105 protein-coding genes and 3 pseudogenes (1 of these 108 cut by a window edge) are annotated in these 110,971 nt (G+C 69.1%); 62 read left to right on the top strand and 46 right to left on the bottom strand.

Annotated elements, in window-relative coordinates; translation table 11 throughout:
- The coding region (locus MCHT01_RS27170; RefSeq protein WP_218017926.1) for a hypothetical protein at positions 1 to 1,547 on the top strand (1,547 nt) is incomplete at its 5' end.
- A gap of 27 nt (positions 1,548 to 1,574) precedes the next feature.
- A complete protein-coding gene (locus MCHT01_RS27175; protein ID WP_067068371.1) occupies positions 1,575 to 3,335 on the top strand; it encodes a DUF3320 domain-containing protein in 1,761 nt (586 codons plus the stop codon).
- A gap of 61 nt (positions 3,336 to 3,396) precedes the next feature.
- Here MCHT01_RS27175 and MCHT01_RS21105 read toward each other — a convergent pair whose 3' ends face one another.
- From MCHT01_RS21105 to MCHT01_RS21125, 6 genes are all read right to left on the bottom strand, one after another.
- Positions 3,397 to 3,732: a YrhB domain-containing protein gene (locus tag MCHT01_RS21105; RefSeq protein WP_067068374.1), complete on the bottom strand. Its 336-nt coding sequence runs from the start codon at positions 3,730 to 3,732 to the stop codon at positions 3,397 to 3,399.
- Positions 3,729 to 4,163 carry an HD domain-containing protein gene (locus MCHT01_RS21110; RefSeq protein ID WP_067068376.1) on the bottom strand — a complete coding sequence of 145 codons (435 nt, stop codon included), beginning with the start codon at positions 4,161 to 4,163 and terminating at the stop codon, positions 3,729 to 3,731. Before MCHT01_RS21110 ends, MCHT01_RS21105 begins: the two co-directional genes overlap by 4 nt.
- A gap of 230 nt (positions 4,164 to 4,393) precedes the next feature.
- Complete coding sequence (locus MCHT01_RS27765; RefSeq protein ID WP_259375176.1) at positions 4,394 to 4,525, bottom strand: hypothetical protein; 132 nt, start codon at positions 4,523 to 4,525, stop codon at positions 4,394 to 4,396.
- 460 nt (positions 4,526 to 4,985) lie between these two features.
- A complete protein-coding gene (locus tag MCHT01_RS21115; protein WP_067068379.1) occupies positions 4,986 to 6,749 on the bottom strand; it encodes a M61 family metallopeptidase in 1,764 nt (587 codons plus the stop codon).
- A complete protein-coding gene (locus tag MCHT01_RS21120) occupies positions 6,749 to 7,681 on the bottom strand; it encodes a pyridoxal-phosphate dependent enzyme (protein WP_067068380.1) in 933 nt (310 codons plus the stop codon). The genes MCHT01_RS21115 and MCHT01_RS21120 overlap by 1 nt, the downstream gene beginning before the upstream one ends.
- 120 nt (positions 7,682 to 7,801) lie before the next feature.
- A complete protein-coding gene (locus tag MCHT01_RS21125) occupies positions 7,802 to 8,221 on the bottom strand; it encodes a GreA/GreB family elongation factor (protein WP_067068383.1) in 420 nt (139 codons plus the stop codon).
- A 410-nt stretch (positions 8,222 to 8,631) separates the two neighbouring features.
- Here MCHT01_RS21125 and MCHT01_RS21130 point away from each other — a divergent pair, with 410 nt between their 5' ends.
- The 3 genes from MCHT01_RS21130 (at position 8,632) to MCHT01_RS21140 (ending at position 11,804) form a co-directional block, all read left to right on the top strand.
- Positions 8,632 to 10,398, top strand: a complete 1,767-nt coding sequence (locus MCHT01_RS21130; RefSeq protein ID WP_067068384.1) for a glycoside hydrolase family 16 protein — start codon at positions 8,632 to 8,634, stop codon at positions 10,396 to 10,398.
- Positions 10,399 to 10,527: 129 nt separating this feature from the next.
- Entirely contained in the window at positions 10,528 to 10,929 is a 402-nt protein-coding gene (locus tag MCHT01_RS21135; protein WP_067068386.1) for a VOC family protein, read from the top strand.
- Positions 10,926 to 11,804: a helix-turn-helix transcriptional regulator gene (locus MCHT01_RS21140; RefSeq protein ID WP_067068388.1), complete on the top strand. Its 879-nt coding sequence runs from the start codon at positions 10,926 to 10,928 to the stop codon at positions 11,802 to 11,804. Before MCHT01_RS21135 ends, MCHT01_RS21140 begins: the two co-directional genes overlap by 4 nt.
- A gap of 64 nt (positions 11,805 to 11,868) precedes the next feature.
- Here the strand turns inward: MCHT01_RS21140 and MCHT01_RS21145 are convergent, their stop codons facing one another.
- Together MCHT01_RS21145 and MCHT01_RS21150 are read right to left on the bottom strand one after the other, a co-directional pair.
- The gene (locus MCHT01_RS21145) at positions 11,869 to 13,248 is read right to left on the bottom strand and encodes a TAXI family TRAP transporter solute-binding subunit (RefSeq protein WP_067068390.1); all 1,380 of its coding nucleotides are present in this window, start codon (positions 13,246 to 13,248) and stop codon (positions 11,869 to 11,871) included.
- Entirely contained in the window at positions 13,245 to 13,835 is a 591-nt protein-coding gene (locus tag MCHT01_RS21150; RefSeq protein ID WP_148661649.1) for a hypothetical protein, read from the bottom strand. The genes MCHT01_RS21145 and MCHT01_RS21150 overlap by 4 nt, the downstream gene beginning before the upstream one ends.
- 201 nt (positions 13,836 to 14,036) lie before the next feature.
- Here MCHT01_RS21150 and MCHT01_RS21155 point away from each other — a divergent pair, with 201 nt between their 5' ends.
- Positions 14,037 to 15,230 carry a hypothetical protein gene (locus tag MCHT01_RS21155; protein ID WP_148661650.1) on the top strand — a complete coding sequence of 398 codons (1,194 nt, stop codon included), beginning with the start codon at positions 14,037 to 14,039 and terminating at the stop codon, positions 15,228 to 15,230.
- Between the two features lie 115 nt (positions 15,231 to 15,345).
- On the opposite strand, the pseudogene MCHT01_RS21160 reads toward MCHT01_RS21155, so the two are convergent.
- A pseudogene (locus MCHT01_RS21160) lies at positions 15,346 to 15,924 on the bottom strand (helix-turn-helix transcriptional regulator); the annotation flags it as partial.
- On the opposite strand from MCHT01_RS21160, the pseudogene MCHT01_RS21165 reads away from it, so the two are divergent.
- Positions 15,873 to 16,466, top strand: a pseudogene (locus tag MCHT01_RS21165) (oxidoreductase); the annotation flags it as partial. The pseudogenes MCHT01_RS21160 and MCHT01_RS21165 overlap by 52 nt on opposite strands.
- 33 nt (positions 16,467 to 16,499) lie before the next feature.
- On the opposite strand, the gene MCHT01_RS21170 reads toward MCHT01_RS21165, so the two are convergent.
- Complete coding sequence (locus MCHT01_RS21170; RefSeq protein ID WP_067068398.1) at positions 16,500 to 17,417, bottom strand: LysR family transcriptional regulator; 918 nt, start codon at positions 17,415 to 17,417, stop codon at positions 16,500 to 16,502.
- A gap of 124 nt (positions 17,418 to 17,541) precedes the next feature.
- Here MCHT01_RS21170 and msuE point away from each other — a divergent pair, with 124 nt between their 5' ends.
- The 3 genes from msuE (at position 17,542) to MCHT01_RS21185 (ending at position 20,261) form a co-directional block, all read left to right on the top strand.
- A complete protein-coding gene (gene msuE / locus MCHT01_RS21175) occupies positions 17,542 to 18,123 on the top strand; it encodes an FMN reductase (RefSeq protein ID WP_067068401.1) in 582 nt (193 codons plus the stop codon).
- A 44-nt stretch (positions 18,124 to 18,167) separates the two neighbouring features.
- A complete protein-coding gene (locus MCHT01_RS21180) occupies positions 18,168 to 19,151 on the top strand; it encodes a DUF1852 domain-containing protein (protein ID WP_067068403.1) in 984 nt (327 codons plus the stop codon).
- An 84-nt stretch (positions 19,152 to 19,235) separates the two neighbouring features.
- The gene (locus MCHT01_RS21185) at positions 19,236 to 20,261 is read left to right on the top strand and encodes a methionine synthase (RefSeq protein WP_067068406.1); all 1,026 of its coding nucleotides are present in this window, start codon (positions 19,236 to 19,238) and stop codon (positions 20,259 to 20,261) included.
- 43 nt (positions 20,262 to 20,304) lie between these two features.
- Here MCHT01_RS21185 and eutC read toward each other — a convergent pair whose 3' ends face one another.
- From eutC to MCHT01_RS21200, 3 genes are all read right to left on the bottom strand, one after another.
- Entirely contained in the window at positions 20,305 to 21,096 is a 792-nt protein-coding gene (eutC, locus tag MCHT01_RS21190; protein ID WP_067068407.1) for an ethanolamine ammonia-lyase subunit EutC, read from the bottom strand.
- A gap of 10 nt (positions 21,097 to 21,106) precedes the next feature.
- Positions 21,107 to 22,510: an ethanolamine ammonia-lyase subunit EutB gene (locus MCHT01_RS21195; protein ID WP_067068410.1), complete on the bottom strand. Its 1,404-nt coding sequence runs from the start codon at positions 22,508 to 22,510 to the stop codon at positions 21,107 to 21,109.
- Positions 22,511 to 22,573: 63 nt separating this feature from the next.
- Entirely contained in the window at positions 22,574 to 23,668 is a 1,095-nt protein-coding gene (locus tag MCHT01_RS21200) for a pirin family protein (protein WP_067068413.1), read from the bottom strand.
- A gap of 338 nt (positions 23,669 to 24,006) precedes the next feature.
- Here MCHT01_RS21200 and MCHT01_RS21205 point away from each other — a divergent pair, with 338 nt between their 5' ends.
- The 3 genes from MCHT01_RS21205 to MCHT01_RS21215 are packed head-to-tail and all read left to right on the top strand — an operon-like array spanning position 24,007 to position 26,308.
- Complete coding sequence (locus MCHT01_RS21205) at positions 24,007 to 24,585, top strand: hypothetical protein (RefSeq protein WP_067068415.1); 579 nt, start codon at positions 24,007 to 24,009, stop codon at positions 24,583 to 24,585.
- Positions 24,582 to 25,619 (top strand): sensor histidine kinase, encoded by a 1,038-nt coding sequence (locus MCHT01_RS21210; RefSeq protein WP_067068418.1) that lies wholly within the window; start codon positions 24,582 to 24,584, stop codon positions 25,617 to 25,619. Before MCHT01_RS21205 ends, MCHT01_RS21210 begins: the two co-directional genes overlap by 4 nt.
- Positions 25,616 to 26,308: a LytR/AlgR family response regulator transcription factor gene (locus MCHT01_RS21215; RefSeq protein ID WP_067068420.1), complete on the top strand. Its 693-nt coding sequence runs from the start codon at positions 25,616 to 25,618 to the stop codon at positions 26,306 to 26,308. The genes MCHT01_RS21210 and MCHT01_RS21215 overlap by 4 nt, the downstream gene beginning before the upstream one ends.
- Positions 26,309 to 26,436: 128 nt before the next feature.
- Here the strand turns inward: MCHT01_RS21215 and MCHT01_RS26460 are convergent, their stop codons facing one another.
- From MCHT01_RS26460 to MCHT01_RS21235, 6 genes and pseudogenes are all read right to left on the bottom strand, one after another.
- Positions 26,437 to 26,694, bottom strand: coding sequence for a hypothetical protein (locus MCHT01_RS26460; RefSeq protein ID WP_148661651.1), 258 nt, complete (start codon positions 26,692 to 26,694; stop codon positions 26,437 to 26,439).
- Positions 26,695 to 27,949: 1,255 nt separating this feature from the next.
- Positions 27,950 to 28,117 (bottom strand): hypothetical protein, encoded by a 168-nt coding sequence (locus tag MCHT01_RS27180; RefSeq protein ID WP_218017927.1) that lies wholly within the window; start codon positions 28,115 to 28,117, stop codon positions 27,950 to 27,952.
- A 442-nt stretch (positions 28,118 to 28,559) separates the two neighbouring features.
- On the bottom strand, positions 28,560 to 28,910 hold the full coding sequence (rbp, locus tag MCHT01_RS21220) for an RNA-binding regulator (protein WP_067068423.1): 351 nt from the start codon (positions 28,908 to 28,910) through the stop codon (positions 28,560 to 28,562).
- Between the two features lie 128 nt (positions 28,911 to 29,038).
- Positions 29,039 to 29,244: pseudogene (locus MCHT01_RS21225) on the bottom strand (hypothetical protein); the annotation flags it as partial.
- A gap of 132 nt (positions 29,245 to 29,376) precedes the next feature.
- Positions 29,377 to 30,360, bottom strand: coding sequence for an extracellular catalytic domain type 1 short-chain-length polyhydroxyalkanoate depolymerase (locus MCHT01_RS21230; RefSeq protein ID WP_169806184.1), 984 nt, complete (start codon positions 30,358 to 30,360; stop codon positions 29,377 to 29,379).
- A 136-nt stretch (positions 30,361 to 30,496) separates the two neighbouring features.
- On the bottom strand, positions 30,497 to 30,730 hold the full coding sequence (locus MCHT01_RS21235; RefSeq protein ID WP_067068431.1) for a hypothetical protein: 234 nt from the start codon (positions 30,728 to 30,730) through the stop codon (positions 30,497 to 30,499).
- 173 nt (positions 30,731 to 30,903) lie between these two features.
- Here MCHT01_RS21235 and MCHT01_RS21240 point away from each other — a divergent pair, with 173 nt between their 5' ends.
- From MCHT01_RS21240 to MCHT01_RS21250, 3 genes are all read left to right on the top strand, one after another.
- Positions 30,904 to 31,128, top strand: a complete 225-nt coding sequence (locus MCHT01_RS21240; RefSeq protein ID WP_067068674.1) for a DUF3820 family protein — start codon at positions 30,904 to 30,906, stop codon at positions 31,126 to 31,128.
- A gap of 70 nt (positions 31,129 to 31,198) precedes the next feature.
- The gene (locus MCHT01_RS21245) at positions 31,199 to 31,525 is read left to right on the top strand and encodes an EthD family reductase (RefSeq protein ID WP_067068434.1); all 327 of its coding nucleotides are present in this window, start codon (positions 31,199 to 31,201) and stop codon (positions 31,523 to 31,525) included.
- 174 nt (positions 31,526 to 31,699) lie between these two features.
- Positions 31,700 to 32,167, top strand: a complete 468-nt coding sequence (locus MCHT01_RS21250) for a hypothetical protein (protein WP_067068436.1) — start codon at positions 31,700 to 31,702, stop codon at positions 32,165 to 32,167.
- A gap of 90 nt (positions 32,168 to 32,257) precedes the next feature.
- Here MCHT01_RS21250 and MCHT01_RS21255 read toward each other — a convergent pair whose 3' ends face one another.
- On the bottom strand, positions 32,258 to 32,713 hold the full coding sequence (locus tag MCHT01_RS21255) for a MerR family transcriptional regulator (protein ID WP_067068439.1): 456 nt from the start codon (positions 32,711 to 32,713) through the stop codon (positions 32,258 to 32,260).
- Between the two features lie 98 nt (positions 32,714 to 32,811).
- On the opposite strand from MCHT01_RS21255, the gene MCHT01_RS21260 reads away from it, so the two are divergent.
- From MCHT01_RS21260 to MCHT01_RS21270, 3 genes are all read left to right on the top strand, one after another.
- The gene (locus tag MCHT01_RS21260; protein ID WP_067068442.1) at positions 32,812 to 33,048 is read left to right on the top strand and encodes a hypothetical protein; all 237 of its coding nucleotides are present in this window, start codon (positions 32,812 to 32,814) and stop codon (positions 33,046 to 33,048) included.
- Positions 33,049 to 33,110: 62 nt separating this feature from the next.
- A complete protein-coding gene (locus tag MCHT01_RS21265) occupies positions 33,111 to 34,094 on the top strand; it encodes an NAD-dependent epimerase/dehydratase family protein (RefSeq protein WP_067068444.1) in 984 nt (327 codons plus the stop codon).
- A 7-nt stretch (positions 34,095 to 34,101) separates the two neighbouring features.
- Positions 34,102 to 34,647, top strand: coding sequence for a hypothetical protein (locus tag MCHT01_RS21270; RefSeq protein ID WP_067068447.1), 546 nt, complete (start codon positions 34,102 to 34,104; stop codon positions 34,645 to 34,647).
- Between the two features lie 105 nt (positions 34,648 to 34,752).
- Here the strand turns inward: MCHT01_RS21270 and MCHT01_RS21275 are convergent, their stop codons facing one another.
- Positions 34,753 to 35,904 (bottom strand): FAD-dependent oxidoreductase, encoded by a 1,152-nt coding sequence (locus MCHT01_RS21275; protein WP_067068449.1) that lies wholly within the window; start codon positions 35,902 to 35,904, stop codon positions 34,753 to 34,755.
- 113 nt (positions 35,905 to 36,017) lie between these two features.
- On the opposite strand from MCHT01_RS21275, the gene MCHT01_RS21280 reads away from it, so the two are divergent.
- The 3 genes from MCHT01_RS21280 (at position 36,018) to MCHT01_RS21290 (ending at position 37,340) form a co-directional block, all read left to right on the top strand.
- Positions 36,018 to 36,728 (top strand): TetR/AcrR family transcriptional regulator, encoded by a 711-nt coding sequence (locus tag MCHT01_RS21280; protein ID WP_067068452.1) that lies wholly within the window; start codon positions 36,018 to 36,020, stop codon positions 36,726 to 36,728.
- 148 nt (positions 36,729 to 36,876) lie between these two features.
- Complete coding sequence (locus MCHT01_RS21285) at positions 36,877 to 37,125, top strand: hypothetical protein (RefSeq protein ID WP_067068454.1); 249 nt, start codon at positions 36,877 to 36,879, stop codon at positions 37,123 to 37,125.
- Between the two features lie 8 nt (positions 37,126 to 37,133).
- Positions 37,134 to 37,340, top strand: a complete 207-nt coding sequence (locus tag MCHT01_RS21290; protein ID WP_067068456.1) for a hypothetical protein — start codon at positions 37,134 to 37,136, stop codon at positions 37,338 to 37,340.
- Positions 37,341 to 37,483: 143 nt separating this feature from the next.
- Here MCHT01_RS21290 and MCHT01_RS21295 read toward each other — a convergent pair whose 3' ends face one another.
- Complete coding sequence (locus MCHT01_RS21295) at positions 37,484 to 38,227, bottom strand: hypothetical protein (RefSeq protein ID WP_067068458.1); 744 nt, start codon at positions 38,225 to 38,227, stop codon at positions 37,484 to 37,486.
- A gap of 305 nt (positions 38,228 to 38,532) precedes the next feature.
- On the opposite strand from MCHT01_RS21295, the gene MCHT01_RS21300 reads away from it, so the two are divergent.
- A complete protein-coding gene (locus MCHT01_RS21300) occupies positions 38,533 to 38,862 on the top strand; it encodes a hypothetical protein (RefSeq protein WP_148661653.1) in 330 nt (109 codons plus the stop codon).
- Positions 38,863 to 38,933: 71 nt separating this feature from the next.
- On the opposite strand, the gene MCHT01_RS21305 is transcribed toward MCHT01_RS21300, so the two are convergent.
- Entirely contained in the window at positions 38,934 to 41,462 is a 2,529-nt protein-coding gene (locus MCHT01_RS21305) for a penicillin acylase family protein (RefSeq protein ID WP_067068462.1), read from the bottom strand.
- A gap of 136 nt (positions 41,463 to 41,598) precedes the next feature.
- Entirely contained in the window at positions 41,599 to 42,429 is an 831-nt protein-coding gene (locus MCHT01_RS21310; protein WP_169806185.1) for a lysozyme inhibitor LprI family protein, read from the bottom strand.
- Positions 42,430 to 42,830: 401 nt separating this feature from the next.
- On the opposite strand from MCHT01_RS21310, the gene MCHT01_RS21315 reads away from it, so the two are divergent.
- Together MCHT01_RS21315 and MCHT01_RS21320 are read left to right on the top strand one after the other, a co-directional pair.
- A complete protein-coding gene (locus tag MCHT01_RS21315; RefSeq protein WP_245643499.1) occupies positions 42,831 to 43,931 on the top strand; it encodes a serine hydrolase domain-containing protein in 1,101 nt (366 codons plus the stop codon).
- A gap of 202 nt (positions 43,932 to 44,133) precedes the next feature.
- On the top strand, positions 44,134 to 44,397 hold the full coding sequence (locus tag MCHT01_RS21320) for a hypothetical protein (RefSeq protein ID WP_067068469.1): 264 nt from the start codon (positions 44,134 to 44,136) through the stop codon (positions 44,395 to 44,397).
- A gap of 3 nt (positions 44,398 to 44,400) precedes the next feature.
- On the opposite strand, the gene MCHT01_RS21325 is transcribed toward MCHT01_RS21320, so the two are convergent.
- Both MCHT01_RS21325 and MCHT01_RS21330 read right to left on the bottom strand, forming a co-directional pair.
- Positions 44,401 to 45,576 carry a chromate transporter gene (locus MCHT01_RS21325; protein ID WP_067068471.1) on the bottom strand — a complete coding sequence of 392 codons (1,176 nt, stop codon included), beginning with the start codon at positions 45,574 to 45,576 and terminating at the stop codon, positions 44,401 to 44,403.
- Positions 45,573 to 46,508: a chromate resistance protein ChrB domain-containing protein gene (locus MCHT01_RS21330; protein ID WP_084453162.1), complete on the bottom strand. Its 936-nt coding sequence runs from the start codon at positions 46,506 to 46,508 to the stop codon at positions 45,573 to 45,575. Before MCHT01_RS21330 ends, MCHT01_RS21325 begins: the two co-directional genes overlap by 4 nt.
- 447 nt (positions 46,509 to 46,955) lie before the next feature.
- Here MCHT01_RS21330 and MCHT01_RS21335 point away from each other — a divergent pair, with 447 nt between their 5' ends.
- The 9 genes from MCHT01_RS21335 (at position 46,956) to MCHT01_RS21375 (ending at position 54,105) form a co-directional block, all read left to right on the top strand.
- A complete protein-coding gene (locus MCHT01_RS21335; protein ID WP_245643500.1) occupies positions 46,956 to 47,687 on the top strand; it encodes a hypothetical protein in 732 nt (243 codons plus the stop codon).
- 5 nt (positions 47,688 to 47,692) lie between these two features.
- On the top strand, positions 47,693 to 48,382 hold the full coding sequence (locus tag MCHT01_RS21340; protein ID WP_067068477.1) for a hypothetical protein: 690 nt from the start codon (positions 47,693 to 47,695) through the stop codon (positions 48,380 to 48,382).
- A gap of 155 nt (positions 48,383 to 48,537) precedes the next feature.
- On the top strand, positions 48,538 to 48,768 hold the full coding sequence (locus MCHT01_RS21345) for a hypothetical protein (protein ID WP_067068479.1): 231 nt from the start codon (positions 48,538 to 48,540) through the stop codon (positions 48,766 to 48,768).
- A gap of 411 nt (positions 48,769 to 49,179) precedes the next feature.
- The gene (locus MCHT01_RS26900; RefSeq protein WP_218017928.1) at positions 49,180 to 49,674 is read left to right on the top strand and encodes a hypothetical protein; all 495 of its coding nucleotides are present in this window, start codon (positions 49,180 to 49,182) and stop codon (positions 49,672 to 49,674) included.
- 74 nt (positions 49,675 to 49,748) lie between these two features.
- Complete coding sequence (locus MCHT01_RS26905; protein ID WP_067068485.1) at positions 49,749 to 50,270, top strand: GNAT family N-acetyltransferase; 522 nt, start codon at positions 49,749 to 49,751, stop codon at positions 50,268 to 50,270.
- A 745-nt stretch (positions 50,271 to 51,015) separates the two neighbouring features.
- Positions 51,016 to 51,498 (top strand): ASCH domain-containing protein, encoded by a 483-nt coding sequence (locus tag MCHT01_RS21365; protein WP_067068490.1) that lies wholly within the window; start codon positions 51,016 to 51,018, stop codon positions 51,496 to 51,498.
- Between the two features lie 47 nt (positions 51,499 to 51,545).
- Positions 51,546 to 51,695: a hypothetical protein gene (locus MCHT01_RS26910; RefSeq protein ID WP_169806187.1), complete on the top strand. Its 150-nt coding sequence runs from the start codon at positions 51,546 to 51,548 to the stop codon at positions 51,693 to 51,695.
- A gap of 59 nt (positions 51,696 to 51,754) precedes the next feature.
- Entirely contained in the window at positions 51,755 to 52,438 is a 684-nt protein-coding gene (locus MCHT01_RS21370; protein ID WP_218017929.1) for a helix-turn-helix domain-containing protein, read from the top strand.
- Positions 52,439 to 52,692: 254 nt separating this feature from the next.
- Positions 52,693 to 54,105, top strand: coding sequence for a peptide MFS transporter (locus MCHT01_RS21375; RefSeq protein WP_067068491.1), 1,413 nt, complete (start codon positions 52,693 to 52,695; stop codon positions 54,103 to 54,105).
- Between the two features lie 74 nt (positions 54,106 to 54,179).
- Here MCHT01_RS21375 and MCHT01_RS21380 read toward each other — a convergent pair whose 3' ends face one another.
- From MCHT01_RS21380 to hemP, 8 genes are all read right to left on the bottom strand, one after another.
- Complete coding sequence (locus MCHT01_RS21380; protein WP_067068494.1) at positions 54,180 to 55,721, bottom strand: DUF2325 domain-containing protein; 1,542 nt, start codon at positions 55,719 to 55,721, stop codon at positions 54,180 to 54,182.
- A gap of 12 nt (positions 55,722 to 55,733) precedes the next feature.
- Entirely contained in the window at positions 55,734 to 56,504 is a 771-nt protein-coding gene (locus MCHT01_RS21385) for an energy transducer TonB (protein ID WP_067068497.1), read from the bottom strand.
- Positions 56,501 to 57,388, bottom strand: coding sequence for an ATP-binding cassette domain-containing protein (locus MCHT01_RS21390; RefSeq protein WP_084453166.1), 888 nt, complete (start codon positions 57,386 to 57,388; stop codon positions 56,501 to 56,503). The genes MCHT01_RS21385 and MCHT01_RS21390 overlap by 4 nt, the downstream gene beginning before the upstream one ends.
- Positions 57,388 to 58,458 (bottom strand): FecCD family ABC transporter permease, encoded by a 1,071-nt coding sequence (locus tag MCHT01_RS21395; protein ID WP_245643502.1) that lies wholly within the window; start codon positions 58,456 to 58,458, stop codon positions 57,388 to 57,390. Before MCHT01_RS21395 ends, MCHT01_RS21390 begins: the two co-directional genes overlap by 1 nt.
- A complete protein-coding gene (locus MCHT01_RS21400) occupies positions 58,455 to 59,330 on the bottom strand; it encodes a heme/hemin ABC transporter substrate-binding protein (RefSeq protein ID WP_245643504.1) in 876 nt (291 codons plus the stop codon). The genes MCHT01_RS21395 and MCHT01_RS21400 overlap by 4 nt, the downstream gene beginning before the upstream one ends.
- Complete coding sequence (locus MCHT01_RS21405; RefSeq protein ID WP_067068500.1) at positions 59,324 to 60,418, bottom strand: hemin-degrading factor; 1,095 nt, start codon at positions 60,416 to 60,418, stop codon at positions 59,324 to 59,326. Before MCHT01_RS21405 ends, MCHT01_RS21400 begins: the two co-directional genes overlap by 7 nt.
- A gap of 16 nt (positions 60,419 to 60,434) precedes the next feature.
- Positions 60,435 to 62,636: a TonB-dependent hemoglobin/transferrin/lactoferrin family receptor gene (locus MCHT01_RS21410; RefSeq protein ID WP_067068502.1), complete on the bottom strand. Its 2,202-nt coding sequence runs from the start codon at positions 62,634 to 62,636 to the stop codon at positions 60,435 to 60,437.
- A 233-nt stretch (positions 62,637 to 62,869) separates the two neighbouring features.
- The gene (hemP, locus tag MCHT01_RS21415) at positions 62,870 to 63,097 is read right to left on the bottom strand and encodes a hemin uptake protein HemP (RefSeq protein ID WP_084453168.1); all 228 of its coding nucleotides are present in this window, start codon (positions 63,095 to 63,097) and stop codon (positions 62,870 to 62,872) included.
- Between the two features lie 229 nt (positions 63,098 to 63,326).
- Here hemP and bfr point away from each other — a divergent pair, with 229 nt between their 5' ends.
- Both bfr and MCHT01_RS21425 read left to right on the top strand, forming a co-directional pair.
- Positions 63,327 to 63,803, top strand: a complete 477-nt coding sequence (bfr, locus tag MCHT01_RS21420) for a bacterioferritin (RefSeq protein WP_067068504.1) — start codon at positions 63,327 to 63,329, stop codon at positions 63,801 to 63,803.
- Between the two features lie 199 nt (positions 63,804 to 64,002).
- Entirely contained in the window at positions 64,003 to 64,236 is a 234-nt protein-coding gene (locus tag MCHT01_RS21425) for a (2Fe-2S)-binding protein (RefSeq protein WP_084453170.1), read from the top strand.
- 183 nt (positions 64,237 to 64,419) lie between these two features.
- Here MCHT01_RS21425 and MCHT01_RS21430 read toward each other — a convergent pair whose 3' ends face one another.
- The gene (locus MCHT01_RS21430) at positions 64,420 to 64,677 is read right to left on the bottom strand and encodes a hypothetical protein (protein WP_067068506.1); all 258 of its coding nucleotides are present in this window, start codon (positions 64,675 to 64,677) and stop codon (positions 64,420 to 64,422) included.
- Positions 64,678 to 64,927: 250 nt separating this feature from the next.
- Here MCHT01_RS21430 and MCHT01_RS21435 point away from each other — a divergent pair, with 250 nt between their 5' ends.
- From MCHT01_RS21435 to MCHT01_RS21450, 4 genes are all read left to right on the top strand, one after another.
- Complete coding sequence (locus tag MCHT01_RS21435) at positions 64,928 to 66,556, top strand: gamma-glutamyltransferase family protein (RefSeq protein WP_067068509.1); 1,629 nt, start codon at positions 64,928 to 64,930, stop codon at positions 66,554 to 66,556.
- Between the two features lie 133 nt (positions 66,557 to 66,689).
- Entirely contained in the window at positions 66,690 to 68,234 is a 1,545-nt protein-coding gene (locus MCHT01_RS21440) for a hypothetical protein (protein WP_148661654.1), read from the top strand.
- Between the two features lie 499 nt (positions 68,235 to 68,733).
- On the top strand, positions 68,734 to 70,101 hold the full coding sequence (locus tag MCHT01_RS21445) for an MFS transporter (protein WP_084453172.1): 1,368 nt from the start codon (positions 68,734 to 68,736) through the stop codon (positions 70,099 to 70,101).
- A 13-nt stretch (positions 70,102 to 70,114) separates the two neighbouring features.
- Positions 70,115 to 70,726: a GNAT family N-acetyltransferase gene (locus tag MCHT01_RS21450; RefSeq protein WP_067068515.1), complete on the top strand. Its 612-nt coding sequence runs from the start codon at positions 70,115 to 70,117 to the stop codon at positions 70,724 to 70,726.
- A gap of 16 nt (positions 70,727 to 70,742) precedes the next feature.
- Here the strand turns inward: MCHT01_RS21450 and ugpQ are convergent, their stop codons facing one another.
- The 5 genes from ugpQ to ugpB all read right to left on the bottom strand — a co-directional run bounded on the left by ugpQ (position 70,743) and on the right by ugpB (position 75,846).
- Positions 70,743 to 71,531 (bottom strand): glycerophosphodiester phosphodiesterase, encoded by a 789-nt coding sequence (ugpQ, locus tag MCHT01_RS21455; RefSeq protein ID WP_245643506.1) that lies wholly within the window; start codon positions 71,529 to 71,531, stop codon positions 70,743 to 70,745.
- An 11-nt stretch (positions 71,532 to 71,542) separates the two neighbouring features.
- Complete coding sequence (locus MCHT01_RS21460; protein ID WP_067068518.1) at positions 71,543 to 72,649, bottom strand: sn-glycerol-3-phosphate import ATP-binding protein UgpC; 1,107 nt, start codon at positions 72,647 to 72,649, stop codon at positions 71,543 to 71,545.
- 58 nt (positions 72,650 to 72,707) lie between these two features.
- Positions 72,708 to 73,556, bottom strand: coding sequence for a sn-glycerol-3-phosphate ABC transporter permease UgpE (gene ugpE, locus MCHT01_RS21465; RefSeq protein ID WP_067068520.1), 849 nt, complete (start codon positions 73,554 to 73,556; stop codon positions 72,708 to 72,710).
- 1 nt (position 73,557) lies between these two features.
- Positions 73,558 to 74,445: a sn-glycerol-3-phosphate ABC transporter permease UgpA gene (ugpA, locus tag MCHT01_RS21470; protein ID WP_067068523.1), complete on the bottom strand. Its 888-nt coding sequence runs from the start codon at positions 74,443 to 74,445 to the stop codon at positions 73,558 to 73,560.
- 78 nt (positions 74,446 to 74,523) lie between these two features.
- Positions 74,524 to 75,846 (bottom strand): sn-glycerol-3-phosphate ABC transporter substrate-binding protein UgpB, encoded by a 1,323-nt coding sequence (gene ugpB, locus MCHT01_RS21475; RefSeq protein WP_067068526.1) that lies wholly within the window; start codon positions 75,844 to 75,846, stop codon positions 74,524 to 74,526.
- Positions 75,847 to 76,200: 354 nt separating this feature from the next.
- Here ugpB and MCHT01_RS21480 point away from each other — a divergent pair, with 354 nt between their 5' ends.
- Positions 76,201 to 80,124, top strand: coding sequence for a DUF3683 domain-containing protein (locus MCHT01_RS21480; protein WP_067068693.1), 3,924 nt, complete (start codon positions 76,201 to 76,203; stop codon positions 80,122 to 80,124).
- A gap of 460 nt (positions 80,125 to 80,584) precedes the next feature.
- Here MCHT01_RS21480 and MCHT01_RS27875 read toward each other — a convergent pair whose 3' ends face one another.
- From MCHT01_RS27875 to MCHT01_RS21500, 4 genes are all read right to left on the bottom strand, one after another.
- Positions 80,585 to 82,510: a methyl-accepting chemotaxis protein gene (locus MCHT01_RS27875; RefSeq protein WP_067068529.1), complete on the bottom strand. Its 1,926-nt coding sequence runs from the start codon at positions 82,508 to 82,510 to the stop codon at positions 80,585 to 80,587.
- Between the two features lie 351 nt (positions 82,511 to 82,861).
- Positions 82,862 to 83,863 carry a Bug family tripartite tricarboxylate transporter substrate binding protein gene (locus MCHT01_RS21490; protein ID WP_067068531.1) on the bottom strand — a complete coding sequence of 334 codons (1,002 nt, stop codon included), beginning with the start codon at positions 83,861 to 83,863 and terminating at the stop codon, positions 82,862 to 82,864.
- 153 nt (positions 83,864 to 84,016) lie between these two features.
- Entirely contained in the window at positions 84,017 to 84,517 is a 501-nt protein-coding gene (locus MCHT01_RS21495; protein WP_067068534.1) for a hypothetical protein, read from the bottom strand.
- A 432-nt stretch (positions 84,518 to 84,949) separates the two neighbouring features.
- Positions 84,950 to 86,986 (bottom strand): M13 family metallopeptidase, encoded by a 2,037-nt coding sequence (locus MCHT01_RS21500; protein WP_067068536.1) that lies wholly within the window; start codon positions 86,984 to 86,986, stop codon positions 84,950 to 84,952.
- 409 nt (positions 86,987 to 87,395) lie between these two features.
- Between MCHT01_RS21500 and MCHT01_RS21505 the strand changes: the two genes are divergently transcribed.
- The 3 genes from MCHT01_RS21505 (at position 87,396) to ubiE (ending at position 90,641) form a co-directional block, all read left to right on the top strand.
- A complete protein-coding gene (locus MCHT01_RS21505; protein ID WP_245643508.1) occupies positions 87,396 to 89,201 on the top strand; it encodes a S8 family peptidase in 1,806 nt (601 codons plus the stop codon).
- 200 nt (positions 89,202 to 89,401) lie between these two features.
- A complete protein-coding gene (locus tag MCHT01_RS21510) occupies positions 89,402 to 89,839 on the top strand; it encodes a gamma-butyrobetaine hydroxylase family protein (protein WP_067068542.1) in 438 nt (145 codons plus the stop codon).
- Positions 89,840 to 89,909: 70 nt separating this feature from the next.
- Positions 89,910 to 90,641, top strand: a complete 732-nt coding sequence (gene ubiE / locus MCHT01_RS21515; RefSeq protein WP_067068544.1) for a bifunctional demethylmenaquinone methyltransferase/2-methoxy-6-polyprenyl-1,4-benzoquinol methylase UbiE — start codon at positions 89,910 to 89,912, stop codon at positions 90,639 to 90,641.
- An 85-nt stretch (positions 90,642 to 90,726) separates the two neighbouring features.
- On the opposite strand, the gene MCHT01_RS26915 is transcribed toward ubiE, so the two are convergent.
- A complete protein-coding gene (locus tag MCHT01_RS26915; RefSeq protein WP_169806189.1) occupies positions 90,727 to 90,894 on the bottom strand; it encodes a hypothetical protein in 168 nt (55 codons plus the stop codon).
- A complete protein-coding gene (locus tag MCHT01_RS21520) occupies positions 90,894 to 91,205 on the bottom strand; it encodes a hypothetical protein (RefSeq protein WP_067068547.1) in 312 nt (103 codons plus the stop codon). Before MCHT01_RS21520 ends, MCHT01_RS26915 begins: the two co-directional genes overlap by 1 nt.
- Before the next feature lie 462 nt (positions 91,206 to 91,667).
- Between MCHT01_RS21520 and MCHT01_RS21525 the strand changes: the two genes are divergently transcribed.
- The 18 genes from MCHT01_RS21525 to MCHT01_RS21610 all read left to right on the top strand — a co-directional run.
- Positions 91,668 to 92,600 (top strand): EpsD family peptidyl-prolyl cis-trans isomerase, encoded by a 933-nt coding sequence (locus tag MCHT01_RS21525; protein ID WP_245643510.1) that lies wholly within the window; start codon positions 91,668 to 91,670, stop codon positions 92,598 to 92,600.
- Positions 92,597 to 93,484 (top strand): polysaccharide export protein EpsE, encoded by an 888-nt coding sequence (gene epsE / locus MCHT01_RS21530; protein ID WP_084453175.1) that lies wholly within the window; start codon positions 92,597 to 92,599, stop codon positions 93,482 to 93,484. The genes MCHT01_RS21525 and epsE overlap by 4 nt, the downstream gene beginning before the upstream one ends.
- A 73-nt stretch (positions 93,485 to 93,557) precedes the next feature.
- A complete protein-coding gene (gene epsF / locus MCHT01_RS21535) occupies positions 93,558 to 94,961 on the top strand; it encodes a chain length determinant protein EpsF (RefSeq protein ID WP_245643512.1) in 1,404 nt (467 codons plus the stop codon).
- A 44-nt stretch (positions 94,962 to 95,005) separates the two neighbouring features.
- Positions 95,006 to 95,875 (top strand): polysaccharide biosynthesis tyrosine autokinase, encoded by an 870-nt coding sequence (locus tag MCHT01_RS21540; protein WP_245643514.1) that lies wholly within the window; start codon positions 95,006 to 95,008, stop codon positions 95,873 to 95,875.
- Between the two features lie 154 nt (positions 95,876 to 96,029).
- A complete protein-coding gene (gene xrtB, locus MCHT01_RS27590) occupies positions 96,030 to 96,944 on the top strand; it encodes an exosortase B (RefSeq protein WP_067068555.1) in 915 nt (304 codons plus the stop codon).
- Entirely contained in the window at positions 96,941 to 97,678 is a 738-nt protein-coding gene (locus MCHT01_RS27595) for an exosortase C-terminal domain/associated protein EpsI (RefSeq protein WP_067068557.1), read from the top strand. Before xrtB ends, MCHT01_RS27595 begins: the two co-directional genes overlap by 4 nt.
- Positions 97,679 to 97,695: 17 nt before the next feature.
- Positions 97,696 to 99,231 carry an O-antigen ligase family protein gene (locus MCHT01_RS21555; RefSeq protein ID WP_067068560.1) on the top strand — a complete coding sequence of 512 codons (1,536 nt, stop codon included), beginning with the start codon at positions 97,696 to 97,698 and terminating at the stop codon, positions 99,229 to 99,231.
- Complete coding sequence (locus MCHT01_RS21560) at positions 99,228 to 100,265, top strand: acyltransferase family protein (RefSeq protein WP_067068563.1); 1,038 nt, start codon at positions 99,228 to 99,230, stop codon at positions 100,263 to 100,265. The genes MCHT01_RS21555 and MCHT01_RS21560 overlap by 4 nt, the downstream gene beginning before the upstream one ends.
- A gap of 55 nt (positions 100,266 to 100,320) precedes the next feature.
- The gene (locus tag MCHT01_RS21565; protein WP_067068702.1) at positions 100,321 to 100,896 is read left to right on the top strand and encodes a serine acetyltransferase; all 576 of its coding nucleotides are present in this window, start codon (positions 100,321 to 100,323) and stop codon (positions 100,894 to 100,896) included.
- A gap of 2 nt (positions 100,897 to 100,898) precedes the next feature.
- On the top strand, positions 100,899 to 102,386 hold the full coding sequence (locus tag MCHT01_RS21570; RefSeq protein WP_067068565.1) for a hypothetical protein: 1,488 nt from the start codon (positions 100,899 to 100,901) through the stop codon (positions 102,384 to 102,386).
- 142 nt (positions 102,387 to 102,528) lie between these two features.
- Complete coding sequence (locus MCHT01_RS21575; protein WP_067068705.1) at positions 102,529 to 103,746, top strand: glycosyltransferase; 1,218 nt, start codon at positions 102,529 to 102,531, stop codon at positions 103,744 to 103,746.
- A complete protein-coding gene (locus MCHT01_RS21580; RefSeq protein ID WP_148661656.1) occupies positions 103,739 to 104,950 on the top strand; it encodes a glycosyltransferase family 2 protein in 1,212 nt (403 codons plus the stop codon). Before MCHT01_RS21575 ends, MCHT01_RS21580 begins: the two co-directional genes overlap by 8 nt.
- Before the next feature lie 130 nt (positions 104,951 to 105,080).
- Positions 105,081 to 105,923, top strand: a complete 843-nt coding sequence (locus tag MCHT01_RS21585; protein ID WP_067068568.1) for a WecB/TagA/CpsF family glycosyltransferase — start codon at positions 105,081 to 105,083, stop codon at positions 105,921 to 105,923.
- A 67-nt stretch (positions 105,924 to 105,990) separates the two neighbouring features.
- Positions 105,991 to 107,127 (top strand): polysaccharide pyruvyl transferase family protein, encoded by a 1,137-nt coding sequence (locus MCHT01_RS21590; protein ID WP_067068570.1) that lies wholly within the window; start codon positions 105,991 to 105,993, stop codon positions 107,125 to 107,127.
- Positions 107,127 to 108,128 (top strand): glycosyltransferase family 2 protein, encoded by a 1,002-nt coding sequence (locus MCHT01_RS21595; RefSeq protein WP_067068573.1) that lies wholly within the window; start codon positions 107,127 to 107,129, stop codon positions 108,126 to 108,128. The genes MCHT01_RS21590 and MCHT01_RS21595 overlap by 1 nt, the downstream gene beginning before the upstream one ends.
- 1 nt (position 108,129) lies before the next feature.
- Positions 108,130 to 109,656, top strand: a complete 1,527-nt coding sequence (locus tag MCHT01_RS21600) for a lipopolysaccharide biosynthesis protein (protein ID WP_067068574.1) — start codon at positions 108,130 to 108,132, stop codon at positions 109,654 to 109,656.
- A gap of 75 nt (positions 109,657 to 109,731) precedes the next feature.
- The gene (locus MCHT01_RS21605) at positions 109,732 to 110,292 is read left to right on the top strand and encodes an acyltransferase (protein WP_067068577.1); all 561 of its coding nucleotides are present in this window, start codon (positions 109,732 to 109,734) and stop codon (positions 110,290 to 110,292) included.
- On the top strand, positions 110,289 to 110,971 hold the 5' portion of the coding sequence (locus MCHT01_RS21610) for an acyltransferase family protein (protein WP_067068579.1). 448 nt of this gene lie beyond the right edge of the window; the window shows 683 of its 1,131 coding nt (coding positions 1–683); it begins with the start codon at positions 110,289 to 110,291; its stop codon lies off the right edge, out of view. The genes MCHT01_RS21605 and MCHT01_RS21610 overlap by 4 nt, the downstream gene beginning before the upstream one ends.

Below are 110,971 nucleotides of genomic sequence, written 5' to 3' on the forward strand. Positions count from 1 at the left end.
ATCCGCTGGACTTCGAGCCGATGGCCGGTTGGAGCGACGGAGTCTTCCAACGACGCAAGGAGCGCATGCGGGAGCTGGAGGTCCATCTTCTTGAGATGGGGCGCCCCGACCGGAGCCCGTTCTGGGGATCGGTGAAGACTTTCTTTACGCCCGTAGACGAGAACGCTGCGGCGACGTCGTTGCAGCAATCTCTGGCGCATGTTGTTCGCTTGCAAGAGCGCTCCGGTGAGCTGTCCGCGCGCCTGATGCTGAGTCAGCCAGTGACGGTGCACGACATTGATGTCGTGTGCAGGGCGGCCCGCCGGGCTGCTCAGGCTCCTCGACTCCAAGGTGTTCAGCTATCGACGCAGGATTGGCAGCTGAGGCGAGATTTGCTGCGCGCGCTGATCGACGCGGGTCAGGGCATGGCGGCTCAGCGAAAGCAGTTCGATTCCCAGCTGATCGACGTGGCCTGGGAGCAGGACCTGCTGCCAGTGCGTCAGGTGCTGCTGAGTCATGGCGGCAAATGGTGGCGATTCCTTTCGGGAGAGTTCAAGCAGGCGAAAGGACGCTTGCAGTCTTTGGCTCGATCGCAACTGCCCAAATCATCCACCGAGATGCTGCAGCTTGTGGATGCCGTGATGGCCTACAGGCAGCACGAGAAGGTGTTTGTCCAGCACGAGACTCTCGGTCAGGCTCTCTTTGGCGCGCAATGGCAGGGTCGAGGGTCGGACTGGGCAGTACTGGATCGACTCATGACCTGGGTGGTCAACCTGCATGATGACTTGGGGAAGGGGACCATTCCAGCGGGAATTGTCGATTTCCTATCCGGACATGCCGACGCCAGCGGCTTGGGTGACATGGCCGAGGCGATCGAGAGCCTGATGATCGAATCCAAAGCAAGTCTGTCGCGTGTGGCCGAGGTGCTGGGAATCGCAGAGCAGAGCGGACAGGACTTGCAGGCGACACCTCTTGATCAGCTGACTGGACAGCTGGATCGTTGGCAATCGGGCCTCGGAAACTTGCGGCATATGGGACGGTTCAACGCGCTGGCAGAGCAGCTACGCGAGGAGCAGATGGGTCAGTTCTTGCCAATGGCCACATCCTGCGATCAGCCCTCACAGCTCAGTGCCGCGCTCGAGATGAGTTGGACGTCAGGCCTCCTGCAGCGCCTCTACTCCGACAACCCGACGCTGCAGCACTTTGACCGAGTCCAGCACGAGCATCGGATCGCCCGATTCCGTGAGTTGGACTTGGCTTCGCTTCGGCATGCGCAGACGCAGCTTGCCGCAAAGGTCTGGGCCTCGAAGCCCAATCTCAACCAACCGGGCGAGATGAGTGTTCTCCGGAACGAGTTCAACAAGAAGAAGCGACATCTACCAATACGGCAGCTGATTCTCAAGGCAGGTCGTGCGATCCAGCAGATCAAGCCGGTGTTCATGATGAGCCCGATGTCGATCGCCAACTTCTTGCCGCCAGGAGTTGTCGAGTTCGATGTGGTTATCTTCGACGAGGCCTCGCAGGTCAAAGCGGTCGATGCCTTTGGCGCGATCTTGCGCGGACGGTAAGTCGTAGTAGTGGGCGACACGCGCCAAATGCCGCCGACCGACTTCTTCGGACGTGACGTCGAGATCGATGACGAGGACAACAGCACCGGCGACATAGAGAGCATCCTGAGCATGTTCAAAGCCGCCGGATGCACAGAGCGCTATCTGCGATGGCACTACCGCAGTCGACACGAGTCCCTGATCGCTGTATCGAATGCCGAGTTCTATGACCAGAAGCTGGTGATCTTCCCTTCGGCAGGGAACGATCCGCTGGCGACTGGCGTCAGTCTGGAGTACTTGCCGGATGCCCTCTACGACCGGGGACGCACGCGGACGAACAAGGGCGAGGCAAGGGCCGTGGCGAAGGCCGTGATGAAGCATGCGGTCGAACGCCCCCAGATGTCCCTGGGCGTCGCCGCGTTCAGCGTGGCTCAGCGCGACTTGATTCTGGTGGAGGTCGAACTACTGCGCCGCCAGACACCGCAGGCGGAGGCATTCTTTAGCCGTCATCCGAGCGAGCCGTTCTTCGTGAAGAACCTTGAGAACGTTCAGGGTGACGAGCGCGATGCCATCTTCATCAGCGTGGGCTATGGTCGCAACGAGACGGGGAAGGTCGCTCGAGAGTTTGGCCCTTTGAACAGGGAGGGTGGTCATCGACGTCTGAACGTCCTGATCACTCGAGCGAAGTTGAGCATGCGGATCTTCTGCAACTTCAGATCAGAGGAAATGGATCTGGAGAAGTCGGCGAAGCATGGCGTGCGTGCTCTCAAGAACTTCCTGAAGTTTGCTGAGACGGGCGAGCTTGAAGTGAGTTACGAGACCGGCAAGGGCCCGGATTCACCCTTTGAGGTCGAGGTGATTGAAGCGCTTCGTGATCTGAACTATCAGATTGAGCCGCAGGTGGGCACTGCCGGCTATTTCATCGACATGGCGGTCAAGGATCCTGAACTACCTGGTCGCTACGTGTTGGCGATCGAATGCGATGGTGCGGCGTATCACAGCTCGCGCTCTGCTCGTGACCGCGATCGCTTGCGACAAGCTGTTCTTGAAGGATTGGGCTGGAGCTTCCATCGCATATGGAGTACGGACTGGTTCCGGAATCGCCAGCAGGAGATCGGGCGCGTGGTAGCTGCCATCGACGACGCCAGAAGCCGGATTCGGACCCCAGGAGCCGTGCCTGTCGTGACCGAAGTCCAGCCTACGCATGTCATTGAACGCGAGGACTCGACCCGGGACCAAGCGACGGACTTCACGCAGCCATACATCAAGGCAGTGCTGGAACCCGTGAATGGTATGGAGCTTCATGTTGCCCCCATCCATGCGTTGGACCACATGGTGAGCAAGGTGGCTTCAATCGAAGCGCCCATCCATCTTTCCGATCTGACCAAGCGGCTGATGGATGCTTTCGGAGTGAGCCGGGCAGGAGCCCGCATCGCTGGTCGCGTACGAGAAGTGGTTGAGTACAGCGCTCGTCGCGGCGCGATCCATTTCAGGGAGGAGTTCATCTATTGCGTTGGCGATGAACCCATCGCGGCGCGGGATCGCTCCTCATTCAACGCAGCCGACAAGAAGATTGAGCTTGTCGCACCAGAGGAGATCGAAGCGGCGTTACTGGAAAGCGTTCGACTTGCATACTCTCTTGACCTTGATGCCGCGATCTCATCCGCCATTGGGTTGCTCGGGTTTGGCCGAGCGACGCAGAAGATCTCAGCAACGGTAGAAGAGCGACTTGAGCGTTTGGTGAATGCGGGGAGTCTGGCCCGTGTAGACAGTGTGATTACGCTGCCAGCCAGCCCCTACGGAAGTTGAAACGCTCCCGTGCTCAACGCTCGGCGTGCGGCGGTACTGGCGAGCGAATCGGCGCTCGACCTCATCGGACCGGATGCCGGAGCCCTGCGCGGAACTCGGCCAGGTAGTGTTCGATCGAATGCACGGTTCCTGTGCCATAGAGCCGGCCATCCTCGCGATCAACGATCACGGGGGCATTCCCCGCAAGCGCCTGAAGGAAGTCGCCGTCCTCCGCGAATGCCTTCGAGTTGTAGGCACAGACCCAGCCGAAGTCGTGCTCCTGCGCATCGACGACGACGAGCTGATGCGACGGGCGGTCCTTGTTCCAAGGTAGCGCGGAGCCGTCGAGGTCCATGGCGCGTTCCAGGGCGCGCAGGTAACGGGCGATGGCCTCGTCGGCCATGGCGCGGGTGATCAAGCCGGCTCCATCCCATCCAGGAGAAGCGCCCGTACTGCTCGGTACTCGTCCAGACGGGCGAGGTCGCGCTCGGTCGGATTCGGAAGCCTGGAGAGATCCATGTTCTCCGCGTTGTCCGCGAGCTTCACCTCGCGCGCGACCGGATCGGCCTTGGCGCGTGTCGCTGCTTGCAGGCGAGTCTCACCGGGCCGTTTGGTCAACGCGTCCACGGCGTTGACGACAGCATCCGGGAACCCCTCGGCCCGCAGGTCCTCGAGCGAGACCCCCGCGTCCTCGACGACGTCATGCAGGACCGCGGCCATGCGCTGAGCGCCGCCGGATAGACGCAGCATCACCTTCAGCGGATGGAGGATGTACGGTTCTCCGCCCTTGTCGAGTTGACCCGCATGGGCGGAGGCGGCGATCTCGATGGCGCGTTCAAGCGTGGACATCGGCCGACGATAGAGGCAAGGCCCTCGGGGTTCCCGGCACGGTGGCAGGCTTGGCGTGGGGGCTGTCGCCTAGGGAATCTCTGCAGAACCACGTCCGATCCGCTCGCGGGCCGACGATCCGAGTTCGGAGCCTTGCGATGCGGCGGAAGGCGGCGATTCGCGGTCAGATTGACGCTGCAGCGTGCGTCCTTCGAGCGCGTCGATGGTGCTTGAACACATCGCTGGCGCACTCATCCCTGCACCTTCAACGCCACCAACGTCACCAACGCCGCCCAGGGCAGCACCTGGTTCAACTCGTCCAGGAAGACCTCCTTGCGCGTCTTCTTGGGAAGCGGGTCAAGGCCAAGCGTGAGCTGGTCCATGGCCCGAATCGTCAGCAATGCTCATGCCTCGCGCCAGTCGGGCTGGCGCCAGGCAAGCAGCTTTGAGAAACTATCGCGATCACGACGAAGCCGTTCGGGCGAGCGTCTAAGAAGGAAGAGCGAATGCGAGCAGCGGTTGAAGCGTTGGTCGACCTGGGGCCGCTCTCAGCCTCTAACGTGGCGGAAGTGCCGACGTTGGAGATGTTCGAGCGGCTACTGCAGCAAGTCAGCAGGCCCGTATCCGACACGGAGGCCACGGCACTTTGCAGACTCTTTGGTCCTGATGACTGCTTTGGCCTGGCTTGGTCACTGTTGCATCTGATCGAAACCGCCCCTGGATGGCCGGTGGAGACTGTTCTGGCGACGATCGTGAGTCCATGGCAAGACACTCTTCGGGAAAGGCTGAGGATCAGTCAAACGGGTTCCTCAGACCTACCCTAGCGGGCCCGCATCACGGCGCTCAGCGTCGCATCCACGCCTGACAGCTCGCGTCCCCCGCCGCGCCGGCGCGCACGGTCAGCATCGGCAGGCGATCGGTGCTGCCGTCGACGGGGCGATAGCGCAGTTCCTTCGCGCCGTCGGCGGTCTTGAGCTGCAGTGTGATGTCCTTGTCGGTGTTGTCGCCGTAGATCGACCAGCCCTGCAGGGTCATGCCGTCGCGCAGACCCGCGCGGTAGGCCGGGCCGTCGGGCACGACGCCCGTGGCCACGCGCTTGGCAAGCGCGTTCATGTCGAAGCCCGGCACCCAGCGCGGCACGTCCGACCAGCCGAGCTGGAAGCACGGTCCCGCGAGGCCTTCGTCCAGCTCGACGTTGCGACCCTCGACGACATAGGCCTTCACCTGCTCGCGCGGCCTGGCGCCCAGCGTGGCCGTCAGCGCCTGCATGACGCGCTCATGCGCGGGCGGGGCCTTCGCCGCACGCTCGGTGTCGAGCAGCAGTCCTCGCAGCAAGCCGTCCAGCCCCGCGGGGTCCGTGCGCCGCAGCTCGCGGTCCCAGTCCATGGCGAGCAGCTCGCCCCGCGCATACATCTGGCGGCCGGCGTTGCGGTCGCTGAAGAAACGACCCGCGATGTTCTCCGCCGTCGCGTTGCGCGCCGGCGAGCGCCAGTAGCCGCGCAGCATCTGCGTCACCTGGTCCGCGTAACGGTCCAGCGACCAGAGCCCACCGGACAGCAGCAGGCGATGCGTGTAGTAGTCGGTGAAACCTTCGGACAGCCAGTAGTGACGGGCAACCTGCTCGGCGCTGCCGTTGATCGTGCCGCCCAGCCGATTCGGGATCCACAGGTGCAGGTTCTCGTGGCCGATGAGGAACTCGAAGCTGTCGCTGCTGGTCGCCGGGTCCTGGCTGACGTGGAGCACGGCCGCCTGCGCGACCAGCGTGCCGCCGTTGTTGCCGGCGCTGTGATTCGGCGTGCGCGCCACGGTCTGGCGCGGCGCGCTGGCGTCACCCCAGAAGCGGCGATGCGCGTCGAGCAGCCGGGCCACCTGCTCCGCGAAGCGCGCGTCCTCGGTCGGCTGCTTGCCGCGGCTGGCGATGACCACGGGGCCGGTGGCCAGCCGGCGCTCGATCACCCGCCATCCCGGACCGCCCGCGTAGAACGCGTGCCGCAGTTGCGAATGCGGGCCTCGCGTACTCACGTCCTCGTGCGACGCGACCGCGCCATCGAAGTGGCTGCCCAGCAGCGGGCCGACCTTGCCGTCGGGCTGCACCAGCGTCAGGCACATCCGCGCGGTCCGCTCGTCACCCCAGGTGTCCACGCTGAGCAGCGCGCCATACCCGAAGAACTGGAACCAGTCGGCGCCGATCTGCGTGCGGTAGAGCTGCTCCTGCTGCTGGACCTGGCCGTCGTCGGGGTCAGGAAGCGCGGCACGCACCTGATAGCGCAGGGTCACGCGGTCGTCGGCCTCGTGCTCGATCTTCCAGCGGTTGCCGTCCTCGCCGGGCAGCACGCGCACCCCCGCGGACTGCTCCGTCGCCAGGTTCAGCGAGCCGCCGTAATCCTTGATCCCCGCCCAGCCGGACTGGATCCGCACCGCGCTCTCGTGGCGGCCCTCGGAGGGGAAGCTCATCGTCACGTCGAGTCGGCGCGGCGTGGTGTCGTAGCGGGGCGTGATGCGGTAGCTCAGATCGCAGGCCTGGTCGGCGTGGGCGGCGACCGAGGCGAGCAGCAGCGCCGCGGCGATGGACAGCCCCCGCGCGAGGGTCAGGCCTTGCGCGCGCATCAGGCGGTCTTCGCGACCAGCGCCGCGCGCCAGTCCTGGAGCTGCTGGAGCGTCGCCGTGCTGCCGCCGCAGACGATCACGAGCGGCGACTGGAACGGGGCCAGCACCGGGTCCTGACGGTAGAGCGCCGCCAGCGTCGCGCCACAGGCGGGCTCGACCAGCACGCGGTGGTCGTGCAGGAAGGCGAGGCAGGCGTCGACGGCCTCCAGGTCGGACACGACGAGGGAGCGGATGTCATGGGTCCGCGTCAGCTCGAAGGCGTTCGCGCAGACCTGCTTCGCGCCCAGCGAGGTGGCGATGCTGGTGATCGCGTCGAGCATGATGCGCTCGCCCTTCGCGGCGGATTGCGCGAGCGAGTCGGCGCCGAAGGTCTCCATGGCGACCACGGGGATGTGGCCGAGGCCGTTGCGTCGCAGGCCTTCCACGACGCCCGACATCAGGCCGCCGCCCCCCACCGACAGCAGCACCGAATCAAAGGCCACGCCCGCGCGCGCGACCTCGTCGATCATGGTCGCGTGGCCGGCCCAGGTCGTGGGGTTGTCGAAGGGGTGCAGGGCGGCGGAGGTGGCGTCCACCATGGACTCCGCCAGCGCGTTCGCCTCGGTCCAGGAGGCGCCGTGCACCACGATGTCCGCGCCTTCGAGCGCGATGAGCTCGCGGGCGCGGGCGGTGGTGGTCTCCGGGACCACCACGGTCACGGGGATGCCCAGCTGGCGGCCCGCATAGGCGACGGCGATGCCGGCATTCCCGCCCGAGGACGAGATGAAGCGCGTCTTGCCCTGGCGGGCGAGCGCCTCGCAGGTCGCGCCGATGCCGCGCAGCTTGAAGGAGCCCGAGGGCTGCAGGGCCTCCAGCTTGAGCCGGACGTCCTTTCCGGTGAGGCGGCTCAGCGGTCGCGAGGGAATGAGCGGGGTCTCGATGTGCAGAGGCAAGGCGGGGTCTCCTGAAAGCGGCGGACGTCGACGGCGGAGCATAGCGGGCCGAGGCGCCGGCCGCGGGCGCGCGAGGCACGAGGGCCTCGCCGCGCGCCGCGCCGGCGCCGACGCTGGGGCTCAGGTCGTGAAGTCTCCGGCGGCTTCCGGCTGGAACAACAGCGCGGCGACCTCGGCCGCGTGCGTGTCGCCGTCCGGCCCGGTCCATTCGACGCGCTCGCCGAGCTCCGCGCCAAGCAGGCTCAGGCCCAGGGGCGAGAACACGCTGATGCGGCCCTCGTCGAGTCGGGCGTCGCGGGGATAGCTCAGCGTGACCTCCATCGGCCCGTCGGACGCGACGAGCCGCACCCGCGAGCCCATCGTCACGACATGGGACGGCATGTGGCGCGGGTCGAGCTGCTCGGCGAGGTCGAGGACTTCCTCGGCCAGATCGGCGGTGTGGGGCGGCAGCCGCAGGCCCGCTCGGGGTGTGCGGACGAGGGTGGACAGACGGACGTGATCCAGCCAGCTCAGCTGGCGTGCTTTCAGATTGAGCGCCATGGCTCCTCCAAGAACGCGGCGTCGAACGCGCGCGGGTTGCCCGGGGAGTGCCCGGCGACCGATGGGGGAGAAGGTGGGGGAGGTCGCCGGGCCTAGGGAAGTGCGGCGGCGAGCGCGTGGCGCTGCCCGCACGCGCGCAGCGCTCGGCCGGCCTTCGGGGCGGCGGCGAGCATCAGGGCGATGGGGGTGGCGGGCATGGGGCGACTATAGCGAGGCCGGGCGGCCCGTCGCTTTCAAGCGGTTGCAAACAAAATCCCGTCACGAATGAAAGCGCTTTCAAGATTGGCGGAAATTGCCTAGGATCGGCGCCGCAGGAGAAGTCGCGATCCTGGACGAGCGCCGCAGAGCGCTGGCCGGATCGCGCCGATCGGTGCCCTCCCGCACACCATCGACACCTTCTGGAGACATGAATGGGATTTCAGAACCGCCTCGACGCGGGGGCCTTGTTGCGCGCCACCGCCCTGGGTCTGCTGGTCACTGCCGCCGCGCAGTCCCAGGCCAGCGTGACCAACCCCACCATCGGCCGCCTGCTGTGGTCCGAGGAGTTCAACGGGACCGCGTTGAACACCAGCCTCTGGACCTCCTCCGACGGCAACGGCTGCCAGATCAACCTGTGCGGCTACGGCAATGCCGAGCTGGAGTACTACAGCCCCAGCAACCTCTCGATCGCCGACGTGCCCTTCGAGCCCGGCACCCGCGCGCTGGCGATCCGCGCGCTGCGGCAGACCGTCGGAAGCAACCAGTTCACCTCGGGGAAGATCGATTCCTACGGGAAGGTGCAGGTGCAGTACGGGATGATCGAGATCCGCATGGCCACGCCGCAGGTCACGACCGGTCTGTGGCCGGCCGCGTGGATGCTGGGCACCAGCCCGCAGGCCTGGCCGCGCAAGGGCGAGATCGACATCGTGGAGCAGGGCCATCGCGCCTCGGCCTGGGCCGCCGCCGGCGCGCCCTCGGCCGACTACTTCGTCGGGTCCAACGTGATCACCTGGTCGCAGGCGGCCTGCGTGCCGGGCAACGAGTCCTGCGCCGCCTCCACGGCCTGGCAGACCAAGAACTGGTACAAGCCGCAGGTCTCGCTCGCGAACCGCTTCGTCAAGTACCGCTTCTACTGGACGGACACGCAGATGCGCTTCACCGTCGTCGACACCGACGGCGAGCACGACCTGTACGACGCGCCGCTGCCGGTGAACTCGGCGGCCCTGCAGGCGCCGTTCTACCTGCTGCTGAACCTGGCCGTCGGCGGCAACTTCACTGACGCCGCGACGCCCTCGCAGGTGTCGGCGCCGCTGCCCGCGACGATGTACGTCGACTACATCCGTGTGTATGAGCTCGACGGCAAGGGCGAGGTGAAGCTGGGCAGCCAGGTCGTGCCCGAGGTCGGCAAGTTCGGCGTGTTCACCGACAACACGGTGGTGAACAACAAGCTGGTGGCGGGCACCTCGTGCGACATCTACCTGTGGAACACCGCCTCGACCGGGGCCGGCAACATCCAGCCCTACGAGGGCAACAACGTCATCGCATGGAGCTACAACACGCCGGGCCAGTGGTTCGGCGGCGGCATCCAGTCGCGCCAGATCCGCGACCTGACCAACTTCCGCAACGGCAACGTGAAGTTCCGGATCAAGATCCCGGCCGACGTGTCCTTCAACATCGGCATCGGAGACACCTACACCAACCAGTCGTGGGTGAACTTCCCCGCCAACGCGACGAGCTTCGGGCTGGTGCGCAACGGCGACTGGGCGACCGCGACGATCCCGGTGTCGACGCTGATCGGGCCGAAGGTGGCGCTGCAGTCGATCGCCGACATCTTCATGATCTCGAGCGACAACAACCGGATGCCGACCTCGGCCTTCCAGTTCGCGATCGACGACGTGGTGTGGGACTCCGGGACGACGCCGACGGATCCGCAGACGCCGACGACGCCCGCCGGCATCTCGCAGCCAACGTCGAGCTCGGTGAAGTTCTCCGAGCCGACCGGCACCTGGACCGACGTGCACTACACGATCAACGGCGGCGGCCAGCTGAACGTGCGGATGCTCAAGGAGGGCAGCGGCAATGCCTACACGGTGACCGGGCTGAAGAAGGGCGACGTCGTGCGCTACAGCTTCACGTACTGGGACCCGGTGCGCAACGGGGCCTACGACACGGCACCGGAGAGCTACACGCTGAAGTGAGCCGGACGCGCCGCGCGCGTGACGGAGGGGCCCGTCGCCTGATCGGATCGGCACCGAAGTTGAGCGCCGGGAGCCCGGCGATGGCGATGGGTCTTCCTACACTGGGGCCACCAATCACCTGGAGGCTCCATGTTCAATCACATCGTCATCGGCTCCAACGACCTCGCGCGTTCGCGACGCTTCTACGATCAGGTCCTGCGTGTGCTGGGCGTCGGCGAGGCCACGCCGCATCAGGCGAAGTCCGGGCACATGCGCCTGTTCTATCGCCATGCGGGCGGCACGCTGGGCATCGCCGAGCCGATCAACGACGAGCCCGCGACCGCGGCGAACGGCGGCACGATCGCCTTCCGTTGCGCGTCGCCGGAGCAGGTCCATGCCTTCCACGACACCGCCGTGGCGAACGGTGGCGTCTCGATCGAGGAGCCTCCCGGCCTGCGCGTCGATTCATTGGGGCAGTACTACCTGGCCTACGTCCGCGACCCCGACGGGAACAAGCTGTGCGCCGTCCACCGTCCCCAGGCGCAATCTTGAGCGGCGAGCGCCGCGTGCTGCGCACGCCGGCGGGGGCCGAGCTCGCGCGGACCCTGCATGCGCGGCCCGCGCTGGGCGTGGCGGCGCACGTGATGCAGGGGGAGGGGCTGGAGATCGTGCGCATCCGCGTGGAGCGGCCGGCGCTGATCCTGGTCGACCGCGGCATCAAGACCGTCAAGCCGGAGCGCGGCGCCGCCGTGCGCGCCATGCCCGGCCAGGCCCTGCTGCTGGCGGGCGGGCAGACCGTGGACTTCCACAACCGCATCACCGACGGGGAGCGGTACGAGGCCCGTTGGCTGATGTTCGGCGGCGTGGTGCTGGACGATCCCTACTACCTGGCCACCGCGGAGCGCCTCCACGCCGGGAAGGCGGCGATGCCGCGCGCGCAGGCGCTGCGGCGCGTGCCGCCCGGACTCGCCGATGCCTTCGAGCGTGCCCGTCGCGCCCTGGCCCCGGACCCGTCACTGCCGGACACGGTCGTGCGCCAGCAGTTGCTCGAGGTGGCGCACTGGCTGCTGGCGCAGGGCCTGGTGCTGCGCGCGCCGATGGAGGACGCGCGGATCTCCGGCCGGATCCGGGCCATGCTGTCGGCGCGCCCGGAGGACGACTGGAGCGCGGCCGCGATCGCGAGGGCGCTCGCGATGTCCGAGGCGACGCTGCGGCGCAGGCTCGCGGCCGAGGGCGCCAGCTTGCGCGAGCTGATCGCCGACGTGCGGATGGCCTCGGCGCTGGTGCTGTTGCAGGCCACGTCGCGGCCGGTGTCGGAGATCGCCTCGGCGGTGGGCTACGACTCGCCGTCGCGCTTCGCCGTGCGCTTCCGCGACCGCTTCGGGTTCGCGCCCACGGCGGTGCGGGGGCATGCGCGGGGGATGTGATCGGGCGCAGTGGTACTACGGTGCCGCCGGGCCCGGTCCGGAGCGGTACGCCGCTGCGTGTCGATCAGGCGCCTGGCCCGCCGGTCGGTCGCGACCGCTGCGCCAGCAGCCGCCTGCGCACCGCGTCGATGTTGTTGCGCAGCGCGTAGAGCTCCTCGGCATAGGACAGCGGCACCGCGATGCGGTGCGTGACGCGGTCCAGTTCGTCGAGCTCGTCGAGCAAGGCCTCGCGCTCGCCGGTGCCGGTCTCCAGTTTGGCCTCCACCTCGCGCAGCCGCGCATACCAGCGGAACACGCGCGAGCGCACGCGGAAGGTGTAGAGCGGCGGAACCACGCGTGACAGCGGCAGCATCAGCACCAGCAGGCCGCCCACCACCAGCCACATGCGCTCCAGGAGATTGCCGGCCCAGAAGGGCAGGTATCGCGCCCAGGCCGGCGGCGTGCCGTTGATCGCGCGATCGCCTTCGGCGCTGACGGGCAGCTCGCTGGTGCGGGTGTTGGGGAAGTCGCGCGCGCCATTGAACCAGCCGGCTTCGCTGTGCTGGCCCAGCGCCGCTTGCGCGAAGAGCTGGCGCAGCGCGGGGTGCGTCTGCTCGCGCGCGAGCAGGGCGGTGGTGGTGGCCAGCAGCGGCACGTCGTGCGGCGGCAGATCGGCCGCGAGGTCCACCACACCGCGCGGCAGCGTCACGGTGGACAGGAAGGGCAGGAGGCGCGAGTAGGCCTCGTTCTGCTCGAAGGCCATCAGCGCGATGGCCGGATCGCGCAGCAGCGCGCGGATCAGGTCGGCCTGCGGCGCCGAGATCAGCACCGCGGCATCCAGCTGGCCCTGGCGCAGCGCCGCGCCGGCGGCGTCGGGCGCGAGATTCGACAGCCGCAGATCGGTCGGCTTCAGCTGGTTCAGCGCGAGCAGCTTCTCGACGATCTGCGGGACGCCGCTGCCGTCCTGGTCCACGTTGACCCGCAGGCCGCGCAGCTGGGTCAGGCGCTGCAGTTCGCCGCCGGGCTGGCGTCGCGCGATGCCGAGATCGCGGCGGTAGAAGATCCAGATCGGCTCGTAGAACAGGCTGCCCAGCGAGACGATGCCGGCCTCGGTATCGGCGACGGGATCCGCCATCCCGCCGCGCACGAAACCCACATCGGCCGTGCCCGCGCGCAGATGGGCCAGATCGTCCTGGGCGCCTTCGCTGGCGACGAGCTCCACCTGGATGCGTTCGCGCGCCAGCGCCTTCGCATAGCCCTCGCCGAAGCCGGCGTAGGCGCTGCCGACGGGGCCGGTGGCCAGCCGCACCTGGCGCGGCGGTTGCGGGTCCAGCCACCAGTAGGCCGCGATCAGCAGGCCACCGCCGAGCAGCAGCAGCGGCCCCATCGAGACCATCATGTCGCGCAGCGTCTGCACCAGCAGGCGCAGGCTGCGGGTGGCGTGCCATTGCTGAATGGGGGTCATGTCTTGCCTTGCGTGTCGACGGCGCATGTCGGCGCTGACCGCAGATAGGCCTCGCCACGACCGGCCGCGAAGCCGTGGATGGGCGTCGATGGGTCGCTCGGCAAGTCACGCGCGGCGACATGGAGATCGAACGAAAGATCATGCGGCGCGACCGTCACCGTCCCTTTCGTCTTCTCCTGCCGGACCTGGGCGGCGAACACCTCGACATGGGTCTCGGTCCATTGGCCATTCGCCAAAGGAACGACGATTTCGTAGGCAGACCGATTCACGGACTTGTTCCCATCGTCGAAAGGCGTATGCATGCTGCCTCTGACCGTCTCGATGTTCTGAACCATCAGGTGCGCCTTGCCCTTGCCGTCCATGCAAGCCGTGACGTCCGGGTCAACGGCGTACGACACGAATGCACAGCCCGGCAGCAGGGAGATCGCTCCGGCTGCGCCAAGGCAGCTCATCCAACGGCATGTCCTCGTGATCTGCATGACTGAGCCTTTTCCTGGTGCAAGAAGATGGGATCCGAGCGCGGACATCGCTGACATTCTGCCGCCGGCCCCGAGATCCGTTCGTTCGCGATGCTGCTTCGGCTGCATGGACCCATCCCGGTGACATCTCTCGGGCGTCGAACGACGCGGGATGAGCCTCCGCTCCTGCCGTGGCGAGGGATCGCTCCCGATGCCGCCGCGAATCAGAAAAGAGCTGATATCCACTTGTCGATCGGCTCCCCAAAATGCAGTCGTCAGTCCTCCGGTTGAGGAGGGGCTCCGCAATCCGTGTCAATCAATGGAGTGGCCATGGCTGAGAAAGAGTCCGCGGACCGCCAGTTTGGCGGCCGTCGTCCGGCGAGCCAGTGCAGTCGCACCGGCACGCCGACGAATGAAGGTCGCGCACTGCCACGAGATGCGATCTGGGGTGATCGCGTCAGGAACAGCGCGCGCATGGTGGCTCAGCGCACCACGATGGACATGCTGACGGGGCCCGCGTCAACACAAGGACATCAAGGCGACTCAGGTGCGAGGAGCGAGCAGGCGGCCGAGGGGGCAGGGTCCGCGATGGTTCAACTGATGCTCAGGCGTGAGCGCGGCGGCGACCGCGATGGTGGTCGGGGAGACCGCAACAAGCGCACCCTTTCATCGCGCGAGCCGGAGCCGGAGCCGGAGCCGAAGAAGCCCCCGAAGAGACCCGCGCAGACGGATTCCCCGGAGCAGGGGAAGACGAAGCGGCCCAAGAGGGGCGCCAAAGAACCCGAGTCGGGGCAGCGCATTGGCGAAAGGATGGCGGAAGAGGTGTTCGACGCCCTCACCAGTACCGGGGCACTGGATCAAGAGATACCGTCCGAATTCGATGACGAGGAGCTCATGGCGGAACAGAGGGCGGCATTGGAGGCGCTCGGCAACAAGGAGTACGCGCACCTGTTCGACCGAAACGTGACGACCTATGTTCGCTTTAACGGACGTGGATTCGTCCAGAAAGCGAGCCCCGGGAGCACCGGTTTGGAGGATACCAAGCAACCTCAGAAATCGTTTCTGCTCACGGGCCAGAAACCGGGGGCGCTTTCATCCACGGTCATGCATGAGTACTACCACTCCTTGCAAGATCCGGAGATGGACGAGACGAGCGCAGAGACAGACGCCCATTTGAAGGAGAGTCTGTGGCGCAGGAAGCGCGGCCTTGCGGTCGAGAAGGATTACTTGGCGAAGGGCGAGATCAGCGAGGACAAGATTCGCAAAGTACAGGAACCGATCACGCGGGGCCAGGAAGCCCAGGGGCGGGAGTTCGTCGAGTTCAAGAAGAAGCCCGCTCAGGTGCTGTTGGCCGGTGGCGAGGGGGAAGACTGGGTGTCAGCGGAGAAGCATGACTGGGGAGAGTTCAACCTCTTCGAGCCAGTCGAAGGAGGGGACGAGGCCAACATCCGCAGCGATGCGTTTCTCCAGCGCCTGAGATCGCTGCTCGGGGAGGAGAAGGGTGAGAGCTCCGAGGGCAAGTGAGGCGTCGCGTGCATCCGGCGGCGGTCCGCTCGCCAGTGCGACGACCTCCAATGGGACGGCCCGCAGAACGCCGATGTCCAGATCATCGACGGCGGTCATCGCCTGTCCCCCCAACTCAATGCGACGACACAAACCCCGCCCCCGGCAGTGCCGGCGGGATGTCGAAGCTGGCCTTCATCCGTCGTGCCTCCGCGCCCGGCGTCAAGCCGAACAGGCGTTTGAACTCGCGATTGAACTGCGAGCTGCTTTCGTATCCGACGGCATGGCAGGCCGCGGCCGCCGTCATGCCCTCGCGGGCCATCAGCAGGCGCGCCTGATGCAGTCGGGTCGACTTCAGGTACTGCATGGGTGAGCTCTGCGTGACGGCCTTGAAGTGCACATGGAAGGACGGCACGCTCATGCCCGCCTCGCGTGCCAGCATCCCCAGGTCGAGCCGATCGGCGTAGTCCCGGTGGATGCGCCGCAACGCCTTGCCGACCTTGCCGAACTGCCCTTGCTGCGTCAGCGCCGCCCGCAGCGATTGCCCTTGCGGTCCGGTCAGCACGCGGAAGTACAGCTCTCTCACGAGGGCGCGGCCCAGCACCGCCGCCTCCAGCGGCCGGCTGAGCCCCTGCAGCAGTCGCCGCACCGACTGCCGCATACGTGCTCGTGAACAACGCCGGCTACGGGCACGAGGGGGTGATGGAGGAGTCGTCGCTGGAGGAGATGCGGAGGCAGTTCGATGTGAACGTCTTCGGCGCCGTAGCGATGATGAAAGCCGTGCTGCCGTTCATGCGTCAACGCCGGCGCGGCCACCTCATCAACATCACGTCGATGGGCGGTTTCATCACCATGCCTGGCATCACCTACTACTGCGGCAGCAAGTTCGCGTTGGAGGGGATCTCGGAGGCGCTCGGCCAGGAGGTCAAGGCCCTGGGCATCGCCGTGACCGCCGTGGCGCCGGGGTCGTTCCGGACGGACTGGGCGGGGCGCTCGATGGTGCGGTCGGCGCGAAGCATCGCCGACTACGACGCGGTCTTCGACCCCATCCGCGCGGCGCGCGAGGCCAAGAGCGGCCAGCAGCTGGGCGATCCGGACAAGGCGGCCGTCGCCCTGCTGCGACTGATCGAGAGCGACGCGCCGCCCGCGCATCTGCTGCTGGGCCGCGACGCCGTGACCTTGGTCCGGGACAAGCTGAACGCGATGAGCGCGGACATCGCCGCGTGGGAAAGCGTCAGCCGCTCGACCGACCACTGATCGGCAGGAAGCGGTGCGGCTGGCCGACGATGCTCAAGCCCGGGTTCCCCGCGAGGACGCGATCGTCGCCGCCGGTTGCCGAGCCAGCTCGATGAAGGCGCGCACGTAGTCGATGGCGGTCTCCGCCTCGCGCGCGCCCAGGAAGATCTGCTTGGCGATGCCGCGCGGGCCCAGCCGCACGGGCACCACGTCCATCTTGGCGGCGTACTCGTCGACCAGCCAGCGCGGGAGCGCCGCGACGCCGCGCCCGCTGGCGACCATCTGCACCATGATGTCGGTCGTCTCGATGGCCTTGTGGCGCTTGGGCGTGACCCCGGCCGGCAGCAGGAACTGGTTGTAGATGTCCAGGCGCTCGATGTCCACGGGGTAGCTGATCAGCACCTCCGGGATCAGCTGCTGCGGCTTCACGTAGGCCGCCGACGCCAACGGATGGCTCTTGGCCACGACGAGCACCTGCTCGTAGTCGAACACCGGCACGAAGCTCAGGCCCGGCTTGAACAGCGGATCGGGCGTCACCAGCAGGTCGATCTCGTAGCCGAAGAGCGCGCCGATCCCGCCGAACTGGAACTTCTGCTTCACGTCGACCTCGACGTCGGGCCAGGCCGTCAGATAGGGCGACACCACCTTGAGCAGCCACTGGTAGCAGGGATGGCATTCCATGCCGATGCGCAGCGCGCCGCGCTCCCCCTGGGCGAACTGTCCCAGCCGCTCCTCGGCCAGATCCAGCTGCGGGAGCACCCGGTTCGCGACGGCCAGCAGGTACTGGCCCGCCTGCGTCAGGCGCAGGCTTCGACCTTCACGCAACCAGATGTCGGTGCCCAGCTGCTGCTCCAGCTTCCTCATGCTGTGGCTCAGGGCGGACTGGGTCAGGTTCAGCACGCCCGCGGCCGCCGTCAGCGACCCCTGCCGCTCGACTTGCTGAACGATGCTGAGGTGGATACGTTCCAGCATTCAGATGAGCCATTTTCATGGATTTGTGAGATTAAACCATTTTACGTCATGAGCCTCGCTGACTAGCATTCGCTCCCTCATCGGCGCCCCTGCCGCGCCGAGCTGTCCCGAGGTGAATGCCGTCATGACCCGTCCACTCCGTCTCGTCGCCGTCTCCGGCGGCATGCAACGTCCCTCCAAGTCCGCGGCGCTGGCCGACCACCTGCTGGACCTGATGGCCGAGGAAGTCGGCGGCGAGCGGCGCCTGATCGAGCTGGGGCCGCTGGCCCCGCACTTCGCGGGCGCGGTCTGGCGCCCGCAACTGCCGGCGACGGTGGAGCGGGAGCTCGTGGCGGTCGAGCAGGCGGACGTGCTCGTGGTGGCGACGCCGGTCTTCCGCGGCTCTTACACGGGTCTGTTCAAGCACTTCTTCGACTTCATCGATCAGGACGCCTTGATGGACAAGCCCATCCTCCTGGCCGCCACCGGCGGCAGCGAGCGCCATGCCCTGGTCATCGACCACCAGTTGCGGCCGCTGTTCAGCTTCTTCCAGGCGCGCACCCTGCCGCTCGGCGTCTACGCGACCGACAAGGACTTCATCGACTACCGCTTGCGGGACGAGGCCCTGATCCAGCGCGCCCGGCTGGCGGTCCGGCGGGCCCTGCCGCTGGTCGACCTCACCCGCCACGCCTGGCCCCCGCAGCTCGCGGAAGCGGCCGCGGCCTGAGGCGGCGCTCGCCCTTCCTCCCAGACTTCAGCCCCTCCATCGCCATGAACGACGACTTCAGCTTCAGCCTCAAGAGCATCCGCTTCGACGAGGACTACCAGCCCTCGGACAGCACGCGCATCACGACCAACTTCGCCAATCTGGCGCGCGGCGCGAGCCGGCGGCAGAACCTGCGCAACACGCTGCGGATGATCGACAACCGCTTCAATGACCTGGCGCATTGGGACAACCCGACCGGGGATCGCTACGCGGTGACGCTCGAGATCATCTCCGTCGAGATGCACCTGGGCGCCACGGGCCGCGAGGAGGCCTTCCCGCTGATCGAGATCCTCCAGCCCAGCATCCTCGACCGGAAGACCGGGCAGCGCATCGAGGGCATCGTGGGGAACAACTTCTCCTCCTACGTGCGCGATTACGACTTCAGCGTCCTGCTCCCGGCGCACAACGTCGATCGCCCGGTGTTCGAGACGCCGGAGGGCTTCGGCGACCTGCACGGCAAGCTGTTCCAGCAGTTCGCCAACTCGAGTGCCTATCAGGCGCGATTCAGGAAGCCGCCGGTCATCTGCATCAGCGCCTCGACCAGCAAGACCTATCGCCGCACCGGCAACCGCCATCCCGTGCTGGGCGTGGAGTACCAGCAGAACGAGCTGTCGTCGACCGATCAGTACTTCGCGAAGATGGGGATGCAGGTCCGGTTCTTCATGCCCCCGAATGGCGTCGCGCCCCTGGCCTTCTACTTCTTCGGCGACCTGCTCGGCGACTACACGAGTCTGGAGCTGATCGGCACGATCAGCACGATGGAGACCTTCCAGAAGATCTATCGCCCCGAGATCTACAACGCCAACTCCGCGGCGGGGCAGGTCTACCAACCGAGCCTGAAGCATCAGGACTACTCGCTGACGCAGATCGTCTACGACCGGGAAGAGCGCAGCCAGCTCGCGGTCAAGCAGGGCCGATTCGCGGAAGAGCAGTTCATCAAGCCGTATCGGCATGTCCTCGAGCGATGGGCGGCCAGCGTGGCGCCCTGATCCGTCCACACCCTCGGCGCCCGCATCCGCGCATGCGCCCGCGCGCGCATTGCCGTGCCCCTCTTTCTTGAAAGGAATCCTCCAATGTTCGAAACCTCCATCGCCGGCAGTCTGCCCAAGCCCGCCTGGCTCGCCGAAACCAACAAGCTCTGGCCGCAATGGCGGGCGGAAGGCGAGGCGCTGCTGCAGGCCAAGGCCGATGCGACCCTGCTGTGGATCAAGGCCCAGGAGGACGCGGGCCTGGACATCGTGTGCGACGGCGAGCAGTCCCGGCAGCATTTCGTGCACGGCTTCCTCGAGCAGGTCGACGGCATCGACTTCGAGAACAAGGTGAAGATGGGCATCCGCGACAACCGCTATGACGCGATGGTCCCGCAGGTGGTGTCGGCCTTGCGGCTGAAGGGCCGCGTGCACGCCTTCGAGGCGCGGCTGGCGCGTGCGCACACGAAGAAGAAGCTGAAGTTCACGCTGCCCGGGCCGATGACCATCGTCGACACCGTGGCGGACCGCTTCTACGGCGACAAGGTGAAGCTCGCGTTCGCCTTCGCCGAGCTGCTGAACCAGGAGGCCCTGGCGCTGCAGGCGGACGGGGTGGACATCATCCAGTTCGATGAGCCCGCCTTCAATGTCTACATGAAGGACGCCGCGGACTGGGGCGTGGAGGCGCTGGAACGCGCGGCGCAGGGCCTCACCTGCAAGACGGCGGTGCACATCTGCTATGGCTACGGCATCAAGGCCAACACCGACTGGAAGAACACCCTGGGCGACGAATGGCGCCAGTACGAGACCGTCTTCCCCGCACTGGCGCGCAGCCGCATCGATCAGGTGAGCCTGGAATGCATCCACTCGCATGTGCCGCCCGACCTGATGAAGCTGCTGGCGGGCAAGGACGTGATGGTCGGCGTGATCGACGTCGCCAGCGACGTGGTCGAGACGCCGGAGGAGGTGGCCGACACCATCGGCCGGGCGCTGCAGTTCGTGCCCCAGGAGCGGCTGTTCCCATGCACGAACTGTGGCCTGGCCCCGACGGGGCGGGACGTGGCGTGGCGCAAGCTGCGGGCGCTGGCCGAGGGGACGAAGCTGGCGAAGGAGCGGCTGACGCGGGCGTGATGCCGGCGGGGGCGGATTCGCCTCGAGGTGACCGCCGCGGCGATCAGCGCCCGCCCAGCCGGAACGGCTCCCGCGTCTCGACCGACGGTGCCGACTCCCCGCTCTCCTCCTTCAGCGCGACCCCGGTCACCTGACGGGTCCGCGCCTCGTTGAGCAGCCAGGCCAGCCGCGCCGCCGCGGCGTCCGGCGCCAGGCCTTCCGGCCGCACGTTGGAGATGCAGTTGCGTTCCGCGTCCACGCGGCCGGGGCGGGGCGCCCAGGTGACGTAGACGCCCATGCTGTCGGGGGAGCTCAGGCCCGGACGCTCGCCGATGAGCACCACGACGAGCTTGGCCCCCAGCGCCTGGCCGATCGGATCGCCGATCGCGACGCGCGCCTGACGGGCGATGGCGACGGGCGACCAGCGCCAGCCGTCGGCCAGCCGCGGCCGGAGCGCCTCGATGAACGCGAGGGCATGCCGCTCGACCGCCAACGCGGACAGGCCGTCGGCCACGACCAGCGCCAGATCCGGCGGCGGGGCCTCATCGCGCGCGGACAGCACGGCCATCGATCGGTCGTCGAGCCGTCGTCCCAGATCGGGACGCTGCAGGTAGGCCGCCCGATCCGCGGCGGCACTGTGCAGATCGATGGTCGCCAAGCCCGCCTCGTTCAGGGCGGCCGCGAGCGCCACATGGTCCAGCGCGCGATGCACCGCATCCCGCGCCTGCGCATGGGCCAGCTGGAACGCCAGGTGCGCCGCCGTCGGCTGGCTGACGCCCGCTCGGCCCAGGCCGATCCGCGCCGGCGTGTGGCGGCGCAACGTGTGCCAGGGGTTGGGAGTGAGGGCGTCGCTCATGGTGTCGCGTTCACGAGGAGGGCAGCAAGGCGGCGAAGGCCGGGGACATGCGGTCCACCAGATGGCCCGGCGCGCCGGGTTGCGCGATGCGCATGCGTTCGAGCCAGCGCTCGAACTCCGGCGCGGCGCGCAGGCCCAGCACGCGTCGCGCATAGAGCGCGTCGTGGAACGAGGTCGTCTGGTAGTTGAGCATCACGTCGTCCGAGCCCGGGATGCCCATGATGAAGTTGCAGCCCGCCACGCCCAGCAGCGTCAGCAGCACGTCCATGTCGTTCTGATCCGCGGCCGCATGGTTGGTGTAGCAGATGTCGCAGCCCATCGGCAGGCCCAGCAGCTTGGCGCAGAAGTGGTCCTCCAGGCCCGCCCGGATGATCTGCTTGCCGTCGTACAGGTACTCCGGGCCGATGAACCCGACCACCGTGTTCACGAGCAGCGGCTCGAAATGCCGCGCCACCGCGTAGGTCCGGGCCTCGAGGGTCTGCTGGTCGCAGCCGTGGTGCGCGCCGGCGGACAGCGCGCTGCCCTGGCCGGTCTCGAAGTACATCACGTGACGGCCGCGCTCGCCGTCGTCGAAGACGGCGCCCCGCGCCAGCGACAGGGCCGCCGCGCGCGCCTCGGCCAACAGCTTCAGGTCGATGCCGAAACCGCGGTGGGTCGCCTCCGTGCCGCCGATGGACTGGAACACCAGATCCACCGGCGCGCCGCGCTCGATGCACTGCATCGTGTTGGTCACGTGCGTGAGCACGCAGCTCTGCGTGGGGATCTCGAAGCGCTCGATGACCTCCGCCAGCAGGCGCAGCAGGTGCGCGACCTGGGTCACGTTGTCGGTCGCCGGATTGATGCCGATGACGGCGTCGCCGCTGCCGTACATCAGGCCGTCCAGCACGCTGGCGGCGATGCCGCTGACATCGTCGGTCGGATGATTCGGCTGCAGGCGCGTGGACAGCCGGCCCGTGAGTCCCAGCGTGTTGCGAAAGCGCGTGATGACCTGGCACTTGCGCGACACCAGGATCAGGTCCTGGTTGCGCATGATCTTGCTGGCCGCGGCCACCATCTCGGGCGTGAGACCGGGCGCCAGGCGCGTCAGTGCCGCCGTGTCCGCCGCGTCCGAGAGCAGCCACTCGCGCAAGCCGCCGACCGTCAGGTGGGCGATCGGCTGGAACGCCGTGGCGTCGTGGCCGTCGACGATGAGGCGGGTGACCTCGTCGTCCTCGTACGGGATCAGGGCCTCGCTGAGGAAGGTCTTCAGCGGGAGATCGGCCAAGGCCATCTGGGCGGCCACGCGTTCCTGCTCGGACCCGGCGCAGACGCCCGCGAGCCGGTCGCCCGAACGCTCCGGGGTGGCCTTGGCCATCAGCTCGCGCAGGCTGTCGAAACGATAGCGGATGGCGTCGACGCGCTGGGAAACGTTCATCGCTGGCTCCTTGCGTCCAGCTTAACCGCGTGCCCGGGCCGATCGTGTGACGGGCTCGGAGGCTCAGCCCTGCGACGGCGGCCGCTCCGTCCGGCCGTCCGCATGCCGCGCGAATCGGTCCTCCTGGTCACCATGCACCGGCGCCGGATCCGGCCAGGGCCAGCCGCCGAACTCGGTGCGACGGTAGTCCTCGAAGGCCTGGCGCAGCTCCTGCTCGGTGTTCATGACGAAGGGGCCGTACTGCGCCACCGGCTCGCCGATGGGACGACCCTGCAGCATCAGCAACTCGGCGGGTTCGTCGCCGTTGATCAGCGCGACGTCGGCGCCCGCCCGCAGCTCGACGGAATGACCGACGGTGACGGGCTCGCCATCGAGGGCGATGCGATGGCCGGCGAAGAAATACAGCTTGCGTCGCGTGCCGTCGCCGAGCGCCGCGGGCAGGGTCCATCTCGACCCTGGCTCCAGGCGCAGCGTCCACATGGCCAGGTCCGAATGCAGCCGCGAGCCCCACGAATCCGGCGGCGGCGCGAGCGGCCGGGTCACGTCCCCGACGGCATGACCGGGCGCGGCGAGGGCACCCGCGATGACCACCACCTCGGTCGCGCGTCCGGCGTCGTCGACGAAGGTGTGGCGCGGGATGTCCTGCGACCAGAACATCGTGAAGTGGGGCTCCACCATCTTGCTGTCCGCGGGCAGGTTGAGCCAGATCTGGAACAGCTCCAGCGGGTTGGGGCGGTCGGTGTGCAGCAGCGGGAACATCTCCGCGTGGACGATGCCCTTGCCGGCGGTCAGCCACTGCACGTCGCCCCCGCCGAAGCGCGCGCCGGCGCCCAGCGAATCGGCGTGGTCGATGCGGCCCTGGCGGACGATGGTGACCGTCTCGAAGCCGCGGTGCGGATGGGCGGGGAAGCCGGGCACCCGTTGCCCGTGGTACATGCTCCAGCCGTCCTTGCGCGAGAAGTCCGAGCCCATCTGCCGGCCGGCCAGCAGCGACGCGTCCGGGCCGTGGCGGCCGTTGCCCCGCGGATAGGCGTCATCGTGGTGCACGCAGAACAGGAAGGGGTCGATCGTGTCCCAGGGCATGCCCAGGGGCTGGACGGAGAGGACGGGGGAGGCGGACGGCGCGGCCTCGTCGGCGGGGATGGTGGTGGTGGTCATGGCGAAGTCCCAAAGGTCCGTCACCCTACCGCGAACCCGCAAGCCGTGCCGGAGGCGCACTTTCCGGCCCCGGAATCATTTCAGGGTCGGATCTCTCGACGGAACACCCGGTTGCCATCTCTCCGACCGAACCCCCGACGCTATAGTCCCGCGAACGCTCGGAGTGCCTTCGGTCCACCCATGTGCCAGGCTGGCCGAGAGCCACCCCGGTCACTCGTGTCGCCCCTTCAACCGTTGCTGCATGCGCAGGCACCGTTCGCCCCATCGGCCCGCGTCGGCGCCCCCCAACCTCTAGCCTGAGAACAGACCGATTCGAGTCTGCTTCAGGAGATTGATCGATGAAAACCTCGGCCCTTGTCGCCGCTGTCGCTGTCGGCGCGCTCGCCACGGCGCTGGCCAAGCCCTCCGTCGTTCTGCCCGCGGGGTGGATCCAGTCCGGTCATCCCAAGGCCGATTGCGCGAGCTCGGTGGCGATCGCGGCGGGCGCGCCCACTTCCAAGGTCTTCAACATCGATTGCAAGTCCGGAGATCAGGGCTTCCAGACGCTGATGCAGCAGATCGCGGGCACCGACTACGCGGGCAAGCGCGTGCGGCTCAGCGCTCAGGTCCATGGCGAGAAGATCGTCGGCTGGGGCAGCGTCTGGATGCGCGGCGACAGCGGGCAGCGCATGGCCACCGCCTTCGACAACATGAAGGACCGTCCCTTGAAAGGCGACTTCGGCTGGAAGCAGGTGGAGGTCGTCCTGGACATTCCCGCGGACACGACGACCCTGAGCTTCGGCTTCCTCCTGGATGGGCCGGGCCGCCTGCAGGCGACGAGCTTCCAGCTGGAAGTGGTGCCGGACACGACGCCGACCACCGGCCAGCTTGGCCTGCCGGTCCTGCCGCGACAGGCTGAAAACCTGAGCCCTCCATGAAACGGATCGACGGCCCCTGGGGCGCGGATCTCGCGCAGGTCCTGAACGAGGACGGTCTGGGCTGGCGTCGGGCCTTCCCGCTGCTGGCAGGTGTCGGGGCGTTCCTGGTGACCGCCCCCTGGCTTCGCGAGCATCCGGCCTGGGCCTTGTCCTTGGGGCTGTGGCTGGGACATGCCGTCACGGACGGACTGAGCGGATGGCTCGGTCGGCGTCTGACGGGCGGGCGGGAGCTCGGTCTTCCTCTCCTTCTATTCCTGGGCCTGCTGCTCGGCGCAACGCTGGGATGGGCAACCGAGATGGCGCTCACAACGGCCGTCCTGAAGGCCGGCGACCGTCTCACTCGCCTCTGGCTGCACGTCGGCTTCGGCGCGGCGCTGATCGGCGTCCCGCTGCTTCAGGGGCTTCGGCGGGTGCGCGCGTTGCGCCGGGTGGAACAGGAGAGGGCGCTGCTGCGCGCCGAATTGATGTTGCTGCAGGCGCAGATCGAGCCGCACTTCCTGTTCAACACCTTGGCGACGCTGCGCAGCTTCGTCCGCCAGGGGTCGGAACGGGCGCTGCCGCTGCTGGATGCGATCACCGGGCTGCTGGAATCGACGCTGGAGCGCTTGCGCCAGCACGAGCACTCGACGCTGGGAGAGGAATGCCAGATGGTCCAGCACTATCTGGCGATCATGGCGCTGCGTCTCGGGGATCGTCTGGCCTATCGGCTCGATGTCGACGCGACCTTGCACGGCGTCCGTCTTCCGCCGCTGATGCTGCAGCCCTTGGTGGAGAACGCGATCCGGCACGGCATCGAATGCAGTGAGGCCGGCGGGACCGTGCATCTGGACGCGACAGTGTCCGAAGGACGGGTCCGACTGTCCGTGACCAACAGTGGCGGTCCCTTGGCCGCCACCTCGGCATCAGGCCACGGCATGGCCGTGACGAACCTCCGTCAGCGCCTGGAAGCGCTGTATGGCGGCCGCGCGAGCCTGACGCTCGCGACGAACGCCGCGGGACTGACCGAGGCCACGCTCCTCCTGCCCCAGACATGACGACCGCGCTGCTTGCCGACGACGAACCGCAACTGCTGGAAGAGCTCGAGCAGCTCCTGGCCGAGGCCTGGCCCGAGCTCGTCATCGCGGGCCGCGCCAGCAACGGCAGCGAGGCTCGGCGGATGCTCGACGCATTGCGGCCCGACATCGCCTTCCTGGACATCCGGATGCCGGGCATCGACGGCTTGTCGCTCGCCGGGCTCGCCCCTCCAGGGACACGGATCGTGTTCGTGACCGCGCATTCCGAGCATGCGCTGGACGCCTTCGATCGCGGAGCGGTGGACTACCTGCGAAAGCCGCTGACGCCGGCGCGCCTGGCGGCGACGGTGCAGCGGCTGCAGACGCACGTGAGTCAGCCGACTCGGCTTCGATTCCTGCAAGCGTGGACCGGCAACACGATGAAGCTGCTGGAGGTCGACCAGCTTGCTTCCTTGCGATCGGAGCTGCGTCACACGCGAGCGATCAGTCAAGGCGGCGAGCAGCTGTTGCTGCGCACCTCGCTCGGCGATCTGCTGACTGCGCTGGACCCTGAGGCCTTCTGGCAGATCAACCGTGGATCAGTCGTGAATGCTCGGGCCATCGAGCGGATCGAACGCCGTGACGACGGTGAACTTTGGGTGGTCCTGCGTGGCCAGACGCAATCCTTGCCCGTCAGCCGGACACATCGCCATCGCTTCCGCGGTATGTAGGTCGGGCGGGCTGGGGGAGGTAGTCGGATTCAGGCTGGGAGCGGAAGCTGGTGGCCGGATGGTGGTCGGCAGCTTACGACCTGTCGTCGAAGTTCAGTGGGGCGATTCCGTCGCCGATAAGCAGTCGCTCAAGCAGCGGACTGCGCTAGCTTCTGGGCGCCTGAGCGGAGGGCTTCGATGCTTGCGAAGGCAATGGCCAGCGCCTCGTCAGAACACGGCATGTCGAGGTCAATGCCAGTTCGTTGCTTGACGTGCGCCAAGACAGCGCTCCGCTTCACTGCGAGCTTTTCGGCGACATGGAGCGCGCACGAACGGGCATGCGATGCGCGACGTTCGAGCGGCACCGCGGCGTCGGCGACCATTCGACGATGAACGCTGTAAGACATGGCTTGAAGATTGGTTCGGACCGTGGGTCTGGCGCCGAGGAAGGGCCAGAAGCAGGCGCGGCGCGTTGCCAAGTCTAAATCCGCTTCTGCTGCGTTTCAGCCGCGGCTTCACGCTTGGACCGGGCAGTCATCCCTAAGCTCTGCGAGAGGGAGCGAAAGCGGCAACGCTCAGCCAGGATAGGAGAAGGGCTCCACCTGTACAAATGGCTTCACCCGCAGTCGAAATCCGTACGCGACGGACGCCCTTTCGTCGAACCGCCCCATGAACGCGTTGGCCGCCGCGAACTCTATGAAGAATGATGAGGAACCACCCGAAAACATCTTTCTCTACCGACGATTCGTTGGCTGGAATAGACCGTCGAGCGGCCAAGACAAAGGGTCACCTTCACCTCATCTACGACACCGGGCTACTGCGGGTCGGCCACAACGTACGCTTCTTCTAAGTCTCGACGCAACATCAGAGTCCGCGAGTCCGTCGATGCCGAGGCGCAAGCAATGAACTGCGATCGCATTGCTTTGGCGTATCGACCTCCTGAACGAGATCTATCGCCGGCAGAGGATACGAACGCCATCAGATCGGCGTCTCGTGACTCCGTGATCGCCTTGAACCGAATGCTGTTGACGTGGACGGCGCTTGCGATGCGATATGCCAACTTGCCAAGTGACCAGCTTGGCTGCTGATGCATGGGTACCTTCCATCCGGCCACCTGAACAGGTGCCCCGAAATAAAAGTACCACACGGCGAGCAGTGCGCTATCAAGGTCCGAGAGAGTGACGCTGAAGTCGTCTTTTCCGGGGCCAGGAACGTAGTCCCAGCAACTGAAGAGATAGCCTTCAGGCGCTTGACTCAAAGTCGAGTGGCGCTTCCCCTCGACATGCAGCGAGTACCGGCTTGGTGACACCTCCTCGGCTGTCACTCCGCGTTCAGCGAGATACTTTATTGAAGAAGCCAGGGTCATCGGTCACTTTCATTCTCTGCGGCCGGCGGCAGCCTAGGGGGCTTCATCCCGACTCAGGGCGGCGCGAACCCACGGCCATCGCTTCATGGCAGGTACGGTCGGTCGCCGGCTCTCGACCCGACCTCTGCTTCCGCTGCCATGACGCCACGGCTTCAGGCTGGAGGCGATGGTAGCCCAGGGGGCTTCATTGGTATGCGATGCGGGACCCGTGCCCAGATGGTCGGCTGCACTCGCCCACGGTCGGCACTCAGCAGAAGGACTTCACCATGAGACTGTTGGCCGCTTGCCTCTTCGCGCTATCGGTTGGACCAGTCTTGGTTCGACTGCAGGTCGTTGCCGTATCTGCTTCTCAGCGCTGGAAGCAGCCGATCCAGCACCACGTCCCCGCCAATGCAGCAGTCGTTGATGTACTCGTCCACATCCGGCGTCTTGACCTGCTTGGTGAAAGTCAACGCGTACGGCATTTGCACCTCAAGGTGAATGATTGATGGAGCGCGTGGAACCTCATGAACTGCCCGGGTGGAATGGCGAAGGACGAGAGAAAGAAATCCTGTCTCCGCGCGGCGGGACGGGTCTCAGCGGCCACAGTACGGCGGTGCCCCCGATCGCTAGAACTGTGAGAGCAAATGCGGCGTTCAGAACGCTGACGCCATTGAGCCATCCTGAAAGAACCAGCGTCGCCATCAGCAGCAACTCCAAGGCCGCACCGGTCAACCACGTTGCCGCTGCCGGCTGATAGCTGAGCTCGTCGCAGCGGGCGCATCGAACAGGACTACGCTTGTTTGACCGGAGGGCGTCAAGCAGCGGTATTGAGCGGGCAGCACAGTGCGGGCACCCTACCGCGAACCCGCAAGCCGTGCCGGAGGCGTCCTTCTTTCGCCTGCGACAAGAGGGAGCTGCGGCGCCTCAGTAGCGGCCGCCGCCGAATCCCCCGGTCCCGTAGCCCACGTCGGAGCGCTTGGCCGCCCGGAACTCGCCCTGAGGGCGCGTCTCGGACCGCTTCTCCGCGTCGCGGGGGCGCGCCAGGCTGACGACGATTGAGCGCCCTTGCACGGAAACGCCATGCAAGCCGGCGATGGCCGCCTGGGCCCCTTCGGCGGACGCCATTTCCACGAAGCCAAAGCCCTTGGAGATGCCGGTGTCACGGTCCATCATCACCTTGGCCGACGCGACATCGCCGAACTCGGAGAAGTTGCTTCGAAGGGCGGACTCGGTCACCGAGTAGGGCAGGTTGCCCACGTAGATCTTGCTGCTCATGCGTGGAGCCTTTCTTCACTTTTTGATTGGCGTTTCGCCAGGATGGAGATCCCCCGGATCGATGACGTGCGGAGGTCGGTCTCGACTCCGTCCAGAGACAGAGAGAGGATGCGGAGCCAGCGGTTCAAACAGGTCGGCCGATGCCGCCGGTGGACTCGAGCCAGCCTTGGGTCACTGCGAAGAGCCGGGCAGCGTCTCGGGACGCGAACGTCCGGTCAAAGCGGAAGACGCGGCAGTAGGTGCCGTTGCCGTCGGCGCGCCGGATCGCGAATGCGGCGCTGAAGCGGCCGCAGTCGGTGGGGTGTGTCGTGGGCGAGACGACGTACTTGCCCATGGAGATGGCGTTGTTTTGAATCTTGTTCGATCAGTAGACAGGCCGCGGGGCGGCGTGGTGCGGCCATGCGCCGCAGGGGAGGGACGGCCAAGCTCGTCGCAGTCCGAAGGCCGGAGCGCGGCGGCTGCGTGCTCAGTGCGTGGCCGGGTGGTTCATGAAGAAGCAGAGCATCTGGTCGGACGCGGCGGGCCCCTGCCAATCGGCTTGCGAGCCTTGTGTATCGCCACCGGACCAGGCGTGGCCGGCGCCTTCGATGAGCCAGAGCTCGGCATTCGTGTGGCCATCCGGGCCGACGTGCGTGCGGCGCGTGTAGGCGCGCCCACCTTCGCGGCCATTCTCGAAGCGATGCTCGCCCGGCAGCCCCGCGACGGCGTCCTCGTACAGGCGCACGCCGTTGCTGGGATGGACGGTCATGTCCCTCGTGCCGTGGAAGACGATGGTGGGGCGGGCGCGGTGCCTCAAAGGACGCTCGATGAGCGTGTCCGGATCCGGGCGTCCGTACCGCTTCAGCGAGGGCACGCCGCTGGCGTCGTCGACCGCGCCGTAGGGAAGCCCTGAATGGACGCCCACGGAGGCGAACAGGTCGGGGTAGGTCTGTCCCAGCACCGCTGCCATGGCGCCTCCCGCCGACAGGCCCGCGACGTGCACGCGCTGCCTGTCGACCTGGTGTTGCGCCATGACGCCGCGGATCAGGCTGGCGAGCTGGGCAGGTTCACCGCGGCCGCGTTGCTGGTGCCTGTACATGTACCAGCTCCACCCCGCCGGCTCGCCCTGGCGGGTGAGCCCCTCGGGGTAGAGCACCATCCAGCCCAGCCGGCGCGCCGCCAGGTTCATCTGGCTGCTCACGGCGAAATCGTCGAGCCCCAGTTCGCCGCCATGCAGCATCAGCAGCAGCGGGCGCGCGATGCGCGCGTCTCCCGCGGGGATGTACAGCTTGTAGCGCACCGTGTCCTGGCCTCGCACGTGGGTGCCGGAGACGAAACGCTCCGAGGCATCGTCGGGCTCGGGCGGTCGATGGGCGGGGTCGATGGCCCCTGTGGCGAGATCGACGGCGACCAAGGAGGGGGGATCGCGAGGCGCTGACCCGTTGTCGGCGCGTGAGAGTTCTGTGGTCATGGGATGTCCTGGTGGGCGGAAGCCGGTGGCCGCGCGCGGGTGGCGCTCCTGGGCTGAAACCGCGGCCCACGTCGGCGGGCCGTTGCCTGCATGCGTCCTTGAACCGGCGCTCCCGACAGAGCGCCGGCGAGGCGGCTCACGGGAGCCAACCGTCCTGGAGCTGCCGGGGGTCGAGCTCATCTCGGATGCGCTCGATCGAGCCGCTCGGCGGAGCGGGGGGAAGTTCGATGAACAAGGCCCGCCTCGGCGGGGTGTGGCGTCTTCGGAAGATCAGTGTTCCGAGTTCCGAGCGATGAGCGCTGATGTAGATCACGTCGAAGGCATCGACGTCCACGCCGCGGAGATTGGCAAGTCTTGCCTTGACGAACATGTCGCGTCCTTCGGTCACAAGCTCCGTGAGGAGCGGGGGTCGCCCAGGCGACCAAGCGTGCTCGCTGACGCGAAGGTCGGCCTGCCGAGGAGCGCGAATGTCAGTGCCGCCGATTGAAACACGGATCCGCTGCCCTCACGATTTATCTTTTGAGCTGGCGCGACAATCCGCGCATGTCTGAATCCTTCGAACGCCTGGTCACCACCGTGATGCCTTACGGCAAGCACAAGGGCACGCTGATCGCGGACTTGCCCGGCAACTACCTGAACTGGTTCGCGCGCGAAGGATTCCCGCCCGGCGAACTGGGCCGACTGCTGGCCTTGATGCACGAGATCGACCACAACGGGCTCAAGGACCTCCTGCGGCCGCTGCGTAGCGCCGCGCCGAAACCGCGTTAGCGAGCGGGCAGTAGGATCAACGCGCCCGCGAGTCCGCGGACGACGACGCCCATGACGGCAAGGAGAACGCATGATCAAGGTCACCGTGATGTACCCGTACACCGAAGGCGCGCGTTTCGACCACGACTACTACCGCGACCGACACATGCCGATGGTGAAGGCCAGGCTGGGCGATGCCTGCGCTTACTACACCGTCGACAAGGGCATGGACGGTGGGGTGCCCGGGACGTCGCCCGCCTTCGTGGCGATGTGCGCGTTCATCTGCGGGTCGATCGAAGGTTTCCAGGCGGCCATGCAGGCGCACGGCGCCGAGGTCCGCGGCGACATCGCCAACTACACCGACATCGTGCCGGTGATCCAGATCAGCGAGGTGGTCGTGGAGCGGTCGGATCGTTGAGTCCGGCGTTGGGGCTGGCTGCGTCCCGCGGCGCGCTGCACATGGCGCAGAACTGTCGGCGCGACCCACCGGCGCCGAGAGGACAAGCTCCTCATCCCTGAGGATGGCGATCCCCGCGCCTTCTGCCATCGTGTGCGTCCACGCCCGGAATCAACCGGCGACAAGGAGGATGCCATGACCCACGACACCACCCTCGCCGCGCGCCAGGCGGCCGGCCTGCACGCGGAACACCTGAAGCGCGAGCACGAGCTCCGGCGGGCGACCTACAAGGACAACCCCGCCGGCTGGCACGGGATCAACGACATCGAGACGCTCATCGGTCTCGGCGGCCAATTCCAGTGGTACGAGGCCGGCGTGCTGCGCCAGATGACGCTGACCTTCGACCCCGGCAAGCAGGGGATCCAGGGCCACTACGCGCTGGTGAGCGCCGCGGGCAAGGAGTCCGGCACGTTCTGGAGCACGCCCAACAATCCGGCCATCGGCTGGGCCTACCTGCTGCTCGAGCCGTCGGGCGGCGCCTCGCGGCCGCTGATCTTCTCCGGCATGCTGACCGACGCGAACTGGAAGGTGCTCGTGGCCCTGCTCAACGAGGTGGGGCCGAGTGGCCCGATCGAGCCGGCATTCCCCATCGTCCGCGCCTAGGCTGCGCCGCTCCGACGAACGCAAGGGCCCGATCGGGCCCTTGCCTTTTGACGTCGGCATCGGCCCGCCATCGAGGCAGGCCGACCCGCATCAACCCGTCGGCCGCTCACGCTTGCGGCGTGTCGCGGGCGGCGTCGGTGCCGCGCTCCCGCGCAACTGCTCCAGCACCCACTTCGGCCGCTCCTCGCAGGGCAGGTCCTCGGGCCGGCGCTTCACCGTGTCGATGGCGACCAGCAGCTTGGCCTTGCTGTCCGCCAGGCGCGCCTGCATCCGCTCGATGTCGGCCACCTTGCGCTCCAGGCTCGCCACCAGCGCGTCGTGCTGCCATTCGGCCTGAGCGTCCGGCAACAGGCTGCGGATCTCGTCCAGCGAGAACCCGGCGCTCTGCGCGCCCGCGATGATCTCCAGCATCCACAGCGCCTCCGGACCGTATTGCCGATAGCCGTTCTCGAGGCGCTCGACGCTGTGGAGCAGGCCGCTCTTCTCGTAGAAGCGGATGCGGGAGGTCGCCAGGCCCGTCTGCCTGGCCAGTTCGCCGATCTTCATGGAGGGTCCTCGGAAGGGGAAAAAGCGCTTGACCTTGAAGTTAACTTCAACTTTAGAGTCCACGCATTGTCAATCAAGTCTTGTCGAGGATCCCGTCCATGAACGCACGCAGATTCGCCCGGTCGCTCGGGCTCTACGACCGCTACGACCGCCATCGCTCCAATCCCGCAACGTCCGTCATCGCGGCCGAGGCGCCTGACCTGGGCCTGAGCGAGGTCCGGCAACTGGACAAGCGGCGCGTGGACATCGGCTTCGAGTCCTACTCGCCGAACGACGTGCCGGAGTTCCAGGGCGCGCTCCACGCGCCGCGGCTGCTGGAAGGGGCGTCGCGATGAGCGGACCGACGACGGCACGAGTCATCGAGGGATCGACGGGATCACGGGCGCGAGGACCTGCCGTGCAAACCATCCTGGGCGCTACCGGCCAGATCGCGATCGAGCTGGCGCGGGAGCTGCGCCGCATCACGACCGACGAGCTGCGGTTGGTGAGCCGCCATCCGCGCCGCGTCAACGAGGACGACGAGCTGGTGCGTGCGGACCTGCTCGATGCGCGCCAGACCATGGCGGCAGTGGCCGGCAGCAGTGTCGTGTACTTCACGGCGGGCCTGCCGCCGGACACCGCGCTGTGGGAAGCGCAGTTCCCCACGATGCTGAGGAACGCGCTCGACGCGAGCCGCGCGGCCGGCGCGCGCTTCGTCTACTTCGATAACACCTACATGTACCCGCAGGACGATCGGGTGCTCGACGAGCAGGCGCCGTTCGAGCCGGTCGGCCGCAAGGGCCGAGTGCGCGCCGCAATGGCGGAGATGGTGCTGGAGGAGATGGCACGCGGCGAGATCCCCGTGCTCATCGGCCGCGCGCCGGAGTTCTATGGTCCGGGCAAGACGCAGAGCATCACCAACACCCTGATCGTCGATGCGATGAAGGCGGGCAAGACGCCGCGCGTGCCGGTGCGCGACGACACGCGCCGCACGCTGATCTGGACCCCGGACGCGAGCCGCGCGCTCGCCGTGCTGGGCAACGCGCCGGACGCCTTCGGACAGACCTGGCACCTGCCTTGCGATGACGAGCGGCTGACGTATCGCGAGTTCGTGACCCTGGCCGCGGAGGTCTTCGATGTCGCGCCGTCGTACCGGGTGGTCGGCCGATGGCTGCTGGCGGCGCTCGGCCTGGTGTCGAAGCCCGTGAGGGAACTGCGCGAGCTGCTGCCGCGCTACGGCCGCGACAACCGCTTCGATTCGGCGAAGTTCAAGCGGCGCTTCCCGGACTTCGAGGTGACGCGCTATCGCCGCGGGCTGGAGAAGATCCGGCGTGACACGCTGCGCGAATCCGGGACGGATCGGGGCGTCCCGCCCTTGAAGAACGATCGCCGCATGCGATAGTCGCCCGATGCGATTCCGCCGAACGCCCCCGCGATGGGCGAGCATCCCCTTCCTGGCGATCGGTCTGTATGTCCTGCTCATCTCGCTGGACCTGCTGCCCTACGGGCTCCCGGCGCGACGTCGAGCGATCTTCGACACCCCGCATCACTGGCAGGTCGGCGCTGCTGGAATCGCCTTCATGGCGATGGGACTGAAGCTCGCGTTTCCGCGCGGGCCCGCGGTCTGGCAAGCGGCGATCGGGCTGGTCGCGCTGGGCGGCTTCTTCGCGCCGCTGATGTGGCTGATCCTCGACGGACCGCTGTCCGGCGCGGAGCGCGTCCTCATCGCGGTTCCCGCGACGCTGGGCCTGGTCGGCGTGGCGATTGACGTCTACCAGAGCCTCACCGGGCGCCCCTTCGATCCTCACGCGCTGGATCCCTTGGAGGCGGCGCGTGTGCTGCGCACCCACGGCCGTCCGGAACAGGCCGAAGCCGTGCTGCGTCGGGCGATGAAGGAAGAGCCGGGCCGCCGGGACGAGCTGCAGCGCGCCATCGACGCGATGCGACGTCGCTGAGCCCGGTCCATTTCCCGATGGACCTGCGCTGAGACCGCACCCCTCGGCGGCAAGCCACCGTCGCGACCGGAAACGAGGCGGCCGGACATCGGCATCGCGGTGGACTCAAGTCTGGGGCGGCATGCCCATCGCGCTATCGAGGAAGCGCACCAGGCTCTGTGGCGCCTCCGCGCCCAGGCAGGCATCGAGCACCTCCACCGCGCCCGTCGCCGCCGCGGCGCTGCGAGGGAAGACGCGATCCTCGTAGGCCTGGAGCGCGGCCTCCAGATCGCCGGGCGAGGCGGCGATCGCCTCGGCCAGCTCCGCCCCGTCGACCATCGCGAGGTTGGCGCCGTCGCCCGCCGGCGCCATCAGATGCGCGGCATCGCCGATGAGCGTCACGCCCGGCACGCGTGGCCAGCGGTGGGTCGCCGGCAGGGCATGGATGGGGCGGAACACGGCCGCCGTCTCGCCTTCCGTGATGAGCGCGGTCAGCGCCGGTGCCCAGCCCGGGAACTCCGCCGCCACCTGCGCCAGCGCGGCGGCCTGGTCCCGCTCCCCGGTCGCGATGGCCGCCTCGACCCACGCCATCGGCTGGCGCAGCGCGACGTAGGTGTGGATCACGCCGTCGGGCTCGCGGTGCGCAAAGATCCCTCGGCCCGGCGTCATCGCGAAGAACGCGCCGCCGCCGACGGCCTCGGCACTCGCCGGATGACGGGTGTCGGCGTCCGACAGGAAGGTCTCGATGAAGGTCGTGCCGACGTAGGCCGGCTTGGCGTCCGACAGCAGCGGGCGGACCTTCGACCAGGCGCCATCGGCGCCGACGAGCAGATCCGCGGTCACCGCCTCGCCGTTCTTGAAGCTCAGCGCATGCCGGCCATCGCCGAGCGCCTCGACCGACGTGAGCTTGCAGCCCCAGCGCACCGCGCCCGCGGGCAGGGACGCCAGCAGCAAGGCGCGAAGCTCGCCGCGACGCACTTCCGGACGGCCACCGGTGCCGTCGTCGGCCTGATCGAGCAGCACCCGGCCCTGCGCATCCAGCACCCGCGACGCCTGTCCGCCCGGATGGATGAGGCGGACAAACGCCTCATGCAGCCGCGCCGCCTTCAGCGCGAGCTGGCCGCTGTCGTCATGGATGTCGAGCATCCCGCCCTGCGTGCGCGCCATCGGCGAGGCCTCGGCCTCATAGACGGTGGCGGCGATGCCATGGACATGGAGCACCCGCGCGAGCATCAGGCCGCCCAGGCCCGCGCCCACGATCGCGATCGTGCGTGTCATCTTGATTCCTTCATTCTTGCGAGGTCGTTCGGGCCCAGTCATCACCGGCCGGCCGACGATTGGAACGTCATTCCATGATACTGGAGCAGCGTTCCAGTGTGTCAAGATGCGGCATGGTCAAGAACGCACGGACGCCGGCACGGCGTGAGGATTCCCTGTCGCGCGAGCGCATCGTCGACGCCGCCATCGAACTGCTGGACAGCGCGGGGGAGGGCGGGCTGACCTTCCGGGCGCTGTCGGACAAGCTGGCCACGGGACCCGGCGCGATCTACTGGCATGTGGCCAACAAGGGCGACCTGCTGGTCGCGGCCTGCGACGCGGTGGTCTCCGCGACGATGGACGCTTGCCCTGACGGCGACACCCCGGGAGACACCCTCCGCGCGCTGGCGCTGGGGATGTTCGACGCGATGGACGCCCACCCGTGGATCGGCTCGGCGCTGATCCAGTCGGCGGGGCAACTGCCCGCGGTGCGGCTGTTCGAGCGCATCGGTCGCCAGGTGCAGGCGTTGGGCGTCCCGCGCGAGGGGCAATGGGGCGCGGCGTCGACGCTGCTGCATTACGTCCTGGGCGTGGGCGGCCAGAACGCCGCCAACCGGCTGTCCGCCCGGACGCGCGACCTGGACCGGGACGATTTCCTGGGGGAGGTGGCCGACGCCTGGGCCGGGCTGGAGGAGGCGGACTACCCCTTCATGCGCTCGGTCGCCGCGCAGATGCGAGACCACGACGACCGGGCGGACTTCCTCGCGGGGGTGGATCTGATCCTGGCCGGGATCCAGGCCGGCGCGGGACGCGGCGCGAGGGCGACGGGGTCTTTGTCGCGCTGAGCTACTATCCGCCGATAGTCCGTGAGGTTGTCAACCCGAAGTCTTCGTATCGCTCGCTACCCCGAGCGCGCCGAAAGTCCTCGCCTTGATCGCTTGGCGCATCTGTCCGGATCCCAGATCGGGGTCGGGAATGCGAGGAGATGGAACGATGCTTGAGCCCCTGGCGCTGGAAGCGCTGCGAGAGTCTTTGCACACCTGCGTGGATGCGTTGCAGCGTCGGCGCGCGAGCGAGATTCCGGAGGCGCTGATTGATCGGCTCGTGGATCTGGATTGGCTGGAATGGCGAGGCGGTGGCCTGCACCTGACGACCACCGGAGAAAACATCTATCGGCAGGAGGTCGCCCAGCGACGTGCCATCGCCGAGCGCAATGCGTCCCCTTCGAAATCCAAAGCCTAGGAGACCCAATGGCAAAACCCAATTACCAGTTCGAGAAGCGTCAGCGTGAGCTGGCCAAGCAGAAGAAGAAGCAGGAGAAGGAACAGGAGAAGGCCCTGCGCAAGGCGGGCCACGGCACGCCGAACGACGCGGCGTCCGATCAGGATCCGGAGTCCGGATCCGAGCCGGGTGAACCCGGCGAGCCCAACGCGTCCGCGGCCTCGGAACAGCGTTGACGGGGCCGGGGCTGCACGAGGCGCCCCTCGATCACGACTTTCATCCCGCCGACCCTTGAGCGCTCCGGGCTCGCCAGGTGCGAGGGGGATGTCCGCGCCAGCGCCTCATGAAGCCGGAAGGTCGCGCCACCTTCTTTCACCTCTCAGGACCCTGTGCGCGACGCCAGAAACGCCTGGATGTCGTTCCATCGGGCCAGCAGCTCGGCCGCCGTGAGATTGGAACTGCGGAACGGTGGGACACGCTGCTCTGGAGGAACAAAGAGCTTTTGGGCCGGGAAATCGGCCAAGTTGCTGACGCAAGCGTTCATCTGGCCGCACTGGAGTTGATCCATGCCGACCACGTCGCAGTCGCCGCGGGCGGTGCAAGCCCGTACCCTGATCGCCAGGTCGAGTAGTTGACCATCCAGGCTGGGCGACCCCCCCTGCGGAAGTCCGGCGGCGTAGGCCGCCTGCGGTGTGAGCACGGAGCGAGACACAGCCTCCAGCAGTTCGATCGAGCGGGTTTCGAAGACCGCAGCCAATACCTGTTTCTTCTGTTCCACGTCCTGAAGCGCGGCGCCGCTCATGGCGATCAACATGGGCTGGGCAACGGCTTCCATGCCCTCCGCGTCGCGCAGAGTGATCTGGGACGACGGCGGGGTGCCGGCAGGAGCACAGCGAACGCGCCCTGCCGCCAGATGCTCCTGCTGTGCCGGCGAAAGGACGATCCCGCTCTGTGCATAGACGTCCGGCCCCATCCGGAACCGTTGGCACTCGCGTTCTGCCACCCGCAGGGTTGCGATATCGGTGAACTTGCCGGATAGGGACGCACGTTGCGCAATGGCCTGAAGCGAGTCCCGCCGGGTGTTCTTCAAGGCCGCCCGCCAAGCGTCACCGCGCACGGTCATGGGCAAATTCGGAAGCTCGGATGCAGCAGTCACACCTGCAGCAGGGCGTCCATTCGCGTGGGAGTGCGGATCTGCAGGCGAGGCAAGCTTCTCCGCGGGCGAGGGCGGCGCCCGCTCCGTCGCTGGCGCCTTGAAGGGCGAGTGAAGCCAGATGAGGCCGAGACTCGCCAGAATGACGACTAAGCCAAGTAGAAACTTGCCACGCATTTGCAAAACTCCGGCAGCGAGAAGCACCGGACTCCGGCTCCAGCGTACTTTGATTCGCTGCCGCTACCCCACGACCCTATCGGGAGAGCACTTCAACCATGAAATTCCAACCCAGTCTGAAGACAGCAGCGGTCGCCGGCGCCTGGTTCGGGTTGTGGATTTCGCTTTCCGGGAGTTGGATGGACGCGCGTCCAGGACTCAGCGAGCTGCAGAGCAACCTGCTGCATTTGGCGTCCGCCCTGTTCTTCTTCCTGCTCCCGGCGTACTTCCTCGTCATTGGACGAAGCCGGCCCTTGAAGTCGGAAGGGGTGTTCAGTGCCAAGGAGTCTTCGCGCCAAATGGTGGTCGCCAAACGGATGCTTGTCTGCTTTCTCTCCGGGGCGGTGGTCACGGGCATCCTGGCCGTCTGCTGGCCAGACGCCGGCTGACGGGGCGCCTGCCTGCCTCCATCGGTGACTCCCCCATCAAGGAACGCCCGGCATCGCCGGGCGTTCTTCCTTCACTCGCTGATCGTCTTCGTGGTCAGTGCCGGATCCTTCGCGATCTCGGCCTCGGAGAACGGCATCCGTTGCCATTGCCCCGCGCTGTAGGCCCGCGTGTAGTCGCTGTAATGCGTCGACGCCGGATCGTCCGAGAGCGAGAAGGTCAGGAAGGTGTAGGCCTCGACGCCCTCGGCGAGGAAGCGCACGACCTGGAGGTAGCTGTTGGCGCTGGTTGCCGTGTCCAGCGTGTAGCCCCCCTGATCGATGCGGGTCGGCGAGCACGCGATCGTGAAGTAGCCCTGCGTGCCGCAGCCTCCGAACAGCGGGATCCTTTCGCTGCCGCGCGGTGCGAACAGCGTCTCGCCACGCGTGGCGGTCAGCGCGTAGCCGCTGGCCTGGATGCGCAGGATCGCCGCGCCGAAGGCCTGCTTCAAGGTCGCCACCGCGGCCGCGTTCAGGTCGCGCGGGGTGTTGACCGGATCCGCCGCGCTGAACGGCACCGCGTACAGCGACGTCTCCGGCAGTCGCGCCGCGCGTGACCAGAACTCATCCCAGACATGCGCGCCGCGCGACGCGATCAGGCCCTTGTTGTCCCAGGCCTGCAGCGCCGCGCACGCCTCGGTGGGATCGACGCTGCGCGCCGGATTGAAGGTCTCGCCGGTGGCCGTGTCGGTGGTGACGCTGATCGGCGTGGGCGGCGCGCACAGCAGCGCGAGCGCCTGGTCCTTCATCAGCTCGGCGCTGAGCGCGCGGCTGTTCAGCACCATCGCGCGCACCGTGTCGCTGGTGGCCTTGTTGCCCGCATAGCCGTCGGTGCCCGCGAGCCGTCCTTGCGCGAGCAGGTGCGCCAGCCGCGTGCGCAGGCTCAGCGACGCCGTGCCGGCGGGGCCCATCAGGTCGGAGAAACCGGTCAGCGGCGCGGCCGGGTTGCTCAGCCAGTAGCTGTCGTTGCTGTTGAGCACATAGTCGTCGCGCAGCAGGCTGGGCATGCGGGAGGTGCCGATCGCGCCGGGCTGCTTGGAGTCGGCGTCGGTGAGCCAGTCGCAGCTGCTTTTGGAGCCGTCGAGCACCGGCGTGCGCGGCAGCGCGGCACTGAGCGCCATCGTCAGCGGCGTGGCGCAGCTCGCCATCTGGGCGGGTGAGACGTTGGGCACCGCGCCGATGTCGGCGTACCAGGCCTGGCTGCTGCCGCGAGCGACAGCGACGGTGTTGACCCAGGGAATCGAGGATTCCTCGCGCTGGATGGCGGCGAGCTCGTCGAGCGAGCGGGCCTGGCTCCATCGCAGCCACACGCGGAACACGCGGAAGTTGGCCGCGTTGATGTCCCGGATCGCGAAGGCGGTGTTGGCGTTCCAGCCCAGCGCCGGGTTCAAGGCGCCCAGGTTCACGATGGGCCCGTACTGCGACTCGTAGAGCGTCCGCGTCACGTTGATCACCGTGCCGTCGCCCTGCTTGACCGGCACGATCAGCGAGCGGGCGGTCATCTTCACCGGCGCGCCGTCGCGCAGGTAGCTCGTGGGATCGCCGGGCACCAGCGACAACTGGAACAGCCCATAGCGCCGCGCCGCGGAGACGGTGTGGCTCCACGCGACGTCGTTGGTGTGGCCGATCTGGATCACCGGCACGCCCAGGAATGAAGTGCCGGAGACGTTGAGCTCCCCGGGGATGGTGAACTGCGCCTGGTAGAAGCGATCCGGGCCGCGCCAGTACCAATGCGGATTGCCGAAGAGCAGCGGGCTGCTGTCGCCGGTGGCCGCCGTGCCGAAGCCCATCATGTTGCTGCCGACGCCCTCCTTGCCGCCGACCTCGAAGCTCGGGAGCCGGTCGCTGGCGATGGCCAGGCGTGTGGCCTTCGCGAGGCGAGGGCGCTGGCCCGCGGATGGCGCCCCTGGCGACGCCATCGAGGTCATCGCCGTGACCGGCGCGGTGGCGTTGGCGATCTGGACCAGGTAGTTGCTGTAGCCGGCCGCGAAGTGCGCCGCGTACATGCGCCGGAAGACATCGGTGTCGGTCAGTGGCTTGACCCAGTCCTCGCCGCGGCAGGCCGTGTGGGCGGTGGCGTCGCCGCCGGCCTTGATCTCGCGCACGTAGCGGTTGTAGCCGGCCGCATAGCCCGCCACGACCTGCTTGAGCCGGTCCGGCTGCGCGGCGATCAGGCGCTGCATGACGTCGTCGTTGAGCACATGCCGGTGATAGAAGTCGGCATCGAGGTTCTTCGGCTGGCCGATGGTGCTCTGGAAGGGGATCACCGCATCCGCGCCGAAGTAGCGCGAGCGCTCGCCGCGGAAGGTGAGCATCGAGTTGGCGATGGTGCACAGGTCGTCCTGTGCCTGGGCATAGCCGTAGCCATAGCCCACGCCGCCCCAGTCGGCCGCCTTGATGTGCGGCACGCCCATCGCGGTGCGGCGGATCTCGGCGGAGTAGGTGAAGCTGGCGGGAGGTCCGCCGTCGGTGGGGTCATCGCCGCCGCAGGCGCTCAGCAGCGCGGCGGAAGCCAGTGTCAGCGCGAGCAACGGCATCACGCCGCGTCGAACGGTATGTGTCATCTTGTCTCCCTGTTGCTGTCGTCGGCTCGTGGGGCCGAGCGGAGCCAAGGATAGAGGCAAGCGACGGTTGAGCCTGCAAGGTCCGCGTTGGCAGAAGGGAGTGGGGTCAGTTCTTGCCCCAGCCGTACATCGCAAGCTACTGCGAGGGTGTCCAGTGCGCCAGGGCGTCGATCCGGGCCCGGTACTGCTGCTCCAGGCAGTCGACGCGTCGCGCGATCTCGGGACAGGCGATCTCGCGTTGATCCCGCCATTGCTGCTGCATCGCCGCCAGGGATGTCCGGTCCGGCTCCGTGGCCGTGCCCCGGCGAACCTGCCCGTAAAGCTCGTGCAGTTGCAGATCGAGTCCGGACAAGACGGGCTCGGCGCAGACCGCCTTGTCGGCCTCGGAGGCCGCTGCCGAGCAATCGAAGCCGGGACCTGCGGCGGTCGGTTGATACGGTGGCGGCGCGAGGTAGAGCGACGGGTCCCATGCCGTGCGGCGGTGGGTCGCGCCGATGAACGCGGCGGTGCCGACGGTCATGTCTTCCTCGACGAGCCACGCCTGCAAGGCCTGCAGCGCCGGCGCGGGGACATGCTCGGCGGCGTAGGCGCGAGAGCCGATGGACAGGGCGCAGTTGCGCCACTTCCAGGAGGTGCCGATCCGTTGCAGGTCGCAGGACGCCGTGGCAGCCACCGCCGCGCCGTGGTCGGTGTCGAGCCACAGGAAGGCCTTGGACCCGCAGTCATGCGATCGGCAAGCGGAAAGGGCGAGCGAAGGCCCCGCTCCGAGCACCGGGCCGGGCGGTCCGGAGAGGTTCGTCTGGACCGGCTTGAGAATTTCGCGCGGGAGGAGGGCGCGCAAGGTGGCATCCATCCGCGGATCCCATCGCGCTTCGTTGGTCGATCGCCCGACGTAGAGAAGCGCCCAGGTCGTGTCGACAGGGGGCGCGGCCTCGGCCGACGTCGACGCCAGGACCATGAACGCCATCGACAGGGCGGTGCTCCGCGCGTGGCGGTGGGCTGCCTCTCTCCAAGTCATGGCTTGACGTCGTCCTGATTGATCGGCGGCCATCTGCATCCCCTTGATTCGCGCCGCCACGGTGGCATCGCGTGCAGCGCAAGGATAGGAGGGTGGCGGCCGAATCGATGTGAGTCTTTCTTCCGGCATTTGTCTTCGCATCCTGGAGCGCGGTGACTCCCACGCGATGCTGCGGACCACTGCGTCAAGATCCGCCACGAGCCGTATTGCTCTCGGCAAGCAGACCAAGTCGTCCCCCTTCGCAAACCGAGGCACGCGAAGGCCACCACAGCGTCCTGTGGACTGGCCGAAACATTGGGGCAATCAATGCAGGTGAGGATCTTCCGTACCCAGCCATCGCAACCCCAACCGTGCTCATTCGTTTGCCATCTCCAGCCATCCCGCGAAGGCTCTGTCTGCTGGTCGCGGCCGCAGCGTTGACGGGCTGCGCATCCGCGCCGCTCGCCGCCGACCCGATGCCTGAATCGACCTGGTGGCGCGATCAGAGCCCGCAATCCGCGGCTTGTCGCGCGACGCTCGACGCGCTGCGGGTTGATCTCGACCGCTCGCCGACGACCACGCTGATGGCCGTACATGGCAAAGACGTCGTCTTTCGATTCGGACCGGTCGACCACGCGACGATCATCCACTCGGCGCGCAAGAGCCTTCTCGCGATGCTCTATGGCGCAGCCGTCGAAAAAGGGAAGATCCGTCTGGATGACACGCTCGCGACGCTCGGCGTCGACGACCTCGGGGGCCTGCTGCCCATCGAGAGGGAAGCGCGTGTCCGCGACCTGCTCACGGCCCGCTCTGGCGTCTACCATGCCGCCGCCAATACGGGCGATGACAGCGCCGCGGCGCCACCTCGGGGATCGCAACGACCGGGCAGCTACTTCCTCTACAACAACTGGGACTTCAACGCAGCGGGCGACATCTACGAGCAGCTCACGCGACGCGACATCTACCAGGCCTTCGCCGAGGACATCGCCACCCCGCTGGGCCTGGAGGACTTCCGCATCGAGCGGGAGCATCGAAGCGGCGACGCTACCCGCTCTATTCATCTCGCATACCACTTCCACCTGTCGGCGCGAGACATGGCGCGTGTCGGCGAATTGATGCTTGGGCACGGCGCTTGGAATGGCCGGCAACTCGTCCCGGCCGACTGGACGACGACGATCACCACGCCAGTGACACGCGCCGCCGAGATGCACCCTCCCCACGTTGCCCGCAAAGGCATCGACTATGGCTACCTCTGGTGGATCCCACAGGAAACACAGGACTCGCCACTGGCTGGCTCGTACTTTGCCTGGGGATATTTCGGGCAGTTTCTGCTTGTCGTGCCGAAACGCGGCATGGTGATCGTGCACAAATTTGACACGCGTGCGGTGCCTGGAGACAAGATCCCCCGGCTCGACGCCCCTCAGTTTCTTGCGCTGGCACGACGAATCCTGGACGCGCCGTGTCCCGGGTGAGCCAGCGGCCGGCCCCTCGACGCTGCACCTCTGTTCAAGCAGGACCTGTCCGCTTGTAGGGATGGACGGCCCCAAGTCCCCATGAAACGCTGGCGTCCTCGAGGCCTGACGCCCTGATCCGCATGGCGTCGGCGAGCCCTCGCGCATTCCCCGGTGCGCCGAGTCGGCGGTGAGCCTCACGACCGACGAGGAAGGAGCCCCCATGCCACGCGTCCACCAAGCTCAGGTCGGCCACTCCTTCTGGGCGAGCTTGCGTCGTGGGGCGGGCGCCTGGCCGGTGCTGGTCTGGGCCGCCACCTTGACCGGGATCCTCGTGATGTCGGGAGGGCTCTCGGTCTTCGCGGGCGACTCGGCGGGCGCCTTCTGCGGCCCGGACCCCTCGGCATCGTTCTGGGAACCCCAGGTGACGTGCCTGGCGGGTGCGGAGGCCAACGCGGTGCAGATGAGTCCGCTGCTGGCGCCATAGGCATCATCGCGATGTCGCCAGCGGATAGAGCAGAAGTCCCGCGATGGCTGCCACGGCGACAACCACCGGCTCGGGGAGCTTCTTGAAGCGCCAGAGCACGGCTGCTGTCAGCAACGCCATCGCCGCCGTGGCGAGATCGGTGATCGACCGCTGACCGATCACCACCACCGATCCAGCGATCGCGCCAATGGCCGCGGCCGTCACGCCATCGACGAAGGCCACGATGCCGGGCCGCTTGCCATGCTTCTTGAAGTAGGGCGCAGGCAGCACGGTGAAGAAGTAGCACGGGATGAAGGTGGCCGCCGCCGCCACGACGGCCCCCCAGAACCCGGAGACGAGGTAGCCGATGAATCCCGTGGTGATGACCACCGGACCGGGGGTGATCATGGCCACCGCCACGGCATCGACGAATTGCCGATCCGTCAGCCAGTGATGCTCCTGCACGACGCCGCCGTACAGGAAGGGAACGATCGCCAGTCCGCTGCCAAAGACGAAGCTGCCCGCATAGGCGAAATAGGCCCCGATCTGCCAGAGCTTGTGCCCGTCCAACGTGTCGAGCGCAAAGAACGCCACCAGTGGCGCGGCAAGGCTGTGCATCGTCCCGCCCGACCACTTCGGCGGCGCGCGCAGCAGCCACACCAGCACACCGGAACCGAGGAACAGCCAGACCACTTCGGACTTGGTGATCACCGTCACGGCAGCGCTGATCACGAAGATCACCCACAGCAGCTTGTCGCTACCGATGTTCTTCGTGGTCAGCTTGCAGGCGCTCGTGGCGATGATCCCGATCACCGCGGCGCCGACGCCGTAGAACACCGCCTGCATCCACCCGATGCCCCCGAACGCCGTATAGACCGCGCCAAGGGCCACGACCATCACGAAAGACGGCAGGACGAAGGCGATCCCCACCAGCGTCGCGCCGACCAGGCGGTAGTGGGCGTAGCCGAGATAGATCGCCAGCTGGGCCGCCAGCGGGCCGGGCATCAACTGCGCCAGCGCCATGCCCTCCTTGTAATTGGCCTCCGTGATCCATCCGCGGCGCTCCACCAGGTCCCGGTACATGAAGCCCACGAGCGCGACCGGGCCACCGAAGCCCCAGGTGCCCAAGGCCAGCATGTAACGAACCATCTGCCAGAGCGAGTAGCGCGGGCGTTCCAGTGCGACGGCATCGGAGGTCATGGGTTGTCCTTCGTGTTCTGGAAGGCGGTGTGCAGGCCCTCGAAGACGCCGGCGCTGACCTGCAGCAACTGGTCGTCATCGAGGATGGCGTCACGCATGCCAGCCAGCACGCGCTCCACGCCCGCGGCTTCGGGCGGTTGAACGCCACCGACGTCGAGGCTGTGCACCAGCAGACCGAGGCGACGCAGCGCCGGTGTCTCCAATCCGAAGCAGGCCAGCAGCGTCTCGAAGGTCACCCGTGCGCCCACATGCGTGAAGGTCGCGCCGTCGAAGTCGAAGCCCAGCGCCTTCTTCGGACAGTCGGCGGGCGACTTCAGCCACAGGAAACGGGCCTCGGGGTCGATGAAGCGCCGGATCAGCCAGGCACTGGCCATCCGGTCCACCCACGGCCGGGCCCGGGTCGCCCACTGGCGCCCGTGGTAGTTCGCGGGATCCAGCAACGCGAGAGACTGCTGCGCAGCGTGCGGTTCGTCGGGCGCCAGAAGCTGACCCGCCTGGCGCTCGTACTCGTCCAGCGCCTCACGCGCCTGGCGCTGGGCCTCATCGGGGAAGAAGTCGATCGCGATCAGTTGGTCCAGCGACTTGCGAAGCTTGCGCCCCTGCTTCATGGCTTCGGCCGCCTGGTCCTCGGTCAGCAATGACCTTGCATCGACGATCTCCTTGAGCAAGACGCCGAACTCTTCGGTGCGAACGAACAGTCGTTCGAACTCGGCCCCGCTTCCTTCCGTGAGCAGCACATGCGCTGTCCCGCCGCTCTGGCGAAGATCCGACGCGACGGCCTCGAAGACCTCGCCCCGGTCCTCGGAGTTCGGCAACAGGTACACGCCGTCGCGAAGCACCGCCGCGCCGCAGGCCTTGAGCGCTCGCCACACGCGCATGCGCGCGGCCGAACTCTCGGTGGGAAGGGAAAGGACGAGCAGCAACCATCTCATGGTGGTTGAATCTATAACATCATCGTAGATATTGCTACAACTTGGGGATGGCCCGAGTCTCCGCGGTGAGGCGGTTCAGCACTGCCTTATTTCCAGGCAATTGAAACAGTTCCCATACGAATCAACGCGTTGCAATGCCGGCCCTAGGTCTGCCAACAGAGTTGTCCACAGAGACTGGGGAAAGAGGGGGGTCTTCAACCTCGAATTCGCGGGGAAGGCGCTCGGGTCGGACGAGCCCTGATCGGGCCGGCGAGGTTCAATCGCCCACCCGATGCCTCGTCTGCGACGGCAGCTCCTGGAGACGAAGTACCTGTGCGTGGGGGGATTGGGCTGAGGGCTGCCCCTCGGGCGAGAGGAATCACCGCTCCTGGCCGGATGAACCAAAGTCACTGGTCCCCCGGTCTCCCCGCGGTTTAAGCTGAATTTCCCCCAGCTGGACCTACTGCCGTGCCCGCTCAGCCTCCCGGACCCCTCGGACTCGACACCAACACCCCGCGGATCGACAAGGGCACGATGTGCCTGCAGCGCTCGACGCCGCCCGGGGCCACCTGCGTCACCAACGAAGCCAAGGCCAAGCCGCTGGACGCGCAGACGCGCAAGCTGGCGGCCATCGCCTATGGCGAGGCGTCCACCGCCAATGACGCGGACGAGATCGGCGGCATCGCCTGGGCCGTCGCGAACCGGTGCCGCGCCTGGGGAGGAAAGACGGTCGACCAGCTCCTGACCGCCGACCCCAACTACACCTACGCCGTCAAGGACGGCAACGCCCGCTACGGCCAGTTCATGACCGCGACCGAGGCCGCCATCGAGGCCGACGCCGGCATGAAGCTGGCCCGTCAGGCCGCGGAGAATGCGCTCGCGCAGCGCGGCACCGATCCGGCCAACGGCGGGTACTGGTGGGACGGCAAGGACTTCAAGACCAACTACAAGAACCACCCGAAGGTGAAGGACGGCTTCCGCTTCGGCGATCCGTCCCACAATATCTTCGGCGTGAAGGAAACGACGAACGAGGAAGTCGTCACCTATTGGACCGCGATGAAGAAGGGCGTGCTGGTCAACACCAAGGAGCGGGGGCGGTACACCGCCATCTGGGTGTCGACCGCCGCGCATGGGTCCACCATCTTCTGGACCCACCCCGAGGACTACGTCACCGCCACGGGCGGGAAGGCTTATCGGTGAGACGCATGACGAAGTGGCAGGTTCGAGGTGTTCTGGCCCTGGCGGTCGCGGGCGTGACCGCCTGCGCCAACGCGGACGCGGGCGACGCGCCGCGGATCTTCGAGGGCTACGAGGCCTTCTACGCGACGCTGCCCGATCCGCTGTTCAAGGCGGAGGACGCGCGCAAGCGCAGCCCGTCCGGACTGGGCGAGCCCGCGGGCGACTTCTGGAAATGGACCGCGCAGGGCAAGCCTCATGTGCTGCAGCTCACCGGTCCGGACGCGGTGATCGACGGCCGCCGGTTCCCGGCATCCCGGGCGCAGCGATTCGAGGGTGAAGACCTGGCCCCGGCGTTGGGGCGGTCGGCCACCGTCTATGCGAATGACGACGCCGTGTGCGTCGAGGGCGTGCCGGGCAGTGCCAGCGGCACGGCGGTCCGCCACGTGCGGGTGACGCTGATCACGCAGCCGTACGGCGCGGCCGCGAAGCGGTTCGAGCTCCCCAGCCTGTTCGCGAGCTGCCAGGGCCTGACGCGGATCGAGCAGGGCATCGGCTTCCATCGCGTGAGCTACCGCTGGCCCAAGAGCGCGCCGGCGCCGGAGGGCGTCACGTTCGACGCCTTCGCCCTGAAGGGCGAGACCTTCGTCCCCTTGCAGCAGTCCGTGACGGCGACTTTCGTCGAGACCGACAACGTCTATCGATTCACCACGCGCTGAGCCGACACCGGGTCATCGCCGGAAAGGCCGGCATGAGAAGATCCCGCCCACTAGAAACAGACCGATGGGCGGAGGACATGCGGCAAGGGAATTCCATCAGCGGCAGATGGGCGAGGCGCGCGCGCGTCGCCTGTCTGGCCTGCGTCGCGGCGGCCATGCCGCTTGTCGCTCCGGCGGCGGCGGCGGACCAGAAGGCCCTGGAGCATCTCGTCGCGCTGCGGGCCGTGCAGGCGACGTCGGACGACGGCGCCATCGCGCGCTACAACCAGCAGATGGACGAGGCCTGGACCTTCTTCGTCGCGAACAAGGCCACCGTCGTCCCGCTGCTGCGCGAGCAGCTCGATGCGGAGATTTGCGTGTTCGTCTACGGGCGAGGCGCTGGGTGAGGTGAAGGACATCAACCTGCTCATCAACGCGCTGCACGATCGGGACGAGCGCCCAACGAAGACATCGAGTCGCTGACATCACATGATCTCCAATCCCCTCAAGCGGGCTTGCTGCCTGCTGATCCTCGGTCAAGCATGAACACCATGGACGCTTGGCGCCGTGAACCCAACGCTTCGCTGGATGTGGTGGTCCTCCAAGCCTTGCATGAGAGCGTGTTCTCCACGGACCCGGCCGGTCCGAGGAAGCAGGCGCGTCAAGGCTCCTGATCGGGCGGCTGCCGCGCTGCTCGCAACACGTCGTCCCGAACCATGAGACTTGCTCGCCTCATCACCTGGATATGTACGGCGCTTCTCGCCGGAATTTCCGCGTTGTATGGCGCCATCGTGTTGTCCTTGCTTCTGGACGGACGCATGACCGAGTTCAGCAAGGTGCCGACAGGACGTTCCTACACCTGGGCCGACTCGCCCGGCCTGGTGATCGTGAGCACTTTCGGGCATGCCGTGCTGCTGGTCTTTCTGGTGATGTTGACGGCGTGGACCTGGCGAACCCTGCCAACCGCTCTCCTGCGCCTGAGAGGTGTGTGGGGGGTGATGACGGACTTCCAGCGGGCAGGCCTGTGCAGCATCTCCCTCGCGCTCATCTCGACGTTTGCCGCCATGACCTTCGGCCTCCCGGCGGGCGCGATGCGCCGTCCCGCCATTGCGCTCATCTGGGTGATCTGGCTGAGCGCATGCGCGCAGATTCCACTCTGGGCGTTGAAGCTCGGGGAGATCCGCACCGCGACCGGGAAGGTGCTTCGGCGAGCCCATGGCCCCGCGGACTTCTGGCGGCGCTGGGTCGTCGTCACCGCTTGGTGCGCGCTGATCTTGGCCCTTGCCACCCTTGTGTGCTGGCTCGAATGGTGAGCGCGGTCGCACGCTCCCAGCCTGGAGCGAACCGACCACAGCAAGTCGGCAGCCGCAGCCCTATATTCCCGGGCATGCACGAACTGCTTCATCTGCGGCCGGGAGCGCCGCAGGATGCCACGCCCATTGCGGCGCTGGCCATCCAGGTATTTCTCGACACGTACGCGACGCAAGGCATTCGCCCCGATCTCGCCCGCGAGGTATTTCGCAACTACTCGCCCGAAGCATTCCTGGAGCGGGTCCATCGCCCCGGCTGCCATTTCGTGCTCGCCGAGATCGAGGCGGCGCTCATCGGCTTCGCGGAGGTCGACGTCCTTGCTCCGCCATGCCTCGGCACAACGAGCGGCGGTGCCGACCTGGTCCGCCTCTACGTGCAGCCCGCCTTCCAGCGTGCGAGGGCGGGAACGCGACTGCTGGCCGCGGCGGAGGATGTCGCCAAGTCCACGGGCTCGTCCGCGCTGTGGTTGCGGGCGTGGGACGGCAATCAACGCGCACGCGACTTCTATGCTCGACGCGGCTACACCGACATCGGCGAGACGGTCCACGTGATCGAAGGTCAGAGATACGGCAACCGCGTGTTCCGTCGCGAGATCTGACAGCGATGGCGCGGAGCAAGGCGGCACCGCTCGTCTGTTGAGGACGCTTCTTCAGGCTGACGACAGGTCGTTCAACAGCGGTGGTCTTCGAATGGAGGGCATCGGCCTGCGGCTCACGGGCATCGCGGTCTTCGACGCCACCGTAGCGATGACGCTGATTCCATACGCTCAGCCCCAGTTCTTGTGGAAGAAGGCGACCGCGAAGCAGAGTGTCAACAGCACGGGGACGATCCAGCGCATGGCGTCAGGATGCAAGAAGCCAAAGAGTCGAAGGGTCTCTGGTTTGAAGACATGCAGGCAATGAGGGCAGCAGACCACCGGTCCCTTGTCGTGCAGACGGTAGTACCCGAATCGCATGCCGCCAGAGACGATGGCTTTGCGAGCCGGGAACTCGTGGGAACAACGAGGGCAGACCTCAAACGCTTGCACGTGCCGTTCCTCCAATGGGCCAGTGTCGAACCTTCGCGCCGACATCGCGTGGATGTGTCGACTGCCACCAGCTTAAGGCTGTCGGCTTCTGGTTGGCCACGGGCTACTCCTCCATCACCCATCCGGGCGGCGACATACCGCTGTTCCAGAACAAGACGAAGCCGTTCTTGCTGTAGTCCCCAACGCGGACAACGAAGTACTCATCGTTGACGCTGTTGAATTCGGTGCGCCCTGAATTGCTTTCTTCCGGCCTGCTCGCCCAGGTCTCCGACACTGCCTCGACACAGTCCCTTGGCGCCAGGCCACAACCCAACACATGTCAGTCCCCTCACACCTTCTTCCGTTCTGGAACGAGTTCCTGCTTGCCACAGGGGCGGTCGATCAGGGCCGCTACTACGACGTCTGCCTCTTTGGCGATAGCGAGCAGCTTGCCGACGAACTGGCCGATCTGGTGCTGCGCGGCGTCAAGCGTGCAACCGCCGGCTCGTTGTGGTCGTATGAGGATCAGGGGATACGAATCCCCAGGCCGGGCGACCTCAGCATCGTCACCGCCTGGTCAGGTCGACCGCTCTGCATCATTGAGACACAAGCCGTCGATATCGTTCCCTACAACGAGGTCACCGCGGAGTTTGCCGCCGTTGAGGGTGAGGGCGATGGGTCGCTCGCCTACTGGCGTGAGAACCATCAACGGTACTTCGAGCGTGAATGCGAAAGAGCCGGACGACGGTTTGACGAGAGGATGTTGCTCGCTTGTGAGCAGTTCAAAGTCATCTATCAATCTCGGCAACGCGCGGCCTGACCCGGTGATGCCCGTCCCCCTTCCCGTTCTTCAACCTGAGCTACCCCATGAGCGTTCACGACAAGGACACCATTGACCAGTGCGGTCAGACCAGCGATGGCACGGCGCATCTGGTGATGTACTGCCCCGGCGAACTGGGGAAGGACTTCTCCTTCGAGGACATCGCCGAGAAGGCCGAGAACGACCTCGCGCCCTGACGGCGGCCGGGAGCAAGAACGGTCAGGACAGGTCATCGCTCGATGGCGATGATGCCGACATGGACCACCGCACCGCGACCTCCACCGATCCGTTCCTCCAGCTCTTGCGCTGGATCGAGCAGCAGCTTGACCACCCCTTGACCCTGGAGCAGATCGCGGCGCAGGTGGGCCTGTCTCCGTACCACTTCTCGCGTCTGTTCACCGCGCGCCTGGGCCGCAGCGTCATGGCGCATGTGCGCGCGCGGCGCCTGGTGCGAGGGGCTCGGCGTCTCTCCCTGGAGCCCGACCTCCGCTTGGTCGAATTGGCGCTCGATTGTGGTTTCGATTCCCAGGAAGCATTCACGCGGGCCTTCAAACGGCTTTTCGGCGTATCGCCTGGGCGCTTTCGCACCGGCTTTGCCGTTGCTCCTCTGGAAGGTCAGTTCCCCATGTCAGAACCCCTCGAACGCAGTGCCAACGTCTTGCAGTTGCCCGACCTCGTGACGCTGCCCGCATTCCGCGTCGCCGGCCCTTCACGTCGATTCGACGACAGCTCCAAGGCGCAGATCCCGCAGCTCTGGTCAGCGCTGATCGGCCGCCTGCCCTTTGAAGGACAGGTGGGGAGTTGGGCTGGTCTTCCGCATCACGTTGAACGGCGGAGCCGTCCACCCTCAGGTGAAGCAGGCCATGGCGACGATCTGGGGAGCGCTCATTCCCGCGTCGGGCCGGGCGGTGGTGGACGGCCCCGATTTCGAGCGCTATGACGGACGATTCGATCCGCAAGAGCCGGGGGCCATCATCGATTTCCATGTCCCTGCGCAAGGGTGAGGTGACCAACGCCATACCGGCGATGGCTCACCGTGCACGCCGTGTGGGATCGCAGGGACGTCAACCGCACGTGACCAGGAGCGGTCAAGCGACGACCCGCGCTGACTGTGCGCTACAGGGCGATCTCGCATTGCCCGGCCTTTCGCGCTGAGCGACAGTCGCGGGATCCTTGTCTTCCACAGGACTCCCCTTGACCACCGTCCCCCTCTCCGCGGCCGTCGACGCCACGAGCGACCTGCGCGCCCGCCACGACAAGTCCTTCCTGGGACACCCCGCCGGCCTGGGCTGGCTGGCCTTCTGCGAGCTGTGGGAGCGCTTCTCCTATTACGGCATGCAGGCGCTGCTGGTGCTCTACCTCAGCAACTACCTGTTCATGCCCGAGCACATCGGCGTCGTCGCCGGCATGGACCCGCTGCGCGCCATGATCGAGAGCGTGACCGGCTCACGGTCCACGCAGCAGCTGGCCTCGGTCGTCTTCGGCCTCTACACCGGCTTCGTCTACCTCACGCCCATCTTCGGCGGCCTGCTCGCCGACCGCGTGCTCGGACGCACCAGGACCGTCGTCATCGGCGCGCTGCTGATGGCGGCGGGCCACTTCCTGATGGCCATCGAGGCCGCGCTGCTGCCCGCCCTGGGCTGTCTGCTGCTGGGCGTGGGCTGCTTCAAGGGCAACATCGCCGCCCAGGTGGGCGACCTGTACGGTCCGGACGACAAGCGCCGCGCCAGCGCCTTCCAGATCTTCATGCTGGCGGTGCAGGTCGCCGTCATCGCCGCGCCCATCGTCTGCGGCACGCTGGGCGAGCGCGTGGGCTGGCACTGGGGCTTCGGCGCCGCCGGCGTGGGCATGCTGATCGGCCTGTTCGTCTACCTGGCCGGCCGCCGCTTCCTGCCGCCGGAACCCCAGAGCGCCGCCAAGACCGAGGCCGTCGCCAAGCCGCCCATCGGCCGTCGTGGCGTGATGCAGGTCGTGCTGCTCGTCGCCATCCTGCCGCTGCTGATGCTGTCCATCGTCGGCAATCAGCAGTTCAACAACGCCTATCCGCTGTGGTCGCAGCAGTACATGGACATGGTCGTCGGCGGCTTCACCGTGCCCGTGACCTGGCTGCAGTCCGTCGACGCGACCGTCAGCTTCCTGACCATGCTCGGCTCGATCGCGTTCTGGAAGTGGTGGTCCACCCGCCGCCGCGAGCCCGACGAGGTCGCCAAGATGGCGCTCGGCTGCTTCGTGGCCGCAGGCGCCCCGGCGCTGCTGCTGATCCCGGCGATGTCGCTCGAGGCGGGCGGCGCCAAGATCAGCATCCTGTGGACCTTCGCCTACACGCTGGTCAACGACATCGGCTTCGCCAACATCCTCCCCGTCGGCCTGGCGCTGTACTCGCGCGCGTCGCCCCGCGGACTGCAGGGCGTGATGATCGGCATCTACTACCTGCACCTGTTCTTCGGCAACCTGTTCGTCGGCTGGCTCGCCGGCCTGCTGGAAGTCCTGCCGGGCTCGCAGTTCTGGCTGCTGCACGCGGCCCTGGTGGCCGCCGCCGGCGCGGGCCTGCTGCTGGTGAAGCTGATGTTCGGGCGATTGCTGGCGGAGGACGAAACGCCGGCTTGACGGCCTCGTCACGTTCAGCGCGCCTGAACGATGACGCCGTCATCGGCAATGCCCGCCGCGCCCGCCGCGGGCCTTCAGTCCTCGCGCGTGGCCTGCGACAAGCCGTCGGCCACCGCCTCGTCACTTTCCAGCGATCCCAGCGCCCGGCGCAGGCTGCTCGCGCTCGGCTTGTCGACGAAGACGCACTGCTTGTTGTGCCGCTTGCAGTGGTCCTTCACGCGCCAGTAGGCGTCGTGGCTGATGCAGCCGGTCTGGCAGATCACCAGGTCCGCCGCCGCCAGGCTCGCATCGAGCTTGGCCACCGCGTCCTCCTCGCCGCCGTCGTGGTGCAGGAAGCGGCCGCCGGTGCGCTCGATCAGCTGGCGGTAGATCGGCACCACCGCCGGCCGGCCGCCGACGCACAGCACCGAGCGCTCGTCCAGCGAGGGCAGGCTCGCCTCGGTCGCGGGCGTGGCCTCCAGGCGCTGCGCCAGGCGCGCCTGCTGTTGCTCCCTCTGGGACAGGGCCGCCTGCAGGTCGTCCGCGCGACGCTGCCCGCGCTCCTCCTGCTGGCGCGAGGCCAGCAGCGCGCGCTCCAGCTGATGGATGCGCTCCTGCTGCGCCTGGAGCTGGCGGGCCTGCTCGTGGCGATGACGCAGGCCGGGGATGCTCTCCTCCAGCTGCTGCATCTCGTCGCGCAGCCCGGCGGCCAGCGTGTCGCGCGCCATCAGCTCGCCGCGCAGGCGCAGGCACTCGGCCTGGGACTGCTCCAGCTCCCGCGCCCGTTCGGCGAGCAGCCGCGTGCTGCGCGACTGCGCCTGGGCCAGCTCGCGGCCCAGCACGGCGTTCTCGTCCGCGAGCTCCTCCATGCGCTGCAGGTCGGCCCGGTTGGCCGACCCGACCTGGTGCTGCAGCATGTGGATGTCCCGCAGCACCTGCTCCTGCAGCGCGGCGTCGCAGCGCGCATGCGTCAGCGCGCCCCACAGCGCGCCGGCGACGTCGTTGCCCTGCAGCGCGGCGGTCCACCACCGCGTCAGCGCCTCGGCGGTCTTGTGCTGGGAGGACTGGCGCATCGCCATCGCGTAGCGCTGGTCCAGCTCCTTCTGCAGCATCTCGGAGATCCCGCTGCGGCGCGCGCATTCGTTGATCGCGCCGCAGTGCAGCTCGTAGTCGTTGGCCAGCGCCTGGCCACCGAGCGCCTTGCCCAGCTTGCGCCGCAGCACCGGCATCGGCAGGCACACGCCGATCACCGGACACAGGGCCTGCGACGGGAGCTCCCACAGCCGTCGGCGGCGCGAGCCGCGATGCACCGGGGTCTCGTCGGCGGGCGCTCCGCCGGTCGCGGAGTAGCTCGTGGGCGTGGCGCCGCCTCCGCCATCGAGGTCCGCGCCCGCACCGACACCGGCGGCCGTGACACCGCTCGCGGTCCCCGCACGGCCGTTCCCGCGCGCGAGGGCCTGCGCCATCGGCAGGCCCGCGACCGCGGCGGGCACGGCCGGCACCTCGCCGAAGGGCGCCGCCGGATTTGTCAGCGCGTTGGCGGCCGACGCGAACACCGACGCGCCGCCGGAGGAGCGCGGTGCGTCCGCGCGTGCCAGCAGATCGGTCAGCGAAAGGGGGGAAGGCTTGTCGCACATGGCGTCGGACTCCTACTGCAAGGTGGACGGCTGGAGCGCGAAGCGCACCGGGTATTCGACCCAGCTGACCAGCTTCTGATCGCCCCGACGGGCCGGGAGATAGGGACAGGACTCGGCGACGCGGCGCGCCGCCTCGTCCAGCAGCCGCCAGCCGCTGCCGCCGGCCACGATCACCTCGGCCGCGCGGCCGTCGGCATCGACCTTCACCCGCAGCAACACCTGACCCTGGATGCCGCGCTCACGCAGCAGGGCGGGGTAGTGGCGCGCGGTCTGGCGGTCGCTGCAGACCTGGTGGTCGGCGGGGAAGGCCGCGGGCGAGTCGGCCGAGGGGCGCGCCGCCGGGGCGGCGATCGGTGACGGGGGCGGGGACGTGCTCGATGAAGCGACCGTGATCGCGGAGGTCATCGGCGCCGGCGTGATCTGCGGTGACGGCGCGGCATCGGCACCGGCCGCCGTGGGCGCGTCGAAGCGCGGCGACGGCGTCGCGGGCGAAAGGGGCGGGGCGACGGATGGCGCGGTCGTGATCTGCACGGTCGGTGGGGGAATGTCCGGCGAGGGCGGGACCCTCAGTGCCGAGGGCGGCAGGGCGACGAGCAACGGCGCCATGGCGGTCGCCACCGAGGCCGTCTTCGCCGACGGCGGCAGCAGTCGCGCGCTGATCGGGACCGAACCGGGCAGGGGCGCGCGCGTCGGGGCGAAGGCGCTCGCCAGGGCGAGCAGCATCGCCGCGTGGACGCCACCCGTCACCGCCCAGCCGGTCCACCGCGCGCCGGAGCGATTCACGGTCTCGACTCCACGCGGTGGTCACCGCCCTCGGCGCGTGAGATCGCGCCCGCGGGTCGTGGGCCGGCCGTGCCGCCGCCTTCGATGGCGCCGCCACGGTCGGTCGCGCCGATCGCCCCGGCCATCATCGGCAGGATCGCCAGGCCGTGCTCGTCGCGCAGCAGCCGCAGGCGCGTGTCGTAGAGCTGCTCCAGCAGGGGCAGCGTGGCCGGCAGCGCGTCGCAGTCGGCGATCAGGCGCCCGCCTTTCATCAGCCAGAGCCGGTCGAAATGATTCAGCGCCAGATTGAGGTCGTGTAGCACCGCGACCAGCGCGTGCCCGCGCCGGTTCGCGAAGTCCGTCATCGAGGCCATCAGCGACAGGCTCAAGCCGGGGTCCAGCGCGGCGACCGGCTCGTCGACCAGCAGCAGACCGTCGCGCGCGTCCCAGGCCTGCGCGAAGACACGGGCCAGCTGCACGCGGGCCTGCTCGCCGCCGGACAGCGTGTCGAAGCGGCGGCCGGTCAGGTGCTCGGCCTGGGCCTGGACCAGGGCCTCGCGGACGATGCTCTCCTGGCGGCCGTCGCCCTGTCGCGCGACGCGGCCCAGCGCGACCACCAGTTCCACCGGCAGCCCGAAGGCGACGCCGTGCTGCTGCGGAAGCACCGCGCGGCGGCGCGCGAGATCGCCCGAGGTCCAGCTCGACAGCGGCCGGCCTGCGAAGCTCAGCGTGCCGGCACCGGACTTGAGCTCCCGCGCGATCAGGCGCAGCAGCGTGGACTTGCCGGCCCCGCTGGGACCGAGGATGGCGACGCGCTCGCCGGCCTCGAGCCGCAAGCTCAGCGGGCCGATGGCGGCGCTGCCCAGCGACACGCGCACGTCCTGCAAGGTCAGCAAGGCGCTCATCACGCACTCCCCATGCGGCGCACCGCGCCACGCAGCAGGAACAGGAACCAGGGCGCGCCGATCAGCGCGCTGAACACGCCGACGGGGATCTCCGCCGGAACGGCCAGCGTGCGCGCGAAGGCGTCCGCGACGACCAGCAGCAGCGCGCCCGACAGCATCGCGTTGGGCAGCACATGGCGCTGGTCCGAGCCGACGAGCTGGCGCGCCAGGTGCGGCGCCATCAGCCCGATGAAACCGATGCTGCCGCACCAGGCGACGGCCAGCGCCGACAGCAGCGCGACGATCGCGATCGCCCGCAGGCGGAGCTTGTCGACCTCGATGCCGACGTGCGCCGCGGCCGCCTCGCCGAGCGCCAGCGCGTTCAGGCGCGGGGCCATGCGCCAGGCCACGATGCCGAGCAGCAGCAGCGCGCCGCCCATCACGGCGGCCATGGTCCAGTTGGCGCCGGCCAGCGAGCCCAGCGTCCAGAAGTTGATCGCGCGCAGCTGCTCGTCGTTGGCGATGAAGCTGCACAGGCCCACGATGGCGAAGGCCATCGCCTGCAAGGCCAGGCCGCACAGCAGCAGCGCCGCGATCGAGCCCGGCGCCAGCCAGCGGGACAGGCGCTCCAGCGCGAAGCACACCGACAGCGCGCCGGCGAACCCCACCAGCGGCAGCAGCCACAGGCGCGCCTCCGGCGGGATCACCGCGTGCAGGCTGGCGAAGACGGTCAGCGTCAGCGCCACCGACGCGGCCGCGCCGCTGGTCACGCCCAGCAGGCTGGGCTCGGCCATCGGGTTGCGGAACAGCGCCTGGCTCAGCGCGCCGGCCAGTCCCAGCGAAGCGCCCACCGCCAGCGTCAGCCCGATGCGCGGCAGCCGCAGCTGCCACAGCACATGCGCGCCGCCCGTCTTGGGCGCGTCGCTCCACGGGCCGTTGAACCAGTCGGCCAACGCGATCGGGACCGCGCCGAACTGCACCACCACGACCACCGCGATCGCCAGCGCGAGCGACAGCAAGGCCGGGCGCGACCAGGCGCGGCGCGATGCGCGATCGCGCGGCGCGGGCAGGGTGGAACCGAGCGTGCTCACACGGATTTGCCGCCGGGCGCGTGCAGCCCCTGCGCCAGCGTCTTCAGCGCCAGCGGCGTGCGGGGCCCGAAACCGAGCAGCGTCATCGTCTCCATGACGACGACGCGGCGCTGCTGGCCGGCCGGCGTCTGCGCCAGCCCGGGCAGCTTGAGCAGCCCGTCGATGCCGCCGCTGGCCTCGACGCCTTGCGACGTCGCCAGGATTACGTCCGGGGCCGCGGCGATCGCGGATTCCGGCGCGAGCATCTTGTAGCCCTGCGCGTCGCCCAGCGCGTTGACGCCGCCGGCGTAGCCGATCATGGCGTCCGCGCCGGTGCCGCCCCCCGCGATGCGCGCCTGGTTGGCGGCGTTCGACAGGATGAAGATCACGCGCGGCGCGCGGTGGCCGGCGGCGACCTGCGTCACCAGTTGGCGGCTCGCAGCCCATTCGGTCTGCAGGCGCTGGACGAGCGCCGCGGCTTGCGTCTGGCGGCCCAGCAGCTCGCCGAGCGTCCGGGTCCGTTCGATCACGCCTTCGAAGCGGTTCTCGGCGCGCAGCACGTGCAGCGGCACCTTGGCTGTCTCCAGCTGGCGCAGCACCGCGGGCGGACCGGCTTCCTCGGTCGCGACGATCATCGTCGGCGCCAGCGACAGCAGGCCCTCGGCGGCCAGCGTGCGCGCGTAGCCCACGTTGGGAAGCCGGGTCGCGGCGACCGGGTACAGCGAGGTGCTGTCCACGCCGACCAGCTCGCCTTGCGCGCCCAGTTCATAGATGAGCTCGGTCAGCGCGCCGCCGACGCTGATGACGCGGCGGGCGGCGGCCCGGGCCGGCACGACCACCGGCAGCAGCGCCGCGGCCGGCGCCATCGCGAGCAGGTGGCGGCGGCTCAGCACGGCACGGCCTCCGGCGCCCCTTCGACCAGGCTCTCCAGCAGGTTGCGCCAGTCGCAGCGCTCGGCCTGGCCGGGCTTGCGTTCGCCGAACATCATCGCGATCGTGCGGCCCTGCGCGTCGAACAGCTCCAGCGAGCACACCAGCCCGTCCACCGTGGGCTTGCGCACCAGCCAGGCGGAGGCGATGTGGTCCTCGCGCAGATGCAGGTTGAAGCCCGGATCCAGCACGTTGATCCACGGGCCCATCATCGCGACCTTGTGCACCGGGCCGCTGTGGATCTGGATCATCCCCGGGTTGCCGACGAAGACCATGATGGACACGCCTTCCTGGGCCGCGCGGCTGAGCAGCTCCTGCGCGCTCGACAGCGGCAGCGCCTGCGCGAAGCGCGGGTCGGCCAGGCGCAGCGCCTGGGTGCGGCTCAGGCCGTGACGCTTGAGCAGGCCGAAGAAGTCATGCGTGTCGCGCAGCGAGGCCCATTCCGAGCGGAAGGCCGCCACGTCGACCGAGTCGTCCGCCGGCTCGGCCGGGTCCTGCCAGGCGTCGGCGGTCTCCAGGCCGGGCTGCTGCTCGGTCGACAGGAAGCGCTCGACCAGCGCCTCGTAGGCGGCCAGGTCGCTCTCGGGCTTCAGGAAGATCTTGTGGATGGCGTGGCCGGCGGCGTCGAAGAACTGCAGGCTGCGCTGGATCGCGCCGTCGGACAGGGCCTCGGCGACGGCGAAGCCGTGGCGCCAGTGGCTGTAGAAGATGCGCAGGTCGATGGCGCCGGCCAGCACCAGGCCGACCAGGCGCTGCGGCCCCTGCGCGCTGGCGTCGGCGTAGACGCCGACCTTCTCGTGCACGCAGGACTCGTTGCGGGTCAGCGCCATGACCGGGCCCAGCGGCTCGATCGCGGCGATCAGGTCCTGCCACTCGGCGCGCAGGCGGCGCGCGCGCAGCGGCGATTCGCCGTCGTCGAAGGCGCCGACGTGGGCCGCGAGCAGCTCGCCCTCGGAGATGCTCAGGGCGCTGGCGATGTCGCGGTGGCGGGCCTTGCGCTCGTGACGGGCGCTGGCGAATGCCTGTCGCAGGGCGGTGAAGCTGGCGTTCATGTCGGGATACTCCTGGTCAGAAATCGGCGCGCAGGGACACCTGCAGGGCGCGGCCGGGGGCGGTGAAGGCGTCGATGGTCGACAGCGACTTGGCGTCGTTGGCGACGCCGTTGACGTCGCTCCAGCGCCAGTACTTCTTGTCGAAGAGGTTGGTGATGGCCGCGGTGATGCGGAAGGTCTTGTCGAACCGGTACTCGCCGCCCAGGTCGATCACGTCGTACTTCTTCGGCGTGAACAGCGTGGCCGCGCTGACATCGGACGGCTTCTTGCCCGAGCTGTGCACCCAGGTCGCGTCCATGGCCCAGGGGCCGGTCTCGTAGCGCGCGCCGAGCTTGCCGCGCAGCGGCTGCACGCTGTCCAGCGGCGTCTCGACGCCGTTGCGGATGCTGTGGCCGCGCGACTTCGCCACGGCGGCGTTCAGGTTCAGACCGGGCAGCACGTCCCAGACGATGCGCGCCTCCACGCCCTTGATGCGGGCCTGCTCCAGGTTGATGTACTGGAACACCGCCGGGTCGCTGGGCCGGAACGAGCCGCCGACCACTTCCTGCGAGATGAAGTCGCGGTAGCGGTTGTCGTAGGCGCTCAGCTGCCAGCGCAGCGTCTCGTCGAGGCGGCCGCGCAGGCCCAGCTCCCAGCTGTTGGCGTGCTCGGGCTTCAGATTCGGATTGGCGATGCTGACGTAGCCCTGCGCGGGGTTGGAGAAGCTGTTGTTGACCTGGTCCGGCGCCGGCGCGCGGAAGCCCTGCGACCACTGCACATACGGTTGCACCAGCGGCGAGGCGCGCCAGATCACGCCCAGCCGCGGCGTGACGGCCTGGTCGCTCAGCGTGACCGCGTTGCCGGTGTAGCCGGCGGACTTGGGCGAGAGCTTGTAGTGCTCGAAGCGCAGGGCCGGGATGACGGTGAAGTCGCCTGCCTCGATCTCGTCCTGCACGAAGGCGCCCGCCAGCGTGTAGGTGGTGTCGGGGAAGGGCTTGTTGGGGAACTCGCCGGTGTTGGGCGTGCCGTCGCGCAGCGCGCGCACCTGGTTGCGGCTGGCGTCGATGCCGTAGCTCAGGCGCTGGTGGGCCAGCTGCGTCTGCGCCTGGGTGCTCAGCCCGATCAGGCGTTCCTTGTAGGTGCCGGTGCGGGTGCGGTCGGCGGCGGTGCTGCGGTCCTCGAAGGACCATTGGCGCGTCTCGCTGTCCTGCAGGTAGACGTTGGTGACGACCTGCTGCACCCACGGCGCGTTCAGGTCCTCGTAGCGGTGCTCCAGCGAGACGCGGCCGCGCTCAAGCTTGTCGCTGGCCTGCGTGCCCAGCACCGTGCCGCTGGTGGTGATGGCGCTCAGCACGTCGGTGTCGGTCTTGCGCTGGCGGTACTCGACCGTGCCCATCAGGCGGTGGTGGGCGTCGATGCGGTAGCCCAGCTTGGCCATGACGCTGTCGGTGTCGATGTCCGACGGGTTGGGTTTCGTGCGGAGCTCGTTGGGACGGCCGTCGTCGCCCCGGTTCCTGGTCTCGTGGCCGCGGCGCACCGAGGCCTGCACCAGGCTGCTCCAGTCGCCCGAGCCGAAAGCCAGCGCGGCGCTCGCGTACTTGGCGTTGTCCACGGTCGCCAAGCCGATACGCGCGGTGCCGGCGAAGGTCTTGCCGTCGACCAGCAGGTCCTCGGGCGACAGGGTGCGCAGGCTCAGCGCGCCGGCCAGGCCGTCGCTGCCGTAGGACGTCGAGGTGGGGCCGCGCAGGACCTCGGCGCCGGCCAGGCTGCTCAGGTCGACGAAGTCGGCGCGGCCGCTGTAGAACGGGCCGAAGGAGAAGCTCTGCGGGACGCGGATGCCGTCCACCATCATGAGCACGCGGTTGCCTTCCAGGCCGCGGATGTTCAGGCCTTCGTTGCCGGCGCGGCCCAGCGAGGAGCCCACCGCGGTGAAGCGCGCCGCCATGGCGGGGACGTCGATGTCGACTTCGTCGGACAGCAGATCCTTCAGGTCGCGCGCGTCGCGGCGCTCGAGCTGCCGGCGGTTCTTCACCGTGACGGTGTTGGGCACGGCGTCGACCGAGCGCTCGGTCCGCGTCGCGGAGACGGTCAGCTCGCCGAGCTGCCGCGGCTGGTCGGTGCTGGCGCCGGAGGCCGGCGCGGCGGGCGGCTGTGCCTGGGGCGAGGTCTGTGCCTGGGCAAATGCGAGCGGGAATGCCAACGAGAGGGCGAGCGCGACGGGCGTGCGGCGCAGAAGCATGGTGACGAGGTCCTTGTCGTTATCGGATCTCGCACGGGCTGGCGCGTCGCGGGCTGGTGCGGCGGGCGTCTCGCGACGTCCCGGTTCTGGTTCTTCTGGAATGCGGGACCAGGCGCGGCCGGCGTGGCGTCAGCGGTCTGGTCGGCGGAACGTGGTGGCGGTGGCGGGGACCGCGGGACGCGGCGATCGGTGCCGGCAGGGCCGGGCCGACACGGATCGCCGCGCCGGGCGGCTCACTTGGTCAGGATCAGCTTGCCCAGCGAGGTCACGCGCAGGCGATAGAGGCTGCCGGCGTGCTCGATTTCGATCTCGCGCTCGTTGCCCAGCAAGGCCTGGCTGCTGATGCGGCGACGCTGGGCGATGGCAGCCGCTTCGACGCGCGGCGATCCTGTGACGACGCGCGCGCCATCCAGCGCGGCGGCCTGCAGGGCCTCGGTGTGGGTGTGGTGGTAGGCAGTCATGTGAAGCATCTTAATGAGAACGATTCGCAATAGCAACCTTGAATCGCGCCGATAGCGATTTTTTCTTTGTCGACCTCGGGTGGGGACCGCCAGCGGGATGGGCGCGGTGAACCGGAAACGTGCTGCGAACGCTTCGCATGCAGAGCGTGGGGGGCGGGTCTTGCCCCCACAGACGGTGTGGGATGGAGACAATGCGCGCCATTCAACGGATTTCCTCGAGGAGAAGAACATGAAGGGCGACGCCAAGGTCATCGAGTACTTGAACGCGCAGCTGAAGAACGAGCTCACCGCGATCAACCAGTACTTCCTGCATTACCGCATGCTCAAGAGCTGGGGCTTCGAGAAGCTGGCCAAGCACGAGTACGCCGAGTCGATCGAGGAGATGAAGCACGCCGACAAGCTGATGGATCGCATCCTGATGCTGGAAGGCCTGCCGAACCTGCAGGACCTGGGCAAGCTGTACATCGGCGAGAACGCCGTCGAGGTCCAGCACTGCGACCTGAAGATCGAGATGGGCAGCCATCCGCTGCTCAAGGAAGCCATCGCCTACTGCGAGTCGGTCCGTGACTACGTCTCGCGCGAAGTGCTGGAAGAGATCCTGTCCGACACCGAGGAACACATCGACCACCTGGAGACGCAGATCGAGCTGATCGCCCAGGTCGGTGAACAGAACTGGCTGCAGAGCCAGATGGGCGACGCCAGCTGACCGCCAGCCACGCTCATGCTTTGGAAGCCCCGCTGGTCGGGGCTTTTTTGCGTCCGGGCCAGGGATGGCGCCCGCTGCCGCCGGGCGACGTGAACGATGTCACCGGCGTTTCTCCGACGCCGCGAAGGGCTAATTGAGAGGAATTCGCGTTTACGTTAGTATCTCGGTCATCCCAGGTTCCGCCTGATTCGCCGACGCCATGATCGTTTGTCTCTGCCACCGAGTTTCCGACCGCGACATCCGCCGCACCGTGGCCGACGGCGTCCACAACTTCGATGTCCTGCAGGACGAGACCCAGGTGGCCTCGGCCTGCGGCGCCTGCCATGACTGCGCCCGCGAGGTCTTCGACGAGGCGCTGCGCGCCTGCGCCGCCTCCCACGGCGTGACCTGCTCGACCCCCGCCCGCATCATCCCGATCGCGCTGGTGGCCTGAGGGCCTCCGGGGCCCCCGATTCCTTTCACGGCGCCGGGCGCCACCCGCCGCCGCGTCCCTGGAGGACAAAAGAAAAACTGCAGACCGGGTGACCCGGTGCTGCGGTTTCTCGTTTTTGGAGCCACGCTGGGTGGCTCCGGGGCGCCGGCTCACTGGGCCGGCGCGGTCGACCCGCGGGTCGGCTTACTTGGCGGCGGAAGCGCCTTCGGCGGGCTTCTCGGCCTTGGCGGCCTTCTTGTGTGCGGCCTTCTTTTCGCCGGCCTTGTGATGCTTGCCCTTGTGCTCGGCCTTGGCGTCCGAAGCCGGCGCGGCAGCGGCGGCGGGGGCCGCTTGCGTGGTCGGAGCAGCCGGGGTGGCGGCAGGGGTCTGGGCCATCGCGACGCCGGCAATCAGCAGGGCGGGGATCAGGGCCAGGGTCTTGACGGTCTTGAAGGCTTGCATCTGGGTTACTCCAGCGGGTTGAACAAGGTGAGCGAACAACGGCGTTGGTTCCATGTGTGTTGACACACGGAGTCAGCTTTGCAATGCGTTACGTTCATCGCACGCGTCGCGCCCGGGTCAGGTGTTGCGCGCTGTCGGCGCAAGGGGGCATCGGGCAAGATCGCGGGCACCGGACGGGACGCCGCCCTCGCGTTCAAGTCTCGTCAGCTCCCATCAGAACCATCCGGCCGATCGGCCCAGGAGACCGTCCATGTCCACTTCCCACGCCTTCGACTGGACGCGCGGCTATCCCAGTCAGCGCAGCCCGCTGTTCGCGCGCAACGTCGTGTCGACCTCCCACCCGCTCGCCGCGCAGGCGGGGCTGCGCATCCTGGCCCAGGGCGGCAACGCGGTGGACGCCGCCATCGCCACGGCCGCCTGCATGACGCTGGTCGAGCCCTGCAGCAACGGCCTGGGCTCGGACGCCTTCGCCATCGTGTGGGACGGGAAGTCCCTGCAGGGCCTGAACGCCTCGGGCCACGCGCCGCAGGCCTGGACGCCGGACTATTTCGATCGCCGGCATGGCGACGGTCACGCCCTGCCGCTGCGCGGCTGGGATGCGGTCACGGTGCCGGGCGCGGTGGGCGGCTGGGTCGCCTTGAGCAAGCGCTACGGCAAGCTGCCCTTCGCCGACCTGATGGCGCCGGCCATCGAGATCGCCGAGCGCGGCTATGCCGTGCCGGTGGTGGTGCAGGGCAAGTGGCGCCTGGCCGCCGCGCTGTCGGACCTGACCACCCAGCCGGGCTTCGCCGAGGCCTTCCTGCCCAAGGGCCGGGCGCCGGAGGTGGGCGAGCTGTTCCGCTTCACCGCCGCGGCGCGCACGCTGCGCCTGATCGCCGAGACCCAGGGCGAGGCCTTCTACCGCGGCGAGATCGCCGAGGCCACCGCCGCCTTCGCGCGCGAGACCGGCGGCGCGATCACCGCCGCGGACTTCGCCGCCTACACGCCGGAGTGGGTCGACACGATCTCCATGGACTACGCCGGCCACCAGCTGCACGAGATCCCGCCCAACGGGCAGGGCATCGCGGCGCTGATCGCGCTGGGCATCCTCAAGCACTTCGATGTCGCGTCCATGCCGGTGGACAGCGCGCTCTCGCAGCACGTGCAGATCGAGGCGATGAAGCTCGCCTTCGCCGACACCTACCGCTATGTCAGCGATGCCCGCACGATGCAGGTGCAGGCGTCCGAGCTGCTGGACCCGGCCTACCTCGCCGAGCGCGCCAAGCTGATCGACCTCCGTCGTGCGCAGGACTTCCAGGCCGGCAATCCGGTGAAGGGCGGCACCATCTACCTGACCGCCGCCGACGAGAACGGCATGATGGTCAGCTTCATCCAGAGCAACTATCACGGCTTCGGCTCGGGCGTGGTGGTGCCGGGCTACGGGCTGTCGCTGCAGAACCGCGGCCACGGCTTCACCCGCGAGGCGGGCCATGCCAACGTGGTCGCGCCGGGCAAGCGCCCCTTCCACACCATCATCCCGGCCTTCCTGATGAAGGACGGCCAGCCGCAGATGAGCTACGGCGTGATGGGCGCCAACATGCAGCCGCAAGGGCATATGCAGACACTGGTGCGCATGCTCGATTACCGCCAACATCCGCAGGCCGCCTGCGACGCGCCGCGCTGGCGCTACAACGCGGGGCTGGCCCTCAACGTCGAGGCGACGATGAATCCCGAGGCCGTCGCCGGCCTGCGCGCGCTGGGCCATCAGATCGCCGAGATCAGCGACAGCTACCAGGACTTCGGCGCCGGCCAGTTCATCTGGCGCCTGGGCGACCCGGCGCAGGAGGGCTACGTCGCCGCGAGCGATCCCCGCCGCGACGGCGCCGCCGTGGGCTGGTGACGACGCGCCCGCGCGAGCGGACCGGACATCGGTCAAGGCCGCGCGGCGTCGGGAGAACTCATCGGGCCTGAGTTGGAACAGGCCGGCCGGGTCGAGCACTAGCGGGGCTTCCTTCACGTGAGCTGGAAGCGCCATGACCCCGTCGATCCCGACCGCCGCGCCGGGCCTTGCCCTGTGCGCCCTTCTCGTGCTGACCGCCTGTGGCGGCGGCACGGGGGCGACCGATTCGCCGCCGGCGGCCGCGACACCGACACCCGTGTCGCCGGTCGTGCCGGATCCCGTCTCGACGGCTGCCTCGGAGGCCGCCCCGGAGACGGACATCGACGGCGGCGGCCCCGCCACGTCGCCCGAGCCGCCGCCGACGCCCGCGTCCGATCCGGCCTCTCCCGCGCCGTCCCCGTCGCCCCCGCCGGCACCCGCGCCCGCGCAGCCACCTGCGCCGTCGCCGGCCTCAGACACGGAAGCCACGCCGCCCCTGACGCCCTCCCCCTCGCCGAGCCCGCCGCTCGAGCTCCCGTCGACCGGCGAGCCCCCCGCCGTGGTCGACCGGACCGTCCTCGGCATCCTGGTGTCGACACCGACTCGCCGCAACCAGCGCTCGGTCGCCGAGCTGCAGGCGGCGCTGTTCTCGAGCCGCGGCCCCAGTCTCCGGACCTTCTATTGGCTCCAGTCGGGCGGTCGCCTGAACGTGACGACCCGCGACCTGGTGCCCGCGGACACGCCCATCGCGGCGGGCGACGTGATCGAGGTGACCATCCCCGATCCGACGGGCACCGAGTGCACCGGCGACGCCTGGGGCAAGGCGGCCCGGGTCGAGGCGGCCAAGCTGGGCTTCGACCAGGGCGGCTACGACACGACCATCTACATCTCGCCCAAGGTGTCCGGCTGCTCGAACGCGGTCGGCACCGTGGGCACGGTGGGCAAGGTCAATCGCAGCCGGCGCGTCGTCTACTTCGACAAGACGGACAGCCCGGCGACCTCGCCGCTGACGCTGCGCACGCTGGTCCACGAGATGGGCCACAACCTCGGCCTCGGCCATGCGCGCACGCTCACCTGCGTCGACGCCGCGGGGCAGCGCGCGGCACTGTCGACGAGCTGCACCGAGGACGTCCAGGGCGATCCCACCGACGGCATGGGCAGCACGGGCCGGGTGTCGAATCCCGGCCCCGCGCCCGGCGACGACCACAGCCCCATGGATCCCAACCCGCGGCTGTTCGCCGCGTCCCGCGTCCACGACCTCGGCTGGATGGCGGCGGGCGAGGTCCAGGTGGTGACCGGGCCGGGCCAATACCGGCTTCGGCCGCTGTACTGCTCGACGCCGAACGGCGCGCCGCGCGCGTTGCGGCTGGCCTCGACGACGACCGGCCGCGACTACTGGCTGGAGACGCGCATCGCCTGCGGCGGCGCCTTCGACAACTTCATCGTCGGCTCGATCCACCACGGCGTGACGGACACCACGGTGAACGGCCTGCTGATCCGCCAGGGCGACGCGGGGCCCGGACCTTCGGGCAGCACCTTCCTGCTGGACCTGCATCCGGGCACGACCAACGGCTCCAGCGGCTTCGTCGACGCGGCGCTGAGCCGAGGCGAGGTCTTCACCGATCCGCTGCCCGGCGGCCTGCGCTTCGAGATCACCGACGTCGAGGCCGACGGCACCCTCGTGGTCCGCATCTGGTGAGTCGGAACCCAGAACTCAAAACCCGAACCCGAGCCCGAACCCGGTACCGGGCGCTGGCGCGATCCGGGGCTGACAGGGCCGACGAGGCCGAAGGGCAGGGGCTCGCGGGACGCGAGGCCCCATGCCCTTTCTCACTTGCCGAGCGCCCGAGGGCGCTGATAGCATCGCGCCTCATTCCTCCCCGGAATCCCGACATCTCACTGGACGGCAGGCCCTCCCGGCCCACCCATCGACCATGACCAAGCTGCTCGACCGCACCAAACCCGACGCCGTGGCGTCGGTGCGCGCTCGCGGCCTCGGTCCCTTGATGCGACGACCGTAGCGCTCCGGCGCAGGCGCGACACGCGTCGGCGACCGCCCCGATCGGCCCGGCCGATCCTCCGCGCGGCGCCTCTCTCCCAGGTCTCATCGCATTCATGCGCATCCGGCGGTCCAGGCCGGATCCGCCCGGCTCCCGCGACGCCACCCGCGACGCGAAGGCCGCTTCCGGAGTCTCATCATGCTGCCCAAGAGGCATTCCACGTCGTTCGATCGACTGCTCGACCGCCTGCTGGACCTGATCCGGCTGCCCGCCGGCGACCTGCTGCGCAACCTCGTCTACCGGCGTCTCTGGACGTCCATCCTGATCAGCTCGCTGGGCGGGCAGATCACGCTGCTGGCGCTGCCGCTGACCGCGGCCATCCTGCTCCACGCCTCGCCCACGCAGATGGGTCTGCTGACCGCGATGGAGCTCGCGCCCTTCGTGCTGTTCTCGCTGCCCGCCGGCGTGTGGCTGGACCGCGTGCGCAAGCTGCCGGTCTACATCGTGGGCGAGGTGACCTTGGCCGTCGCCGTCGCCAGCGTGCCGGTGGCCGCCTGGATGGGCTGGCTGGGCATGCCCTGGCTGTACTTCGTCGGCTTCCTGCTGGGCACCGTGTACACGATCGCGGGCAGCGCCTCCCAGATCGTGCTCACCCAGGTGGTGAGCCGCGACCGCCTGGTCGAGGCCCACGCCAAGAATGCGCTCGCGTCCTCGGGCGCGGAAGTCGCCGGCCCCGGCGTGGCGGGCGCGCTGATCAAGCTCGTCGGCGCGCCGCTGGCGCTGGCCGTGGACGCGCTGCTGCTGCTGGTGTCGGCGCTGATCCTGCGCGGCGTCAAGGTCACCGAGACCCTGCATCGCGGCGACGGATCCCACTTCTGGCGCGACCTCAAGGACGGCATCGCCTTCGTCCGCGGCAAGCCCATGCTGGTGAGCCTGGCCTGCGCCGTCGGCGGCTGGCAGATGTTCAACCAGGCGGCGCAGGTGGTGCAGATCCTCTTCGCGACGCGGGTGCTGGGTCTGTCGGCGCAGAGCGTGGGCCTGTCCTACATCGCGCTGGGCGCGGGCACCGTGCTGGCCAGCGCGATCGGCCACCGCGTGAGCGCGCGCATCGGCCCCGGGCCCTGCCTGATCAGCGGCTTCCTGATCTGCGGCATCGGCTGGTCCGTGCTGTGCGTGGCGCCGGCCAACGCGGCCGGCGTCGCGGCCTTCGCCTTCACGCTGTTCATGTTCGGCGTCGGCGCGGTCTTCATCTTCATCAACTTCCTGTCGCTGCGGCAGGCGGTGACGCCGGGCCCGCTGCTGGGTCGCATGACCAGCACCATGCGCTGGCTGATCCTGATCCCCGCCGGCCCCGGCGCGCTGATCGGCGGCTGGCTGGGCGAGCACGTCAGCCTGCGCGCGGCCCTGGCCTTCGCCGGCATCGGCGCGCTGCTGCTGGCCGCGCTGGCCTGGCAGCTGCGGGCGATCCGCACGGTGCGCCAGCTGCCCAAGGTCGAGGAAGAGGTCGAGCTCGGCGCCGAAGCCCAGCCCGGCGCGCTGAATCTGCAACCCGTCAACGGCAACTGAACGCCGCCCCACGATGCGAGCCAAGTCCACCGCCGACGATCCCCTGCTCATCGACGTGCCGGAGCGTCTGGAGACGCCACGCCTGCTGCTGCTGGCGCCGCGCGCGGGCATGGGCGTCGCGCTCAACCGCACGGTGCTCGAGGCGCGGGAGTCGCTCAAGCCCTGGATGCCCTGGGCGCACGAGACCCCCAGCGTCGAGCAGTCCGAGGCGATCGCGCGGCGCATGCAGGCGCAGTTCCTGCAGCGCGAGCACCTGGCCTACTACCTGCACGAGCGCGAGCCCGACGGCCGCGCGGGCGCGTTGATCGGCGGCGCGGGGCTGCACACGCTGGACTGGCAGGTGCGGCGCTACGAGATCGGCTACTGGCTGACGCCCACCCGCGCCGGCCGAGGTCTGGTGACCGAAGCGGTGGCGGCGCTGGTGCGGCTGGGCTTCGGGCCGCTGCGGGCGCGCCGCATGGAGATCCGCACCGACGCGCGCAACGCGGCGAGCCGCGCCGTGGCGGAGCGCTGCGGCTTCACGCTGGAAGGCGTGCTGCGCCGGGATGCGCTGGACGTGCGGGGCGAGCCCTGCGACAGCTGCGTCTACGCGATGACCTCGCTCGACGAGCTGACCGGGCGCTGAGCCCGCGATCGCGTCCTCAGGCCGTCGGGCTGAAGCGGTCCACCGCGTCGGTGATGATGCCGTCGACCCCGTTGGCGATCAGCCATTGCGCCGCGGCGGCGTCGTTCACGGTGTAGACCAGGGCCTTCATCTCGGCCGCGTGCAGCCGGGCGACCAGCGCCTGGTCCATCAGCGCGTAATGCGTGATGACGGCGCGGCAGCCCAGCGACTGGGCCAGACCCAACCAGGCGTCGTCGGCGTCGAGCTTGTCGAGCAGCAGCCCGCGCGCCACCTGCGGCGCCGATTCGCGCGCGCCGCGCAGCGCCTCCGGCTGGAAGCTGCTGAACAGCACGGCGCCCGGCGCGGTCTCGCCCCACAAGCGCAGCACCTCGCGGCCGACGACCTCGCCGGTGCGGAAGTCGTCGCCGGGCGTGGGCTTGATCTCGATGTTCAGCGCGTGCTGGTTGCGGCGCACGAAAGCCGCGATGGCCTCCAGGCTGGGCGGCGGCTCGCCCGCGTAGGCGCGGCTGTGCCAGCGGCCCGCGTCCAGCCGCGAGAGCTCGCCCCAGGTCAGGTCCGCGGCGCGGCCGCGCTGCGGCGTCGTGCGGTCCAGCGTGGCGTCGTGCAGCAGGAAGGGGACGCCGTCGGCGCTGAGCTTCACATCGCATTCGAAGGCGCGGTAGCCGTGGCGCGCGCCCTCGCGGAAGGCGGCCAGGGTGTTCTCCGGCGCCAGCTTGCCCGCGCCGCGGTGCGCCACCCAGAAGGGCAGGGACCAGGGCCAGATGGCGTCGTCCATCGAGGCGGTCGCGTCGTGTCTGTCGCTCATGGGGCCTCCGCTCAATCGACCCGTTGTCCCGTCGCGGCGTCGAACCAGTGCAGCCGCTCGGCCGGCGCCTTCAGCAGCACCACGTCGCCGGGTCGGGGCGGCGTGTCGGTCCCGTCGATGCGCAGCGTGAAGGCCGCGTCGCCCAGCCGCCCGTAGACCAGGCGCTCGGCGCCCAGCATCTCGACCATCTCGACCCGCAGCGGCCAGCTCGCGATGTCGGCCGCATCGGCGGCGACGGCCTGCCCATCATGCGGCAGGGCGTGCTCGGGCCGCAGGCCCAGGATCAGATCCCCGGTCCGCGGCGCGGGATGCGGCAGCGGCAGGGCGACGTCGCCGATGACGAAGCGCGCGCCCGCGGCGTCCGCCTCCGCGCGCCCCTTGAGCAGGTTCATCGCGGGCGAGCCGATGAAGCTCGCGACGAAGGTCGTGGCCGGCCGGCCGTAGACCTCCTCCGGCGTGCCGAACTGCTCCATGCGGCCGGCGTTCATGACGACGATGCGCTGCGCCAGCGTCATGGCCTCGACCTGGTCGTGGGTCACGAAGAGCGAGGTCACGCCCAGCTCGCGATGCAGCTTCTGGATCTCCAGCCGCGTCTGCACGCGCAGCTTGGCGTCGAGGTTGGACAGCGGCTCGTCGAAGAGGAAGACCTGCGGATCGCGCACGATCGCGCGGCCCATGGCCACGCGCTGGCGCTGACCGCCGGACAGCTCGCGCGGCCGGCGCTCCAGCAGATGGCCCAGCTCCAGGATGCCGGCGGCCTTGTCCACGCGGGCGCGGATCTGCTCGGGCGGCAGCTTGCGGATCTTCAGGCCGTAGGCCATGTTCTCGAAGACGCTCATGTGCGGGTAGAGCGCGTAGTTCTGGAACACCATCGCGATGTCGCGGTCGGCGGGCTCGACCTGGTTGACGACGCGGTCGGCGATGGCGATCTCGCCGCCGCTGATCTCCTCCAGACCCGCGACCATGCGCAGCAGCGTGGACTTGCCGCAGCCCGAGGGGCCGACGATGACGACGAACTCGCCGTCGGCGATCTCGGCGTTCACGCCGTGGATCACCGGGTTGGCCTTGGCGCCGTGACCGTAGCGCTTGACCACGTTGCGCAGGGAGATGCTTGCCATCGGGGACTCTCTCGTTCTTCGTCTCGTTCGTTGTTCTGGCGGGGCGGCGGGGGCCGGATCACTTCTCGGCGTCGACCAGGCCCTTGACGAACCAGCGCTGCATCAGCACCACGACCAGCGCGGGGGGAATCATCGCCAGCAGCGCGGTGGCCATGATGATGTTCCAGTCGTTGGCCGCGTCGCCGCCGCCGATCATCCGCTTGATGCCGATGACCACGGGGTACATGCGCTCGTCGGTGGTGACCAGCAGCGGCCACAGGTACTGGTTCCAGCCGTAGATGAACTGGATCACGAAGAGCGCCGCGATGCTGGTCCTGGACAGCGGGAGCAGCACGTCGCGGAAGAAGCGCAGCGGCCCCGCGCCGTCGATGCGGGCGGCCTCGACCAGCTCGTCGGGCACGGTCAGGAAGAACTGCCGGAAGAGGAAGGTCGCCGTCGCCGAGGCGATCAGCGGCACGGTCAGGCCCGCGTAGGTGTCCAGCATCTTGAGGTCGGCCACGACCTGGTAGGTGGGGCCGATGCGCACCTCCACCGGCAGCATCAGCGTGACGAAGATGGCCCAGAAGAAGACGTTGCGCAGCGGGAAGCGGAAGTAGACGATCGCGAAGGCCGACAGCAGCGAGATCGCGATCTTGCCCACCGCGATGATCATCGCGGTGACGAAGCTGACCCACATCATCTGGCCGACCGGGGCCTTCGACCCGGCGCCGTTGCTGCCGAACAGCGCGGCGGCGTAGTTGTCGAGCAGATGCGGGCCGGGCAGCAGCGGCATCGGTGCCTGCAGCACCTCGGACGCGGTGTGCGTCGAGGCGACGAAGGCGACGTAGATCGGGAAGGCGACGACCAGCACCCCCAGCACCAGGATCAGGTGCGACAGCGCGGTCAGGACGGGGCGACGCTCGACCATGTCAGTACTGGACCTTCTTCTCGACGAAGCGGAACTGCAGGACGGTCAGCGTGATCACGATGGCCATCAGCACCACGCTCTGCGCGGCCGAGCCGCCCAGGTCCAGCGCCTTGAAGCCGTCGTAGTAGACCTTGTAGACCAGCGTCGCGGTCTCCTTGCCGGGGCCGCCGTGGGTGGCCGCGTCGATGATGCCGAAGGTGTCGAAGAAGGCGTAGACGACGTTGATCACCAGCAGGAAGAAGGACGTGGGCGAGAGCAGCGGGAAGGTGATGGTCCAGAAACGCCGCCACGGGCCGGCGCCGTCGATGGCCGCGGCCTCGATCAGCGACTTGGGGATCGACTGCAGCCCCGCCAGGAAGAACAGGAAGTTGTAGGAGACCTGCTTCCACACCGCGGCCATGACGACCAGCGCCATGGCCTGGTTGGCGTCCAGCAGGTGATTCCAGTCCACGCCCAGGCGCGAGAGTCCGTAGGCGACGACCCCGATGCCGGGCGCGAACATGAACACCCACAGCACGCCGGCGATCGCCGGGGCGACCGCGTAGGGCCAGATCAGCAGCGTCTTGTAGAGGCCCGCGCCGCGCACGACGCGGTTGGCCATCGTGGCCAGCAGCAGCGAGAGCCCCAGCCCCAGCACCGCCACCAGCACCGAGAAGACCGCGGTGATCTTGAAGGAAACGAGGTAGCCCGAGTCGGAAAACAGCGTCTCGAAGTTGGCCAGGCCCACCCACTCGGTGGACAGGCCGAAGGCGTCCTGTTGCTGCAAACTTTGCAGCAAGGCCTGTGCCGCGGGCCAGAAGAAGAACAGCCCGATCACCAGCGCCTGCGGTGCCAGCAGCAGCCAGGGCAGGAATCCGGACCGAAAGAGCACGCGTTTGGTCTGGGCCAAGATCGCTCCGGGTTCAGAAGGCCGCGCGCGCCCGGCGCGCGGCGGTCGCGAGGCGGGACCTGACCATGGACAGGCGCATCACAGCTTGGCGGATTTCTGGAAGCGCTCCAGCAACTCGTTGCCGCGCTTGACCGAGGCGTCCAGGCCTTCCTTGGCCGTGTGCTTGCCGGCCCAGACCTGCTCGAGTTCCTCGTCGATCACGGTGCGGATCTGCGCGAAGTTGCCCAGGCGCACGCCGCGCGACTTGTCGGTGGTCTTGCGGATCATCTGCTGGACCGCCACGTCGGTGCCGGGGTTCTCCTTGTAGAAGCCGCTCTTTTCGGTCAGCTCGTAGGCCGCCTTGGTCACGGGCAGGTAGCCGGTGCGCTTGTGGCTCTCGGAGGCCACCTCGGCCTTGGACAGGTACTGGAAGAACGCGGCGACGGCCTTGTACTCGGCCGGCTTCTTGCCCGACATCACCCACAGGCTGGCGCCGCCGATGACGGTGTTCTGCGGGGCGCCGGGAACGTCCGGGTAATACGGGAGCGGCGCGATGCCGGAGGCGAACTTGGCGTTCTTCTTGATGTTGGCGTACAGGCCCGAGGAGCCCGTCATCATGGCGCACTCGCCCGAGAAGAAGCTGGAGTCGGCGGCGTTGCCGCGGCCCTTGTAGACGAACAGGCCCTGCTTGGCCATGTTGGCCAGGTTCTCGATGTGGCGCACGTGCAGCGGCGAGTTGAACACCAGCCGCGCGTCCAGGCCGCCGAAGCCGTTGTTCTTGGTCGCGTACTCGACGTTGTGCCAGGCGGAGAAGCTCTCCAGCTGCGTCCAGCTGACCCAGCTGGTGGTGAACGGGCACTTGGAGCCGGCGGCCTTGAGCTTGGCGGCCGCGGCGGCGACCTCGGGCCAGGAGCTGGGCGGCTTGTTGGGATCCAGGCCGGCGGCCCTGAACGCGTCCTTGTTGTAGTGGAAGACCGTGGTCGAGCTGTTGAACGGGAAGCTCAGCATCTGGCCGTTCGGCGCGGTGTAGTAGCCGGCCACCGCGGGCACGTAGGCGGCGTTGTCGAACTTGACGCCGGCCTGCTGCATCACCTGGCCGACCGGGACGATGGCGCCCTTGCTGGCCATCATGGTGGCGGTGCCGACCTCGAAGACCTGCAGGATGTGGGGCGCGTTGCCGGCGCGGAAGGCCGCGATGGCGCCGGCCATGGACTCGTCGTAGCTGCCCTTGTAGGTCGGGACGATCTTGACGTCCTTCTGGCTGGCGTTGAAGTCCTTGGCCAGGTCGTTGACCCAGTCGCCCAGCGCGCCGCTCATCGAGTGCCACCACTGGATCTCGGTCTGCGCCGAGGCGCTCAGGGGGGACATCAGCGCGGCGGTCGCGATCGCGGCGGCCAGCAGGGAGGTCTTGACGGGCTTCATGGGTCTCCGATGCTCGGGAGGGTGGTTCTGCGGACCGGGTCGGTGGCGTCGGATGGACGCTCCGGCGGCGGGCCGGCGAGCTTATCGGCGGATTGTGACACCGGCGAACTTAGAGCCCCCTGCCCGGGATTGCCCTCTGGCGCTGCGGTAGGATTCCGCCCATTGCCCAGTCCGGGCCGGCCGCGATCGCGGCCTTTCGCAACGCCGGTTCCGGCGCCGTGTCCAGCGGCTCCGGCGGACCACAAGTCCGAGGCGAGGTCCGGTCGCGGCGCTTCTCGCTTTTCCCCAGCCAGGCCGCGGCGTCCCCGAGGGCGCCCGAGGCCGCAACTCCCGGTGCGCGAGCACCAGGCCGCCATGAACGCACCGCATCCGCCGATGCCCGCCGACCCCGCGATGGTCGGCGATCCCGCCCAGACCCACGCGCCCGCCGTCCGGCTGCGCGAGATCCCGTACAACTACACCTCCTTCTCCGATCGCGAAATCGTCCTTCGCCTGCTCGGGGCCCGTGCCTGGGAGCTGCTGGACCAGTTGCGCGGCGAGCGTCAGACGGGGCGCTCCGCGCGCATGCTCTACGAGGTGCTGGGCGACATCTGGGTGGTGCAGCGCAACCCCTACCTGCAGGACGACCTGCTGGACAACCCCAAGCGCCGCGAGGCCCTGATCGGCGCGCTGCGCCACCGCCTGACCGAGGTCCAGCGCCGCCGCCATCCCGAGGACGACGCCCAGCGCGACGCCTGGGTCGGCGAGCTGCTTACCGCGGCCGAGGCGGCGGTGGGCGCCTTCGCCCACCAGTTCGAGCAGGTGGCCGAACTGCGCAAGCGCGCGACCAAGGTCTTCGCCCGCACGACGGCCAAGGACAACGTCAAGTTCGACGGCCTGTCCCGCGTGGCCCACGTGACCGACGCGACCGACTGGCGCGTGGAGTACCCGTTCGTCGTGCTGACCCCCGACACCGAGGCCGAGATGGCCGCGCTGGTCGCGGGCTGCTTCGAGCTGGGCCTGACGGTGATCCCGCGCGGCGGCGGCACCGGCTACACCGGCGGCGCGGTGCCGCTGGTCTGGAACAGCGCGGTCATCAACACCGAGAAGCTCGAGGCCATGCGCGGCGTCGAGATGGTCTCGCTGCCGGGCCTGGACCAGCCGACCGCGACGATCTGGACCGAGGCCGGCGTGGTCACGCAGCGCGTGTCCGATCTGGCCGAGCTGCACGGCTTCGTCTTCGCCGTCGATCCGACCTCGGCCGAGGCCTCCTGCGTGGGCGGCAACATCGCGATGAACGCGGGCGGCAAGAAGGCCGTGCTGTGGGGCACCGCGCTGGACAACCTCGCCTCCTGGCGCATGGTCACGCCGGACGCGAAGTGGCTGGAGGTCGTGCGCGTCAACCACAACCTCGGCAAGATCCACGACGTGGAGGTCGCCAGCTTCGACCTGCATTACTACGACGCCACCGGCAAGACGCTGGAGCGCACCGAGCGCCTGGACATCCCCGGCCGCACCTTCCGCAAGGAAGGCCTGGGCAAGGACGTCACCGACAAGTTCCTGGCCGGACTGCCCGGCATCCAGAAAGAGGGCTGCGACGGCCTGATCACCAGCGCCCGCTGGATCGTGCACCGCATGCCGGCGCATGTGCGCACCGTCTGCCTGGAATTCTTCGGCAACCCCAAGGACTGCGTCCCGTCCATCGTCGACATCAAGGACTTCATGTTCGGCGAGATGAAGAAGCCGAACGGGGCCATCCTCGCCGGGCTGGAGCATCTGGACGACCGCTATCTGAAGGCGGTCGGCTACGCGACCAAGAGCAAGCGCGGCGGCCTGCCCAAGATGGTCCTGATCGGCGACATCGTCGGCGACGACGCCGATGAAGTGGCCCGCGCCACCAGCGAGGTCGTGCGCCTGGCCAACGGCCGTTCGGGCGAGGGCTTCGTCGCCGTCAGCGCCGACGCGCGCAAGAAGTTCTGGCTGGACCGCAAGCGCACGGCCGCGATTTCGAAGCACACCAACGCCTTCAAGGTCAACGAGGACGTCGTCATCCCGCTGCACCGCATGGGCGAGTACACGCTGGGCATCGAGCGCATCAACATCGAGCTCTCGCTGCGCAACAAGCTGGCCCTGGTCGGCGCGCTGCGCGGGTTCTTCGAGACCGGCAACCTGCCGCTGGGCAAGAGCGACGACGCGGGCGAGATCCCGAGCGCCGAGCTGCTCGAGGACCGCGTGCAGCAGGCGCTGACGCTGCTGGACGAGGTCGAGCGCCAGTGGCGCCAGTGGATGCAGGAACTCGACGTCGAGCGCGACGGCGAGCGCTCGTTCTTCGAGCAGCTGCAGGACTACACGCTGCGCGCCAGCTGGCGCCGGCAGATCCTCAAGCCGCTGCAGGACCTGTTCGCCGGCGCCCCGTTCGCGCCCATCGTGGCGGAGTGCAAGCGCATCCACAAGGAGGTGCTGCGCGGCCGCGTGTGGGTGGCGCTGCACATGCACGCGGGGGACGGCAACGTCCACACCAACATCCCGGTGAACTCCGACAACTACGAGATGCTGCAGACCGCGCATGAGGCGGTCGCCCGCATCATGACGCTGGCGCGCTCGCTGGATGGCGTCATCTCGGGCGAGCACGGCATCGGCATCACCAAGCTGGAGTTCCTGAACGACGACGAGCTGGCCGGTTTCGCCGGCTACAAGGCGCGTGTCGATCCGGAAGGACGCTTCAACAAGGGCAAGCTGCTGCGGCCCGGCACGGGCGGCCATGGCGGCCAGAACACCTTCGCCGACCTGACCAACGCCTACACGCCCAGCTTCGGGCTGATGGGGCACGAGTCGCTGATCATGCAGCAGAGCGACATCGGCGCGATCAGCGAGTCCATCAAGGACTGCCTGCGCTGCGGCAAGTGCAAGCCGGTGTGCGCGACGCACGTGCCGCGCGCCAACCTGCTGTACAGCCCGCGCAACAAGATCCTCGCGACCTCGCTGCTGGTCGAGGCTTTCCTCTACGAGGAGCAGACCCGCCGCGGCGTGTCGATCAAGCACTGGGAGGAGTTCGAGGACGTGGCCGACCATTGCACGGTCTGCCACAAGTGCGTCAATCCCTGCCCGGTGAAGATCGACTTCGGCGACGTCACCATGAACATGCGCAACCTGCTGCGCAAGATGGGCAAGAAGAGCTTCCGTCCGGGCAACGCGGCCGCGATGCTGATGCTCAACGCGACGAATCCGGAGACCATCAAGGTCGCCCGCGCTGCGATGGTGGGCGTCGGCTTCAAGGCGCAGCGCATGGCCAACAGCCTGCTCAAGCGCGTCGCGCGCAAGCAGACCGGCGCGCCCCCGGCGACCGTGGGCACCGCTCCGATCAAGGAGCAGGTCATCCACTTCATCAACAAGAAGCTGCCCGGCGGGCTGCCGAAGAAGACGGCGCGCGCGCTGCTCGACATCGAGGACAAGAACTACGTCCCGATCATTCGCGATCCGAAGAAGACCTCGGCGGATGCGGAAGCGGTCTTCTACTTCCCGGGCTGCGGATCGGAACGCCTGTTCAGCCAGGTCGGCCTGGCGACGCAGGCCATGCTCTGGCACGCGGGCGTGCAGACGGTGCTCCCGCCCGGCTACCTGTGCTGCGGCTATCCGCAGCGCGGGTCCGGCCAGTTCGACAAGGCGGAGAAGATCATCACGGACAACCGGGTGCTCTTCCACCGCGTGGCCAACACGTTGAACTACCTGGACATCAAGACGGTGGTGGTGTCCTGCGGCACCTGCTACGACCAGCTGCAGGGCTACAAGTTCGAGGAGATCTTCCCGGGCTGCCGCATCGTCGACATCCACGAGTACCTGCTGGAGAAGGGCATCCAGCTCGACAGCAAGCAGGCCTATCTGTATCACGACCCCTGCCATTCGCCGATGAAGCTGCAGGAGCCGATGAAGACGGTGAAGGCGCTGGTCGGCCCCGAGGTGATGAAGAGCGAGCGCTGCTGCGGCGAGAGCGGCACGCTGGGCGTGACGCGCCCCGACGTGTCGACGCAGGTCCGCTTCCGCAAGGAAGAGGAGCTGCGCAAGGCGGAAACCCAGCTGCGCGACGCCGGCAAGGTCGGCGCGGAGGAAAACCTGAAGATCCTCACGAGCTGCCCGTCTTGCTTGCAGGGCCTGAGCCGCTACGGCGGGGACATGCAGAACGGCCTGCTGGAGGCGGACTACATCGTCGTGGAAATGGCCCGCAAGATCCTCGGCGAGGACTGGATGCCGGCGTATGTGGCGAAGGCCAACGACGGGGGCATCGAGCGCGTGCTGGTCTGAGTCTTCGCGCTCCTCGAGTGCCGAGCGCCAAGGCGCTCGGTGTCATGGGCTTCCTCTCCCGCTGCGCGGGCGAGGGCGCAACTCAGGCTCTGGTGTGCCACGGCCCTCACCCCGACCCTCTCCCGCGCAGCGGGAGAGGGGGCCCGTAGCGAGCGACCCCAAAGACCCTCTCCCCAACCCTCTCCCGCAAGCGGGCGAGGGGGCATTCAGCGCGGAGCTTGTCCGCTCCTTCTCCCGCATGCGGGCGAGGGGGGCGGCGCTCAGGCGTCTGCGCGACAGACCTGCAGAACAAGACCTGCCCCCCGCGAGATGCTGAGCGCAACGCGGCCCCTCGCCCACGGAGTGGGAGAGGGGTTGGGGGTGAGGGCGGTCGAAGTCAGCGAGCCTGCATGCCTCCCGCTGCCGCGCAGCGGAAGCGGGCGACAGACTCACCTCGCGCGTCAGCGCGAGGCACTTCGTCTCAGGCCCGGAACTGCCCCACCTGCTCGACCAGCCGGTGCGCCTGCTCCCGCAGGCTCTCGGCCGCCGCCGTGCTTTCCTCGACCAGCGCCGCGTTCTGCTGCGTCCCCTGGTCCAACTGCGCGACCGCGCCGTTGATGCGCGACACGCCCTGCGACTGCTCGCGGGACGCGGTCGAGATCTCGCCGATGATGTCCGTCACCCGACGCACGCTGGTCACGATCTCCTGCATCGCGGCGCCGGTGTCGCCCACCAGGCGGGAGCCCGATTCCACGCGCTCGCCGCTGGCCGTGATCAGGCCCTTGATCTGCTTGGCCGCCTCCGCGCTGCGCTGCGCCAGCTGACGCACTTCCGCAGCGACCACCGCGAACCCACGCCCCTGCTCACCCGCGCGCGCCGCTTCCACCGCCGCATTCAACGCCAGGATGTTGGTCTGGAACGCGATCGAATCGATCGTGCCGATGATGTCGCCGATCTGGCGGCTTGCCGCGCTGATCTCGTCCATGGTGTGGACGACCTGCGCCACCACCTCGCCACCGCGCTGGGCCGCGCGGTCCGATTCGCCCACCAGCTGGTGCGCCTGCTCCGCCGACGCCGCCGTCTGGCCCATGGAGCTCGCGAGCTCCTCCAGCGCGGACGCCGTCTCCTGCAGATGGCTGGCCGACTGCTCGGTGCGCATCGACAGGTCGCGGCTGCCCGCCGCCACCTCGGCCGAGGCCGTACCGATGCTGTCGCTGGCCTGACGCACTTCCGTGATCGTGCGCGCCAGCTGCTGACGCATGCGCTCGACGCCGGCCGCCAGCGCGCCCAGGTCGTCGTCGCGGCGCACCTGCACCGGCTGCGTCAGGTCACCCTCGGCGACCGCTTCCACCGCCGTGTTCAGGTCGGCCAGCGGGCGGCCCACCCACAGGTTCAGCAGCCAGGTCACGCCGACGCCCAGCAGCACCACCGTCGTCAGCACCAGCCCCCACAGCGTCCACAGCGTGTGGTTGTGCACCGCCAGCGCCTGCGAGCGCGAGGCCTCGGCCACCACCCACCAGCCGGTGGCGTTGGACTTGCGGGCCACCGCGAAGGCGTCCTGGTACTTCTCGCCATAGATCGCGTGGACCGACTCCAGCACGCCATCCTTGTCCTCGGTCAGCGTCTTCACCAGCGCGAGCGCGTCGTTCTCGGGCATCAGCTCCGACAGCTTCTTGCCTTGCGCGCGCGGATGGGCGCGCAGCATCGCGTCCGCCGGCGTCTTGCCCGCATCCAGGATGTACAGGCCACCGGTGTCGTAGAGCTTGACCGCGTCGGCCATCTTCACGAGTTCCTCCTGCAGGCCGCGCATGTCGAAGCCGATGAACAGGATGCCGATGACCTTGCCGCCCGCGTCCTTGATCGGCGAGTAGCGCGTCATGTACGGCACCTTGAACAGCGTGGCCGGACCGACATAGGTCTCGCCCGCCGACAGCTTGGCGTAGGCGGCGCCGGCGCGATCCAGCGTCGTGCCGACGGCGCGCGAGCCGTCTTCCTTCTTCAGCGACGTGGTGATGCGCACGAAGTCGTCCGTGCCCTTGCGCGCGAAGATCGTCGCCACGCCGCCGGTCTGGCGCGTGAAGCGGTCCACCGCGTCGAAGTTGCCGTTGAGCTTGTGGCCGTTGAAGCTCAGCTCGCCATCGGCGTCCTGCGTGATGGGGCTGCCTTCGAAGTCGCCGGCCAGCACGTCGTACAGGCGGTTGGCCGAATCCCGCGCGGTGCGGTCCAGGGCATCGGCCACGCGCGCCACCGAGGCGGCCTCGGCCGACATGTAGTCCACCGTGCGCTGGCGGGCCTGGTCGGTCAGCACCCAGGACAGGGCGCCGCAGATCAGCACCAGCATCGCCGCGATCGCGGCGCTGGACCACAGGGACACGCGGCGAGCGACGGTCGCGCGCGCGGCTTTCATGTTGTTCTTGTTCATGGACGACGGCCCCGCGGCGAGGCGGGGCAGGCAGGGTAGGGCGGGGGGAGGGCGTCTCCAGACACGTTCTCGAAGTCTTGTCACCGTGTCGGGATCAAAACTTTATTCGCGTCTGAGCGCATAGCGACCACTTGACCGCATGCCGCGTCGGGGATAACCCGCAGCTATTCGGGCTTCACGTGAAGTAATGCGCGGCCGTCTGGACAGCGCTATCTCCGTCCATATACGACCGACCGGACGGTCGCCTGATCGGCCGCGTGGCCGCCTGCCGCCGCCGAGCACAGCGGGCCGTCGTCGCGGGGCCGCGATGCGACGGCGGAACGGGCGGGACGAGGCTTACTCGGCGGTGATGCCGCGGCTGCGGATCAGCGCATGCCACTTCACCGTCTCCTGCTGGACGAAGCGCGCCAGCGTCGGCGCGTCGCTGGGCGCGACCTCCAGGCCGAAGTCCTCGAGCTTGGCCTTGAGCTCCGGTTGGGCGAGCGCCTTCGTCAGCTCGGCGCCGAGCCGGGCCACGATGGGCTCGGGCGTGCCCTTGGGGACGAAGAGCCCCTGCCAGGCCGCGACGTCGACGCCGGGCACGCCGAGTTCCTCGAAGGTCGGCACGTCCGGCAGCGCGGCGATGCGCCGCGTCGACAGCACGGCCAGCGCCTTGAGCTTGCCGGCGCGCAGATGCGGCAGCGCGGCGGCGGTGTCGAGGATGCCCATCGGCACGATGCCGGCGATCAGGTCCTGCGTCGAAAACGCGGTGCCGCGATAGGGCACGTGGACGATGTAGGTGTGGGTGCGGTCCTTCAGCAGCTCCATCGCGAGGTGGTGCGGGCTGCCGATGCCCGGCGAGGCGTAGCTGTACTTGCCGGGCTTGGCCTGGACCATCTCCAGCCAGTGCCGGGCCGAGTTGAAGCCCGAGGCCGGGTTGACCACCAGCAGCAGCGGGAAGCGCGCCATGAAGCCCACCGGCGCCAGGTCCGCCGGCGCGTAGGGGAGCTTCTTGTAGAGCGCGCTGTTGAAGACCATCGCGCCGTTGTCGGCGGTCAGCATCGTGTAGCCGTCGGGCGGCGACTTGGCGGCGTTGTCGGTGCCGATGATGCCGCCCGCGCCAGGCCGGTTGTCGATCACCAGGGTCTGGCCCAAGGCCTTGCCCAGCACCGGCGCCAGCTGCCGCGCCAGGAAGTCGGAGCCGCCCCCGGCCGGATAGGCCACCACCCAGCGGATGGGCTTGCTCGGCCAGGTGTCCGCGCGGGCGGCGCCGGGCATCAGGCCCAGCGAGGTGGCGCCGGCCGCGGCGGCGGTCAGCAGCAGGGAACGGCGCGCGGCATCGGGTCGGCGTGCGGGCATGGGGGAGGTCTCCTCGTGGTGCGTCGGCGCATCCTAGCCATCGCCCGCGAGCGCCCCATCCAGGAACAACCCGATTCCCTACGGTCGCATCCGGCCGTCGCGCATCTCGCGCGCGCCGCGTCGGCGTCACGCGTGGAGGCGGCGGGCGCGGACTCAGCGGCGCGCCGCGCTCGCGACGGTGGCGGGCGCGCCGGCGGCGGGCGGCTCGAACTCGATCATCGCGACGCTGTTGCCGCCGCTGGGGTCCTCTTCATTGCGGAAGCGCACCTGCATGACGTAGAGCGTGTCGCGGTCCGTGGCGGCGCAGTTCAGGCCGGCCACGGCGCGGCGCAGCGGTTGGCGATAGATGTCGGGACCGCGCGCGGCGCGGACCTCGCTGATGGTGTTGCCGTTGAGGCGGAAGGTGATGGTCGACATCCCTTCCTCGCGGGTGCGGAACTGCAGCGGCGCCATGCGCTGCATCAGCGCGGCGTCGACGCCGGGGCAGCTGGCGCGCACGTCGGTGCGGGCCGTCTCGCCGGGATGGCGGCCGGTGACCTCGACGCGCTGCAGGTCGTCGGGCGCGGCCCGCGCGACGCCGGCGGTCGCGGCGAGCAGCGCGCCGACAGCGGTCAGGACGAGGGACTGGAACGGGGTGCGGGTGGTGGCGGTCATGTCGTTGCTCCTACGGGCTGAGGGGCCGTCGCGGTCCGCGTCCGTGCGGCTCGTGATCGGACTGCATTCAGCGTAGGCATCGCGGACCGCGCGACCAAGCGACGCGCGACCGAGTGTGGAAACGACGGGTCATACAGCCGGAAACCGGCGATGAAACGCAAGCGCGCGCGACGGGCCGGGAATCGACTTTCCCCCGTATCCATCGGGTGAAAAGTCATGCTGACGATCTGGTGACAAGGGTTCCAGAGGGGGCATGACGGCCGCATGACAAGACCTGGCCCCATGACCCGGCGCGCGCGGTCCATGACTTTTCGCAGCGGCATCCGGAAGGCACCCATGAAGACAGGGACCCGTCCACCTCGCGGTCGACGGGTCCCTGTTCATCGGCGATCGGCGCGCCCGCCGATCAGGCGTTCACGAGATCGGAGGATCTCACCACACCTTTATCGGGTCGGCCGCGACCATCGCGTCGCCGGTCTTGCAGCTGAAGGCCTTGCCGAACTCCGGCATGTTGGACATCGGCGCCAGCACGCGGTACTTGCCCGGCGAATGCGGGTCGGTGCGCAGCTGGTTCAGCAGCGCGGCCTCGCGCGTCTTGTTGCGCCACACCAGCGCGTTGGACAGGAAGAAGCGCTGCTCCTGGGTGAAGCCGTCGATCTTCTCCGTCTTGCCGGTGCGCTTGAGCGCGTTCTGCAGCGCGTCGAAGGCGATGGGCATGCCGGCCATGTCGGAGATGTTCTCGCCCAGCGTCAGGCGGCCGTTGATGTGCGTGCCCGCGACCGGCTCGTAGCTCTCGTACAGCGCCACCACGCGATCGGCGCGCGCCTTGTAGTGCTCGGCGTCCGAGGCGGTCCACCAGTCGTTGAGGCTGCCGATGCTGTCGAACTGGCGGCCACGGTCGTCGAAGTGGTGGACGATCTCGTGGCCGATGACCATGCCGATGCCGCCGTAGTTCATCGCGTCGTCGAGCTTGGCGTCGAAGAAGGGCGGTTGCAGGATGCCGGCCGGGAAGGTGATCTCGTTCAGGCCGCCGGCCTGCGCGTTCACGATGTAGGGCGACATGTTCCAGCGGGTGCGGTCGCTCGGGCGATCCAGGTCCTTGATCTGTTCGCCGTGGTACCAGGCCGCGGCGCGCAGCTGGTTGCCCGCGAAGTCCTTGGCGTCCAGCGCCATGCCCTCGTAGGTCGGCCAGGTCTCGGGCGCGCCGATCTTGGGCTGCATCGCGTCCAGCTTCTCCAGCGCCTTGACCTTGGTCTCCGGGCTCATCCAGCTCAGGTTCTGGATGCGGGTCTTCATCGCGGCCTTGACGTCGCCGATCAGCAGGGTCGCGCGGCGTTGCGCCTCGGGCGAGAAGGCCTTGGACACGAACAGCTCGCCCAGCGCCAGGCCCAGCGGCGATCCGCCGGTGCGGCCGCCGATCAGCAGGATCACTTCCTCGTCGCGCGGGGTGCGCTTCTCCAGGCCGCTGATGGCCACGCCGCGGTAATCGAAGTCCGCGTCGGCGAAGGCCTTGGGCAGGCGCGCCGCGCTGTTCTCCAGCACGCGCACGCGCAGGTAGGTCTGCCAGGTGGCCAGCGGCACGCTGCCGGCCAGCCGGGCGACGCGCTTCATGAACTCGGGCTGCGCGACGATCAGGCGCTCGACGCCGCCCGGGCGCTGGTCGCCGCGGGTCAGCTGCTTCAGATAGGCGTCCCAGGCCAGGCCCGGGGCCTTGCCGGCCAGCTCGGGCGTGGTCATCGGGTTGTAGACCGCCAGCGGGTCGCGCAGCTGCGCGCGCGGCGTGGTGGCCTCGGCCAGCTGCGACTCGAAGGCCATCAGCGCGTCCAGCGTGGCGGGCGTCGCGTCGAAGCCCGCGGAGGACAGCAGGCGCTGCGCGTACAGCCGGTAGGCGGCGCGCAGCTTCTTGGCGATGTCGGTGTCCTTGAAGTAGTCGTCCCGGTCCGGCAGGCCCAGGCCGCTCTGACCCAGGGTCAGCACGTTGACGCGGGTGTTCTTGACGTCCGGGCGGACGAAGGCGCCCACCGGCGCCGAGATGCCGACCCGGCCCAGCTGGGCCAGCGCGTAGGGCAGGTCCTCGGCCGTCTTCATGGCGGCGACGCGGTCCAGCAGCGGCTTGACCGGCTTGAGCCCCTGAGCCTCGATGGCGGCCAGGTCCATGCCGCTGGCGTAGTAGGCGGCGACCTGCTTCAGACCGGGCGACTTCTGCAGCGCGGGCTTGGCCAGCAGCTCGGCCAGCGCGGCGGCCAGCAGTTGGTCGTTGGCCACGCGCAGCGCGTCGAAGCTGCCGATGCGGGTGCGCTCGGCGGGGAGCTCGGTGCGCGCGACCCACGGACCGTTCACGTAGTCATAGAAGTCGGCGCAGGGGGAGACCTCGGTCGAGAAGCTCGCCACGTCGAGCGCGCGCGCCGGGGCGACGGCCAGGGTGAGGGCGGCGGCCGCGGCGGCGGCGATCAGGCGGGGTCGGAACATGGTTGTTGTGGGCCACGAATGTGGCGAAAAAGACAAGGCGCGCAGGCTAAACGAGCCACGCGCCCCCGGCCATCGGTCCCGTCCCGCGCATGCCTTCCGGCACCCCGGGCACGCCGTTCGCGCAGGCCCGCAAACGGTGCGCAAACCTTACGAATCAGGGCGTTAGCTGACATGGAAGGGCGACTGTCGGATCAAAGGCTGCTTCCTGACACAAAAAAGTTATAGGTGTATTCCTTCCTGTTAAGTCTTGCAGGGGGTGCGTTCGTCGCCCGGGCGTCTTCCTACACTGCGCCGCATGCCGCCGGGAGGTCCGGTCGGCGTCCCCGGTCCGAAGGTGCCAACGCACCAGGCCGGGGCAGGCGGGCACCGACACCCGGTGTCGACTCGAAGGTCCAGGAGAAGAACAAGCATGCTGCGAATGAACACGCTCAGCCGTGCGCTGGCTCTGACACTCGTCACCATGGGCGCTGCCCAGGCCGGGGTGTCGTCGTTGGATGTCGACAAGGCGCCGCGTCAGCGCGCCGAACAGACCGATCGTCTGATCGTGAAATACAAGGATGGCAGCACTGTGGTGCAGCAGCGCCTGGGCGCGGCCATCCAGTCGCGGGCCGTGGCCAGCGACGCCATCGGCGCCCGCACCGAGCGCCTGCAGCAGTTGGCCGCCCCGCTGGGCGCCCGCATGACGCTGCTGCGCCAGATGGGCACCGGCGCCCACGTCTACAAGCTGGGCAAGCGCCTGTCGCTGGCGGACCTGCGCCAGCTTGGCGAGCAGATCAAGGCGGCGGACGCCAACGTCGAGTACGTCGAGCCCGACCGCAAGATGTACCCGCTGTTCACGCCCAACGACCCCTCGTACACGGCGCAGTGGGACCTGTACGAGACGACCGCCGGCATCCGCGCGCCGGCCGCGTGGGACCAGGCGACCGGCACCGGCGTGGTGGTCGCGGTGATCGACACCGGCTATCGGCCGCATGCGGACCTGACCGGCCAGCTGGTCGCCGGCTACGACATGATCGCGGACACCGCCGTCTCGGTCGACGGCAACGGCCGGGACAGCGACCCGAGCGACCCGGGCGACTGGCACGCCGCCGGCTTCTGCAGCACCGACGATCCGGGCGAGAACTCGAGCTGGCACGGCACGCACGTGGCCGGCACGATCGCGGCCAAGACCAACAACGGCGTGGGCGTCGCGGGCATCGCCTTCAACGCCAAGGTGCAGCCGGTGCGGGTGCTGGGCAAGTGCGGCGGCTACACCTCCGACATCGCCGACGGCATCACCTGGGCCTCGGGCGGCACCGTGTCCGGCGTGCCGGCCAACGCCACGCCGGCCAAGGTGCTGAACCTGTCGCTGGGCGGCGGCGGCACCTGCGACACGACCACGCAGACGGCCATCAACGGCGCGCGCTCGCGCGGCGCCAGCGTGATCGTCGCGGCGGGCAACGAGAACCAGAACGCCTCCAACTCCAGCCCGGCCAACTGCTCGGGCGTGGTGGCGGTGGCGGCGACCGACCGCTACGGCGCGCGGGCCTACTACTCGAACTACGGCTCGATCGTGGCCCTGGCCGCGCCGGGCGGCGACGTGCGTTCCAGCGCCAGCAACGGCATCCTGTCGACGCTGAACGCCGGCACCACCACGCCGGGCGCCGACAACTACGCCTACTACCAGGGCACCTCGATGGCCACGCCCCACGTGGCCGGCGTCGCGGCCCTGATGTACAGCGCCAAGCCCACGGCCACGCCGGACCAGATCACGGCCGCGCTCAAGAGCAGCGCCCGCGCCTTCCCGGGCACCTGCAGCCAGTGCGGCGCCGGCCTGCTGGACGCCAACGCGGCGGTCACGGCCATCCTGGGCGGCGGTGGCGGCACCACCACGGCCGAGGTCGAGTCCAACAACACCATCGCCTCGGCGCAGGCCATCGCGGCGCCGACGACGGTCAACGGCAGCCTGTCCTCCACCACCGACACCGACTACTTCAAGGTCGTGCTGCCGGCCGGCAAGACGCTGAGCGCCACGCTGACGCCGCCCAGCGGCAAGGACTACGACCTGTACCTGGTGAACGCCTCCGGCACGCAGCTGCGCGCCAGCGAGAACGGCGCCGGCGCGGTGGACAGCTTCACTTACGCCAACACGGGCTCCGCCTCGGTGACCGTGTACGTGCGCGTCGTCTATTACTCCGGCGGCACCGGCAGCTACACGCTGGGCCTGGGCTGGTGATGCGACTTTCGGTTCTTGCCACTCTCCTCGTTTGGTAAGCCGGGTGTCCTGGGCCCGAACGGGGCACCCGTTGAATCCCGCCGGTGAAAGCTGGCGGGATTTTTTTTCGTGCCCATGACGGGCGCGCGGCCGGGCGCGGGGGAGGGGAGCGGGGCCGCTACACTGCGGGCCTCGATTTCTCCGCGACCCTTCGCGACCCCATGGCCGGCCTCGACAGCAACTCGCCGCTTCCCACCGACATCGTGGTGCACCAGCAGTCCAAGGTGCTGGAGCTCGCCTTCAGCGACGGCGCGCGCTTCCGCATCCCCTTCGAGCTGATGCGCGTGTGCAGCCCCTCGGCCGAGGTGCAGGGCCACGGCCCGGGCCAGGAGACGCTGCAGACCGGCAAGCGCGAGGTGACCATCGTCGCGGTGCAGCAGGTCGGCCACTACGCGCTGCAGCCGCTGTTCTCCGACGGCCACGAGAGTGGCCTGTTCACCTGGGCCTATCTCTACGAGCTGGGCCGCGACCAGGACCGCCTGATGCGCGAGTACGAACAGAAGCTCGCCGCCGCGGGCCTGGACCGCGACGCGCCCATGCCCGAGAAGGGCGGCAAGGGCGGCCATTCGCATGGCGGCGGCGCTTGCGCCAGCCATTGACCCTCGCCGGCCGCGCGGACGACGCGGCCGACGCGGCCGCGACGCTCCCACTTTCAGCAGGATTCCCACCATGAGCAGCACCCATTTCGGCTTCGAGACCGTCGACGAGACCGCCAAGGCCAAGCGCGTGCGCGGCGTGTTCGACTCGGTCGCGTCGCGCTACGACGTGATGAACGACCTGATGTCGATGGGCCTGCATCGCGTCTGGAAGCGCTACACGCTGGCGGTGGCCAACCTCAAGCCGGGCGAGCGCGTGCTGGACATCGCTGGCGGCACGGGCGACATGGCGCGGCTGTTCGCCCGCAAGGTCGGAGACCGCGGGATGGTGGTCCACACCGACATCAACGAGGCGATGCTGCGCACCGGCCGCGAGCGCATGATCGACGAGGGCCTGGTGCTGCCCACCAACCTGTGCGACGCCGAGCAGCTGCCCTACAAGGACGGCAGCTTCGATCTGGTGTGCGTGGCCTTCGGCCTGCGCAACATGACGCACAAGGACAAGGCGCTGGCCGAGATGAACCGCGTGCTGCGCCCGGGCGGCCGCTTGCTGGTGCTGGAGTTCTCGCAGGTGGCGGAGCCGCTGCGCAAGCCCTACGACTGGTACTCCTTCAAGATCCTGCCCCGCATCGGCTCGATGATCGCGGGCGACGCCGACAGCTACCGCTACCTGGCCGAGTCCATCCGCATGCATCCGGCGCAGCAGGAGCTCAAGGCCATGATGAAGTCCGTGGGCTTCGGCCATGTGGACGTGCACAACCTGACCGGTGGCGTGGTGGCGCTGCACGCGGGCATCAAGTGCTGAGGCGCTGACGCGCCGTATCCCGCGCGCGGCCGACGCCGCGTCGACGAACGAGGGCCCCCGACGGGGCCCTCGGCGTTTGCGGCTCTCAGATCCGGGGCGGGGAGATCAGGTCCTCGTGCGCCCGGCGCTTGCGCTCTTCCTCACGAGCCTTGAGCCGATCCCGGCGGCGACCCAGCACGTCTTCCCTGACCACCATGCCGCCGAAGACGTAGAGGATGACGCCCGCGAACACCAGAAGCAGCAACACGTCCATCAACGTTCTCCTTTGCTCATCACGGCGCCGCACAGGAAGCACAGCACGCCGACGGAGGCCAGGAGCAGGATCCTGGCGACATCCCAGAAATGGAACGGCCAAGCCGTCCCGACGATCACCGCGGCGCCTGAGAGCGACGCAGCGGACAGGGTATGCAGGAAGCGCCCGGCAGCCTCGCGCTGTTTCGTCGTCGGGCGACTCAGCGCCAGATGCCAGTTCGCGAACACCTTGCGCGCGTAGCGACGGATCAGGCGCCGTCGCCTGTCCCGCCACCAGCCTTCAGCGATCTCGACCACACGTCCCCACTGCATGCGCTGAATTGAAGCAAGCCCACGCGAAAGAAACACTTCCTTGCATCGGCTGTTCTGATCGCAGCTTCGAGGGAGGCGCTGACGTCCATGCGGGGCGCGGGCATCGGTCCGGCGGGCACCGATCTCCCCTGGGAGCGCCGGGTCCGGGATGTCCCCCATTGACGTCCTGAAGCGGTTTTTACGGCGTCGTCCCCCCTTGTTCGCGGGGGCTGCTGCGACGATGCGGGCCGGGCCAGGACCCATTCTTGCTATGGACCCTGCGAACCCGGTCTGGAGGCTTCCGAAGCCGCTTGCAATCGGGGTTTACCGTCATGGGCCAGGACTACACTCGCCCCTCGCGCGAGCACTCCCAACCGGCCCGTGTGGGCCCTGAACAGACAGAACAACGAAGGTCGACACATGCAATCGAATCGGGCCCTGGTCCAACGTTCCGGATTCCGTCCTGCAGCTCTTGCCGCAACCTTGATCGCCGCCGCGGCCCTGGTCGCCTGTGGGGGCGGCAGCGGGGCCAAGGCCTCGCAGACCGCCGCGAAGGTGAACAAGGAAGAGATCACCGTCCACCAGATCAACTTCGTCCTGCAGACGCAGCCCAACCTCAAGCCCGAGCAGGTCGACGGCGCCTCGCGCCAGGTCCTCGAGCGCCTGATCGACCAGGAACTCGCGGTGCAGAAGGCCCAGGACCTCAAGCTCGACCGCGATCCGCGCGTGGTGCAGCAGATCGAGACCGCCAAGCGCGAGATCATCGCCCGCGCCTATGCCGCCCACGTCGGCGAGACCGCGTCCAAGCCCAGCGAGCAGGACATCCACAAGTACTACGTCGAGAACCCGGCGCTCTTCGCCGAGCGCCGCATCTACAGCCTGCAGGAAATCAACATCGAGGCCAAGCCGGAACAGCGCGAGGCCATCCGCGACCGCCTGCAGGGCGGCGCGAACAAGTCGATGCAGGAGTTCCTCGAGGGCCTGAAGACCGACGGCCTGCGCTTCACCGGCTCGCAGGCGGTGCGCGCCGCCGAGCAGATCCCGCTGCAGAACCTGGACGCCATCGCGCGCCTGAAGGACGGCCAGTTCATCATGAACGCCACCCCCGGCGGCGTGGTCGTGCTGTTCCTGGCCGGCTCGCAGCGCCAGCCCTACACCGAGGCGCAGGCGCGTCCGTCGATCGAGCAGTTCCTGCTCAACCAGCGCCGCACCGAGCTCCTGGCCAAGGACATCAAGGCCATGCGCGAGAACGCCAAGATCGAATACGTCGGCAAGTTCGCCGAAGCCGCGGCATCCGCGCCGGCCTCGACTTCGCCGACCGTCAGCCCGGGCGCCGCCGCGTCCGACTCCGCCCCCGGCGCCGCCAGCGGCCCGGTCGACTCCTCCGCACCTTCGAAGGGCCTCGACATCAAATGACGAACTCGCGTCGCTTCCCGATCCTCGCCACCGCCCGCGCCGTCGCGGCCTGCTCGCTGGCCGCCGTCGTCGCCACCGGCGCCCTCGCTCAACCCCAGTCCCGCGCCGCCGCGCCCGGCGCCCAGCCCGCGCCGGTGGGCGCCGTCAGCGGCTCGGCCGCCGAGTACCGCCTGGGATCGGGGGACGCGATCAAGATCTCGGTGTTCCAGAACCCGGACATGACGCTGGAGACCCGCGTGTCCGAGGCCGGCACCATCAGCTTCCCGCTGCTGGGCCTGGTGCGCATCGGCGGCCTGACGGTCAGCGACGCCGAGGCGAAGATCGCCGAGGGCCTGCGCAAGGGCAACTTCGTCAAGCAGCCCCAGGTCACCATCCTGATCATGAAGGTCACCGGCAACCAGGCCAGCGTGCTGGGCCAGGTCAACCAGCCGGGCCGCTACCCGCTGGAAGTGGCCGACACCCGCCTGACCGACCTGCTGGCCAACGCGCGCGGCGTGGCGACCACCGGCGGCGACCTCGTGGTGCTCAGCGGCACGCGCGGCGGCAAGCCCTTCCGCCTGGAGGTCGATCTGCCCACGCTGTTCGGCCCCAGCGGCCGCGAGCAGGACGTCATCGTGCAGAACGGGGACGTGCTGTGGGTGGACCGCTTCCCGATGATCTACATCTACGGGGAAGTGCAGAAGCCCGGCCAGATTCGCCTGGAGCGCGGCATGACGCTGCTGCAGGGCCTGGCCGCCGGCGGCGGTCTGACGCTGCGCGGCACCGACCGCGGCATCCGCGTGCAGCGCAAGGCGGCGGACGGCAAGGTGCAGGAGCTCAAGCCCGCGATGGACGAGACCCTGAAGGACGGCGACGTCATCTACGTCCGCGAGAGCCTGTTCTGATCTCCGAAGTCCCTGAAGTTGAAGCCGGGTCCTCCGCCCGGCCAAGGAGTGCATGGTGACGCCCAGCAAGTTGATGTCCATTCTCCGCGCCCGCTGGTCGCTGGTGCTGCTCGTGGTCGTGCTGACCACGCTGACGGCGCTGGCGGTCAGCCTGGTGATGCCCAAGAAGTACGTGGCGAGCGCCTCCGTCGTCATCGACGCCAAGCCCGACCCGGTGACCGCGCTGATCTATCCCGGCCTGGCCTCGCCGGCCTACGTCAACACGCAGGTGGACGTGATCTCCAGCGATCGCGTCGCGCTGCGCGTGGTGCGCGACCTGCGCCTGACCGAGGTGCCCGACCTGCGCGAACGCTGGCAGGACCAGGGCGGCGAGGGCTCGATGGAGCTGTGGGTGGTGGACTTCCTGCGCGCCAACATGGAGGTCAAGCCGTCCAAGGAAAGCAACGTGCTGACGGTGTCCTTCCGCTCGCCGTCGGCGGAGACCGCGGCCACGCTGGCCAACGCCTTCGTCAAGGCCTACATCGCGACGACGCTGGACCTGCGCGTGGAACCCGCGCGCCAGTACGCCGGCTACTTCGACCAGCAGGCCAAGGGCGCGCTGGAACGCCTGGAGGCCGCGCGCGCCAAGCTGTCCGCCTATGAGCGCGAGCACGGCATCATCGCCAGCGACGAACGCCTGGACGTGGAGAACGCGCGCCTGGCCGAGCTGTCCACGCAGCTGGTCACGCTGCAGGCGCTGGCCTCCGAGTCGGGCAGCCGCCAGGGCCAGGCGGCGCGCGGCGCCGACTCGCTGCCGGACGTGCTGAGCAACCCCGTGGTGTCGCAGCTCAAGGCCGACGTCAGCCGCGCCGAGGCGCAGCTGCAGCAGCTCAGCACCCGCTACGGCGACAACCACCCGCAGGTCATCGAGGCCCGCGCGGCCGTGGCCGACACGCGCAACAAGCTCAACGCCGAAGTGCGCCGCGTCACCAACTCCGTCTCCGCGACCAACAACATCAACCGCCAGCGCGAGTCCGAGGCCCGCGCCCAGCTGGACGCGCAACGCGCCAAGGTGGTCAAGCTGAAGGAAGCGCGCGACGAGGCCGGCGGCCTGATGCGCGAGACCGAGAGCGCCCAGCGCGCCTACGAGAACATCACCCAGCGCCTGACGCAGACCAGCCTGGAGAGCCAGTCCACGCAGAGCAACGTGAACCTGCTGACCGAGGCGATGCCGCCCAGCAAGCCGTCCTCGCCCAAGGTGCTGCTCAACACCGCGCTGGCCTTCGTGGTCGGCGTGATCCTGGCGGTGGGCCTGGCCCTGCTGCTGGAGCTGCGCGACCGCAAGGTGCGCGATGCCGACGACGTGATGGCCGTGCTGCCGCTGCCGATGCTGGGCGTGCTGCCCGCGCCGGGCAAGCGGGCGCGCGGCGCGCTGCCCTCGGTGGAACGACGGCTGCTCGGCCACGCCAGTGGCGCCACCGGCCGAGGAGCGACCTGATGTCGGATCTGAAGGAACCCCTTTCCCCCGCGTACGGCAAATCCGTGGACACATCGAACACCAAACCCGCGGCGGGCATTCATGACCGCTCGATCGGCGCGATCATCGCCGAGACCCGCAACCTCAGCGCCGACCAGGTCGAGCGCGTGCTGCAGTACCAGCGCGAGCGCGGCATCCGCTTCGGCGAGGCCGCCGTGGCGCTGGGCTACGCCAATGCCGAGGACGTGCTGGAGGCGCTGTCCAAGCAGTTCCACTACCCCTACGCCCCGAACGAGCGCAAGAGCCGCAGCCCCGAGCTGGTGGCGCTGAACCAGCCGTTCTCGTCGCAGGCGGAGGTGTTCCGCGGCATCCGCAGCCAGATCACGATGCGGCTGTACCGCGAGGGCGAACCGCGCCGCGCGCTGGCCATCATCAGCCCCGACACGCTGGACGGAAAGAGCTACTTCACCGCCAACCTGGCGGTGACGCTGGCGCAGCTGGGCGGCCGCACGCTGCTGGTGGACGCCGACCTGCGGCGTCCGCGCCAGCACGAGATCTTCGACATCAACAACCAGGCCGGCCTGTCCTCCATCCTGTCGGGCCGCAGCGAGCCGCGCGTGATCCAGCAGGTCGAGGGCATGACCTCGCTGTTCGTGCTGCCGGTGGGCGCGGTCCCCCCGAACCCGGTGGAGCTGCTGGAGCGCCCCGCCTTCGGGATGCTGATGCGCGAGCTGGCGGGCAAGTTCGACCACGTGCTGGTGGACACCTCGGCCGGCCAGTACGGCGCGGACGCCGCCATCGTCGCCTCGCGCTGCGGCGCGGCGCTGGTGCTGGCCCGCCAGAACCAGTCGCGCGTCAGCGCGCTGCAGGACCTGACGGACAGCCTCGACGGCCTCACGACCACCTTGGTCGGCACAGTGATGAACCAGTATTGAATCGAGGCCCGATGACCGCACGATTCGTCACCCGCTGCGGCGTCGCGAATGCTCGCGGTGCAAGGAGCATCGCTCCGCTTCGCGCCTTGCATCGCGCGCCGACTCTCACGGTCCTCGACCCTCGATGGCGCGCGTGGGAACTTCAGTGAAAACGATGAATCTCTTCGCCGCCTCTTCGGGACGTTTCGATCCGGGCTTCTGGGCCGTCAATCGCGTCGCGCTGCTCACGCTCGCGGCGGGGCTGCTCGCGCTGTATGTGCCCACGGTCGTCGACTTCCTGCACGGCCCCTGGCGCGGCGATCGCAACTCCCACGGGCCCATCGTGCTGGCCCTGTCGGCCTGGTACTTCTACTTCCAGACCCGGCGCCTGGCCGGGCAGGGCGAGCGCTTCGCGCCGCGTCCCGCCCCGGTCGCCGGCTGGTCGCTGGTGCTGCTGGGTCTGGCGGCCTATGTGCTGGGGCGCTCGCAATCGCTGGCGCTGCTGGAGATGGGCTCGCTGCTGCCCGTGCTGCTGGGCTTCGCGCTGATCCTGCTCGGGCCGGCGATCGCGCGGCATTACTGGTTCGCCTTCTTCCTGCTGCTCTTCGCCGTGCCGCTGCCCGCGTCCATCGTGGACGTGATCACCCAGCCGATGAAGATCGCCGCCTCCTGGGGCGCCGAGCACCTCATGTTCTGGCTGGGCTACCCGGTCGCGCGCGCCGGCGTCATCCTGCAGATCGGCCCCTACCAGCTGATGGTGGCGGACGCCTGCGCGGGCCTGAACTCGTTGTTCACGCTCGAGGCGCTGGGCCTGCTCTACATGAACGTGGTGCGCCATGAATCGGTGTTCCGCAACATCACGCTGGCCATCCTGATCGTGCCCATCTCCTACTGCTCCAACGTGATCCGCATCCTCATCCTGGCGCTGCTGACCTACCACCTCGGCGACGACGTGGGACAGGGCTTCATGCACGAGTTCTCCGGCATGGCGCTGTTCCTGACCGCGCTGATGCTGATCGTGGCCATGGACGGCCTGTTGCGCGCGCTGTCGCTGCGCCTGGCCCGCGCGCGCCGATCGGAGGCCGCGTGAACGCCCGCGGCACCGCGCCGAGCGCGCCGGCCGCGACGCCGCCGCGTCTGTCCGCCGCCGTGTGCGCCGCGGGCCTGGCCGTGATGCTGGGCGCCGCCGCCGGCGCCTGGCTGGCCACGCCGCGCCTGCAGACCGCGCAGGGCGGGACCGACCTCGCCGCCGCCGTGCCCAAGGCCTTCGGCGACTGGCGCCTGGTGCAGGACGGCTCGACCCAGGTCGACGTCGCCCAGGGCGTGGAGACCGAGCAGGAGCAGCCCTACGACCAGACCGTGATGCGCACCTACGCCAACAGCCGTGGCGAGGAGGTGATGCTCGCGCTGGCCTGGGGCGAGCGCCAGCGCCAGGACGTCAAGGTGCACCGCCCCGAGGTCTGCTACCCGGCCCAGGGCTTCGCGGTGCTCAAGCTCAAGAGCGGTCCGGCCATCGCGACCGCGGGCCGCGCCGCGCCCGTGCCCACCACCGAGCTGCTGACCGGCGCGCGCGGCGGGGGCTACGAGGCCGTGCGCTACTGGATCCGCATCGGCGACATGTACGGCGGCGACGGCTGGGCCGCGCGCTGGTACATCCTGAACGAGGGCTTCCGCGGCCGCGTGCCCGACGGCATCCTGGTGCGCGCCTCCCAGCGCCTGGCCCAGCCCGGCGACGAGGCGAAGTCGCAGGCCCTGATGGACGGCTTCCTGCGCGAGCTGGTCGCGGCGGTGCCCGCCGGCGCGCGGCCGCTGCTGGTCCGATGAGACACGGGGGGCAGCGCATGAATGCCGTGCATCGGATCTCCGGCCTGTGGCGCAGCTGGCGCGACGGCCTGGACGGCACCTCCTGGCTGGGCCTGACCGGGCTGCTGGCGGGCGCCGTCGTGATGGGGCTGCTCACGGTGATGGTGGGCGGCGTGGCGGTGGACAAGCCGGTGCTGATGGCGGTGCTGCCGCTGATGCTGCTCACCGCCTTCCTCTTCATCTACAGCCGCGAGGCCTTCCTGCTGGTGGTGCTGCTGCTGCGCGCGGGCACCAATCCGGTCTTCGAGGAGACCCGGCTGGCGGCCATCGGCGGCCTGGGCGGTCTGCTCAACGCGCTGATCATCGTGCTGGCGGGGCTGATCATCGCGCGCGATCCCAAGCGCGTGCCCCGCCTGGCCTGGGGCGTGTGGCTGCCCTTCGTGCTGGTGCAGGCCGCGGGCCTGCTGTATTCGCCCGATCCGGTGCAGGCGGTCCGCCTCTACCTGGGCCAGCTGTCGGTGGTCGCGCTCTTCCTGGTCAGTTTCTATCTGGTCATGGATGAAGCGGATCTGAACAAGCTGCTCAAGTTGGTCACCTGGTCCTCGGTGCCTGTCGCAGTTGTCACGCTGATTTACATCGGCCTGGGCAAGACCGCTGGTAGCGTGGACGCCTTCGAAGCTGCGTCCAACCGGTACGGCGGCCCGTTCCCCCACGCCAACATCCTGGCGTTCTATCTCGTGCTGTCGGTGGGCGTCATCTTCTATCGCTGGAAGAGCGGTCTGGCCGGGCGCGGTCCGCTGGTGACCGCGACGGTCGTGCTCTATCTGCTCCTGCTGGTGGGGCTGCTCTTCGCGACCAAGACCCGCAGCGCCTGGATCTCCGTGCTGTTCATCTTCGTGCTCTACGGTCTGCTGCGCGAGCGCCGCTACCTGATCTATCTCGTCATCGGCGGCCTCTGCGCGATGGCCATCCCCGAGGTGCGCGAGCGCGTGGCCGGCCTGGCCGAGGGCAACCAGGTCGTGCAGTACGCCAAGCTGAACTCCTTCGCCTGGCGCAAGCTGCTGTGGACCGACGCGCTGAGCTGGATGTCCAAGGCGCGCTATGTCTTCGGCTACGGCGCGGAGTCCTTCATCTTCCACTCGCAGACCTTCTTCTCGATGGCGGGCGGCCGCAGCTGGGGCGCGCACAGCGCGGTGGTGCAGATGTTCTTCGAGTACGGCGCGCTGGGCGTGGCCGCCTTCGGCTGGGTCTACCTGTCCACGGCCCGCATGCTGCGCCCGCTGCTGCGCGTGCGGCCGCTGCTGGCGCTGATCGCGCTGGCGCTGCTGGTGGCCAACTTCCTGGTCTCGACCTCGGACAACATGCTGTCCTACCTCATCTACAACTGGTACTTCTGGTTGACGATGGGCGCGATCTGCGCGCTGTCCTGCCGCATCGCCGGCGCCGCCGACAAGCGCAAGCGCCTGCCCTGGGGCATCCGGCCGAGCAAGTACCGACCGCGTGAGGAGGCGGGTCCGCGCAGCTCGTTGTTCCCGGTCACGCAGCCGATGACGCTGATGGAGCGCGCGCCATGAGCCTGGCCGACGCCGCCCGCCCGCACGCCCCGGTCCTCGGCGGCGAGCGCCAGCCGGCGCTGGACGGCGTGCGCGCGATCAGCATCCTGGCGGTGTTGTGGACCCACCTGTTCCCCGCCCGCCTCGGCGGCGTGGCGCTGAACGAGTCGCTGGGCCTGTTCGGCATGGCGCTGTTCTTCATCCTGTCGGGCTACCTGATCACCGGGCAGTTGCTCAAGCGGCCGCCGGTGTCGGCCTTCGTCGCGCGCCGTCTGCTGCGCGTGGTGCCGGCCGCCTGGATCTGCCTGGCGCTGGTCTGGCTCGTCCACCCGGTGGACCTGGAGACGGCGCTCAGCTACCTGCTGTTCTACGCGAACCTGCCGCCGCAACACCTGACCCCGCCGGTCGACCATTTCTGGAGCCTGTGCCTGGAAGTGCAGTTCTACATGCTGGCCGCGCTGCTGCTCTGGATGCGTCCGCGCGCGGTGTGGTGGCTGTTCCCCGTGCTGCTGCTGGCGACCACCGCGCTGCGCATCGGCCACCAGGTCACCGCGTCCAGCGTCACCTGGTTCCGCTGCGACGACCTGCTGGCGGGGGCCTGCCTGGCGCTGCTGATGCACTCGCGGCACTGGCCGGCGGTGAGGACCCGGCTCGCCCGGCGCGGCATGGTGCCGCTGCTGCTGGTCACGCTGCTGGCCTGCAGCTTCCTGCCGCACGCGGCGCTGAATCCGCTGTCCTTCCTGCGGCCCTACGTCGCCGCCGCCTTCGTCGGCGCGCTGCTGGCGCAGCCGGCGCACGGGCTGTCGCGCCAGCTGGGCCGGCCCTTCTTCGTCTACGTGGCGTCCATCTCCTACGCGCTCTACATCTGGCATCTGCCGCTGGCGGCGACCTGGCTGGGCACCGGCGACACCGCCATCAAGTACCTCAAGCGCCCGCTGCTGCTGGTGGCGCTGGTGCTGGTGGCCCATGTCTCGACCTTCCAGGTGGAGCACCGCTTCAACGAGCTGGCCAAGCGCGTCGGTCACGGCCGCCGGCAACGGCTGAAGGAGGTCTGAGATGAGCGCCACCGCGCCGATGACCGCCCCGATGCCCGCATCGCTCACCGCCCCGATGGCCCCCGCGGCGACGCGCGCCCGCGACGACCTCGACTGGCAGGCCGACCTGGCGCGCTGCGGCGGCGCCGCCGCGCTGCGCCGCGAGCAGTCGCTCTGGGCATTGCGGGTCTATCGCTACGGTCGCCGCGTCGACGCGATGCCCGCCGGCTGGCGCGCGCGCTGGCATGCGCGCGGCTACTGGCTGGCCTTCCGCGCGGTGGAGACGCTCACCGGCATCAGCCTGCCCAAGGCGGCCCGCATCGGCCCCGGCCTGCGGATCTGGCACTTCGGCAATGTCTTCGTCCACCCGGACACCGTCATCGGCGCGCGCTGCACGTTGCGCCAGGGCGTGACGCTGGGCAACCGCGTGCCCGAGGGCCCCTGTCCGGTGCTGGAGGACGGCGTCGAGCTCGGCGCCTATGCGCAGGTGCTGGGCGGCGTGCGGCTGGGCGCCGGCTGCAAGGTCGGCGCGATGTCCGTCGTGCTGCGCGACGTGCCGGCCGGCGCGACCGCGGTGGGCAACCCGGCGCGGATCGTCGATCGCGGCAACGCCGCGGACCGGGCGTCCGCGCCCCTGACCCTGGAGGACTGAACATGGCCTGGAATCGACGTCGCTGGTGCACGACCGCGGGACTGGGGCTGGCGGCCGGCGCGCTGCCGCCCGGGCTGCTCGCGGCCGCGAAGGACCTGTCGGACACGCCGGCCGACACGAAGGGCAAGGCCGACGGGCGCGCCGAGGCCGAGCGCGTGCGCGACCGCTTCGGATCGCCGCTGCGGCCGTTCTCGGCCCAGTCGCCCTGGAACTGCCGTCCGGTCGATCCCGTGCTGGACGACTGGCAGATCCCCAAGGCCTCCTACGTACCGGCGCTGGAGTCGGGCAAGTGGTCCACCGGCGTCTTCATCTGCGGGTCCGACGACGGCCCGATGAAGATCGTCGGCCTCCCCGGCCAGAAGGGCATCTGGGATCCGGATGCCGAGACCACCCAGCCCGAGATCGTCCTGCCGCGCTGGCCCGCGTCGGTGATCCCGGCCGAGGGCTCGGACGGCCACGCGGACATCGTCGACGCCGAGGCCGGCATCATCCATTCGCTGTTCAAGCTGTTGCGCGTCGACGACCAGTGGTGTGCCAAGCAGTACGCGTGGACGCGTCTGGACGGCCGCGGCTGGGGCGACCCGGCGCACTACTTCCAGGGCGCGCGCGCGGCCGCGGTGCCGACCATGGGCGGCCTGGTGCGCCGCCACGAAGTGGAGGAGGGCGCCGGGCCGATCCGCCACGCGCTGGCCATCTCGCTGACCTTCAACGGGCTGAGCGCGGACCCGGGCTATGTGTTCCCGGCCACCTCGGCCGACGCCGGCCTGAGCAGCAACAACGGCCGCATTCCCGAGGGTGCGCTGCTGATGCTGCCGCCGGACTTCGACACCGCCAAGGTCGACGACCCGCGGCTGCGCCGCATCGCCGAGGCGCTGAAGGTCTACGGCGGCTACGTGGTGGACCGCAACATCGGCACGCCCTTCGTGATCTACGCGGAGATCGGCAGCAACGCCAAGCTGCACACGCCCGGCGTGTGGAACAGCCGCGCCGCCAGCGACCTGGAACGCATGCGCCTGGCGCTGCGTCGCGTGAGCTCGACGCGGGGCTTCCTGGACGGCCACGGCCGGCCGGTGGATCTGCGTGCGCCGATGAACCTGCTGTCGATGCGCGGCGCGTGGCGCTCGGAGCGCGACGACGCCCAGGCCCGCTTCGAGACCTGGAAGCAGGCCGTGGTGTTGCGCGATGCCAAGGCGGGCCTGGCGGTGGTCAACACCTCGGGCCGTCACATCTCGGCGGTGAACTGGGCCCGGCCGCAGCCGGGGCAGACGATGAGGCTCACCGCGCGCACCGGCAACGGCGCGACGCTGCGCCTGCAGCTGAGCGGCGCCGAGCGCGGCGCGCCGCCGGCCTTCGACAGCGGCGATCTGGAGGACGGCAAGACCGTGAGCTTCCAGTGGCCGGAGAAATTCGCAGGCTCGCGCCTGGTGGTGCGGACGACCCGGTCCGGCGACTGCTGGGCACGCGGCGACCTGCTGGCGGACGCGGGTTGAGCCCGCGCGCCGATCTGGGGAGAAACGATTGATCACGACGAAGTTGGACGACACCACCGCCGGCGCACGGCCGCGGACCCCGACGGCGGGCCACGCCGCCGCCACGGACGAGGCGCGCGGCCGGGCCGGCGCGCGTCCGCGCGTGGGCTATCTGATCAACCACTATCCCAAGGTCAGCCACACCTTCATCCGGCGCGAGATCCTCGGCCTGGAGAAGCAGGGCTTCGACGTCTTCCGGATGGCCGTGCGCGGCTGGGACGATCCGGCGCCCGATCCCGTCGACCAGATCGAGAAGGGCAAGACCCGCTACCTGCTGAAGGACGGCATGGGCCGCCTGCTCAAGGCCAGCGTGGCGATGGCGCTGTCCTCGCCGGGCCGCTTCCTGTCGGCGCTCAAGCTCGCGCTGAAGATGAGCCGCGGCGGCGATCGCCCCTGGCCCTATCACCTGATCTACCTGGCCGAGGCCTGCGTCGCGGTGCCGATGCTGCGCGCGGCCGGCGTGAGCCACCTGCACGCGCACTTCGCGACCAACCCGGCCGAGCTGGCCGCGCTGATCGCCGAGCTGGGCGGGCCGAGCTACAGCATCATGGTCCACGGCTCGGAGGAGTTCGACCGGCCCGCGTCGCTGTACCTGGGCGAGAAGATCCATCGCGCGCGCTTCGTCACCGCGATCACCTCCTTCTGCCGCAGCCAGCTCTTCCGCTGGTGCGACCCGGCTGACTGGGACAAGATCCAGATCGTGCGCTGCGGCCTCGACCCCGAGTTCCATCAGGTCGAGGCGCCCGCGCCGCGCGGCCACCGCATGGTGGCGGTGGGCCGCATGTCCGAGCAGAAGGGCTACCTGCTGCTGATCGAGGCCGCCGCCCGCGTGGCCGCGCGGGTCCCCGACTTCGAGCTCGTGCTGGCCGGCGACGGCGAGCAGCGCGCGCTGATCGAGGCCCGCATCGCCCGCCACGGCCTGCAGCGCCAGGTGCGCATCACCGGCTGGGTGTCCAGCGCGCGGGTGCGCGAGGAGATCCTGGGCGCGCGCGCAATGGTGGTGTCCAGCTTCGCCGAGGGCCTGCCCGTGGTGATGATGGAGGCGATGGCCCTGGGCCGTCCGTGCGTCAGCAGCTGCATCGCCGGCATCCCGGAGCTGGTGACGAACGGCGAGAACGGCTGGCTGGTGCCGGCCGGCGACGCCCAGGCGCTGGCCGACGCGATGGTGGAGTGCCTGACCCTGGACGACGCCGAGCTGACGCGCGTGGGCCAGGCGGCCCGTGCCACCGCGCTGGCCCGCCACGACATCGATCACGAGGCCGCGCGCCTGGCCGAGCTGCTGCACGAGCACGTCTTCAGCAAGGAGCGCGCGCATGCCTGAGCTGCTGCAAGGACTGCCCTGGGCGCTGGTGCTGATCGGCAGCCTGCTGGTCGCGGGGCCGGCGCTGCTGGTGCTGGCCCAGGTGCTGCTCGCGCTCCTGCCCGATCGCCGGGCGTTGCCCGAGTTCCCCCGGCCGGCCCGCATCGCGGTGGTCATGCCCGCGCACAACGAGGGCCGTGGCCTGCGGCCCACGCTGATGCAGGCGCTGGCCCAGCTCGGCCCGTCGGACCGGGTGCTGGTCGTGGCCGACAACTGCAGTGACGACACGGCCGCGCAGGCGCGCGAGTTCGACGTGACCGTGGTCGAGCGCTTCCATGAGACCGAGCGAGGCAAGGGCTATGCGCTGGACTTCGGCGTGCGCGAGCTCGAGCGCCTGGCGCGCGAGACCGGCCAGTCGCCGGACGTGGTGATCATCCTGGACGCGGACTGCACCCTGGGCGCGCGCCTGCTGCCGCGCATCGCCGCGGTGGCGCACGCGACGGGGCGACCGGTGCAGGCGACCTACCTGATGTCGGCCGCCAACGAGGGCCTGAAGGCGCGCGTGGCGGAGTTCGCGATGCGCGTGAAGAACCTGGTGCGCCCGCGCGGCATGCACCAGGTGGGCCTGCCCTGCGGGCTGTACGGCACCGGCATGGCCTTCCCCTGGGACGTGGCCGTGCGCGCGCCGCTGGCCAGCGGCCATCTGGCCGAGGACATGCAGCTGGGCGTGCGCCTGGCGCAGCTGGGCGCGCCGCCGCTGCTGTGCGAGGACGCGCGGGTGACCAGCGTCTTCGCCAACAGCAGCGAGGGCGAGGCCAGCCAGCGCACCCGCTGGGAACACGGCCACCTGGCGATGCTGGTGGGCGAGGGCCCCAAGCTGCTGTGGCAATCGATGCGACCGCGCCGTGGCGCGCAGCTGCTGCAGGTGATGGACATGCTGGTGCCACCGCTGGCGCTGCTGGCGATGCTGCTGGTGGGCTGGACGCTGGTGCAGCTGGCGCTGGCGCTGCTGCTGGGCTGGTGGGCGCCGCTGGCCGTGGCGCTGGCCGGCCTGGTCGGCCTGGCGCTGGCCATCGTGCTGGCGCAGCGGCGCTGGGCCGCCGACCTCCTGACCCTGGGCGAGCTGGTGCGCGCTCCGCTGATCCTGCTGGCCAAGATCCCGCTCTACCTGCGCTTCGTGGTGAAGCGCCAGGTCGACTGGGTCCGCACCAAGCGCGACGTCTGAGCGGCCGCGGCGCGGCCGCCCGACCCGACTTCCATCGACCCGACCCGACCTCGACCTCGACCGACCCGACCTCAATCGACCTCAATCGACCTCGACCGACCTCGACCGACTTCGAACCCACGCCCGACCCATGTCCGACACCACGACCTCGATTCCCGTGACGCCCGACGTCGGCGCGCCGACCGCCGCCGCGGCGGGCGCCGTGCTGCCCACCATCCGCGTGGACGGACTGCCCTTCGTGGCGAGCACCGTCCCCGCCCTGAGCGCGCACATCGTGGCCGAGGCCGGGGCCGGTCGTGGCGGCTGGGTGGTCACGCCCAACATCGACATCCTGCGCCGCTGGCGCGTGGAGCCCGCCTTCCGCGCGCTGGTGACCGACGCCACCGTCTTCACCGCCGACGGCCGCCCCATCGTCTGGGCCAGCCAGCTGCAGGGCACGCCGCTGCCGGGGCGCCTGACGGGCTCCGACCTGTTCGTCGAGCTGATGGGCGCGGCCGAGCGCGCCGGCCTGCGCATCGCGCTGATCGGCGGGAACGAGGGCGCGGCCGAGGCCGCCGCCGCGCGCCTGGTGCCCCGCGCCGTGGCCGCCGGCCAGGTGCGCTGCCTGTGCCCGCCCTTCGGCTTCGAGCAGATGCCGGCCGAGGTCGCCCGGCTGGACGCGCTGCTCACCGACTGGCAGCCGCAGATCGTCTTCATCGGCCTGGGCTCGCCCAAGCAGGAGAAGCTCGCCGCCCAGCTGCGGCCGCTGGCGCCGCGGGCCTGGTACCTGGGCGTGGGCGTGAGCTTCAGCTTCGTCGCCGGCGACGTGAAGCGCGCGCCCGGCTGGATGCAGCGCGGCGGCCTGGAGTGGCTGCACCGCGTCGTGCAGGAGCCGCGCCGCCTCGCGCGCCGCTACCTGGTGGACGGCATCCCCTTCGCGGCCGGGCTGCTGTGGCGAGCGGCCACGCGGCGTGGCGGCGGACCCGCGACCTGAGCCCGACCATCCCCGGCAAGACCTGCCCCCAGACCGTCCCGACCCCGCACCTTCCTCCGGATCCCGCATGACCGATTTCCTGTTCAACGGCTACTACGGCTACCGCAACACCGGCGACGACGTCTTCTGCGTCGTCGCCGACTGGGGCAGCCGCAAGTACTGGGGCGCGCGCGACCTGGCCTTCGTCGCCTCGGAGCTGCCGGTGCTGGGCCATCCGGCCCAGGCCATCATCCCGGCCGAGCGCCGCTATCCCGGGCAGCAGACGCTGTCGCGCACCCTGAGCGGCCTCGGCGCGCGGCACATGGTGTATTTCGGCGGCTCGACGCTGCATTCCCCGCAGGAGCTGTGGGTCAACCTGCTGCGCCAGTCGCTGGTGCAGAAGGTGGGGCGCAAGTCCATCGCCGCGGCCGGCGTGTCGGTCGGCCCCTTCAAGTCCGCCGAGGGCGAGCGCGAGATCCGCAAGCTGATCTCGGAGATGAGCTACATCGCCGTGCGCGACCGGGCCTCCTTCGAGATCGTGAAGGGCATGGGCGTGGAGACCCCCGTGATCCAGGCCTTCGACCCGGCGCTGCTGATGCTGGACGTGATGGCCGACAGTCCGGCGCCCGTGCTGCCGGAGCGCGCCGCCGGCCGACCCGTGATCGGCATCAGCGTGTGCAACGTCGAGCGCTACTACGCCAACGGCGACCTGGAGAAGGAGAAGCGCCGCGTGGCCTCGGTGAAGGCGACGGCGCAGGCGCTGGCGCAGGAAGGCTTCGCGCTGCGCTTCTTCGTGTTCAACGGCCATCCGGCCTCGGGCGACGATGCGGTGACCGACGAGGTGATCGCCTCGCTGGACGGCTATCCGCATGTGGAGCGCCTGCCCTACGACAGCGATTCCCGGCGGGTCCACGCGGAGCTCGCGCGCTGCGACGCCATCTTCGGCGTGCGCCTGCACGCCTGCATCCTGGCCTACACGGCCGGCGTGCCCTTCATCCTGGTCGAGTACCACCGCAAGTGCGGCGACTTCCTCGACGAGATCGGCTACGCGCCCGAGTACCGCGCCGGCGACGCCACCGTCGATCCGCTGGAGACGGCCCGCCGCGTGGCCAAGCTCGCGATCGACGGCCGCCGCATGAGGCTGTGGACGCGGCCGGTGAAGGACTCCTGCGAGGTGTCCCGGCTGAACTTCACCGCCGCGCCCTACTGCGAGGGCCGCCGCTGATGTCCGCGCCCGTGCCCCGCTTCTCGGTCGTCATCCCGCTCTACAACAAGGAGGGCCAGATCGGCCGGGCCCTCGCGTCGGTCCTGGGCCAGACGCTGCAGGACTTCGAGGTCGTCGTGATCGACGACGGCTCCAAGGACAACGGTCCCGACGTCGTCGCCGGCATCGCCGCCGCCGATCCGCGCGTGCGGCTCTACGGCCAGGCCAATGGCGGCGTGTCCGTGGCCCGCAACCGTGGCGTCGAGCTGGCGCGCGCCGACGTGGTCGCCTTCCTGGACGGCGACGACGCCTGGTACCCCGACCACCTGGAGCGCCTGTCGCAGTTGCGCGAGGCCTGGCCCGCCGCCGTGGCCTGGGCGATGAACTACCACGTGGTCGACCTGGCCGGCCGGCTCACGCCCGGCGTGACCCAGGTCCGCGAGCCGCGCCTGCTGCTGACGCCGGAGAACTTCTTCCGCATCGCGCGCGACGGCACGCCGGTGTTCTCCTCGGCGGTGGCCGTGGACCGCGAGGCGCTGCGGCGCGTGGGCGGCTTCCCCGCCGGCGTGCGCCTGGGCGAGGACCTGGACACCTGGATCCGGCTGCTGTTCTCGGGACCGATCGCCTTCGACGCGCGGCCCGGCGCCTACTACCACGCCGACGGCGACGAGCGCGCGCTGACGCGTCACGCGCCGCCGGCCCGCTACGTCTTCTTCGACACCGACGAGGCCTGGATGCGCGCGCACCCGGAGGCGACGCAGGTGGCGCGCGACATGGAGGAGTTCCACAACTTCTTCCGCATCGCCCATGCGCATCACCAGATCAAGTGGGGCGACAAGGCGGCCGGGCGCGCGGTGCTCGCCGACTGCCGCACCGAGGCCTTCGCCGCCGAACGCGATCGCCTGCTGCGCGCCAGCCGCCTGCCACAGACGCTGTACCGGCTGATGTCCCGCGTGAGCGCGGTGCTGAAGCGGCGCGCCGAGGCGCCCGCCGCGCCGGCGGCCGCGGGATCGCGAGGCTGACGTGGCGCAAGGCAAGCTGGGGGCCAACCTGGTCAGCAACGTCGCGTTCTTCGGGCTGAACATCGTCGTCTCGCTGTGGCTGGTGTCCTACCTCGTGCGCCAACTGGGCGTGGCCGCCTACGGCCTGGTGCCGCTGGCGGTCACGGTGGCGGGCTACTTCAACGTCATCACGGCGGGCCTGAACGCGGCGGTGGGCCGGCACCTGACCGTCGCCATGAGCAGCGGCGATCAGGCGCGCGCCAACAGCATCTTCAATTCCTCGCTGTGGGCCAGCGTGCTGGTCGGGCTGCTGATGTGCGTGCTGGGCCTGCCGCTGCTGACCCACATCGCCGAGTGGATCACCGTGCCCGCGGGCCTGGAGGCGGACGCCGGCTGGCTGTTCTTCCTCACCGTCGGCGGGCTGGCGGTCACCACGCTGGGCACGCCTTTCCAGTCGGTGGTCTACAGCCGCAACCGCTTCGACCTGCAGAACCTGGGCAACATCCTGGGCCTGGTCGCGCGCGTGGTGGCGGTGCTGGTGCTCTTTCACCTGACCGCGCCGCGGCTGTGGCACGTCGGCGCCAGCGTGCTGGGCGCGGCGCTGGCCACGATCGCGGTGGTGATGGTGGCCGCGCGCCGGCTGGCACCGGCGCTCAAGCCGCGCGTGGACGGTTTCTCCTGGGGCATGGTGCGCGAGATCGGCGGCACCGGCGGCTGGGTCTTCATCAGCCAGATCGGCACGCTGCTGCTGATCAACATCGACCTGCTGGTGGCCAACAAGATCGTCGGTCCGGCCGCGGGCGGCCAGTACGCGCTGGTGCTGCAGTGGTCCATGCTGCTGCGCAACTTCGCGCTGGTGGTGTCGGGCGTCTTCGGCCCGACGATCCTGACGCTGCACGCCCAAGGGCGCATCGACGAGATGATCGACTACGCCCGCGCCTCGGTGCGGCACCTGGGCCTGGTGATGGCCATCCCCATCGGCATCGTCTGCGGCTTTTCCGAGGCGATCCTGCGCGTCTGGCTGGGCCCGGACTTCGCGCCGCTGTCGCTGGTGATGATCCTGGCGACCGCGCACCTGACGCTCAACCTGGCCTATCTGCCGCTGCACAACATCAGCCTGGCGACCAACCACGTGAAGATTCCCGGCATCACGCAGGTGCTGGCCGGCGTGGTGAACCTGGCGCTGGCGATCTGGATGGCCAAGGCCTGGGGCCTGTACGGCATCGCCATCGCGGGCGGCCTGGTGCTGCTGCTGCGCAACCTGATCTTCACGCCGCTGTACGCGGCCCACATCCTGGCGCGTCCCTGGTGGACCTTCGCCCGCGAGGTGCTCCCCATCCTGGGCATGGCGGCGGCGGTCTTCGCGGCGGCGCTGGCGGTGTCCCACCTGGCGCATCCGCATGCCTGGCTGACACTGGGCCTGTCGGCCTGCGGCGTGGGCGCCTTCGGGCTGGCGCTGCTGTGGGCGGTGTTCCTGCGCCCCGAGCATCGCGCGGCGGTGCTCGGCAAGCTGCGGGCGAAGCTCAAGCGGGGCGGGGCGCCGGCCTGAGCGGGCGCATCCGGCGATGACAGGCGTCCACGCGGCCCCTGACCGACGACAACGACACGAAGAGGGAATCACGACATGGGCAGGCTCTCGAGCATCCTGCGGCGGCTGACGGGCCGGCCCGCGGCGACGGTCACCTTCAAGGCGCAAGGCCAGGGCTGCGGCATCGCCGGCCGCAACGACTTCGTCTTCCCCGAGCGCATCACGCTGGGCGACCACGTGCACATCGAGGGCGGCGGCTACTTCAACGGCCAGGGCGGCCTGACCATCGGCGATCACGTGATCTTCGCGCCCGGCGTGGCGGTGATGACGTCCATGCATCGCCACCGGGACGCGACCATGGTTCCCTACGACGAGGTCGACCTGCTGCGCCCCGTCACCATCGAACGCTTCGTCTGGGTGGGCATGCGCGCCATGATCCTGCCCGGCGTGACGCTGCGCGAGGGCACCATCGTCGGCGCCGGCGCCGTGGTGACCAAGTCCCATCCGCCCGGGGCGATCCTGGGCGGCAACCCGGCGGTGCAGATCGGCACGCGCGACATGGACGCCTTCCGGACCCTGGTCGAGCAGGGCCGCCATTACCTGAAGCTCAAGCAGGAGCAGGGCCTTCGCAAGCGCGAAGTGCTCGACCGACGATGACGCCCGCGCCCGGCCCGTCCGCCGTCGCTTCGGCCCCCTCGGCCATCGGCCTCGGGACCGCGGCGCGGTCCGGCTGGATCGACGTCGCCAAGGGGCTGGGCATCCTGCTGGTGGTCTACGGCCATGTGGCGCGCGGGCTCGCCAACAGCGGCATCGCCATCGATCCCGGGTGGTTCGCGACGCTGGACGCGCTCATCTATGCGTTCCACATGCCGCTGTTCTTCCTGCTGTCGGGCTGGTTCTTTCCGAGCTCGCTGGCGCGACGCGGTCCGCGCGACTACCTCGCGACCCGCGTGGCGACCGTGCTCTGGCCCTATGTGCTGTGGTCGCTGCTGCAGGGCGGCATCGAACTCGCGATGTCCCGCTGGACCCGCCATCCCCTCGCGGCGGGCGAGGTGCTCGCCCTGGCCTGGGCGCCGCGGGCGCAGTTCTGGTTCCTGCACGCGCTCTTCCTGATCAGCCTGATCGCCCTGGCGCTGTGCGCGCGCCGGCCGCGCGCCGGGGTGCCGGCCCTGCTCGCCATCGGCCTGGTGACTCACTTCCTTCAGCAGGGGGCATGGCCCACCGCGCTGTCCACGGTCGCCTCGATGCTGGTGTATTTCGCCGCGGGTGCCTGGCTGGGCGCGCGCGGATGGGGCGACGGCGTGCTGCGCCGCCTGGCGCTGGCCGGCGTGCTGGG

It is taken from the genome of Mitsuaria chitosanitabida ATCC BAA-476 = NBRC 102408, from assembly GCF_001598255.1.
GTDB lineage: Bacteria > Pseudomonadota > Gammaproteobacteria > Burkholderiales > Burkholderiaceae_C > Roseateles > Roseateles chitosanitabidus.

Bases quoted from the DNA above. Each gene is read 5' to 3' on its own strand.
- eutC (WP_067068407.1), bottom strand. From the start codon at position 21,096: ATGAGCGACGCCCTCACTCCCAACCCCTGGCACACGTTGCGCCGCCAC.
- ugpQ (WP_245643506.1), bottom strand. From the start codon at position 71,531: ATGAGCGACAGACACGACGCGACCGCCTCGATGGACGACGCCATCTGG.
- MCHT01_RS21285 (WP_067068454.1), top strand. From the start codon at position 36,877: ATGCTTGAGCCCCTGGCGCTGGAAGCGCTGCGAGAGTCTTTGCACACC.
- MCHT01_RS21410 (WP_067068502.1), bottom strand. From the start codon at position 62,636: ATGCTTCTGCGCCGCACGCCCGTCGCGCTCGCCCTCTCGTTGGCATTC.
- MCHT01_RS21215 (WP_067068420.1), top strand. From the start codon at position 25,616: ATGACGACCGCGCTGCTTGCCGACGACGAACCGCAACTGCTGGAAGAG.
- MCHT01_RS21245 (WP_067068434.1), top strand. From the start codon at position 31,199: ATGATCAAGGTCACCGTGATGTACCCGTACACCGAAGGCGCGCGTTTC.
- MCHT01_RS21260 (WP_067068442.1), top strand. From the start codon at position 32,812: ATGAACGCACGCAGATTCGCCCGGTCGCTCGGGCTCTACGACCGCTAC.
- MCHT01_RS21605 (WP_067068577.1), top strand. From the start codon at position 109,732: ATGGGCAGGCTCTCGAGCATCCTGCGGCGGCTGACGGGCCGGCCCGCG.
- MCHT01_RS21115 (WP_067068379.1), bottom strand. From the start codon at position 6,749: ATGCGCGCGCAAGGCCTGACCCTCGCGCGGGGGCTGTCCATCGCCGCG.
- MCHT01_RS21310 (WP_169806185.1), bottom strand. From the start codon at position 42,429: ATGGCGTTCATGGTCCTGGCGTCGACGTCGGCCGAGGCCGCGCCCCCT.
- MCHT01_RS21325 (WP_067068471.1), bottom strand. From the start codon at position 45,576: ATGACCTCCGATGCCGTCGCACTGGAACGCCCGCGCTACTCGCTCTGG.
- MCHT01_RS27175 (WP_067068371.1), top strand. From the start codon at position 1,575: ATGCCGCCGACCGACTTCTTCGGACGTGACGTCGAGATCGATGACGAG.
- MCHT01_RS21185 (WP_067068406.1), top strand. From the start codon at position 19,236: ATGTTCGAAACCTCCATCGCCGGCAGTCTGCCCAAGCCCGCCTGGCTC.
- ugpE (WP_067068520.1), bottom strand. From the start codon at position 73,556: ATGGTCGAGCGTCGCCCCGTCCTGACCGCGCTGTCGCACCTGATCCTG.
- MCHT01_RS21145 (WP_067068390.1), bottom strand. From the start codon at position 13,248: ATGACCCCCATTCAGCAATGGCACGCCACCCGCAGCCTGCGCCTGCTG.
- MCHT01_RS21295 (WP_067068458.1), bottom strand. From the start codon at position 38,227: ATGACCGTGCGCGGTGACGCTTGGCGGGCGGCCTTGAAGAACACCCGG.
- MCHT01_RS21150 (WP_148661649.1), bottom strand. From the start codon at position 13,835: ATGCAGCCGAAGCAGCATCGCGAACGAACGGATCTCGGGGCCGGCGGC.
- MCHT01_RS21135 (WP_067068386.1), top strand. From the start codon at position 10,528: ATGTTCAATCACATCGTCATCGGCTCCAACGACCTCGCGCGTTCGCGA.
- MCHT01_RS21290 (WP_067068456.1), top strand. From the start codon at position 37,134: ATGGCAAAACCCAATTACCAGTTCGAGAAGCGTCAGCGTGAGCTGGCC.
- MCHT01_RS21250 (WP_067068436.1), top strand. From the start codon at position 31,700: ATGACCCACGACACCACCCTCGCCGCGCGCCAGGCGGCCGGCCTGCAC.
- MCHT01_RS21560 (WP_067068563.1), top strand. From the start codon at position 99,228: ATGAGCCTGGCCGACGCCGCCCGCCCGCACGCCCCGGTCCTCGGCGGC.
- MCHT01_RS21425 (WP_084453170.1), top strand. From the start codon at position 64,003: ATGATCGTTTGTCTCTGCCACCGAGTTTCCGACCGCGACATCCGCCGC.
- MCHT01_RS21565 (WP_067068702.1), top strand. From the start codon at position 100,321: ATGGCCCCCGCGGCGACGCGCGCCCGCGACGACCTCGACTGGCAGGCC.
- MCHT01_RS21570 (WP_067068565.1), top strand. From the start codon at position 100,899: ATGGCCTGGAATCGACGTCGCTGGTGCACGACCGCGGGACTGGGGCTG.
- MCHT01_RS21510 (WP_067068542.1), top strand. From the start codon at position 89,402: ATGGCCGGCCTCGACAGCAACTCGCCGCTTCCCACCGACATCGTGGTG.
- MCHT01_RS21155 (WP_148661650.1), top strand. From the start codon at position 14,037: ATGGCTGAGAAAGAGTCCGCGGACCGCCAGTTTGGCGGCCGTCGTCCG.
- MCHT01_RS21305 (WP_067068462.1), bottom strand. From the start codon at position 41,462: ATGACACATACCGTTCGACGCGGCGTGATGCCGTTGCTCGCGCTGACA.
- MCHT01_RS26915 (WP_169806189.1), bottom strand. From the start codon at position 90,894: ATGGACGTGTTGCTGCTTCTGGTGTTCGCGGGCGTCATCCTCTACGTC.
- MCHT01_RS21345 (WP_067068479.1), top strand. From the start codon at position 48,538: ATGCCGCTTGTCGCTCCGGCGGCGGCGGCGGACCAGAAGGCCCTGGAG.
- MCHT01_RS27180 (WP_218017927.1), bottom strand. From the start codon at position 28,117: ATGCCGTACGCGTTGACTTTCACCAAGCAGGTCAAGACGCCGGATGTG.
- MCHT01_RS21205 (WP_067068415.1), top strand. From the start codon at position 24,007: ATGAAAACCTCGGCCCTTGTCGCCGCTGTCGCTGTCGGCGCGCTCGCC.
- MCHT01_RS21490 (WP_067068531.1), bottom strand. From the start codon at position 83,863: ATGCCCGCACGCCGACCCGATGCCGCGCGCCGTTCCCTGCTGCTGACC.
- MCHT01_RS21495 (WP_067068534.1), bottom strand. From the start codon at position 84,517: ATGACCGCCACCACCCGCACCCCGTTCCAGTCCCTCGTCCTGACCGCT.
- bfr (WP_067068504.1), top strand. From the start codon at position 63,327: ATGAAGGGCGACGCCAAGGTCATCGAGTACTTGAACGCGCAGCTGAAG.
- MCHT01_RS21435 (WP_067068509.1), top strand. From the start codon at position 64,928: ATGTCCACTTCCCACGCCTTCGACTGGACGCGCGGCTATCCCAGTCAG.
- rbp (WP_067068423.1), bottom strand. From the start codon at position 28,910: ATGAGCAGCAAGATCTACGTGGGCAACCTGCCCTACTCGGTGACCGAG.
- MCHT01_RS21595 (WP_067068573.1), top strand. From the start codon at position 107,127: ATGTCCGCGCCCGTGCCCCGCTTCTCGGTCGTCATCCCGCTCTACAAC.
- MCHT01_RS21200 (WP_067068413.1), bottom strand. From the start codon at position 23,668: ATGACCACCACCACCATCCCCGCCGACGAGGCCGCGCCGTCCGCCTCC.
- MCHT01_RS21580 (WP_148661656.1), top strand. From the start codon at position 103,739: ATGCCTGAGCTGCTGCAAGGACTGCCCTGGGCGCTGGTGCTGATCGGC.
- MCHT01_RS21170 (WP_067068398.1), bottom strand. From the start codon at position 17,417: ATGCTGGAACGTATCCACCTCAGCATCGTTCAGCAAGTCGAGCGGCAG.
- MCHT01_RS21195 (WP_067068410.1), bottom strand. From the start codon at position 22,510: ATGAACGTTTCCCAGCGCGTCGACGCCATCCGCTATCGTTTCGACAGC.
- MCHT01_RS27765 (WP_259375176.1), bottom strand. From the start codon at position 4,525: ATGGACCAGCTCACGCTTGGCCTTGACCCGCTTCCCAAGAAGACGCGC.
- MCHT01_RS21235 (WP_067068431.1), bottom strand. From the start codon at position 30,730: ATGTTCGTCAAGGCAAGACTTGCCAATCTCCGCGGCGTGGACGTCGAT.
- MCHT01_RS26900 (WP_218017928.1), top strand. From the start codon at position 49,180: ATGACCGAGTTCAGCAAGGTGCCGACAGGACGTTCCTACACCTGGGCC.
- MCHT01_RS21380 (WP_067068494.1), bottom strand. From the start codon at position 55,721: ATGTGCGACAAGCCTTCCCCCCTTTCGCTGACCGATCTGCTGGCACGC.
- MCHT01_RS26905 (WP_067068485.1), top strand. From the start codon at position 49,749: ATGCACGAACTGCTTCATCTGCGGCCGGGAGCGCCGCAGGATGCCACG.
- MCHT01_RS21480 (WP_067068693.1), top strand. From the start codon at position 76,201: ATGAACGCACCGCATCCGCCGATGCCCGCCGACCCCGCGATGGTCGGC.
- epsE (WP_084453175.1), top strand. From the start codon at position 92,597: ATGACGAACTCGCGTCGCTTCCCGATCCTCGCCACCGCCCGCGCCGTC.
- MCHT01_RS21445 (WP_084453172.1), top strand. From the start codon at position 68,734: ATGCTGCCCAAGAGGCATTCCACGTCGTTCGATCGACTGCTCGACCGC.
- MCHT01_RS21500 (WP_067068536.1), bottom strand. From the start codon at position 86,986: ATGTTCCGACCCCGCCTGATCGCCGCCGCCGCGGCCGCCGCCCTCACC.
- MCHT01_RS21130 (WP_067068384.1), top strand. From the start codon at position 8,632: ATGGGATTTCAGAACCGCCTCGACGCGGGGGCCTTGTTGCGCGCCACC.
- MCHT01_RS21440 (WP_148661654.1), top strand. From the start codon at position 66,690: ATGACCCCGTCGATCCCGACCGCCGCGCCGGGCCTTGCCCTGTGCGCC.
- MCHT01_RS26910 (WP_169806187.1), top strand. From the start codon at position 51,546: ATGAGCGTTCACGACAAGGACACCATTGACCAGTGCGGTCAGACCAGC.
- MCHT01_RS21340 (WP_067068477.1), top strand. From the start codon at position 47,693: ATGACGAAGTGGCAGGTTCGAGGTGTTCTGGCCCTGGCGGTCGCGGGC.
- MCHT01_RS21505 (WP_245643508.1), top strand. From the start codon at position 87,396: ATGCTGCGAATGAACACGCTCAGCCGTGCGCTGGCTCTGACACTCGTC.
- MCHT01_RS27875 (WP_067068529.1), bottom strand. From the start codon at position 82,510: ATGAAAGCCGCGCGCGCGACCGTCGCTCGCCGCGTGTCCCTGTGGTCC.
- MCHT01_RS21240 (WP_067068674.1), top strand. From the start codon at position 30,904: ATGTCTGAATCCTTCGAACGCCTGGTCACCACCGTGATGCCTTACGGC.
- MCHT01_RS26460 (WP_148661651.1), bottom strand. From the start codon at position 26,694: ATGTCTTACAGCGTTCATCGTCGAATGGTCGCCGACGCCGCGGTGCCG.
- MCHT01_RS21555 (WP_067068560.1), top strand. From the start codon at position 97,696: ATGAATGCCGTGCATCGGATCTCCGGCCTGTGGCGCAGCTGGCGCGAC.
- MCHT01_RS21405 (WP_067068500.1), bottom strand. From the start codon at position 60,418: ATGAACGCCAGCTTCACCGCCCTGCGACAGGCATTCGCCAGCGCCCGT.
- MCHT01_RS21330 (WP_084453162.1), bottom strand. From the start codon at position 46,508: ATGAGATGGTTGCTGCTCGTCCTTTCCCTTCCCACCGAGAGTTCGGCC.
- MCHT01_RS21590 (WP_067068570.1), top strand. From the start codon at position 105,991: ATGACCGATTTCCTGTTCAACGGCTACTACGGCTACCGCAACACCGGC.
- hemP (WP_084453168.1), bottom strand. From the start codon at position 63,097: ATGACTGCCTACCACCACACCCACACCGAGGCCCTGCAGGCCGCCGCG.
- MCHT01_RS21270 (WP_067068447.1), top strand. From the start codon at position 34,102: ATGCGATTCCGCCGAACGCCCCCGCGATGGGCGAGCATCCCCTTCCTG.
- MCHT01_RS21460 (WP_067068518.1), bottom strand. From the start codon at position 72,649: ATGGCAAGCATCTCCCTGCGCAACGTGGTCAAGCGCTACGGTCACGGC.
- epsF (WP_245643512.1), top strand. From the start codon at position 93,558: ATGTCCATTCTCCGCGCCCGCTGGTCGCTGGTGCTGCTCGTGGTCGTG.
- MCHT01_RS21365 (WP_067068490.1), top strand. From the start codon at position 51,016: ATGTCAGTCCCCTCACACCTTCTTCCGTTCTGGAACGAGTTCCTGCTT.
- msuE (WP_067068401.1), top strand. From the start codon at position 17,542: ATGACCCGTCCACTCCGTCTCGTCGCCGTCTCCGGCGGCATGCAACGT.
- MCHT01_RS21320 (WP_067068469.1), top strand. From the start codon at position 44,134: ATGCCACGCGTCCACCAAGCTCAGGTCGGCCACTCCTTCTGGGCGAGC.
- MCHT01_RS21280 (WP_067068452.1), top strand. From the start codon at position 36,018: ATGGTCAAGAACGCACGGACGCCGGCACGGCGTGAGGATTCCCTGTCG.
- MCHT01_RS21110 (WP_067068376.1), bottom strand. From the start codon at position 4,163: ATGTCCACGCTTGAACGCGCCATCGAGATCGCCGCCTCCGCCCATGCG.
- MCHT01_RS21430 (WP_067068506.1), bottom strand. From the start codon at position 64,677: ATGCAAGCCTTCAAGACCGTCAAGACCCTGGCCCTGATCCCCGCCCTG.
- MCHT01_RS21255 (WP_067068439.1), bottom strand. From the start codon at position 32,713: ATGAAGATCGGCGAACTGGCCAGGCAGACGGGCCTGGCGACCTCCCGC.
- MCHT01_RS21210 (WP_067068418.1), top strand. From the start codon at position 24,582: ATGAAACGGATCGACGGCCCCTGGGGCGCGGATCTCGCGCAGGTCCTG.
- ubiE (WP_067068544.1), top strand. From the start codon at position 89,910: ATGAGCAGCACCCATTTCGGCTTCGAGACCGTCGACGAGACCGCCAAG.
- MCHT01_RS21520 (WP_067068547.1), bottom strand. From the start codon at position 91,205: ATGCAGTGGGGACGTGTGGTCGAGATCGCTGAAGGCTGGTGGCGGGAC.
- MCHT01_RS21585 (WP_067068568.1), top strand. From the start codon at position 105,081: ATGTCCGACACCACGACCTCGATTCCCGTGACGCCCGACGTCGGCGCG.
- MCHT01_RS21180 (WP_067068403.1), top strand. From the start codon at position 18,168: ATGAACGACGACTTCAGCTTCAGCCTCAAGAGCATCCGCTTCGACGAG.
- MCHT01_RS21125 (WP_067068383.1), bottom strand. From the start codon at position 8,221: ATGGCGCTCAATCTGAAAGCACGCCAGCTGAGCTGGCTGGATCACGTC.
- MCHT01_RS21300 (WP_148661653.1), top strand. From the start codon at position 38,533: ATGAAATTCCAACCCAGTCTGAAGACAGCAGCGGTCGCCGGCGCCTGG.
- ugpB (WP_067068526.1), bottom strand. From the start codon at position 75,846: ATGAAGCCCGTCAAGACCTCCCTGCTGGCCGCCGCGATCGCGACCGCC.
- MCHT01_RS21450 (WP_067068515.1), top strand. From the start codon at position 70,115: ATGCGAGCCAAGTCCACCGCCGACGATCCCCTGCTCATCGACGTGCCG.
- MCHT01_RS21370 (WP_218017929.1), top strand. From the start codon at position 51,755: ATGGACCACCGCACCGCGACCTCCACCGATCCGTTCCTCCAGCTCTTG.
- xrtB (WP_067068555.1), top strand. From the start codon at position 96,030: ATGAATCTCTTCGCCGCCTCTTCGGGACGTTTCGATCCGGGCTTCTGG.
- MCHT01_RS21275 (WP_067068449.1), bottom strand. From the start codon at position 35,904: ATGACACGCACGATCGCGATCGTGGGCGCGGGCCTGGGCGGCCTGATG.
- MCHT01_RS21230 (WP_169806184.1), bottom strand. From the start codon at position 30,360: ATGACCACAGAACTCTCACGCGCCGACAACGGGTCAGCGCCTCGCGAT.
- MCHT01_RS21390 (WP_084453166.1), bottom strand. From the start codon at position 57,388: ATGAGCGCCTTGCTGACCTTGCAGGACGTGCGCGTGTCGCTGGGCAGC.